At 36.5% G+C, this 115,343-nt stretch carries 113 protein-coding genes, 1 other RNA gene, 1 pseudogene and 3 other annotated features (2 of these 118 only partly in view); of the genes and pseudogenes, 17 read left to right on the forward strand and 98 right to left on the reverse strand.

Annotated elements, in window-relative coordinates:
- Nucleotides 1–840 carry the 3' portion of a Na/Pi symporter gene (locus tag KHA93_RS08625; RefSeq protein WP_213112838.1) on the forward strand. The gene continues 87 nt to the left of window position 1, outside the view, so only the last 840 of its 927 coding nucleotides appear in the window; its start codon lies off the left edge, out of view; it ends in the stop codon at nt 838–840.
- 2 nt (nt 841–842) lie between these two features.
- Here the strand turns inward: KHA93_RS08625 and deoC are convergent, their stop codons facing one another.
- From deoC to gpr, 12 genes are all read right to left on the reverse strand, one after another.
- Entirely contained in the window at nt 843–1,514 is a 672-nt protein-coding gene (gene deoC / locus KHA93_RS08630; RefSeq protein WP_213110371.1) for a deoxyribose-phosphate aldolase, read from the reverse strand.
- A gap of 352 nt (nt 1,515–1,866) precedes the next feature.
- Nucleotides 1,867–3,219 carry a tRNA (N(6)-L-threonylcarbamoyladenosine(37)-C(2))-methylthiotransferase MtaB gene (mtaB, locus tag KHA93_RS08635; RefSeq protein WP_213110372.1) on the reverse strand — a complete coding sequence of 451 codons (1,353 nt, stop codon included), beginning with the start codon at nt 3,217–3,219 and terminating at the stop codon, nt 1,867–1,869.
- Nucleotides 3,220–3,223: 4 nt separating this feature from the next.
- Nucleotides 3,224–3,976, reverse strand: coding sequence for a 16S rRNA (uracil(1498)-N(3))-methyltransferase (locus tag KHA93_RS08640; protein ID WP_213110373.1), 753 nt, complete (start codon nt 3,974–3,976; stop codon nt 3,224–3,226).
- An 11-nt stretch (nt 3,977–3,987) separates the two neighbouring features.
- The gene (prmA, locus tag KHA93_RS08645; RefSeq protein WP_213110374.1) at nt 3,988–4,926 is read right to left on the reverse strand and encodes a 50S ribosomal protein L11 methyltransferase; all 939 of its coding nucleotides are present in this window, start codon (nt 4,924–4,926) and stop codon (nt 3,988–3,990) included.
- Nucleotides 4,927–4,956: 30 nt separating this feature from the next.
- On the reverse strand, nt 4,957–6,078 hold the full coding sequence (dnaJ, locus tag KHA93_RS08650; RefSeq protein ID WP_213110375.1) for a molecular chaperone DnaJ: 1,122 nt from the start codon (nt 6,076–6,078) through the stop codon (nt 4,957–4,959).
- 145 nt (nt 6,079–6,223) lie between these two features.
- Nucleotides 6,224–8,065: a molecular chaperone DnaK gene (gene dnaK, locus KHA93_RS08655; protein ID WP_213110376.1), complete on the reverse strand. Its 1,842-nt coding sequence runs from the start codon at nt 8,063–8,065 to the stop codon at nt 6,224–6,226.
- A gap of 28 nt (nt 8,066–8,093) precedes the next feature.
- Nucleotides 8,094–8,726, reverse strand: a complete 633-nt coding sequence (grpE, locus tag KHA93_RS08660) for a nucleotide exchange factor GrpE (RefSeq protein ID WP_213110377.1) — start codon at nt 8,724–8,726, stop codon at nt 8,094–8,096.
- Between the two features lie 29 nt (nt 8,727–8,755).
- Entirely contained in the window at nt 8,756–9,784 is a 1,029-nt protein-coding gene (gene hrcA / locus KHA93_RS08665) for a heat-inducible transcriptional repressor HrcA (protein WP_213112839.1), read from the reverse strand.
- A gap of 112 nt (nt 9,785–9,896) precedes the next feature.
- Nucleotides 9,897–11,024 (reverse strand): radical SAM family heme chaperone HemW, encoded by a 1,128-nt coding sequence (hemW, locus tag KHA93_RS08670; protein WP_213110378.1) that lies wholly within the window; start codon nt 11,022–11,024, stop codon nt 9,897–9,899.
- An 86-nt stretch (nt 11,025–11,110) separates the two neighbouring features.
- Nucleotides 11,111–12,946, reverse strand: a complete 1,836-nt coding sequence (gene lepA, locus KHA93_RS08675) for a translation elongation factor 4 (RefSeq protein ID WP_213110379.1) — start codon at nt 12,944–12,946, stop codon at nt 11,111–11,113.
- Between the two features lie 401 nt (nt 12,947–13,347).
- Nucleotides 13,348–13,686, reverse strand: a complete 339-nt coding sequence (locus tag KHA93_RS08680) for a DUF3679 domain-containing protein (protein WP_233711088.1) — start codon at nt 13,684–13,686, stop codon at nt 13,348–13,350.
- Between the two features lie 63 nt (nt 13,687–13,749).
- Nucleotides 13,750–14,877 carry a GPR endopeptidase gene (gene gpr, locus KHA93_RS08685; RefSeq protein WP_233711089.1) on the reverse strand — a complete coding sequence of 376 codons (1,128 nt, stop codon included), beginning with the start codon at nt 14,875–14,877 and terminating at the stop codon, nt 13,750–13,752.
- A 190-nt stretch (nt 14,878–15,067) separates the two neighbouring features.
- Between gpr and rpsT the strand changes: the two genes are divergently transcribed.
- A complete protein-coding gene (gene rpsT, locus KHA93_RS08690) occupies nt 15,068–15,328 on the forward strand; it encodes a 30S ribosomal protein S20 (protein ID WP_213110380.1) in 261 nt (86 codons plus the stop codon).
- A gap of 370 nt (nt 15,329–15,698) precedes the next feature.
- Here rpsT and holA read toward each other — a convergent pair whose 3' ends face one another.
- Complete coding sequence (gene holA / locus KHA93_RS08695; RefSeq protein ID WP_213110381.1) at nt 15,699–16,721, reverse strand: DNA polymerase III subunit delta; 1,023 nt, start codon at nt 16,719–16,721, stop codon at nt 15,699–15,701.
- Between the two features lie 357 nt (nt 16,722–17,078).
- Here holA and KHA93_RS08700 point away from each other — a divergent pair, with 357 nt between their 5' ends.
- Nucleotides 17,079–17,213 carry a YqzM family protein gene (locus KHA93_RS08700; RefSeq protein WP_213110382.1) on the forward strand — a complete coding sequence of 45 codons (135 nt, stop codon included), beginning with the start codon at nt 17,079–17,081 and terminating at the stop codon, nt 17,211–17,213.
- Between the two features lie 168 nt (nt 17,214–17,381).
- Here the strand turns inward: KHA93_RS08700 and KHA93_RS08705 are convergent, their stop codons facing one another.
- From KHA93_RS08705 to KHA93_RS08715, 3 genes are read right to left on the reverse strand one after another with little or no spacing between them, the layout of a single operon-like run.
- Entirely contained in the window at nt 17,382–19,682 is a 2,301-nt protein-coding gene (locus KHA93_RS08705; protein WP_213110383.1) for a DNA internalization-related competence protein ComEC/Rec2, read from the reverse strand.
- A gap of 60 nt (nt 19,683–19,742) precedes the next feature.
- Nucleotides 19,743–20,201 (reverse strand): ComE operon protein 2, encoded by a 459-nt coding sequence (locus KHA93_RS08710; protein ID WP_213110384.1) that lies wholly within the window; start codon nt 20,199–20,201, stop codon nt 19,743–19,745.
- Nucleotides 20,202–20,257: 56 nt separating this feature from the next.
- Nucleotides 20,258–20,866 (reverse strand): helix-hairpin-helix domain-containing protein, encoded by a 609-nt coding sequence (locus KHA93_RS08715; protein WP_233711091.1) that lies wholly within the window; start codon nt 20,864–20,866, stop codon nt 20,258–20,260.
- An 84-nt stretch (nt 20,867–20,950) separates the two neighbouring features.
- Here KHA93_RS08715 and comER point away from each other — a divergent pair, with 84 nt between their 5' ends.
- Entirely contained in the window at nt 20,951–21,772 is an 822-nt protein-coding gene (gene comER, locus KHA93_RS08720; RefSeq protein WP_213110386.1) for a late competence protein ComER, read from the forward strand.
- A gap of 98 nt (nt 21,773–21,870) precedes the next feature.
- On the opposite strand, the gene KHA93_RS08725 is transcribed toward comER, so the two are convergent.
- From KHA93_RS08725 to KHA93_RS08760, 8 genes are all read right to left on the reverse strand, one after another.
- Complete coding sequence (locus KHA93_RS08725) at nt 21,871–22,614, reverse strand: class I SAM-dependent DNA methyltransferase (protein ID WP_213110387.1); 744 nt, start codon at nt 22,612–22,614, stop codon at nt 21,871–21,873.
- Entirely contained in the window at nt 22,611–22,967 is a 357-nt protein-coding gene (rsfS, locus tag KHA93_RS08730) for a ribosome silencing factor (RefSeq protein WP_233711092.1), read from the reverse strand. The genes KHA93_RS08725 and rsfS overlap by 4 nt, the downstream gene beginning before the upstream one ends.
- Before the next feature lie 194 nt (nt 22,968–23,161).
- Complete coding sequence (gene yqeK, locus KHA93_RS08735; protein ID WP_213110388.1) at nt 23,162–23,728, reverse strand: bis(5'-nucleosyl)-tetraphosphatase (symmetrical) YqeK; 567 nt, start codon at nt 23,726–23,728, stop codon at nt 23,162–23,164.
- Nucleotides 23,718–24,290 (reverse strand): nicotinate-nucleotide adenylyltransferase, encoded by a 573-nt coding sequence (locus KHA93_RS08740; RefSeq protein ID WP_213110389.1) that lies wholly within the window; start codon nt 24,288–24,290, stop codon nt 23,718–23,720. The genes yqeK and KHA93_RS08740 overlap by 11 nt, the downstream gene beginning before the upstream one ends.
- Before the next feature lie 12 nt (nt 24,291–24,302).
- A complete protein-coding gene (gene yhbY, locus KHA93_RS08745; protein WP_213110390.1) occupies nt 24,303–24,596 on the reverse strand; it encodes a ribosome assembly RNA-binding protein YhbY in 294 nt (97 codons plus the stop codon).
- Entirely contained in the window at nt 24,590–25,432 is an 843-nt protein-coding gene (aroE, locus tag KHA93_RS08750) for a shikimate dehydrogenase (RefSeq protein WP_213110391.1), read from the reverse strand. Before aroE ends, yhbY begins: the two co-directional genes overlap by 7 nt.
- A 195-nt stretch (nt 25,433–25,627) precedes the next feature.
- A complete protein-coding gene (yqeH, locus tag KHA93_RS08755) occupies nt 25,628–26,734 on the reverse strand; it encodes a ribosome biogenesis GTPase YqeH (protein ID WP_213110392.1) in 1,107 nt (368 codons plus the stop codon).
- On the reverse strand, nt 26,731–27,252 hold the full coding sequence (locus KHA93_RS08760) for a YqeG family HAD IIIA-type phosphatase (protein ID WP_213110393.1): 522 nt from the start codon (nt 27,250–27,252) through the stop codon (nt 26,731–26,733). Before KHA93_RS08760 ends, yqeH begins: the two co-directional genes overlap by 4 nt.
- A gap of 373 nt (nt 27,253–27,625) precedes the next feature.
- Here KHA93_RS08760 and KHA93_RS08765 point away from each other — a divergent pair, with 373 nt between their 5' ends.
- A complete protein-coding gene (locus KHA93_RS08765; RefSeq protein ID WP_213110394.1) occupies nt 27,626–27,757 on the forward strand; it encodes a sporulation histidine kinase inhibitor Sda in 132 nt (43 codons plus the stop codon).
- A 58-nt stretch (nt 27,758–27,815) separates the two neighbouring features.
- Here the strand turns inward: KHA93_RS08765 and KHA93_RS08770 are convergent, their stop codons facing one another.
- Nucleotides 27,816–28,595, reverse strand: a complete 780-nt coding sequence (locus tag KHA93_RS08770; RefSeq protein WP_213110395.1) for a phosphatidylserine decarboxylase — start codon at nt 28,593–28,595, stop codon at nt 27,816–27,818.
- Nucleotides 28,596–28,691: 96 nt separating this feature from the next.
- Between KHA93_RS08770 and pssA the strand changes: the two genes are divergently transcribed.
- Nucleotides 28,692–29,231, forward strand: coding sequence for a CDP-diacylglycerol--serine O-phosphatidyltransferase (gene pssA / locus KHA93_RS08775; protein ID WP_213110396.1), 540 nt, complete (start codon nt 28,692–28,694; stop codon nt 29,229–29,231).
- A 234-nt stretch (nt 29,232–29,465) separates the two neighbouring features.
- On the opposite strand, the gene sigK is transcribed toward pssA, so the two are convergent.
- Nucleotides 29,466–30,188, reverse strand: a complete 723-nt coding sequence (gene sigK, locus KHA93_RS08780; protein WP_213112843.1) for an RNA polymerase sporulation sigma factor SigK — start codon at nt 30,186–30,188, stop codon at nt 29,466–29,468.
- Between the two features lie 194 nt (nt 30,189–30,382).
- On the opposite strand from sigK, the gene KHA93_RS08785 reads away from it, so the two are divergent.
- Nucleotides 30,383–32,179 (forward strand): M3 family oligoendopeptidase, encoded by a 1,797-nt coding sequence (locus KHA93_RS08785; protein ID WP_213110397.1) that lies wholly within the window; start codon nt 30,383–30,385, stop codon nt 32,177–32,179.
- A gap of 83 nt (nt 32,180–32,262) precedes the next feature.
- Here the strand turns inward: KHA93_RS08785 and mtnN are convergent, their stop codons facing one another.
- The 20 genes from mtnN to KHA93_RS08880 form a co-directional block, all read right to left on the reverse strand.
- Nucleotides 32,263–32,955 (reverse strand): 5'-methylthioadenosine/S-adenosylhomocysteine nucleosidase, encoded by a 693-nt coding sequence (gene mtnN, locus KHA93_RS08790; RefSeq protein WP_213110398.1) that lies wholly within the window; start codon nt 32,953–32,955, stop codon nt 32,263–32,265.
- A gap of 29 nt (nt 32,956–32,984) precedes the next feature.
- The gene (locus KHA93_RS08795) at nt 32,985–33,623 is read right to left on the reverse strand and encodes a YrrS family protein (RefSeq protein WP_213110399.1); all 639 of its coding nucleotides are present in this window, start codon (nt 33,621–33,623) and stop codon (nt 32,985–32,987) included.
- 512 nt (nt 33,624–34,135) lie between these two features.
- Entirely contained in the window at nt 34,136–35,902 is a 1,767-nt protein-coding gene (locus tag KHA93_RS08800; protein WP_213110400.1) for a peptidoglycan D,D-transpeptidase FtsI family protein, read from the reverse strand.
- A 118-nt stretch (nt 35,903–36,020) separates the two neighbouring features.
- A complete protein-coding gene (gene greA / locus KHA93_RS08805) occupies nt 36,021–36,497 on the reverse strand; it encodes a transcription elongation factor GreA (protein WP_213110401.1) in 477 nt (158 codons plus the stop codon).
- Nucleotides 36,498–36,610: 113 nt separating this feature from the next.
- Nucleotides 36,611–37,246 (reverse strand): uridine kinase, encoded by a 636-nt coding sequence (gene udk / locus KHA93_RS08810; protein ID WP_213110402.1) that lies wholly within the window; start codon nt 37,244–37,246, stop codon nt 36,611–36,613.
- 17 nt (nt 37,247–37,263) lie between these two features.
- Nucleotides 37,264–37,902 carry an O-methyltransferase gene (locus tag KHA93_RS08815; RefSeq protein ID WP_213110403.1) on the reverse strand — a complete coding sequence of 213 codons (639 nt, stop codon included), beginning with the start codon at nt 37,900–37,902 and terminating at the stop codon, nt 37,264–37,266.
- A gap of 19 nt (nt 37,903–37,921) precedes the next feature.
- The gene (gene mltG / locus KHA93_RS08820) at nt 37,922–39,028 is read right to left on the reverse strand and encodes an endolytic transglycosylase MltG (protein ID WP_213112844.1); all 1,107 of its coding nucleotides are present in this window, start codon (nt 39,026–39,028) and stop codon (nt 37,922–37,924) included.
- Nucleotides 39,029–39,527: 499 nt separating this feature from the next.
- Nucleotides 39,528–39,815, reverse strand: coding sequence for a DUF1292 domain-containing protein (locus KHA93_RS08825; RefSeq protein WP_213110404.1), 288 nt, complete (start codon nt 39,813–39,815; stop codon nt 39,528–39,530).
- A 13-nt stretch (nt 39,816–39,828) separates the two neighbouring features.
- A complete protein-coding gene (gene ruvX / locus KHA93_RS08830) occupies nt 39,829–40,245 on the reverse strand; it encodes a Holliday junction resolvase RuvX (RefSeq protein WP_213110405.1) in 417 nt (138 codons plus the stop codon).
- A gap of 3 nt (nt 40,246–40,248) precedes the next feature.
- Nucleotides 40,249–40,515, reverse strand: coding sequence for an IreB family regulatory phosphoprotein (locus KHA93_RS08835; RefSeq protein WP_213110406.1), 267 nt, complete (start codon nt 40,513–40,515; stop codon nt 40,249–40,251).
- A gap of 86 nt (nt 40,516–40,601) precedes the next feature.
- The gene (gene alaS / locus KHA93_RS08840) at nt 40,602–43,235 is read right to left on the reverse strand and encodes an alanine--tRNA ligase (protein ID WP_213110407.1); all 2,634 of its coding nucleotides are present in this window, start codon (nt 43,233–43,235) and stop codon (nt 40,602–40,604) included.
- Between the two features lie 384 nt (nt 43,236–43,619).
- Entirely contained in the window at nt 43,620–44,690 is a 1,071-nt protein-coding gene (locus KHA93_RS08845) for an AI-2E family transporter (protein ID WP_213110408.1), read from the reverse strand.
- Between the two features lie 924 nt (nt 44,691–45,614).
- Nucleotides 45,615–45,803: a YrzR-like zinc ribbon domain gene (locus tag KHA93_RS23210; protein WP_233711093.1), complete on the reverse strand. Its 189-nt coding sequence runs from the start codon at nt 45,801–45,803 to the stop codon at nt 45,615–45,617.
- On the reverse strand, nt 45,775–46,266 hold the full coding sequence (locus tag KHA93_RS08850) for a PRC-barrel domain-containing protein (protein ID WP_233711094.1): 492 nt from the start codon (nt 46,264–46,266) through the stop codon (nt 45,775–45,777). Before KHA93_RS08850 ends, KHA93_RS23210 begins: the two co-directional genes overlap by 29 nt.
- Nucleotides 46,267–46,329: 63 nt before the next feature.
- Nucleotides 46,330–48,714, reverse strand: a complete 2,385-nt coding sequence (gene recD2, locus KHA93_RS08855) for an SF1B family DNA helicase RecD2 (protein WP_213110410.1) — start codon at nt 48,712–48,714, stop codon at nt 46,330–46,332.
- Nucleotides 48,715–48,738: 24 nt separating this feature from the next.
- Nucleotides 48,739–49,410, reverse strand: coding sequence for a tetratricopeptide repeat protein (locus tag KHA93_RS08860; protein ID WP_213110411.1), 672 nt, complete (start codon nt 49,408–49,410; stop codon nt 48,739–48,741).
- A 138-nt stretch (nt 49,411–49,548) separates the two neighbouring features.
- On the reverse strand, nt 49,549–50,664 hold the full coding sequence (gene mnmA / locus KHA93_RS08865) for a tRNA 2-thiouridine(34) synthase MnmA (protein ID WP_213110412.1): 1,116 nt from the start codon (nt 50,662–50,664) through the stop codon (nt 49,549–49,551).
- A 14-nt stretch (nt 50,665–50,678) separates the two neighbouring features.
- Nucleotides 50,679–51,821 (reverse strand): cysteine desulfurase family protein, encoded by a 1,143-nt coding sequence (locus tag KHA93_RS08870; protein WP_213110413.1) that lies wholly within the window; start codon nt 51,819–51,821, stop codon nt 50,679–50,681.
- A gap of 20 nt (nt 51,822–51,841) precedes the next feature.
- Nucleotides 51,842–52,261 (reverse strand): cysteine metabolism transcriptional regulator CymR, encoded by a 420-nt coding sequence (cymR, locus tag KHA93_RS08875; RefSeq protein WP_213110414.1) that lies wholly within the window; start codon nt 52,259–52,261, stop codon nt 51,842–51,844.
- Nucleotides 52,261–52,929, reverse strand: coding sequence for a YczE/YyaS/YitT family protein (locus KHA93_RS08880; RefSeq protein ID WP_213110415.1), 669 nt, complete (start codon nt 52,927–52,929; stop codon nt 52,261–52,263). Before KHA93_RS08880 ends, cymR begins: the two co-directional genes overlap by 1 nt.
- Before the next feature lie 118 nt (nt 52,930–53,047).
- Between KHA93_RS08880 and KHA93_RS08885 the strand changes: the two genes are divergently transcribed.
- On the forward strand, nt 53,048–54,316 hold the full coding sequence (locus KHA93_RS08885) for a replication-associated recombination protein A (RefSeq protein WP_233711095.1): 1,269 nt from the start codon (nt 53,048–53,050) through the stop codon (nt 54,314–54,316).
- Nucleotides 54,317–54,569: 253 nt separating this feature from the next.
- Here KHA93_RS08885 and KHA93_RS08890 read toward each other — a convergent pair whose 3' ends face one another.
- The 6 genes from KHA93_RS08890 to KHA93_RS08915 all read right to left on the reverse strand — a co-directional run bounded on the left by KHA93_RS08890 (nt 54,570) and on the right by KHA93_RS08915 (nt 59,624).
- Nucleotides 54,570–55,334, reverse strand: coding sequence for a tRNA threonylcarbamoyladenosine dehydratase (locus KHA93_RS08890; RefSeq protein ID WP_213110417.1), 765 nt, complete (start codon nt 55,332–55,334; stop codon nt 54,570–54,572).
- A 170-nt stretch (nt 55,335–55,504) separates the two neighbouring features.
- A non-coding RNA gene (gene ssrS / locus KHA93_RS08895) (6S RNA) lies at nt 55,505–55,693 on the reverse strand.
- Between the two features lie 89 nt (nt 55,694–55,782).
- A complete protein-coding gene (gene aspS / locus KHA93_RS08900; RefSeq protein ID WP_213110418.1) occupies nt 55,783–57,564 on the reverse strand; it encodes an aspartate--tRNA ligase in 1,782 nt (593 codons plus the stop codon).
- Between the two features lie 12 nt (nt 57,565–57,576).
- Nucleotides 57,577–58,848 carry a histidine--tRNA ligase gene (gene hisS / locus KHA93_RS08905; RefSeq protein ID WP_213110419.1) on the reverse strand — a complete coding sequence of 424 codons (1,272 nt, stop codon included), beginning with the start codon at nt 58,846–58,848 and terminating at the stop codon, nt 57,577–57,579.
- A gap of 94 nt (nt 58,849–58,942) precedes the next feature.
- Nucleotides 58,943–59,173, reverse strand: a binding site (T-box leader).
- Nucleotides 59,174–59,283: 110 nt separating this feature from the next.
- Nucleotides 59,284–59,460, reverse strand: coding sequence for a hypothetical protein (locus KHA93_RS08910; protein ID WP_213110420.1), 177 nt, complete (start codon nt 59,458–59,460; stop codon nt 59,284–59,286).
- The gene (locus tag KHA93_RS08915) at nt 59,457–59,624 is read right to left on the reverse strand and encodes a hypothetical protein (RefSeq protein ID WP_213110421.1); all 168 of its coding nucleotides are present in this window, start codon (nt 59,622–59,624) and stop codon (nt 59,457–59,459) included. Before KHA93_RS08915 ends, KHA93_RS08910 begins: the two co-directional genes overlap by 4 nt.
- Nucleotides 59,625–59,858: 234 nt before the next feature.
- On the opposite strand from KHA93_RS08915, the gene KHA93_RS08920 reads away from it, so the two are divergent.
- Nucleotides 59,859–61,115, forward strand: a complete 1,257-nt coding sequence (locus tag KHA93_RS08920) for an N-acetylmuramoyl-L-alanine amidase family protein (protein WP_213110422.1) — start codon at nt 59,859–59,861, stop codon at nt 61,113–61,115.
- A 49-nt stretch (nt 61,116–61,164) separates the two neighbouring features.
- Here KHA93_RS08920 and dtd read toward each other — a convergent pair whose 3' ends face one another.
- The 7 genes from dtd to KHA93_RS08955 all read right to left on the reverse strand — a co-directional run bounded on the left by dtd (nt 61,165) and on the right by KHA93_RS08955 (nt 71,231).
- The gene (gene dtd / locus KHA93_RS08925; RefSeq protein WP_213110423.1) at nt 61,165–61,602 is read right to left on the reverse strand and encodes a D-aminoacyl-tRNA deacylase; all 438 of its coding nucleotides are present in this window, start codon (nt 61,600–61,602) and stop codon (nt 61,165–61,167) included.
- Nucleotides 61,603–61,614: 12 nt separating this feature from the next.
- The gene (locus tag KHA93_RS08930; protein ID WP_213110424.1) at nt 61,615–63,804 is read right to left on the reverse strand and encodes a RelA/SpoT family protein; all 2,190 of its coding nucleotides are present in this window, start codon (nt 63,802–63,804) and stop codon (nt 61,615–61,617) included.
- 672 nt (nt 63,805–64,476) lie between these two features.
- Nucleotides 64,477–64,989, reverse strand: a complete 513-nt coding sequence (locus tag KHA93_RS08935; protein ID WP_213110425.1) for an adenine phosphoribosyltransferase — start codon at nt 64,987–64,989, stop codon at nt 64,477–64,479.
- The gene (recJ, locus tag KHA93_RS08940; RefSeq protein ID WP_213110426.1) at nt 64,980–67,325 is read right to left on the reverse strand and encodes a single-stranded-DNA-specific exonuclease RecJ; all 2,346 of its coding nucleotides are present in this window, start codon (nt 67,323–67,325) and stop codon (nt 64,980–64,982) included. The genes KHA93_RS08935 and recJ overlap by 10 nt, the downstream gene beginning before the upstream one ends.
- Before the next feature lie 32 nt (nt 67,326–67,357).
- A complete protein-coding gene (locus KHA93_RS08945) occupies nt 67,358–68,272 on the reverse strand; it encodes a cation diffusion facilitator family transporter (RefSeq protein ID WP_213110427.1) in 915 nt (304 codons plus the stop codon).
- A gap of 252 nt (nt 68,273–68,524) precedes the next feature.
- Nucleotides 68,525–70,792 carry a protein translocase subunit SecDF gene (gene secDF, locus KHA93_RS08950; RefSeq protein ID WP_213110428.1) on the reverse strand — a complete coding sequence of 756 codons (2,268 nt, stop codon included), beginning with the start codon at nt 70,790–70,792 and terminating at the stop codon, nt 68,525–68,527.
- A gap of 124 nt (nt 70,793–70,916) precedes the next feature.
- Nucleotides 70,917–71,231 carry a post-transcriptional regulator gene (locus KHA93_RS08955; RefSeq protein ID WP_233711096.1) on the reverse strand — a complete coding sequence of 105 codons (315 nt, stop codon included), beginning with the start codon at nt 71,229–71,231 and terminating at the stop codon, nt 70,917–70,919.
- Nucleotides 71,232–71,352: 121 nt separating this feature from the next.
- Between KHA93_RS08955 and spoVB the strand changes: the two genes are divergently transcribed.
- The gene (gene spoVB / locus KHA93_RS08960; protein WP_213110429.1) at nt 71,353–72,900 is read left to right on the forward strand and encodes a stage V sporulation protein B; all 1,548 of its coding nucleotides are present in this window, start codon (nt 71,353–71,355) and stop codon (nt 72,898–72,900) included.
- Between the two features lie 5 nt (nt 72,901–72,905).
- On the opposite strand, the gene KHA93_RS08965 is transcribed toward spoVB, so the two are convergent.
- Nucleotides 72,906–73,559, reverse strand: coding sequence for a DUF421 domain-containing protein (locus tag KHA93_RS08965; RefSeq protein WP_213110430.1), 654 nt, complete (start codon nt 73,557–73,559; stop codon nt 72,906–72,908).
- Between the two features lie 171 nt (nt 73,560–73,730).
- On the opposite strand from KHA93_RS08965, the gene KHA93_RS08970 reads away from it, so the two are divergent.
- A complete protein-coding gene (locus KHA93_RS08970) occupies nt 73,731–74,090 on the forward strand; it encodes a TIGR04086 family membrane protein (RefSeq protein ID WP_349772346.1) in 360 nt (119 codons plus the stop codon).
- 357 nt (nt 74,091–74,447) lie between these two features.
- On the opposite strand, the gene yajC is transcribed toward KHA93_RS08970, so the two are convergent.
- The 6 genes from yajC to ruvA are packed head-to-tail and all read right to left on the reverse strand — an operon-like array spanning nt 74,448 to nt 78,780.
- Nucleotides 74,448–74,720 carry a preprotein translocase subunit YajC gene (yajC, locus tag KHA93_RS08975; RefSeq protein ID WP_213110431.1) on the reverse strand — a complete coding sequence of 91 codons (273 nt, stop codon included), beginning with the start codon at nt 74,718–74,720 and terminating at the stop codon, nt 74,448–74,450.
- 31 nt (nt 74,721–74,751) lie between these two features.
- On the reverse strand, nt 74,752–75,891 hold the full coding sequence (gene tgt / locus KHA93_RS08980) for a tRNA guanosine(34) transglycosylase Tgt (RefSeq protein ID WP_233711466.1): 1,140 nt from the start codon (nt 75,889–75,891) through the stop codon (nt 74,752–74,754).
- A 25-nt stretch (nt 75,892–75,916) separates the two neighbouring features.
- Nucleotides 75,917–76,942 (reverse strand): tRNA preQ1(34) S-adenosylmethionine ribosyltransferase-isomerase QueA, encoded by a 1,026-nt coding sequence (gene queA / locus KHA93_RS08985; RefSeq protein ID WP_213110433.1) that lies wholly within the window; start codon nt 76,940–76,942, stop codon nt 75,917–75,919.
- A complete protein-coding gene (locus KHA93_RS08990) occupies nt 76,939–77,148 on the reverse strand; it encodes a DUF2905 domain-containing protein (RefSeq protein ID WP_213110434.1) in 210 nt (69 codons plus the stop codon). The genes queA and KHA93_RS08990 overlap by 4 nt, the downstream gene beginning before the upstream one ends.
- Complete coding sequence (gene ruvB / locus KHA93_RS08995) at nt 77,145–78,146, reverse strand: Holliday junction branch migration DNA helicase RuvB (protein ID WP_213110435.1); 1,002 nt, start codon at nt 78,144–78,146, stop codon at nt 77,145–77,147. Before ruvB ends, KHA93_RS08990 begins: the two co-directional genes overlap by 4 nt.
- A gap of 19 nt (nt 78,147–78,165) precedes the next feature.
- A complete protein-coding gene (gene ruvA / locus KHA93_RS09000) occupies nt 78,166–78,780 on the reverse strand; it encodes a Holliday junction branch migration protein RuvA (RefSeq protein WP_213110436.1) in 615 nt (204 codons plus the stop codon).
- 196 nt (nt 78,781–78,976) lie between these two features.
- On the opposite strand from ruvA, the gene KHA93_RS09005 reads away from it, so the two are divergent.
- Nucleotides 78,977–79,561, forward strand: coding sequence for a general stress protein (locus tag KHA93_RS09005; RefSeq protein ID WP_213110437.1), 585 nt, complete (start codon nt 78,977–78,979; stop codon nt 79,559–79,561).
- Nucleotides 79,562–79,754: 193 nt separating this feature from the next.
- Here KHA93_RS09005 and KHA93_RS09010 read toward each other — a convergent pair whose 3' ends face one another.
- The 3 genes and pseudogenes from KHA93_RS09010 to safA all read right to left on the reverse strand — a co-directional run.
- Nucleotides 79,755–80,327, reverse strand: coding sequence for an intercompartmental signaling factor BofC (locus KHA93_RS09010; RefSeq protein ID WP_233711468.1), 573 nt, complete (start codon nt 80,325–80,327; stop codon nt 79,755–79,757).
- A 160-nt stretch (nt 80,328–80,487) separates the two neighbouring features.
- Nucleotides 80,488–81,459 carry a phosphotransferase gene (locus tag KHA93_RS09015; RefSeq protein WP_213110438.1) on the reverse strand — a complete coding sequence of 324 codons (972 nt, stop codon included), beginning with the start codon at nt 81,457–81,459 and terminating at the stop codon, nt 80,488–80,490.
- A 924-nt stretch (nt 81,460–82,383) separates the two neighbouring features.
- Nucleotides 82,384–82,534 (reverse strand): annotated as a pseudogene (gene safA / locus KHA93_RS23840) (SafA/ExsA family spore coat assembly protein); the annotation flags it as partial.
- A 197-nt stretch (nt 82,535–82,731) separates the two neighbouring features.
- Here safA and KHA93_RS09025 point away from each other — a divergent pair.
- Nucleotides 82,732–83,274 carry a transcription repressor NadR gene (locus tag KHA93_RS09025; protein WP_213110440.1) on the forward strand — a complete coding sequence of 181 codons (543 nt, stop codon included), beginning with the start codon at nt 82,732–82,734 and terminating at the stop codon, nt 83,272–83,274.
- A gap of 190 nt (nt 83,275–83,464) precedes the next feature.
- On the opposite strand, the gene KHA93_RS09030 is transcribed toward KHA93_RS09025, so the two are convergent.
- The 25 genes from KHA93_RS09030 to KHA93_RS09150 form a co-directional block, all read right to left on the reverse strand.
- Nucleotides 83,465–83,920, reverse strand: coding sequence for an ACT domain-containing protein (locus KHA93_RS09030; protein WP_213110441.1), 456 nt, complete (start codon nt 83,918–83,920; stop codon nt 83,465–83,467).
- Between the two features lie 259 nt (nt 83,921–84,179).
- Nucleotides 84,180–85,472, reverse strand: coding sequence for a GTPase ObgE (gene obgE / locus KHA93_RS09035; RefSeq protein ID WP_213110442.1), 1,293 nt, complete (start codon nt 85,470–85,472; stop codon nt 84,180–84,182).
- Between the two features lie 30 nt (nt 85,473–85,502).
- Entirely contained in the window at nt 85,503–86,045 is a 543-nt protein-coding gene (locus KHA93_RS09040) for a Spo0B C-terminal domain-containing protein (protein WP_213110443.1), read from the reverse strand.
- 134 nt (nt 86,046–86,179) lie between these two features.
- Nucleotides 86,180–86,464, reverse strand: coding sequence for a 50S ribosomal protein L27 (rpmA, locus tag KHA93_RS09045; RefSeq protein ID WP_213110444.1), 285 nt, complete (start codon nt 86,462–86,464; stop codon nt 86,180–86,182).
- 16 nt (nt 86,465–86,480) lie between these two features.
- On the reverse strand, nt 86,481–86,810 hold the full coding sequence (locus tag KHA93_RS09050; RefSeq protein WP_213110445.1) for a ribosomal-processing cysteine protease Prp: 330 nt from the start codon (nt 86,808–86,810) through the stop codon (nt 86,481–86,483).
- 12 nt (nt 86,811–86,822) lie between these two features.
- A complete protein-coding gene (gene rplU, locus KHA93_RS09055; RefSeq protein ID WP_213110446.1) occupies nt 86,823–87,131 on the reverse strand; it encodes a 50S ribosomal protein L21 in 309 nt (102 codons plus the stop codon).
- Nucleotides 87,132–87,145: 14 nt separating this feature from the next.
- Nucleotides 87,146–87,251 (reverse strand) — a sequence feature (ribosomal protein L21 leader region).
- Nucleotides 87,252–87,277: 26 nt separating this feature from the next.
- Nucleotides 87,278–88,777: an Rne/Rng family ribonuclease gene (locus KHA93_RS09060; protein ID WP_349772271.1), complete on the reverse strand. Its 1,500-nt coding sequence runs from the start codon at nt 88,775–88,777 to the stop codon at nt 87,278–87,280.
- Nucleotides 88,778–88,864: 87 nt separating this feature from the next.
- Nucleotides 88,865–89,731, reverse strand: coding sequence for a M50 family metallopeptidase (locus KHA93_RS09065; RefSeq protein WP_213110447.1), 867 nt, complete (start codon nt 89,729–89,731; stop codon nt 88,865–88,867).
- Nucleotides 89,724–90,482, reverse strand: a complete 759-nt coding sequence (locus KHA93_RS09070) for a M23 family metallopeptidase (protein ID WP_213110448.1) — start codon at nt 90,480–90,482, stop codon at nt 89,724–89,726. The genes KHA93_RS09065 and KHA93_RS09070 overlap by 8 nt, the downstream gene beginning before the upstream one ends.
- A gap of 370 nt (nt 90,483–90,852) precedes the next feature.
- Nucleotides 90,853–91,662 (reverse strand): septum site-determining protein MinD, encoded by an 810-nt coding sequence (gene minD, locus KHA93_RS09075; protein ID WP_213110449.1) that lies wholly within the window; start codon nt 91,660–91,662, stop codon nt 90,853–90,855.
- Nucleotides 91,655–92,344 (reverse strand): septum site-determining protein MinC, encoded by a 690-nt coding sequence (gene minC / locus KHA93_RS09080; protein ID WP_213110450.1) that lies wholly within the window; start codon nt 92,342–92,344, stop codon nt 91,655–91,657. The genes minD and minC overlap by 8 nt, the downstream gene beginning before the upstream one ends.
- Nucleotides 92,345–92,500: 156 nt before the next feature.
- Nucleotides 92,501–93,022, reverse strand: coding sequence for a rod shape-determining protein MreD (gene mreD / locus KHA93_RS09085; protein WP_213110451.1), 522 nt, complete (start codon nt 93,020–93,022; stop codon nt 92,501–92,503).
- A complete protein-coding gene (gene mreC, locus KHA93_RS09090; protein ID WP_213110452.1) occupies nt 93,019–93,882 on the reverse strand; it encodes a rod shape-determining protein MreC in 864 nt (287 codons plus the stop codon). The genes mreD and mreC overlap by 4 nt, the downstream gene beginning before the upstream one ends.
- 494 nt (nt 93,883–94,376) lie before the next feature.
- Nucleotides 94,377–95,399, reverse strand: coding sequence for a rod shape-determining protein (locus tag KHA93_RS09095; RefSeq protein WP_213112849.1), 1,023 nt, complete (start codon nt 95,397–95,399; stop codon nt 94,377–94,379).
- 227 nt (nt 95,400–95,626) lie between these two features.
- Nucleotides 95,627–96,298: a RadC family protein gene (radC, locus tag KHA93_RS09100; RefSeq protein WP_213112850.1), complete on the reverse strand. Its 672-nt coding sequence runs from the start codon at nt 96,296–96,298 to the stop codon at nt 95,627–95,629.
- Between the two features lie 40 nt (nt 96,299–96,338).
- Complete coding sequence (locus KHA93_RS09105; RefSeq protein WP_213112851.1) at nt 96,339–96,914, reverse strand: Maf family protein; 576 nt, start codon at nt 96,912–96,914, stop codon at nt 96,339–96,341.
- Nucleotides 96,915–97,052: 138 nt separating this feature from the next.
- Entirely contained in the window at nt 97,053–98,066 is a 1,014-nt protein-coding gene (locus KHA93_RS09110) for a hypothetical protein (RefSeq protein ID WP_213110453.1), read from the reverse strand.
- A 113-nt stretch (nt 98,067–98,179) separates the two neighbouring features.
- On the reverse strand, nt 98,180–98,836 hold the full coding sequence (locus KHA93_RS09115) for a type IV pilus inner membrane component PilO (RefSeq protein WP_213110454.1): 657 nt from the start codon (nt 98,834–98,836) through the stop codon (nt 98,180–98,182).
- Complete coding sequence (locus KHA93_RS09120; RefSeq protein ID WP_213110455.1) at nt 98,836–99,402, reverse strand: PilN domain-containing protein; 567 nt, start codon at nt 99,400–99,402, stop codon at nt 98,836–98,838. Before KHA93_RS09120 ends, KHA93_RS09115 begins: the two co-directional genes overlap by 1 nt.
- Nucleotides 99,399–100,352, reverse strand: a complete 954-nt coding sequence (gene pilM / locus KHA93_RS09125) for a type IV pilus biogenesis protein PilM (RefSeq protein ID WP_213110456.1) — start codon at nt 100,350–100,352, stop codon at nt 99,399–99,401. Before pilM ends, KHA93_RS09120 begins: the two co-directional genes overlap by 4 nt.
- A gap of 21 nt (nt 100,353–100,373) precedes the next feature.
- The gene (locus KHA93_RS09130) at nt 100,374–101,138 is read right to left on the reverse strand and encodes a prepilin peptidase (protein ID WP_233711099.1); all 765 of its coding nucleotides are present in this window, start codon (nt 101,136–101,138) and stop codon (nt 100,374–100,376) included.
- Entirely contained in the window at nt 101,122–101,547 is a 426-nt protein-coding gene (locus KHA93_RS09135) for a prepilin-type N-terminal cleavage/methylation domain-containing protein (RefSeq protein ID WP_213110457.1), read from the reverse strand. Before KHA93_RS09135 ends, KHA93_RS09130 begins: the two co-directional genes overlap by 17 nt.
- An 85-nt stretch (nt 101,548–101,632) precedes the next feature.
- Nucleotides 101,633–102,844, reverse strand: coding sequence for a type II secretion system F family protein (locus tag KHA93_RS09140; RefSeq protein ID WP_213112853.1), 1,212 nt, complete (start codon nt 102,842–102,844; stop codon nt 101,633–101,635).
- Nucleotides 102,831–103,883: a type IV pilus twitching motility protein PilT gene (locus tag KHA93_RS09145; RefSeq protein WP_213110458.1), complete on the reverse strand. Its 1,053-nt coding sequence runs from the start codon at nt 103,881–103,883 to the stop codon at nt 102,831–102,833. The genes KHA93_RS09140 and KHA93_RS09145 overlap by 14 nt, the downstream gene beginning before the upstream one ends.
- A gap of 8 nt (nt 103,884–103,891) precedes the next feature.
- On the reverse strand, nt 103,892–105,553 hold the full coding sequence (locus tag KHA93_RS09150; RefSeq protein WP_213110459.1) for a GspE/PulE family protein: 1,662 nt from the start codon (nt 105,551–105,553) through the stop codon (nt 103,892–103,894).
- Between the two features lie 128 nt (nt 105,554–105,681).
- On the opposite strand from KHA93_RS09150, the gene KHA93_RS09155 reads away from it, so the two are divergent.
- Genes KHA93_RS09155 through KHA93_RS09165 form a run of 3 tightly spaced genes read left to right on the forward strand, consistent with a single transcriptional unit; the run spans nt 105,682 to nt 107,951 of the window.
- On the forward strand, nt 105,682–106,122 hold the full coding sequence (locus KHA93_RS09155) for a type II secretion system protein (RefSeq protein WP_267917684.1): 441 nt from the start codon (nt 105,682–105,684) through the stop codon (nt 106,120–106,122).
- Nucleotides 106,119–106,535, forward strand: coding sequence for a PulJ/GspJ family protein (locus tag KHA93_RS09160; RefSeq protein ID WP_213110461.1), 417 nt, complete (start codon nt 106,119–106,121; stop codon nt 106,533–106,535). Before KHA93_RS09155 ends, KHA93_RS09160 begins: the two co-directional genes overlap by 4 nt.
- Nucleotides 106,536–106,547: 12 nt before the next feature.
- Nucleotides 106,548–107,951: a hypothetical protein gene (locus KHA93_RS09165; RefSeq protein WP_213110462.1), complete on the forward strand. Its 1,404-nt coding sequence runs from the start codon at nt 106,548–106,550 to the stop codon at nt 107,949–107,951.
- Nucleotides 107,952–108,008: 57 nt separating this feature from the next.
- Here KHA93_RS09165 and KHA93_RS09170 read toward each other — a convergent pair whose 3' ends face one another.
- Both KHA93_RS09170 and KHA93_RS09175 read right to left on the reverse strand, forming a co-directional pair.
- Nucleotides 108,009–109,316, reverse strand: a complete 1,308-nt coding sequence (locus KHA93_RS09170; RefSeq protein ID WP_213110463.1) for a bifunctional folylpolyglutamate synthase/dihydrofolate synthase — start codon at nt 109,314–109,316, stop codon at nt 108,009–108,011.
- A gap of 58 nt (nt 109,317–109,374) precedes the next feature.
- Nucleotides 109,375–112,020 carry a valine--tRNA ligase gene (locus KHA93_RS09175; RefSeq protein ID WP_213110464.1) on the reverse strand — a complete coding sequence of 882 codons (2,646 nt, stop codon included), beginning with the start codon at nt 112,018–112,020 and terminating at the stop codon, nt 109,375–109,377.
- A 200-nt stretch (nt 112,021–112,220) separates the two neighbouring features.
- Nucleotides 112,221–112,451: a binding site (T-box leader), on the reverse strand.
- A gap of 450 nt (nt 112,452–112,901) precedes the next feature.
- On the opposite strand from KHA93_RS09175, the gene KHA93_RS23940 reads away from it, so the two are divergent.
- Nucleotides 112,902–113,093 carry a YszA family small membrane protein gene (locus KHA93_RS23940; protein ID WP_349772272.1) on the forward strand — a complete coding sequence of 64 codons (192 nt, stop codon included), beginning with the start codon at nt 112,902–112,904 and terminating at the stop codon, nt 113,091–113,093.
- 17 nt (nt 113,094–113,110) lie between these two features.
- Here the strand turns inward: KHA93_RS23940 and ysxE are convergent, their stop codons facing one another.
- Nucleotides 113,111–114,142: a spore coat protein YsxE gene (gene ysxE, locus KHA93_RS09180; RefSeq protein WP_213110465.1), complete on the reverse strand. Its 1,032-nt coding sequence runs from the start codon at nt 114,140–114,142 to the stop codon at nt 113,111–113,113.
- 263 nt (nt 114,143–114,405) lie between these two features.
- A protein-coding gene (gene spoVID / locus KHA93_RS09185; protein ID WP_213110466.1) for a stage VI sporulation protein D crosses the window boundary here: on the reverse strand, nt 114,406–115,343 show its 3' portion. The gene runs 220 nt beyond the window's last position; only the last 938 of its 1,158 coding nucleotides appear in the window; its start codon lies off the right edge, out of view — the gene reads right to left on this strand; it ends in the stop codon at nt 114,406–114,408.

The raw sequence follows: 115,343 nt of genomic DNA on the forward strand, positions 1-115,343 counted from the left end.
GGAAGTACTATGGAAAACTGGCTTCAAAAAATGACGAGAACTCCCTTTTTAGGGTTTCTTGCAGGCATAGGTATGACTATTGTCCTCCAAAGCAGTTCGGCCGTAACAGTTATTGCCGTGGGCCTCGTGTCTGCTCGAATCCTCTCTTTTCCACAGACCATTGGAATTATTTTAGGAACGAATATTGGTACAACGATTACATTGGAGTTTTTTACATTTGATTTATCAAAAATTATTTTACCACTCCTAGGTATCGGATTGGTTCTCCAATTTTTTAGAAATATAAAAGTAAAAAGCAGCAGCTTTATTTTACTTGGGATCGGTATTATTTTCGCATCAATGAATGGGTTTGAATGGTTATCTGGCCCACTAGCAAACATTGAATACATAGATAAGTTAATATATGTTATGAAGGATCATTCTGTTATTTCTTTTCTGATCGGAACTATACTGACGGCTATTATCCAATCGAGCACAGTCATGACAGGTATAGCGATGAGCTTTCTAACTGTTGGAACATTGCCATTAGAAACCGGAATTGCCATTATGATTGGTGCTAATATAGGGACTTGTGCGACAGCTTTATTTGCATCCATTGGTACTGGACGAGAAGCAAGACTGACGGCCTTTGCCCATATTTGGTTAAATGTTGGGGGTGCGATATTATTTTTCCCCTTCATTTCATTTTTGGCGAATTTCAGTCGTCTTCTTGCGGTTGATCCTCATACTCAGCTAGCTCATGCAAGTGTCATCTATAATGTTGTATGCTCACTTGTTGTTTTACCTTTTGCAAAGGAATTTGCACATTTTATTATGACATTGCATGGAAAGAAAACGTAGACTTAGTAATTTCCGTCTCCAGATAATCCTTCCATAATGGCAACTCCTGAACTTGCCCCAATACGTGTAGCACCTGCATGAATCAGGTTATGAACATCATCGATTGTTCGAACTCCACCTGATGCTTTTACTCCTAGTTCTAGACCTACCGCTTTTCTCATGAGTTCGACGTCTTTTACAGTGGCACCGCCTGTTGAAAAACCTGTTGACGTTTTTACGAAATCTGCACCTGCCTGTTTAGAAATCTTACATGCGTTTTCCTTCTCTTGATCTGTTAAGAGGGATGTTTCAATAATCACTTTTACTAATGCTTTTCCTTTTGCTGCTGCACAAACTGCTGCTATATCTCGCTCAACAAGATCAAAGTTTTCATCTTTTAGAGCACCAATATTCAGAACCATATCTATTTCACCGGCTCCGTTATCAATTGCATTTTTAGTTTCAAATGCTTTTACTTCAGGAGTTGTTGCCCCTAAAGGAAAGCCAATGACCGTACATACTTTTACAGGTGTTTCTTTTAATAAGCTTGAAGCGTACTCAACCCATGTAGGATTCACACAAACAGAGGCAAAATTGTATTTTTTTGCTTCTTCACATAATGTAGTAATATTTTCTTTTGTTGCGTCAGCCTTTAAAAGAGTGTGATCAATATATCGAGCAATATTATTTACCATAATTAACAAGCTCCTTTACTTAGATGTGATATATTTTTTATTTATATTATCATGAATATAGGCTACCCCAAAATAATAAGGGATAGCCTTTTAGGAATGTTGATTTCTTCTGAGGCGCTCGCTTTCCGCCGGAAATTCACTTGCCACTAAGAGCAAGGTAGACAATGCACTGGAGACATCTCGACGCATACGCGCTTTCGGGTCCTCCTGTTAACAGCTTTTCCAGAGGAGTTTCTCGCATTCCTCTTCTATCAACTTATCGGCAAAAACAAAATTTAGATTTAAAAAACCAATAGAAAGTAAAAAGTCATTAAAATTTTCTCTACTTTCCCTCTAAGCCTAATCTTTTTTCTTAAATCGCCCTTGAGTTTTCTTCAGATACATCTTCCATTACTCTTACGAACTGACCTTCGTTATAAGGGTAGCCAGCTTTAGTAATTTTTACTTTTACAAGCTTACCGACCATATCTTCTGAAGCAGGGAATACTACTTTCAAATAATTATCGGTATACCCTTCGTATAGCCCACTTTCAGGATTTTCTTTATACTTTTCTTCTGGAATTACCTCTAACACATCATTTTCAAAATTTGATGCGTATTCTTTTGCTAACTGGTCAGATAATGTAATTAATCTGTGAACTCGATCATTTTTAATATTTTCATCGATTTGATCCAGCATTCTGGCAGCAGGTGTACCAGTACGTTTGGAATAAGGGAATACGTGTAATTCTGAGAATTTATGCTTCTTAATAAATTCATATGTTTCCATAAATTCTTCTTCCGTTTCTCCTGGGAATCCTACAATGACATCTGAGGTGACGGCCAATCCAGGAAGCGCCTTTTTAAGTAATTCCAAACGTTCAGCAAAAAATTCCATCGTGTATTTTCTGCGCATTCTTTTTAAAACTGTATTTGAACCAGACTGAAGCGGAATATGCAAATGCCTTACGACTAATTTTGATTTATCAATTACATCGATCACTTCATCTGTTAATTGACTTGCTTCAATAGAGGAGATTCGAATACGTTTTAAACCTTTTACTTGAGATTCCAAATCACGTAGTAAGGCAGCAAGATTATAATCTTTCATATCTTCTCCATAACCGCCTGTATGGATTCCAGTTAAGACAATTTCCTTATATCCGGCATCAACAAGCTGTTGTGCTTGGCGAATGACTTCTTTTGGATCACGTGAGCGCATTAAGCCACGAGCCCAAGGAATAATACAAAACGTACAAAAATTATTACAGCCCTCTTGAATTTTTAATGAAGCACGTGTCCGATCTGTAAAGAAAGGAACATCAAGCTCTTCATACACACGATTTTTCATGATATTGCCGACGCCATTAATCGGCTGACGCTCTTCTTTGTACTGTTCTATATAATCAAGCATTTTAGCACGGTCCTGAGTTCCAACGACTACGTCAACGCCTGGTATTGCCATGATTTCTGCTGGAGAAGTTTGAGCATAACATCCAGTAACACAAATAACGGCATCAGGGTTTTGTCTGATGGCACGACGTATGACTTGACGGCTTTTTTTATCACCTGTATTTGTAACGGTGCAAGTATTAATAACGTATACATCGGCATTGCTTTCATAATCAACGCGTTCATACCCTTGATTTTTAAATAGTTGCCATATAGCTTCGGTTTCATAATGGTTTACTTTACAGCCCAGTGTATGAAATGCTACAAGAGACATAAAATCACCTCATTAATTCAAATTGATAAGAAATAGCGGTTAATGCGTATAGTGGTGCGGTTTCTGTTCGTAATATTCTAGGTCCAAGTCCGCACGTTTCAAAACCATGAGATGTAAGTTCATCTTTCTCAGGAACTGTAATACCACCTTCAGGACCAAAAATGATCAATATTTTATCATTAGGCTTTGCAGATTGAATGATTTTTACAAAGTTGCTATTCTCGCCTTCCTTTGCCGATTCCTCATATGCAACGATTTTCCAATCAAATGTAGAGCTATAATGGATAAGCTCGTTAAATGTGTACGGACTATGAACGACTGGTAAAAATTGGCGATGTGATTGCTCTGCTGCTTCTTTCGCAATCTTTTTCCATCTTTCAAGCTTTTTAGCCTCTTTCCTACTTTCCCATTTTACTACTGAGCGAGTTGCAATAAAAGGGATAAATTCTGATGCTCCTAATTCAGTCCCTTTTTGGATAATCCATTCTAATTTATCCCCTTTAGGCAGGCCGCTCGCAATTGCTACATAAACAGGAAGCTCTTTGTCCTCTTTTTCTAATTCATGTATATCTGCTTCTAAAAAGGAATCTGATATTTGGCTAATTTTTACTGATGCTGCGTTTCGATCGTTAAAAACAACCCAAAACATATCCTTTTCTTTCATCCTCATTACTCTAGTAATGTGATGAAAATCTTCACCCGATATTCGGACAGATTTTTGGTTGTTAAAAGCTTCCTTTAAAAAATAGCGTTGCATTCTGCCACCTCTTATAAACGCTTTGCAATGAAAGCAACCCAGTCTTCCATCATTAATGTTTCTACAATTTCAAAACCAGCAGCCATAATGGCTTCTTTTACTTCAATTTTTTTAGGTTGAATGATTCCCGATGTTATGAAGTAGCCACCTTGTTTTACAATAGATGCGGCATCGTCTGTAAAACGAATAATAACGTCAGCTAAAATATTGGCTACAATAATATCAGTCTTACTCTCTATCCCTTCAAGCAAGTTTCCTTGACGAACTTCAATTAGTTCCGAAACATGATTTATTTCAATATTTTGTTTTGCAGCTTCAATGGCCACTTCATCTAAGTCTAAAGCTAATACGTGCTTTGCACCCAATAAAGCTGAAGCAATACTAAGAACTCCCGAACCTGTTCCTACATCAATTACGTTTTGGCCTTTTTGAACAGTTTTTTCCAATGCTTGAATACACATGACTGTAGTAGGGTGCGTCCCTGTACCAAAGGCCATTCCTGGATCAAGTTCAATAATAAGTTCGTCACTGTTTACACGTTGATAGTCTTCCCATGTTGGTACAATGGTAAAAGTCTCGGATATTTTCACAGGGTGGTAATATTTTTTCCACGCCGATGCCCAATCCTCCTCTTTAACTTCAGTAGTCGTAACCTGATTCATACCAATATCAATATTGTACTTTACGAGATCAGTGATTTCCTGTTTGATTGAATCGACGGTTTCACTAATAAAACTATTTACAGGTAAATAAGCTTTAATGATGACTCCTACTTCTGGATAATCCTCAGGATTCAAATCGTATATTTCACCAAACCAATCTTCTCTTTCCTTTGTCAATTCTGACGGATCTTCAATCACAACACCGCTTGCTCCTGCTTCATGAAGAATATTGGAAATAGGTTCGATTGCCTCATTAGTAGTATGGATACTGATTTCACTCCACTTCATAAAAAAACCGCTCCAATCTCATTCAAATCATCAACTTTTAAAAGCACGTTTTACTTTATCAAAGAAACTTTCATGGTGTTCATCAGGAGTGTCTCCACTTATATCAGCAAAATCTCGTAGCATCTGCTTTTGTTGTTCAGTAAGTTTCGTAGGTGTTATAACCTTAACATGAATATGCTGGTCACCTGTTCCATATCCTCTAACATTATGCACACCTTTTCCACGAAGTCGGAAACGTGTTCCTGTTTGTGTACCTGCAGGAATCTTTAATTTTACTTTGCCGTATAAAGTAGGTACTTCTATTTCATCTCCAAGAGCCGCTTGTGCAAATGTAATCGGCATTTCACAATAAATATCGTCACCTTCACGCTCGAAAAATTCATGAGTCTTTACATTGAAAACAACATAAAGATCTCCAGGAGGTCCTCCGTTAATACCTGGTTCTCCTTCGCCTGATACGCGCATTTGCTGGCCATCGTCAATCCCTTGAGGAATTTTAACATTAATTTTCCTGCGTTTTCTTACTTTTCCATCTCCGCCGCATGTCCGGCATTTATCTTTAATCAATTTACCGGTTCCATCACAATGATTACATACTCGACGATTGACAATCCGACCGAATGGAGTATTTTGTTCTACATTAAGCTGACCGCTTCCGTGGCAATGCGGACATGTATCCGGTGTAGTTCCCGGTTTTGCTCCACTTCCATTACAAGTGTCACATGTTTCTTCTTTCGGTATTTCAATAATTGTCTCTTTACCAAACGCAGCTTCTTCAAAAGTTAATGTCATCGTATATTGAAGATCAGAACCTTGTCTTGGAGCGTTAGGATCTCTGCGTCCGCCGCCCCCAAAGAACGTATTAAAAATATCTTCAAACCCACCGAAACCGCCGAAATCTGCTCCCCCAAAACCGCCTCCGCCAAACCCTTGAGGTCCTTCATGGCCAAACTGGTCATATTGAGCGCGTTTTTGGTCATCGCTTATTACTTCATACGCTTCTGTTATTTCTTTGAACTTCTCATCAGATCCAGGTTCTTTATTAATATCTGGATGATATTGTTTCGACAAACGTCTATATGCTTTTTTTATCTCATCTTTTGTGGCGCTTTTCGATACCCCGAGCACCTCATAATAATCCCTTTTACTCATAAAAACACACTCCCGAGTCCTTTTCACATAAAGTATATTTTATCACAAATCGTATAGTGATTAAAAGTGAAGATTAATCTGACAAATAAAACGGATTAGAAAAGCCAAAGCCGTTTATATTGGCTTTGGCTTTTTCGAACAAGAATTATTTGTTATCGTCATCTTTAACTTCTTCATATTCAGCATCAACAATATTGTCGTCGCCATTATCTGTGTTCTGGCTTCCTGCTGCTCCTTGTTGTTCCTGTGCTTGTTTTGCCGCTTCTTCATATAGCTTCATGGAAAGATTTTGTACAATTTCTTGTAGAGCGTCTTTCTTTTGACGGATATCGTCTAATTCGTTTTTCTCAACGGCAGCTTTTAACGCATCTTTTGCTTCTTCTGCTTTTTTCACTTCAGCTGCATCTACTTTACCTTCTAGATCTTTCAATGTCTTTTCAGTTGTAAAAATCAGTTGGTCAGCTTCGTTGCGAAGTTCTACTTCTTCTTTACGCTGTTTATCGGCTTCTGCATTATCTTCCGCCTCGCGCACCATACGATCAACTTCTTCTTCTGAAAGTCCAGATGAAGATTTAATAGTAATATTTTGTTCTTTCCCTGTTCCTAAATCTTTTGCACTAACATTCACAATTCCGTTTTTATCGATATCGAATTTTACTTCAATTTGCGGAATTCCACGTGGTGCAGGTGGAATATCTGACAATTGGAAACGTCCAAGCGTTTTATTATCTGCAGCCATCGGACGTTCACCTTGAAGTACGTGAATATCTACTGCAGTTTGACTATCAGCAGCAGTTGAGAACACTTGCGCCTTTGAAGTAGGAATAGTAGTATTTCGATCAATCAATTTCGTAAATACGCCACCCATTGTTTCAATACCAAGGGATAGTGGTGTTACGTCAAGAAGAACAACATCTTTTACATCTCCTGTCAACACTCCACCTTGAATAGCTGCACCCATTGCAACAACTTCGTCTGGGTTAACCCCTCTATGAGGATCTTGACCTGTTTCCTTGCGGATTGCTTCTTGTACAGCAGGAATTCTAGTAGATCCACCTACAAGAATAACTTTATCAATCTCTGAAGCAGATTTACCAGCATCTTTTAATGCTTGGCGAGTAGGTCCCATTGTTCTTTCTACTAAATGAGAAGTTATTTCGTCAAATTTAGCACGTGTTAGCGTAATTTCCATATGAAGTGGACCAGCTTCACCAGCAGTAATAAATGGCAATGAAATTTGAGTTGAAGTTACACCAGAAAGATCCTTTTTCGCTTTTTCTGCTGCATCTTTCAATCGTTGTAATGCCATTTTATCTTTAGAAAGATCAATTCCGTTTTCTTTACGGAATTCCTGTACGAGGTAATCAATGACGACTTGGTCGAAATCATCCCCACCAAGACGATTATCTCCCGCTGTAGCTAACACTTCAAATACTCCGTCACCTAATTCCATAATGGAAACGTCAAATGTTCCCCCACCAAGATCATAAACTAAGATTGTTTGATCTTCGTCCGTTTTATCGAGACCATATGCAAGTGCAGCAGCAGTAGGTTCGTTAATGATCCTTTCTACTTCTAAACCAGCAATTGTTCCAGCATCTTTTGTTGCTTGACGCTCAGCATCGTTAAAATAAGCAGGTACTGTAATAACTGCTTTATCTACTTTTTCTCCAAGATAATCTTCTGCATACGATTTTAAGTACTGAAGAATAGCCGCAGATAGCTCTTGAGGAGTATACTCTTTTCCTTCAATTTCTTGTTTATACTGTGTACCCATATGACGTTTAATGGACATGACAGTATTTGGATTTGTAATAGCTTGACGCTTTGCTACTTCACCAACTTGTCTTTCTCCATTTTTAAATGCGATTACTGATGGTGTTGTTCGATTTCCCTCAGGATTTGGGATTACCTTTGGTTCGCCACCTTCTAGTACCGCAACACATGAGTTTGTGGTTCCTAAGTCAATACCAATGATTTTACTCATATATTTTACCTCCCAAAATATGTAGATACTATTGATTTACTTTAACCATTGATGGTCTGATTACGCGGTCTTTAAGCTTGTAGCCTTTTTGAAATTCTTCAACTACAATATTTGAACCATATTCTGCTTCATTCGTTTGCATAACAGCCTGATGAAAATTCGGATCAAATTCTTGACCAACAGCCTCAATCTGTTCTGCACCTTCTTCTTTCAACGCATCGATAATGTTTCGATAAACCATTTGTACACCTTCAAGTAATGCTTTCGCCTGTTCATCAGTCGGCTCAATTTGCAAAGCTCTTTCAAAATTATCGATCGCCGGCAAGAGGTTCGTAATGATGCTTTGAGATCTATATTTTTCGCTCGCCTCCCTGTCAAGCTGGGTGCGCCTGCGGAAATTATCAAAATCAGCATACAAACGCAAGTAACGATTTTCCGATTCCTCTACCTTTTTCTCGAGTTCAGAAATCTTTAAGGTAGCCTCATCTGCACCTGCATCTTCTCTACTAGAATCTTCTTCTACTTCTTTTGAATCAACTTGTCCATTATCTTCATTTTCATTAACAATTTCATCTGTTTCTTCTTGTAAAGAATCGACGGTTTCATTTACTACATCATTTTCTTTTAGTTGATCTTCTGTTTCTCTTGTTTGATTATTCATAACAACTTCACCTCCTTAAACTTCTTTTCTTATTGATGATACAATTTTGTTAATGCTAAGCTCAAATCTTTTCTTAAAAAATCTAATAAGCTGATGACACGCGAATATTCCATTCTAGTTGGTCCTAATATAGCAATCGTCCCAACATCTTCTTCCCCGATGGCATATGTTGCAGTGATAAAACTGCAATCTTCCATTTTAGAATTCTCATTTTCTTTGCCTATTTTTACATTAATTCCCCGTGGTGTGTGCTTGAACAACTCGTATATTCCATGTTCCTGTTCAATCATGTCCATAATCGAGCGGATTTTTTCAATATTTTTAAATTCTGGCTGATTGAGTATATTCATTTTCCCGCCAAAATAAAGTCTTTCAGTTGCAGGCAGGTCAATTGTGTCTAGGATGGAAGTTAATAATAAATCATATTGTTGGATATTCCTTTGCAGTAAGGCAGCGACTTCTTTAAAAATTGTTTCCCTTAGATCAGCAATAGAAACACCAATTAACTTATCGTTTAATATATTGACTAGCTTTTCAATCTCATCAGGAGCCATATTTTCAGGAAGTGTAAAAACTCGATTTTCCACATGCCCGGTATCCGTAATCATAATGGCAACTGCTGTATCCATATTTAATGGCACTATTTGTAATTTTTTTAATTTATTTTCCTTAACTGCAGGTCCTAGTAATATCGCTGTATAATTTGTTAATTCCGAAAGAATTTTCGCGGATTTTTGTGCGATATTTTCCAATTCAAATATTCGTTCAGCAAAAATAGAATGAAGTTTTTGTATATCATTTGAATGTAAAACTTGAGGAGCAATCAAATGATCGACGTAATAACGATATCCTTTTTCCGAAGGTACCCTTCCAGAGGATGTATGCGTTTTTTCAATAAATCCCCATTCTTCCAAATCGGCCATCTCATTTCTGATCGTTGCAGAACTAAGTGGAATAGTTATTCTCTTGGAAAGACTGCGTGAGCCGACAGGTTGTGCAGATCGAATAAAATCATCAATAATCACTTGCAATATGAGAAGCTGACGATCTGTTAGCAACATTTATCACCTCTGTTAGCACTCTATTCTAATGAGTGCTAAATCTATAATTAAAGTATCAAAATGCTTAATTGATGTCAACGATTTTACACTCAGAACATAGCAAATTCAATTAAAGAAGAAAGGCTTGAAACACTTCGTTCCCTAACAATTTTCCTCTGTTAGTTAAAAATAGAAAATCGTCATTCCTTGTTAATAGCCCTCGCTCAATCATTTCATGAATAGGTTCTTTAAAAACGTCCATTACATTTTCATTATATTTTTGATGAAAGAGGCTTATTTGTACTCCATTAATCTTACGCAACCCAAGAAACATTTCCTCTTCCATTTTTTCTTTCTTAGTAATTTTGTTTTGATCAAATATTGGTCTTTTGCCCTCACTGATCGGTTGCATATATTTTTTTAATGGACCCGCGTTGGAATAACGGATGCCATTTATATAACCATGTGCCCCAGCACCAAAACCAAAATACTCTTCGTTATTCCAATAAACCAAATTATGTTTACTTTCATATCCCGGCTGTGCAAAGTTGCTGATTTCATACTGGTTCAAACCACTTTTCCCCATTTCATCCATCAACATTTTGTACATTTCGGCTTCTATATCTTCGCTAGGTAAAAATAATTTCCCTTTTCTCATCAAGTTATAAAATACGGTTTTAGGTTCGACAATTAATGAGTAACTAGAATAATGGGGAAGTTTTAGTGCGAGCGCTTCTTTTAATGTAGCTTGAAAATCATCCAATGTTTGACCAGGCAATGCATAAATCAAATCAATACTTATATTAGTAAACCCGCATTGAGATGCTTTTTCTAGTGAGGAATACACATCTTCCACTCTGTGAGTCCGACCTATTTTAGCAAGCAGCTCATTATTGAAGGATTGTACGCCAAAGCTAATCCTATTAACTCCGTATTCCGCTAAAATTTTTAGCTTTTCTATAGATAAGTCCCCTGGATTTGCTTCAAAAGTAAACTCACCTTCTGAAAAAGGCAAATACGTCCTTATCCCTCTACAAAGCATTTCCAACTGTTGTTCGTTAAGAGCAGTAGGAGTTCCGCCTCCAACAAAAATAGTATTTAACGATTGAATGGGTGTTTCATGATTTGTAATCTGAAATTCCTTAATGAGTGATTGAACATATTCATCCACAGGCTGACCTTTTAAAAATACTTTATTAAAATCACAGTAATGACAAATATGTTCACAAAATGGAATATGGATGTATGCGGCTTTCATCTCTATCACACCTTATATAAAATCAAAAACGAAAGGGAAGTGTGGTATGAGCACTGTCATACTTAACCTTCCCTTCCATAAAATTATTATTTTGACTTCCCTTGATCGTCTCTTTTTAACACTGCCATAAATGCTTCTTGAGGAACTTCAACGGAACCTACTTGCTTCATCCGTTTCTTTCCTTCCTTTTGCTTTTCTAATAGCTTTCGTTTCCTGGATATATCGCCGCCGTAACATTTAGCCAATACGTTTTTACCCATTGATTTAATGGTAGAGCGTGCGACGATTTTTTGCCCAATAGCTGCTTGAACAGGAACTTCAAATTGTTGTCTTGGAATTAATTCCTTTAACTTTTCTACAATGACTTTTCCTCTGTCATAAGCAAAATCGCGATGGACAATAAAGCTAAGGGCATCTACTTGTTCTCCATTCAATAAAATGTCCATTTTCACTAGTTTTGATGGCTTATAACCAATCATTTCATAATCAAATGAAGCATAGCCCTTCGTATTTGATTTTAATTGATCAAAGAAATCATAAACAATTTCCGAAAGCGGAATTTCATAAATGACGCTTACCCTAATGTCATCCAAGTATTGCATGTCGACAAAGTTGCCACGCTTCTGTTGAGATAATTCCATGACAGCACCGACATAATCGTTTGGAACCATCATGGACGCTTTCACATATGGTTCTTCAACATGATCAATTTTCTGTGGATCCGGCATATTAGATGGGTTATCAACATTTAATACCGATCCATCCGTCATGTACACCTTATAAATAACGCTTGGTGCGGTTGTGATCAAATCAATATTGAATTCTCTTTCAATTCGTTCTTGAATGATCTCCATATGAAGCAGCCCTAAAAATCCACAGCGGAATCCAAATCCGAGAGCTTGTGAAGATTCTGGTTCGTATTGAAGCGAGGAATCATTCAACTCCAATTTTTCAAGGGCCTCTCTTAGATCATTGAATTTAGCTGAATCAATTGGATAAAGGCCACAAAATACCATAGGATTCAACTTACGATACCCTGAAAGTGGCTCAGAAGCAGGGTTCTTCACACTTGTAATGGTATCCCCCACACGGGTGTCCCCAACATTTTTAATCGAAGCTGTTAAAAAGCCTACATCTCCAACTGTTAGTTCCTCTACTAATATCGGCTTTGGTGCATGTACACCGACTTCCAACACTTCAAACTCTTTGCCTGTTGCCATCATTCTTATTTTATCGCCTGCTTTTACAGTACCTTCCATTATACGAATATACGTAATGACACCGCGATAAGGATCATACAAAGAATCAAAAATAAGTGCTTTTAATGGCCCTTCCGGGTCTCCAGCAGGTGCAGGGACTTTTTCCACGATTTGTTCGAGAATGTCTTCTATCCCAATTCCTGCTTTTGCGGAAGCCAAGACGGCTTCAGAAGCATCAAGCCCAATCACATCTTCAATTTCTTTTCTTACTCTTTCCGGATCAGCCGCAGGTAAATCAATTTTATTGATAACAGGTAAAATTTCAAGGTTGTTATCTAAAGCTAAATAAACATTTGCGAGTGTTTGCGCTTCGATGCCTTGAGCAGCATCAACGACCAATATTGCACCTTCACAAGCGGCAAGACTTCTGGAAACTTCATAAGTGAAATCGACGTGACCAGGTGTATCTATAAGATGCAATGTATAATCTTCACCATTTTTAGCTTGATATTTTATTTGAACGGCATTTAATTTTATCGTAATGCCTCTCTCTCTCTCTAAATCCATTGAATCTAGCAATTGATTTTTCATTTCTCGAGAAGTGAGAGCTTTCGTTTGTTCAAGAATACGGTCAGCTAAAGTAGATTTTCCATGATCGATATGGGCAATAATTGAAAAGTTACGGATTTTCTCTTGTCTTTTTTTTCTTTCCTCTATATTCATCGTGTTCACTCCTGTTAATCGACACAAGTATGCTAGCGTAAATTATAACAGCAGAGCATTCAATGAGCAAATAAGAAATTAAATAGGCTACTTATCATGATAAGTAGCCCGCTTTTTTATAATTACAAACCAAGTATGCTGATTTTCGCTTCATGCACTCGGGGATTGAAAAGCGAAGGCGCTTCGTTAGTGGCGCAAGCAAATGTTCTCCAATCCGGTAGGTTGTTCTCTAACTTACAGGGATGGAGGTTATTTGACCTCTCGAGCACTAGCGCCTTCAGCTAGTCAAGGCTCGGGAGCCTCCTCAGCGCTTATCGCGACTGTGGGGCCTCCTGTTACTCGTTTTTTGTGCCTTCCGCTCCAATCAGCGCGAAAAAAACAAGTATGCGCTTCACAAGGCTTTATAATAAACTTGAAATAAACTCAAAGATTTTTTGAGCTATAGTTGTAACGATATTCGCCAAAAATTTTCCTGCTTCCGAAAAAAAATTATATGCTTTTACTTCTTCTAATTTCTCTTTTTTCTCATCAAGATTGAAAGTTGGCAGATCTCTGCCCATAAAAGTAGTTTCTACTTTACCATCATCATTTTGTTGAATAGTCACTGGAGTTTGGAATGATTCGTCTGAGTAACCTTTCATATTAAGCATTCCCTCATTGGCTTTGTTCATGCCGATCATTACGCCGATAAAAAGAACACCAAATAATAAAACGCATTTAACGAAAAAGTTTCTCATCATTCCACCTCCTCTATCAAATCCTCTACTAGATTTTATGCACAGTAAAAAAATGATAGAACTATTTTATCTTGTTTTAAATCCTGCATCCGTTTGATCTACAGCAGTATGAAGTGCTGCATTCAACCCTGACGCTATAAGATTGGCCATATCCTCTATGAATACATCTACTTCTTTAGGTGTAACCATTAAATTATGTCCTAGAGGAGCTAATACCTCGTGAATCAGCTTTCTTTTTTCATCATCTTCAAGCGTACCTACCATGCCCAAAAACGTTTGCCTTTGTCTTTCTTCGGGCATATCTTCTTCACTTAACTTTCTTTTTTCTCCAAATGTCAAACCCGCTGGAGCAAGAGATCTTGATGGTCTAGAAGACTCCTTTATCTCTTTTCCAAAATGCTTAAGTAAAAAATCAATGGTGTCACTTGTAATTGTAACTGCGTCAACTACTGTCGGTACTCCAATAGAAATAACAGGAACTCCTAAAGTTTCTTTACTTAATTCTTTCCTTTTATTCCCTACTCCTGAGCCAGGATGAATACCAGTATCCGATATTTGGATTGTTGAATTAACCCTTTCGATTGAACGTGATGCGAGAGCGTCAATGGCAATAATAAAATCCGGTTTCGATTTTTCAGAAACCCCAAAAATAATGTCACTTGTCTCAATTCCTGTCAGTCCCATTACACCTGGAGCTATGGCACTTACGGGGCGATACCCCTTTTCAACTTGATGAGATTCAAGCTGAAATAAATGTCTAGTAATGATTAGATGTTCACAAACTTGTGGCCCTAGTGCATCTGGAGTGACATTCCAATTTCCTAATCCAACTACTAAACAACTAGCGGTTTTTGGAATATTTAACATTTCTAAAAATCCACTGAATTCTTTTGCAAACGTTTCTCCCACCTGTTGCTGTAAAACAGAATCTTGAGATCTGATTCCTTGGACTTCAATGGTTAAATAATGGCCAGCTTTTTTCCCTAACTTTTCTTCTCCTTCAGGGGTAATGGTGGCCAAAGAAATTTTAATATCTCCTTCCATCCTCTCTTTTATGACGACTCCGTTTATCTCTTTCTGCTCAGCCTTGTCTTTCTTTTTACCTGTTAATTGGGCTAAAGCCATTTCAAAAGCTTCTTTTGCCAAGTCGGTTCTTACTGAATAACGGCTTAAATCAAGTTCATCATTTATCATTATTTTGACCTCCAAAAAAGGAAACTACTTATTGACCATCATTTCCTTTCATACCATTTTTCATTCAGAAGTATTGCATTCCTATTATTCGTCTGATAAAATATCTCTTGTTCTGATTGTTAATGAATAATGGTATATTAGTGAAAGTCGAGTGATATACAACCTCGATCATTGTCAGGAGGTGAATGGAATGCCAAACATTAAATCTGCTATTAAAAGAGTACAAATCAACGAAGCAAAAAACGCTCAAAACACTGCTGCAAAATCTGCAATGCGTACTGCTGTAAAGAAATTTGAGGCAGCTGTTGAAGTAAACGAAGAAAGTGCTACAGATCTTTTTAAAAATGCCGTTAAGCATCTTGATAAAGCTGCCACAAAAGGCTTGATCCATAAAAATACAGCTAATCGCCAAAAAGCACGTCTAGCAAAAAAATTAAGCAAAATGGCTTAATGTAAAAAACGCTCCAATCATGAGATTGGAGCGTTTTTATAATTATTGGTATTGGACCATTGGATGTTAATCTCCGCTACAGGTGCTTCTCTTTCCTTTGGACTGAAAAGCAGAAGGCACTTGAAAAAGAGCGACAAGCAAATGTTCTCCAACCTAGGAAGTTGTTCTTTAGTTGCTGTTTATTAACCTCGATTCCCTAGCGCCTGTAAGGTCCCTACCCCGTAATCCCTCAAGAGTCACCGCATCTTCCGATCCAATCAACATATGTTTAAACAAAACCGATAATAAAGAATACGCAATACTAGAGCGCGGTATTTCTAAACAAAAAGGTCTATCGATCTAATGTACCGACAGACAGACTTTTTAATGCTTATGATATTTTTAAATTGCCTAATTTAAGTAAGAATAATTCAAGAGATACTTCTCTACCTGTTCCACCTGTTTTAAGCTGTTCATCAGTTTGTGCAAGAAGGTGAATAATCTCTCCAAGTTCTTTATCAGTAAACGAACGAGCTTGTCCAGAAGCAAGTTTCACACGAAAAGGATGGGTTTTAAGAGTGCTTGCAATTTGTGGTTGGCCATATCCCCTCTTCAGTAGTTCTTTCACTTGATAGATTAGTCGAAATTGGCTTGCCAGTAGCGCTAAAATTTTAATTGGTTCTTCATTCTGCTTCCTCAAGTCGTAATAAATTCTAAATACTTCCTCCATTTTTCTATGTACAACTTTATCTACTAAATCAAATATATTTTGCTCCAATGATCTTGATGTGAGCCTTACTACTATTTCAGAAGTAATTATGTTTGATTCCTCTATGTATAATGAAAGTTTCTCTAGTTCTGAATGAAGTTTCATTAAATCGGGGCCAACTAGTGACAACAGTAAATCAATCGCAGTTTCTTCTATTTGCCGATTTTTTGCTTCAATCTGCCCTTTTATCCAATTCCGCAACTCTGCTTCCGTTAATTTTTTCGCTTCAATGATTTCTGCATTTTTTTTAAGTAATTTCGTAATTTTCTTTCTTTCGTCCAATTTTTCATAATTTCCTGCAAAAACCAATATAGAATAAGGAGAAGGTGATTCAATATAAGATTCCAGTTTTTTAATATTATGTTCAACTTTTTCCTTTGATTTTTCAGAAGTTAAAAATAACGGATTGTTAATAAATACTAATTTTCTTTCTCCAAAAAAAGGAAAGGTTTCTGCATCTTCTAGCGCTACTTCAATTGCAGTTTCCTCCATATCGTAAACGGATAAATTAAAATCCATCTCTTCTTCCGTTAACACATTTGTCACTAATTTTTGCTTCGTCTCGTTGATAATAAAGGCTTCCGTTCCATATAATAAATACAGTGGTGAAAACTGTTTTCTATCTATTTTTTCCCAAAGTTTCATGTCTTTGCCCTGCCTTGTTCTAATGTATACTTATATCGTATGAAAGCTAGGCACATTTTACAAGAGGCAAAGGGGACAATCCACAAAATGTAAGTCCATAACTTACCTTTGTGAAAATTGCCCCCCGATCTATGATAAACGCTTCAAAATAAGGCCTAGGATACTTAAATTGAAGCGGATAAACTTAAATTGGCCCCGGAGTTCCGTAAGCAAAAGTTTCGATAGAAGAAACTTGTATTTGTATTGTTGCCTTCCGTTTTAAAAGTATGGGTGTCAACTCTTGTCAGCAGTGGTAATGGAAATGTGGATTTTTTTTTGAAATTAGTCTATACTATAGTGGAATTAGGAGGGGTAGTCGTGAATAAATTTGAACAAAATGTCCAATCGAAACGAAATGATGCAGTAGATTCTGGTGTAGGTTTTGGGGTCTCATTTGTATTTTTTACAGCTATTTTCGTAATTGGAACAGTCATAGAACTTATTGGAAAATAAGATAAGGCTCGCACCTCACAAAAGGAAGTTTGTATAACAAACTTCTTTTTTTATTGAGTTAAGCGTTTATGTTACACTCCTTTTCAGAAGCTTCCTCAGCACATGATTTAATGTTTTCATTTGACCCGAACCATTTACTCCAAGATAAAGTCCTTCTATATTGTTATTTTATTGCATAATGGTGTGAAAGGTTCCTCCTCTTTTTGTAAATACATAATGAATACCACCGTGTTCGTCAGTTCTATATACGTGAACTTTATTTTCCTTCAAAACATCAAGTACTTCCTGATGAGGGTGACCATAACGATTATTATACCCCGCCGAAATAACTGCATAATCAGGATTAATAAATTTAATAAATTCTATTGTAGAAGATGTTTTACTGCCGTGATGACCTACTTTTATTACATCTGCATTCAACTTTTGGTACGCTTCTATGATTTCTTTTTCCCCTTCTTTTTCTACATCCCCCATAAAAAGCCAAACCAATTTTCCAAATGAAGCAAATAATACGAGTGAACTATTATTTCCTTCATAATGATCATCAAGAGGAAAAATAATATGAAATGTCCCAGATTTATTTTCCCATCCTGTTCCGGCTTTTACTTCGTAAATTGGTACTCTATACTTTTTAGCAAGGTTAAGTATAATTTCCATTAATGAAATGTCCCATGAATTTGGTGAAATATATATTTCTTTTATCGCTATTTCGCCAAATAAGTCCTTCGCAGCACCAATGTGATCTGCATCGCTATGAGTCAAAATCAATTTATCAATTGTATGAATTCCTTTACTTTTTAATACAGGCAATAACATTTGCTTCCCAACTTGAAAAGGTTTCTTTCGTTCTCGCCAATCCGGAATAGGGAATTCAAGCTGTCCTCCTGTATCAATTAAGTATGTTCCACGGTTATATGGCAATTTAATTAATGTACTATCCCCCTGTCCAATATCGATAAAGAAGACTTCTCCTTTTGGTGAAAATTGGATAACTGCCATATGAATTAACAAAATAGTCATTAATGGTAAAATCGCTACAATTCTCGGCCTTTTATGTTCCGTTAAAAAAACGTACAAATATGCACCAACTACCATAAAAATTAAACTTATTGTGTTAGGTTTTCCTGTTATGATCGTCGAAAATTTAAACGAACTAATTATTAGTGCAAATTGTTCCGAATACGAAACGATAACGGCTATTAATTCGGCAAAAAGAGAAAATAGTCCATCACTGAAAAACTTGATGATAAAAAGACTAAGCATTGATGGCAATATAATAGTTGTATAAAAAGGTACAAAAATAACATTGGCCAAAATACCGATTACAGAAAACTCAAAGAAATGGAAAATAAGAATAGGAAAAGATGCAAGTGTAGAGACAATGGAGATATCCACCATCTTCCTAATATAAGTATGATTATTAAGAAAAATGGCTTTTGATGAGATGATCAAACAAAAGGTGACACAAAAAGAAAGTTGAAATCCAGCGTGATAAATCAAAAAAGGATCAAAAAGCAAGAATAAGATAAAGGTAATGGATAAAGCGTCAAGCGTTGTAATAGGAAGTCGCCATTTTTTTGATGATAATAAAAGCAGTGTCATCAAGACAGCTCTTATGACAGGGGGATTTAATCCACTTATAATCGTATATATTGGCAAGATAATCATTAAAATCCAATAAATGGTTTCTTTTGTAATTCCTAAGCGTAGGAAGATGATATAAATTAACCCAACAAAAAAAGCGATGTGTAAACCAGAGATGGCTAATAAATGGACTACTCCTATTTGCTGGTAGGAACGATATGTATCCTCTGAAAATGACGTGCGATCTCCGAATATTAGTGCATTTGCATACGGGATTAATATATCCGGAAAACTCTTGTCCACGAACCGAACCCCTTTTTCCCGAATGTTTTGCAAGTGATGCTTAATGGATTGTTTAGAGTAATAGCATTCATTCCCATCAATACGATCTGTATCAAGTAACCAATGGATATTTTGTCTATACAAAAATTGTTCATAGTTAAAAGTATATTCGTTGCGGTTTGGCTCTGGTTGAATTAAATCACCCGAGATAAAGCATGTTGCACCTGAACGAATATTTGATTCCAATAAAGATTTTTCTAATTCACTTTGGATTTTATAGGATAGTAGGAGCTTTTCTTGATCGGATACGACTACGGCTTTTAAACGGTCTCCGTCAATTTGAGGAAATTCATTGAAGGTAACATGCATATTGGTCTTTCCATGTTCAAATATTGAAATGTTATGTTGTTTCGTTAAGAAAGCAAGGCACATAAAAAAAATAAAAAACGTACAGAAAAATAAAAACAAATTTTTTCGCCTCTCGAAAATGATTCGTATCATTCCCATTGAAATAAGTATAAGCGTTAATATGTGAAATTCGAAAATGATCATCACACCGGAGATTGCAGCTATTGCTGCAAAAAACCAACTTCCTGTAGCCATTGCAACTCCTTTCTGAATAGTTTGGAGGGCTGTATCACAGCCGCTCCAAATCATACGCTACTAATTAATTGCAAATGTTTGAAATATTTCTTTGTTAAATGGAACTTGTTCCACTACGACACCTGATTGTTCAAATAACTCTATTGCATGTGGATGATTTTTATAATCTTCAGCATAGTAAACAGTTGTTATTCCTGCTTGGATGATCGCCTTACAACATTGTAAACACGGAAAATGAGTAACATATATTTCAGCATTTTCTGTAGGCACCCCAAACTTCGCACATTGTAAAATTGCGTTCATTTCTGCATGAATCGTTCTTACACAATGATTATCAATAACATAGCAGCCTTCATCAATACAATGAACTCCACCAGCAATAGACCCGTTATACCCTCCGGCAATAATTCGCTTGTCCCTTACTATCGTTGCCCCGACTGTAAGCCTTGTACAAGTACTACGATATGATAATAGATGGCTTTGCGCCATAAAATATTGATTCCAAGATATTCTCTCCATAAAAGTCTCCCTTTTCCGTTTTCTTAAGTTTATCGACTTTTGTAGAAAATAGTCAATTACTTAACAGTTATTAAATCCTGCAATCTTTCAAATGTCTTTGGGCCAATTCCTGATATTTTTTGGAGATCATCGATTTGTTTAAATGGCCCATTCTGTTCCCTAAATTCTATAATGGCGGCTGCTTTTGCAGGACCAATTCCTGGTAATGTTTCTAATTCACTCGAATCTGCCTTATTTATATTTACATTATCATTTTGGTTTGATGGGGATGAATTGTTTAAGAAAGGATTTTCGATTTCCTCACCAACTTTAGGAATGTATATAACCATTTCATCATGCACTTTCTGAGCAAAATTTATTTGTCCCTCATCAGCCTTATCGAGTAATCCCCCTGCTTTCTCGATAATATCAAAAACACGATCAGTTTCACTTGCTTCATAAAGCCCAGGAATTTTCACAGCACCTTTTACATCTACAAAAATCTTTACTGCTAACAATTCATTTGTTTCATTTTCATCCATTCTGGGTATTTCGTTTTCCGCTAAAGGCAGATTTGCATTAACGACCACTGGATTCTCTTTAGGCTGACTCATAAACAGAAAAAGAGCGAGTCCAATTACAATGGCTCCAACCAATAAAGATTTATATTTTTCAAGCCATATCAATTTCAATACCACCTCACTAGAAATGAATATTTTATTTTTGCAGGCATACATATGTTAGGAGAGATAGGCGAAGGAGGGACAGGAATGAAGGTCGGGGTAATTGGGACAGGTAATATGGGTACAATACTTTCTGAGGCATTGATTGATAGTCGTGCAATAACTCCTTCAGAAGTAATAGTTGTTAACAGGACGAAAGCAAAAGCAGAAATGCTTAAACATAAATATAGTGAAATTATAGTTGCTAATCATGCTCGCGAAGTAATACAAAATTCTAACCTTATTTTTCTTTGTGTAAAACCGAATGAATATTTCTCACTTATTAAGGAGAATGAGCAATATTTTCGCAAAGACCAATGTCTCGTAACCATTACGAGCCCAATACAAACGTCTTGGCTTGAAAAATTATTACCTTGCTCTTGTGTAAGAATAATACCAAGCATAACAAATAGAGCACTTGCCGGTGTGACACTCTTTACATTTGGAGAATTAAGCGACCAAAAATGGCAAAAACAGCTGATAGACTTGTTTACACATATTTCGGTTCCAATCCAAATAAAGGAGGAAATCACCCGCATTTCATCAGATATTGTTAGCTGTGGTCCAGCTTTTTTTAGTTATATTACTAGAAGATTTATCGAAGCGGCAGTTTCGGAAACATTGATTGATAGGGATACTGCTACTAAACTTGCTGAGGAAATGTTAATAGGTCTTGGCGAATTATTAAATAAAGGATATTATTCTCTTCCTACATTAGAGGAAAAAGTTTGTGTTAAGGGTGGTATTACTGGTGAAGGAATAAAGGTATTGGAAAAGGAACTGGATGGGGTTTTTGAAGAAGTGCTTCGAGCAACTCATGCAAAATTTAACGAAGAAGTGGAAATTTTGAAAAAAGACTTTCCATTATAAACTATTATACGTGTTTTAGTTTATTGTTCAAGATGTTTTATTAGAAAAGGACGGCTTTTCGCCGTCCTGACTATCATCAAGATTCTAAGACATATGTCTTATTTTTTTTGACAAGTAAAAAATATTCTTTCTGATGTTTCAGTAGGTGGATGATCTGTAAAATCTGCGGTGATGGACTTTATAGCAAACCCTGCTTCCGTAAGCCACTTAATATATTGATCCGTTGTATATGTTCGCTGTTTATGAATTTCGTCAAACCGATCATATTTCCCTGATTTTTCATCCAATACAAAAAAGGTTAATTCATGTTCTATTGATAGAGGATGCTCACCTGGAAAGCTTGTCCAAATATAAGACACTTCATCCTCAGCAAGAGAATATGATTCATTTATAAACTGATTGATTTTATATGGTGAGTGAACATCGAATAAAAATATACTGTTATCATTTAAATGAGCATACACATTACTGAATGTCTTTTGAACATCTTCCTGTGTATGTAGATAATTTAAAGAATCACAAAATATAGAAATAATATCAAATGTCCCAAGTCCCTCTAATTGGGTCATATCTTGCTCATATAAATGAATATTAAGTCCTTTCCTCTCCGCTTTTTCCCTTGCAACCATTAACATATCGTCCGAAATATCAACTCCGGTTACGTCAAATTCTGCTTCAGCCAATAAAACAGATAATTCACCTGTCCCACATGCCAAATCGAGTATACGATTTCCTTCTACAGAATACCTTTTCTTTTCGTTATTTAAATACTCAAGCCAGTTTGAGTAAGGCACTTCCATCATTAAAAAATCATACACATATGCTAACCGTTCATACGTCACGATTCCAATTCTCCTAAAACATCTTCAATTGGAGCATCTCCCCAAAGTCTCTCCAAATTATAATAGCTGCGTTCATCTCGATGGAAGACGTGTGCTATGATATTCCCCATATCAACCAACACCCATTTCGCTTCATCAATACCTTCCATCTTATTTACAACATATCCTACTTTGCTCGCTTCATCTTTTATTTCCCTTGCAATGGCTTGTACTTGTTTTTCTGAGTTTCCATGGCAAATGAGAAAATAATCCGCAATTAAGGATATCCCTTGCATATTTAATACAACTATCTCTTCCGCCCTTTTATCATCAGCCGCTTTTACTACCGTTTTTAATAACTCTTTTGTATCCAAACTGGAATTCCTCCTTATTTTTGGGATCTGTGTTAAATCCGTTGATTTCTGCTTCAGGTGTTCGCTTTCCGCGGGCTGCTCGGGAGACTCCTCGGCGCTTGGCGCGCCTGTGGGGTCTCCCATTACCCGTTGTTCCCGCAGGAGTCTCACACCTTCCGCTTCAATCAAATTAATATCAAAGTCAATAATGAGTTTTAACTATCCGTATTGAAAACGAAACTATTATAAGCCTCAAATGTATCTGGATAAATCGCTGCCTTTTTCTCAACCAGAAACGAAATCGTATTACTGATGGCTTTAAAAACGGCTTGATCCAAATCTTTTTCGGCTAATTCTCTCGTTTCGTTAACACCAGGAAAACTTCGTCCTGGTTCAATATAATCAGCAAGGTAGATGACTTTTTCTAGCAGACTCATATTGGATCTACCCGTTGTATGGAAACGAATCGAATTTAATATTTCTTCATCTTCTATAGAAAATTCTTTTTTTAGTATATAAGCAGCTGCAGGTCCATGCCAAAGTTCTGGATGGTACAGGAGCAAGCTATCGTCTTCTTGCCCTTCTTTAAGGATATTTTTCAATTCACTAATGGGTAAAAGCTTCGCATAATCGTGAAAAATTGCAGCAATCTCAGCCTGTTCTCTATTAGCACCGTATTTTTCTGCAAGCTTTATAGCTGTATCAACTACTCCCAATGTATGTTGGAATCTAGGTCCTTTTATTTTTTTTCCAACGATTTCTATTGCTTTTTCACGATCCATACAGTTGATTCTCCTCAATATAGTTAATGACCCCATAAGGCAATAAATAATTGATCGATTCACCATTTTTACTTCTTTTTCTAATCATGGATGATGATATTTCAATAAACGGGACTTCAATTTGGATAATGGGATAAGGACTTTCAAGCTGGTAATTTGGCCGATTAACTCCAACAAACTTGATCATCTTAAATAATTCATCCACTTGATACCAATGAGGCAAATACTCCACCATATCTGATCCAATGATGAAATAATAATCATTTTCGGGATTCCGTTCCATTAGCATTTTCATCGTATCGTAAGTATAAGATCTACCTTTTCTCTCCAATTCTATTTTTTCAATCGAAAAAAAAGGATTTCCTTGAATGGCTAGTTCCAACATTCTGATTCGATCTCTATTCGTAGTATGACTTTCTCTTTCTTTATGTGGAGGCTCCTGATTGGGCATGAATTGAATCTCATCTAGCTGTAAATGATGATATACTTCGTTGGCGATAATTAAATGACCTAGATGAGGTGGATCAAATGTTCCACCTAAAATGCCAATTTTTTTTCTCATCTTGTTCACCATTTAAACTGGCAATTTTATTTCTTTATGCTCTTTGGACTCTTTATAAAGAATGATCATGTTACCGATAATTTGAACAAGTTCTGCTTTTGTTCCTTCTACAATTTCGGATGCCACTGTTTCTTTATCTTCATCACAATTTTGAAGAATACTTATTTTTAGTAATTCTCTTTTTTCTAAAGCTTCATCAATTTGCTTGATCATATTTTCATTCACTCCGCCTTTCCCAACTTGAAAAATCGGATTAATATGATGGGCCAATGATCTTAAGTATCGTTTTTGCTTTCCAGTCAACATGTTTTTCCTCCTAAGTGTTTTATTACAATGTCTGTCATTCGGCTAACATCCGGGGTTAGACCTGTCCATTTTTCAAATGCAAGTGCACCTTGGTAAACAAACATACCGAGTCCATTTTGCGTTTTTGCTCCTTTTTCATTTGCTTCTTTCAACAAAGCAGTTTCAAATGGATTATAGATGATATCAGAAACAAAAGCATCCTTATGTAAATTTTCAAAGGACAATGGACTTTCTGAAACATTAGGGTACATCCCAATAGAAGTTGTTTGTATAATTAGCTGATATTCTCCTATTTTTGCCTCCGCCTCTTTAAGAGTGATTGCATTAGAATTCCCTTCAAATGGGCAATCAACTATTAATTGGTTTGCTTTATCCACGGAGCGATTTGCTATATCAATATTTTTCATTCCTCTAGATAATAATGTGTAAAATATTGCCTTAGATGCGCCGCCTGCTCCAATGATCAAAGCTTTGTCATTCGTGAAATCCTCTTTCCAATCTGCCTGTAATGCTTTTATATATCCCATTCCGTCTGTGTTATATCCATGGAACTCATCATTGATTCTCACGACAGTATTCACTGCCCCAATTGCCTTAGCGAGTGGGTCAATATAATCTAAAAACGGCATAATCATCGTTTTATGGGGGCTTGTTACATTAAATCCCTCAACCCCTATTGCTTTCATACCCTTTACTGCATCCTGTAAGTCTTTATCCAAAATATGAAAAGGGTGATAGTGTGCATCAATTCCCAATTCGTTAAATTCCTGGCTTTGCATGATTGGCGACATGGATTGAACAATTGGATCGCCAATAACTCCATACAATTTAATCAATCATATTCCCCCAATGATAGTGCTTTTTATATTGACTCCGATAAGCTGGTAAGTTTCCGCTATAGGCGCTCGTTTCCCTCAGCTGAAAAACGGGTGCCTCTTTGGCACTACGCACCTAGGAGGTCTCCTATAACCAGTTTTTTCAGCAGGAGTCTCGCGCTTTATACTCCAAGCATAGTAGAAAAATCAATACCTTTATATTAATGATCTTCTTACCGTCACATTTACACCCTTTGGAACATAGGCGGCCACTTTTGCCCCAGGTTCATTAACTGTCACCCATCCTAAACCTGAAAACACTACATCTGTTTTCCCGTCTTTAATCATGAATTCATGTCTCACAAGTTCCGGAAACTGATCTAGTTCATTTTTCCGTGGCGGCTGTAGCATTTCTCCTACATGATTTTGATATAATGAATCGGCATTTTCCAATTTTGTTCGATGAATCATTAACTCATTTGACAAATAACAAGTAAAGGAACGACGTCCACCTTTTAAATAATCGAACCTAGCTAATCCTCCAAAAAATAACGTTTGTTCTTCATTCAATTGAAATACTTTAGGCTTAATTTCTTTCTTAGGTGTAATGATTTTCAAATCATTTTTATGAACAAAGTGTGCCATTTGATGATGATTAATGATTCCTGGTGTATCAATAAGCGCCTTACCATCATCAAGAGGTATTTCAATCATATCCAAAGTTGTTCCAGGGAAATGAGAGGTTGTAATTACGTCTTGTCCACCCGCTACTTCTTTAATGATTCGATTAATAAAGGTTGATTTTCCAACATTGGTACAACCTACAATATAAACATCTTTTCCTTTTCGGTAATATTCTATTTGCTCAAGAGCTTCCCTAATATGGATTCCCTTCGACGCACTGACAAGAAGTACATCAAGAGGCTTTAAACCAAGTTCCTTTGATGCACTTTTCATCCATTGGATCAATTTATTTCTTTTTGCAGATTTCGGAAGCAGATCGACTTTATTTCCGATTAATAATATCGGATTTTTACCTACAAAGCGGTGCAATCCTGGTAGCCAGCTGCCATTAAAATCAAAAATGTCGATGACCTTTACAATTAAACTATCCGTAAGACTAAGCTTGTTTAATATATTTAAAAAATCTTCATCCGTTAGTGATACATCTTGCACTTCATTATAATGCTTTAATCGAAAGCATCTTTGACAAATAATCTCTTCTTTTTCTAGAGATGAAGGAGGGGCATAGCCAATTTCTTCTGGATGCTCGGTCTGTATTAAGGCACCGCAGCCAATACAGCTTATTTCATTTTTACTCACTGTTCATCCTCCCAATCAATTAATCCTTTTCGTTTAAAATTGGCCATAATTCTTCGTTCAATTTTTCGATTAAAACGAGTGAAAAAACCGTCCGAGTTTGCTACCGGAATAACCAGGATCGTATAAATACCAGAACGATTTCCTCCAAATACATCAGTTAATAATTGATCTCCAATTATGACCGTTTCGTCTTTCGTTGTTCCCATCATTTGTATTGCCTTTCTAAAAGCGAAACCGAGTGGTTTTCTTGCCTTATAAATAAATGGGATACGTAAAGGATCTGAAAATATACGTACTCTTTGTTCATTATTATTGGACACAATTGTAACTTTAATGTTATGTTGTTCCAATTCTTCCAGCCAATCAATTAGCATTGGTGTGGCATTTGGACGATCCCATTCTACTAGAGTATTATCTAGATCGGTAATAATCCCTTTTATTCCTTTTGCTTTTAACTCTTCAGCCTTTATATGATAAATGCTTTTAACATATTCACTAGGCAAAAACTTTTTCAACAATCTTCTACACCTCATTACTTGTTCTGTTAACTAAATTTATCTTATCTAATTTTTAACGTAATCGCATCTTTTTTCATATTTGAAGGATATATTCTCGTTTATTATTGACTATATTCAAAAGAGTTTTCGACAATAATCTACTTTACCAAAAACTGTGGATAAGTTTATACACAAAATAAGAGCCAATATGACAACCATTAATATAATTACCAACAATTTACCCACAAGTTATCCACTTTCCTTTGTGGATAATGGAACGCTTGTTCCACAAAGTTTATTCTGGTAAAGTGAGGGTAATAAAAGGGATAACTTAATAATCTATTCATTAACTATCCTTTTTAGAACTAATCATTGATTGTTGGAGGTGAAGCTGATGAAAAAGTTATCTGATGAACTTTTACTCGAATCATATTATAAGGCTAAGAATCTTAACCTAGGTTCTGATTTTATTCAGCTTATAGAATCTGAACTTTTCCGGCGATCGCTAGTAAAAAAGACTTCTTAAAAAAATAAAAACTTGTCATTAAAATAGCGCCTGATAGCTGGGCGCTTTTTGTTTTTATTTATATTATTTTACCTAGTGCTTGTCCCACTCTTACCTCGCTAGGCACTGAAAAATCTTCATTAAGTTGGAAAGAATTTTTTTCAAAAAGTAGGACGACCGTAGAACCAAATGAAAAATAAGCGACCTCTTCACCCTTTTTCCATTCAAGATCATGATTTATAATTTCCACAGAATTGATAAACATCGCACCAACCTTGACCATTGCAATCGATTTCCAATCATGCTCCAATTCAGTAATGGTTCGAAAATTTTTGCTTAAAGTCGAATCGCCATATTTAATTCCTAAACGGTTGACAGGATATGACTTTGACCCTAGTGAATATCGATTCATTATTTTAGCATTGATTGGACTATGTATACGATGATAATGTGCTGGGCTTAAATAAAGAATCATATATGTGCCTTCAGCGTATTTTCTCGCACGATCACTGCTGCCAAGCATTTCGGAAATGGAATAAGTTTTATTTTTTACATATATTACACTATTTCCATCGATTTTTCCTATATCCTCTAAAACACCATCTACTGGACTTACAATGGAGTCTTCGTTTTGATCAATCACTCTTATATTTTCCTTTAATTTTCTTGTGAAAAATGTATGTAAATTTTCATAACTATTAATATCATCTAACATTTCATCCAGATTGATTCGATAAAATGTTGCATAAGACTTAATAAGACGTCTGCTCAATTTTGAATGGGTAAATTTTTTAATTAAATTAGCTGTGAATGGACCATTTGTTAACTCAATCAAAGTTCGGTATAACTTTTGTTTCAATCCGTTAACCCCCTAGCAAAAATTTCTTAACTTTTATGTCTAAAAGGAATATAATTTAGTATGATTAGATACAAGATGAAGGAAGGAGGAAGAAAAGTGTTCCTAGTCGATGCCTTTGATCAAACAATTAGGAAATTGAAATCACAAACGGCAAACGTCCTCACTTTGGCCAATCTCGGTTTAGGCGGATGCGCTATACTTGTAGGGATCAACGGCCAGTTGCATCTTAGTCTTTTACTTATTTTTGTTGCTGCACTTGCTGATCGTTTTGATGGAATTGTTGCAAGAAAACTACAAATTGAATCGGAAATGGGAAAACAACTTGACTCGATGAGCGATATCATATCATTTGGAGTTGCTCCCGCCTTGTTATTATACCAAGGAATTCTTAATTTGTTTGGTTTTCCAGGTATATTTCTTACTATTTTTTTTATCGCCTGCGGTGCTTTCCGGCTTGCCAGATTTAACATTACAGAAAGTAATGGATATTTTATGGGTTTGCCGATTACATCCGCTGGTTGTGTATTAACACTTAGCTACTTAGCTATCCCATATTTTCCACCGAACTCATTTTTATTTATTATTTTTATCTTATCAATTTTAATGATCAGTACTTTTACATTTAAAAAAATCTAATGAAACAGCCATCTTCCCGCAAGTAGAAGATGGCTTTTTTGTGCTCATAAAATGAAAAATCGATAACAGTCTGTAAGCGCAAGCAAACATGTTATAGCTTTTTCCCTACGATAAGTCAGCGTCCACTCGTTCCTCTTCATATTTCCAATATTCCAAGTCTCAGGACGTAATGTAGCAATGTAAAAAGACTGATCAGTACGTTTGATGGACAGGAGCTTGTGTTTTTTCGGTATATTATTCTTTTGACCTTTTTAATTTTTCCTTTTCAGCACGATAAAATTCGTGAAACATTTTCATTAAGGCTCTTTTTTCAATTCTAGAAACATAGCTTCTAGAAATACCAAGTTCTTTTGCTATTTCACGCTGTGTCCTTTCTTTTTCTAAATTAAGACCAAACCGACCAATGATTACTTCTTTTTCTCGATCATCCAACACATCAATATATTCCTTCACTCTTTCCAATTCCATATTTAACTGAATCGTGTCAAAAATATCTTCTGCCTCAGATTTTAATACATCAATTAATGATATTTCATTCCCTTCTTTATCATGGCCGATTGGATCATGGAGTGAAACATCTTTTTTCGTCTTTTTCAATGCACGTAAATGCATAAGGATCTCGTTTTCTATACATCTAGCAGCATATGTGGCAAGCTTTGTGCCTTTTCCGAATGAATAGCTTTCAATCGCTTTAATAAGTCCAATTGTTCCAATCGAAATTAAGTCTTCCGAATCTTCACCCGTATTTTCGAATTTTTTTACGATGTGAGCCACAAGCCTTAAGTTATGTTCAATGAGGAGATTACGGGCTTGTTCGTCTCCATCAGCCATTTTCTTTAAATTCAGTTGCTCCTCTTCCTGAGAAAGAGGATGCGGAAATGCGTTATTCTTAACATACGATACAAGAAAAACCAATTCTTTTATTACATAACCAATCGCCGTTAGGATACCGGACAATTCCTCACCTCCAACTTCTATCGAGCTTATGTATTCATATATATGTACAGATTGTGCTACATTTGCTTGTCTTACAGAAATTACAACTTTCTCCTTAAACATTGGAAAAGATTTTTGTTTTCACTAAAAAAAAAACAACAAAATTAATGAAAAGCGCCTATAATAAAAGAAATGGGCTAAAGGAGGATATCATTATGTCAACAATTACATATGATTTAACTTGGGATTTAGATGTCTTTTTTAATGGCGGGAGTGATTCCCCTCAATTCTTGAAACATTTAGAACACCTAAAAAATGACTTACAAGAATTTGAGGAAACCGTTGATTTATGGATAATACCTACTGATTCAAACGATATTTCATTGATAGATTTACTCGAAAAACTTCAAAGTGTTTCGAAAAATATTAGGCAGGCTGGAGCTTTCGTTAGTTGTCTTCAAGCTCAAAATACTGAAGATACGAGAGCAAATGAACTGAGAGGGATGGTTACAACCTTAAGTTCAAAATTTAGTACGATTTTAACGAATTTTGATGAGAAGTTATCAAAAATTGATAATGACACTTGGAATGGTCTTTTAAATCAACATTCACTTCAAGTAGTGTCATTTGTACTTAATGAGCGTCGTAGAAAAGCAACTGAAAAATTACCTAAAGAACAAGAAGCAATTATTAATGCGTTAAGTATTGATGGATATCATGGATGGGGAGAAATGTATGATACCATTGTCAATCATGTAAAAATTCCATTTGAAGAGAATGGAAAAAAAGTGGAGTTATCAGTTGGTCAGGCAGCTAATAAATTTTCCAGTGCAGATTCAAATGTTAGGAAACAAGTTTTTGAAGAATGGGAAAAGGCTTGGAATCAACAGTCTGATCTTTTAGCAGGTACGTTAAATCATCTCTCAGGATTCCGTCTATCCGTTTACAAGCAAAGAGGTTGGGACCACATATTAAAAGAAGCTTTAACATACAACAGAATGAAAAAAGAAACGTTAGATGTAATGTGGGAGGTCATTTCCGATCATAAACAGCCATTTGCTGATTTCTTACAAAGGAAAGCAGAACTGCTTGGTGTAGATAAATTAAGTTGGTGCGATCTTGATGCTCCTGTCGGAGAAGTTAACACTACATTTAGCTATCAGGAAGGTGCAGAATTCATTTTAAAACACTTCAACAACTTTGGAGATGAGTTAACTGCATTTACTAAAAAAGCTTTTGAAGACCGCTGGATTGAAGCTGAAGATCGTCCTGGAAAACAACCCGGTGGATTTTGCACATCGTTCCCCGCAGACGAGCAATCAAGGATTTTTATGACATATTCTGGAACTCCATCAAATGTGTCAACATTAGCCCACGAATTAGGACATGCTTTTCATTCATATGCACTAAAAGATACCCATCCATTAAATAGAGGATATGCGATGAATGTTGCAGAAACAGCTTCTACTTTTGCCGAAATGATTGTTTCTGATGCAGCTGTGAATAATGCAGAAAATGATGACGTAAAACTTGCACTTCTTGAAGATAAAATCCAACGTTCCGTTGCGTTACTAATGAATATTCATGCGAGATTCCTTTTTGAAACACGTTTTTACGAAGAGCGTAAAAATGGTCTAGTTAGTAAAAAACGTTTAAATGTGATAATGGAAGAAGCACAAAAAGAAGCTTACCTCGACTCATTGAAAGAATATCATCCATTATTCTGGGGATCTAAACTTCATTTCTTTATTACTGGTGTTCCTTTTTATAATTTCCCATACACATTTGGTTTCTTATTCTCACTTGGCATCTATGCACAAGCTGTAAAAGAAGGAAAAGGCTATGAGCGTAAATACATGGCTATGTTGGAAGACACAGGTTCAATGATGGTTGAAGATTTGGCTGAAAAACATTTAGGTGTCGATTTAACGAAGCGAGAGTTCTGGGAAGAAGGAATAAAGCTTTGCATTAAAGATGTAGAAGAATTTATGGAAATGACTAAGAATAAATAATAAATCTTAGGTGTTTTATATTGAAGAATGTGGATAATACAAAAGATAGAAGGACTCTCCTATTTAGCAGGAGAGTCCTTCCTTTATAAAGATCTAACCATTTCTAATACTAAATTAGCAGAATTAACTGCAGCTTTTTCTAAAAACTCATCAAACGATATGTGCGATTCTTGACCTGCAATATCTGATAATGACCGAATAATAACAAACGGAACGTTAAATTGATAAGCAACTTGAGCAATCGCTGCAGCTTCCATTTCAACTGCTTGAAGTTTCGGAAACTTATTACGGACAAATTCAACTCTATCGGGATCATTCATAAATGAATCCCCTGTTGCAATCAATCCTGTTACAGCTTGAATCCCTTCTATTTTTCCAACAGCATTTTTAGCAGTTGTAATGAGAGAAGGATCTGCTATAAAAGCGGACGGCATTTGTGGAACTTGACCATATTCATAATCAAAAATTGTTACATCCACATCATGATGGCGGACTTCAGTAGAAATGACTAAATCACCAATGTTTAGATCTGGATTATATCCTCCTGCAGAACCCGTATTTATGATCAAATTCGGTTTAAACTTTTCCAATAAGATTGCAGTAGACATTGCAGCATTTACTTTCCCAATTCCTGATTTCAATAGAACTACTTGTTTTTCTCCTATTTGCCCTGAAGTAAACTCACAACTTGCCACTTCAATTATTTCTTTATTAGTTATATTGCTACGCAAAAGAGAAACTTCTTCCTCCATTGCGCCAATGATGGCAATTTTCAAGATGATAACCTCATTTCAAGTCTGCTAAATTATCTTCGATCATTTTTAATCAATTTTTTTACTTCAGTTGGCTTCCAGCCTTGACCTTCCACCCACTCAACATAAACTTCATATGTATCTGAGCTTCCTTTTGCTGAAACAGTCAAAATCGACTGATTTACTGGATCTTCTCCGCGTCTGAGCCACCACGTAGTCATATTATCAATTTGTGTATTAATTGCGTAGGCAGCAGCTTTTTCCTTTTCTTTCCAATCCACAGAACTCATATCATACGATGATTGGTGGCCATTCGTTTGCTCTGTTCCAATTGGTTTCCAATCAGGATTTACTATGACTTTTTCTACGTTGGGCTCACTGCTTTCATTTTCAATACTACCTGAATTGTCCGTTTCTTCTTCTGTGCTTGGTTGATTTTCATCTTTTGTTTGTTCTTGAGAATTTCCATTAGTAGCTTGTTCCTGTTGTTTTTGCTCGTGATTCACATCTTTAATTGGTGTTTCTTGAACATCTGACTGTTGTGGCTTCGGCGCACCAAAAAAAATATTCTTACCAACAATAATGATTAAAATAATAACAATAGCAATCAATGTATTTAAAATAATGTTGGTCTTTCTCCGTTTAGACCGCTTTTCTGAACGTGATCCTGTATTGTTAAAATCAATGGACACAAAATCCCCTCCATTTCGATTGACATTATCATAACACGGATGAAGAAAAACGTGAATAAAAAAGCAAAATATAGGGGAACTAATAGTGGATTTCCCACTTTGGTCTTTTTAACCATGGTTAGCAAATAATCGAGTATTAATGTCGAATCACTTTATTATGGGAGTGTCGTTGATTTCTGAAGTATCATTTACTGCATTGAATAACTTTTTCATCGTTTTCTTAGGGATATATGGGGCATTCTAGGGATTGGCGACCTTTATCATCCATTTCTGCAGGATTTAGAGCGCCAATCCGACGAATTGTTACTTTACCAGTGTTTTCTTTAGGATTTAGGGGGACATCTTCGAATGGTATTACTCTATCATTGAGTTCCTCATGATTTTGGGCATCTATTAAATATAAAAAAGTAACCTACTATGCTTCAAATCCTATTACGCTAAACACAATGCTCCGCTTCATGCGATCCTTAAGTGTTGGACCCTTAAAGTAGATAGATAAATAAATTAATTAATTACTCTTGAGTATTGATTCGCATATCATCATCTTCTATGTGGTTTTCATTATAAATCATATTTACTATATCAGCAAAAAGAGGATTGATTCCTCCTTGTTCGCCAGGTACTTCTAAATTTACTACGACAAGCGCATACTGTGGATGTTGGAATGGAAAATATCCAGCAAACCATTTGTTGTGAAGTTGGACTCCCTCTTTCTCTATCCCCGTCTCAGCTGTACCGCTTTTTCCAGCAACTTCATAAGGCAAATGCTGAAAAAAACTCCCCGTTCCTTCATCGTCAGTTACAACGCTTCTGAGCAATGATTGCAGGTTCATAGCTGTTGAGGTCGAAATATGATCTCCCTTCACTTTTTGTTCAGGAAAATGAAAAAGGACCCCTCCATCTGCATACTGAATATCTGTCGCCGCTCGTATTGTTTTCTTTTCCCCTCCTCTTGCGATAGTAGCCATCATATTAGCGATTCCAAGTGGCGAAACTCGCACCTCATGCTGGCCAATACCAGTTTGTCCTATATAATTTTGATCTTTTCTACTTTCATCTGTTGTAAAAATTCTCCCGGTCGCTTGAGTAAACTGCTTAAAATTTTTTAAATAAAATACATCCCCTTCCCACCCGGAAAATCCTGTTAAGCCAAGTTTTTCTGCATATTTTTCCAATAACTTCGGGTTATCCTGCTGCACTCTTACAGCCAATTCAGCGAATGTTTTATTGCAGCTTCTGGAAAAACTTTCTTTAATAGGCAAATTTCCTAATTCTCTTTCTGCTAGTTCTCCTCTAATATTTAGAGAACAGTTAAATTCCTCATTATTCTTGATTAGACCTTCACTAATAGCAGCTGCCGCTACCACGGTTTTAAATACAGAACCCGGAATATGCTGTTCGAACATCATATTTACTGAACCTTCGTCTGAAAAGGGATGATCGCGATTTAATAACGGTCTTGAAGCCGATGCTAAAATATTCCCTGTTTCAATATCTAGAAGCAACGCACCGCCTTTTGCAATTTTATATTTATCCAATAGGTTATCTATTTCATTTTGAAATTTCCTATTAATTGTTGTCTTAACCATCAAAGGATAATAAGGGTTGCTTTGTCCAGTGTATTTGACGTCAATTCCAAATAAAGGAGCTCCTGTCCCGTCTACATGAAAAATAAGCTTTGAAGAGTTTTCAGCCACTAAAAATTCATCAAAGTTTTTCTGCATACCCGATATGCCAATCTTTAAAGAATCCATGTCTTTTTTATCTGGATATCTTTTCCAAAATTCATCCCTATTCTCACCTATTAAACCAATTAGCTGACTTGCTGGAGTGTTTTCGGGTGAATATTTTTTCTGGATAGCATATAAACCAGGAATATTCATTTTGCTTACTTCCTTCGCTTGGACTGATGTGATTTCCTCATAGATTAACGGTTTTTTCGCGTGAATTAACACGCTATCTATCTCTTCCTTTGAGATATTCAAAATATTTGCAAGCTGTTCTCGATTCCATTGAATATCTTTAAGAAATGGAAATAAAACAAGTACGGTTTTTTCATCATAAGATAGAGGTTTACCTTCGTTATCTAAAAAATGACCCCGTCCATCATCGATTAAAACCTCTTGAGTCCTTTGCTTCACACTTTCTTTTAAAAGATTAACATGATGTTTTGAAAAATTTTCAGAATAAAATAGTTGAACTTGCATGAGCCTTGAAAACAAAACTAATATCATGAGTATGATACTTACAGATAGTAGTTTAATCCGTCGTCTCCTCATAAAAACCACCTCAAGACCATTGTTGCCGAATTTTTCATATCGGATAACAACAGGAGGTGGTTTTAGCAACATATAAAAAACACGATTCTCATACAAAAATGGAATCGTGTTCAAAATCTTAATTAATTGAAACTAGACGAACCCTCATTTCGCCACCAGGCGTTTGCACAGTTACTTCTTGACCCACTTTATGGCCTAATAAACTTTTGGCAATTGGCGAATCATTTGAGATTTTCCCTTCAAATGGGTCTGCCTCTGCACTACCTACAATCGTATATGTTTCCTCGTCACCGTCTGGCAACTCAAGGAAAGTGACAGTTTTTCCAAGTGTTACGATATCTGCATTCGCTTCATCGTCTTTTATGATTTTTGCATTTCTTATCATATTTTCGATTGTAGTGATTCGACCTTCTACAAATGCTTGCTCTTCTTTAGCTGAATCGTATTCGGAGTTCTCCGATAAATCACCAAAGCTGCGAGCAATTTTTATTCTCTCAACCACTTCTTTTCTTTTAACTGTTTTTAAATATTCTAATTCCTGTTCAAGTTTTTCTTTTCCAGCTTCCGTCATAGGAAAGACTTTTTCCGTAGCCAAATCCCTTCACTCCTTATCAGATACATTTCTTCAATATTTTGTGTATGTAATACATGATGACGCGCCTCTCTCAGGCGCGTCACAGTACATATAATAGTATCTATGCTATCGTATTACAAAAATGACTTTTGTTCAAGAATAGTTTTAATCTTTGTTGCCAGCAGATCGATAGCGACGTGATTTTGCCCTCCTTCAGGAATAATAATATCAGCATATCTTTTTGTTGGTTCTATAAATTGATTGTGCATTGGACGTACAACATTTAAATATTGAGTGATGACCGAATCAAAAGATCGGCCACGCTCTTCCATATCTCTTATTAAACGGCGGATAATGCGTAGATCAGCATCTGTATCCACGAATATTTTTATATCCATTAAATTGCGCAATCTTTCGTCTTCTAATACAAATATTCCTTCAATTATGATGACATCTTTCGGTTCGACATGAATGGTCTTATTCGATCTAGTATACCGTGTATAATCATAAACAGGCTTTTCGATTGCTTCAATACGTAAAAGTTTTTCAAGATGGTTATATAGTAGGTCATTGTCAAAAGCAAGTGGATGGTCATAATTTGTTTTCAGACGTTCTTCCATAGGAAGATGTCCTTGATCTTTATAATAAAAATCTTGTTCAATGACCAGTATGGAGTGACCTTTAAATGTTTCGTAAATCGAATTGGTCACACTTGTTTTCCCGGAGCCAGAGCCTCCAGCCACTCCAATGATTACTGGTTTTTGGTCCATCTTTCAGACCCCCAACATTATATTTTTTTACTGACGGCTAGGCCATCACCAACTGGAATTATAACAGTAGTAAAATCTTTTTGCTCGTATAACCAATTATTAAATTGCTTAATTTTTGAAGCAACACTCGATAATCTTTTATTTTCAGATGAATTTTCATCCGCTACCAGACCTTTAAACAGTACATTATCTGTGTAAATACAGCCATTATCTGTTAAAAGTTCTTTGTACATTGTAAAAAATTTCCCATATTGTCCTTTGGCAGCGTCAATGAAAATAGCATCAAAAGGTCCGTGTACAGCTACTTGATCATATAGATCCAACGCATTCCCTTGTATGACTGTAACTCGATTTCCCATGTTAGACCTTTTTATATTTTCCTTAGCTAGAGAAATTCTCTCTTCATCCATTTCTAATGTGACAATTTGTGCACATTGAATCGCATCGGCCATTCTGAGGGCAGAGTAACCAATAGCCGTGCCAATTTCCAAAATGCTTTTAGCATTTTGGATTTTCATTATTTGCAACATCGTTTCAATCCCTGTTGGTTCCATAATTGGAACACGATGATCTAATGCGAATTGCTCCAACTCTGTAAAAAATGAGTTTCTCTCTTGTATATATGATTCGAGATACTTTTTGATGGAATCGTTCAAAAAATGAACCCCCTATAGCCTAATCTCTTTTATTCGTAATATATTTTTCCTTCAAAGCATTATGTTCTTGAAGTGTTTTAGAATAATGAACCTCGCCTGTCCCATATTCAGCAAGGAAATATAAATATTCCGTATTAGCAGGATTTAATGCAGCTTCTATGGAAGTTTCACCTGCATTTGCTATTGGCCCCGGTGGAAGTCCCTTATGGATATACGTATTAAAAGGCGAATCCACTTTTAAATCCTCTAAAAGCGTTCTGTCTTTATGTTTTCCTAGTGCGTACAATACAGTTGGATCAGTTTGAAGTGGCATATCAGCCGTCATACGATTATAAAAAACACTTGAAATATTGTGCCTATCAGTTTTTTGAGTTGCTTCCTTTTCTATTAATGAAGCCATTGTAATAAGCTCGTGAACACTCATTTCCTTTTCTTCCATCGTCCCTGAATATTTTACAATCACATTTTTAGTTTGTGTAAGCATTTCACCGACGATAGATTCTAGTGATGGTTTTTCTTCATAAAAAGAATAGGTCGCAGGAAATAAGTATCCTTCTAATGGATGTTTAATATTGTCATTCATAATATCATCCGTCAGAATTTCAGGGTATTTTTTCATAAGTTGCTTAACCATATCACGATCATCTAGCTTTTTTAAGATTTCATCTGATGACATTCCTGTATGTTTGGCAATTATTTTAGCAATTTGATCGAGTTGGAGCCCTTCTGGGACGGTCATTTTAAAAATAGCTTCCCTGACAAGCTTACCAGTTTTCAATGTAGCTGCAATCTCATTAAGCGACATAGATGGAGAAAACTTATAGTTCCCTGCCTGAAACCCTGAAATATTGTTTAATTTAACATAATATTTAAAGATGGTTCCATTTTTAATGATCCCATTTTTCTCTAGAAGCTTTCCAATTGATGTCGTTGAGGATCCGATTGGAATGTCCACTTCAGTAGTTTTATTGCTATTAGGATCAACTGGCTCTAAAGATGATTTAATATAATTGTACCCAAAAAAAGCAACTCCACCAGCGACAAGTAATACAATTAATGTAATAATGGCAACAATTCTTCGTATGATTCTCGCCTCGTTTCGCCTTTCTAACAGGTTATTTCTCATTTTTGTTTTAAAATCAAGTTTGCTAGTGCCACGGCTTTCTTTATCTGCCACTTTGGCAATCCCCCTTTAAACACCGCTAGATAGATGAATCTCCATTTTACCTTGTTCATTATACTACATATTGTATAATTTTTAATCGAAAAATGAAGAATTAATAGAAAAGGCGCCTTTTCTTAATCATCAACGTACAATTTTTAAGGTTTAGGACTTGTGATAAAGAAGTATGACGAAGGTTGGAAAAGGGATAGCGTTTAAACAGAGGGGACAAGCAAATGTTCTCCAACATGGAAAGATACTTATTAATCTCCCAAGTTGGAAATAGTTCGCCTTGATTACCTAGCGCTCTGCATTTAGAGAAGACAAGTCGATATTGAGTAATCATAGGGAAATGAATAGAAGGTTCCTAGGGGTTTTGCTGCTTTCGCTATACATTACAATCTAGAATAAATTTCTTATGAAAATAAAATGCCAATCCATGATTCTGGATTGGCATAAATATTTATTCTTCCTCTTCTTCGTCCAAAAAGGTATTTAGCATTTCTTCAATCATATCCCACTCTTCATCCGTTTCAATCGGTTGTAGACTGCCCTCTTCTCCTTCTTCATTAGGAGAATAGGCAGAAGCGTGGATTTCAATTTCTTCATTTTCGTCTTCTTCTGCACCAATTGGGAAATATAATACATAGGATTTATTAAATTCTTCGGAATCGAATGTAAATAATACTTCGTATAGTTGCTCATTTCCATTTTCATCAATAACTGTAATGTGTTTTTCACCGTTTTCCATCAAATTCACCTCATTATAGTTGACTGTCGAGATAACCTTGCAAAATCATCGCGGCTGCCATCTTATCAATTACTTTTTTCCGTTTTTTTCTACTGACATCGGCTTGTAATAAAATACGCTCTGCAGCCATTGTACTTAGGCGCTCGTCCCAAAGTTTGACAGGAATGTTGAAAAGGGATTCTAACTGATTGGCATAATGTTGTGAAGCCTCTCCTCGTGGTCCAATACTATTATTCATATTTTTAGGTAGACCAACAATTATTTCCTTCACATCATATTCTTTTATTATTTCACCTATTCGTTCGAATCCAAACTTTTTTATCTTTTCATCTATGGCTATTGTTTCAATGGCCTGCGCAGTCCAACCCATTTCATCACTAATAGCCACTCCGACCGTCTTAGATCCAACATCAAGGCCCATAACTCTCATATATTATCCCTCACGATGTTGTTTTAAATACGATTTCACCAATTCTTCGATGATTTCGTCACGTTCCAGCTTTCTCATGATATTCCGTGCGTCATGATGCCTCGGAATATATGCGGGATCTCCTGAAAGCAAATATCCAACAATTTGATTAATTGGATGATAGCCTTTCTCTTGAAGAGCTCCGTATACGTGAAGCAATACTTCTTTGACGTCATGCTCCAATGGATCTTCCTGATAATCAAAACGCATCGTTTTATCAAAAGAGCTCATTTACAACACCTCTCTTATGACATACCATTTACAGATAGGCCTGATTGTTCAATATTATCTTCATTGTACATGATTTCGATTTATAATCAAACGGATTTTATCCACTCAGTGACAAAGCTTAATGCAGAATCTAATTGTTCTGGGTTTTTTCCACCAGCTTGGGCCATATCAGGACGCCCCCCGCCGCCGCCTCCACAACGTTCAGCGACTTCTTTAACTAGTTTTCCAGCGTGATAGCCTTTTTCAATTAAATCCTTAGTTACAGCAGCAATAATATTAACCTTTTCGTTTTGACTTGATCCAAGGACAATAATTCCTGTTCCTATTTTCTGCTTCAAATCATCTGCCATATTACGAAGTGTGTTCATATCAGAAGCATGAACTTTTCTTGCCAAAACTTTTATTCCATTAACTTCTTCGACATATTGGAGCATGTCTCCTGCTTCAATATTAGCGAGTTTGGAGGATAATGATTCATTTTCTCGCTGAAGTTCTTTCATATCAGCAAGAAGAGTTTCTGCACGATGGACTAAATCCTTTGGTTTTGTTTTTAAAATATCAGCTGCTTGGTGAAGTCTCATGATTTCTTCATTCATCAAATGGTACGCACCTTGCCCTGTTACACCTTCAATTCTGCGTGTACCTGCACCTATACCACTTTCTGAAACAATTTTGAATAAACCAATAGATGAACTATTTGGAACATGGCATCCACCACAAAGCTCTAAACTGTAGTCACCAACAGAAACTACGCGTACAATATCGCCATATTTTTCTCCAAACAATGCCATAGCTCCCATTGCTTTTGCCTCTTCAAGATTTTTATTAGAGATAGCTACTGGGATGTTTGCCCAAATTTTTTCGTTTACAATTTGTTCAATTTTTTCAAGTTCTTCTTGTTTTACTTGACCAAAATGTGAAAAATCAAATCGCATCCTTTCTGCACCAACATAAGAACCAGCTTGGTTTACATGGTTGCCAAGGACGTCCTTTAATGCTTGATGAAGTAAATGTGTCGCTGTATGATTTTTTTCTATTTTTCTTCGGTTCACTTCATTAACTTGAGCATGTACAAGCATTCCCTCTTTTAATACTCCAGCTTCGATAACAGCAGATTGAAGATTTTGTCCATTCGGTGCTTTTTGAACATCTGTTACAAGTATTCTTAGTCCTTCAGCAGTAATGTAGCCTTGATCAGCAATTTGTCCACCGCTTTCAGCATAAAAAGGAGTATTCTCTAAAATTAATTCTACTTTTTCTCCTGCCTCGGCAGATTGAACGAGTTCACCATTTTTTATAATCGCTTGAACCTTCGTATCAGTTTGCATGTTTTCGTACCCAATAAAAGTACTACTTACATGTAAATCGCCAAGAATTCCGCCTTGAACATGCATTGATTCAGTATCTTGTCTTGCTGATCTAGCCCTTTCACGTTGTTCCTCCATTGCTTTGTCAAAGCCTTCATAGTCAACTTTCATCTTTTCTTCTTCAGCATATTCTTCTGTCAGTTCAATTGGGAATCCATATGTGTCATAAAGCTTAAATACATCTGACCCACTGATGACATCTTTCCCTTCCTGTTTAGCTTTTTGAATGATAGATGAAAGGATTTCCAATCCGTCATGCAATGTTTCATGGAAACGTTCCTCTTCATTTTTAATTACTTTTTGTACAAAATCGGTTTTTTCTACTACATTTGGGTAATAATCTTTCATAATTTCGCCTACAACAGGCACTAGTTTGTACATAAAAGGTTTATCGATATTAATTTGTTTTGCATATCTTACTGCTCTTCTTAAAAGTCTGCGCAACACATAGCCGCGTCCTTCATTGGAAGGTAATGCGCCATCAGCTATTGCAAAAGCAACTGTTCGTATATGATCGGCAATCACTTTAAAAGCAACATCCGCTTCCGTTTTAGTCCCATAAGATGAGCCTGATATTTTTTCTGTATCACGAATAATAGGCATAAATAAATCTGTATCAAAGTTCGTTGGTACATTTTGGATAACAGACGCCATTCGTTCTAGTCCCATACCTGTATCAATGTTTTTCTTAGGTAGAGGTGTGTATGTGCCGTCAGGGTTGTGGTTAAATTGTGAAAATACAAGATTCCAAATTTCTAAATAACGTTCATTTTCTCCACCAGGATACAATTCTGGATCTTCAGGATCATCTCCAAATTCTGGACCTCTATCATAAAAAATTTCTGTGTTAGGACCACTTGGACCTTCACCTATATCCCAGAAATTCCCCTCTAAACGGATGATTCTTTCCTTTGGAATGCCGATAACATTGTGCCATAAGTCATATGCTTCATCGTCTTCTGGATGAATCGTAACGGATAATTTATCCTCTTCAAACCCAATCCATTTCGGACTCGTTAAAAATTCCCACGCCCATTCAATGGCTTCCTTTTTAAAATAATCTCCGATTGAAAAATTCCCTAACATTTCAAAGAATGTATGGTGTCTTGCAGTTTTTCCAACATTTTCAATGTCATTCGTGCGAATGGATTTTTGTGCATTTACGATTCGTGGATTTTCGGGAATAACTCTTCCATCGAAGTATTTTTTCAATGTTGCTACACCACTATTGATCCACAATAATGTTGGATCATCGTGGGGAACAAGGGAAGCACTCGGTTCTACTTTGTGACCCTTTTCCTTGAAAAAATCTAAATACATTTGTCTAATTTGTGCACCTGATAGCTTCTTCATTATGAATACCTCCTATTTTTAGTTAATCTTAATTCGACGAACGGATTTAAGTGGTTTCGAATCGTCGGTTTTATTGTGGTGAAACAAAACAAAATAAAAAAGCTCCACCCCTTAAACAGGGGCGAAGCTTATTGTACGCGGTACCACCCTGATTCAAAAGCGAATTTCCATTGAGGAATATGCTTTTATCTCAGTACCTTAACGCGGTTAACGGCAGGGATTAGCTACTCTCAGGATTGGCATATGTTATTCTTCATCTAGAATTTCTTGCAGCCTAGGAAATTCCTCTCTTAAGATGGACTATAACAATTAGATCCGTCTTCAATTTACCATTATTTTATTTGTATATTGAGATTATAGAGAAACAAGGATTCTTTGTCAACGTTATGATTGCCTCGTTCTAATCAAATGGTCTCTTGAATGAATAATAGCAATTTTAATAATCGCTAATATAGGGACGGAAACAATCATTCCAATAATTCCAAATGCCTCCCCTCCAATAATAAGGGCGGCAATAATAAATAAAGGATGCATATGTAATGATTTTCCGACAATGTAAGGTGATAATATATTTCCTTCAATAAATTGAAGAACAAATACAATCACACCCGCAATAATCGCCAATTTAACAGAAGACATCAATGCTATTGCCACAACAGGGAAAGCACCAATGAGTGGACCAAAATAAGGGATAACATTTGTAATGGCAATGATGATTCCTAATAAAATTGGATATCGAATTCCGATTATACCAAACGTTATGGCTGCGGCCACCCCAATAATAGCACACACAAGAATTTGGCCCCGAATATAACCACCGAGCGACTCATTGACGGCATCTAAAAATAAGACTCCATTTCGTCGCCACTTCTTCGGTGTCATATACCAACATGCTCTTTTGATGACATCTAAATCCTTTAGCATGTAAAAAGAAAGGAATGGGACAACTAATAAAATGAAAAGAAAATCAAACAAATCCATAATGGCCTTCGATGTTTTTTCAATAAGTTTGTTAAACCATTCCTCCACATCATTAATTCGCTCATCAATTTGCATCTGGATTCCTTCTGGGAAACTTGAGGTCGAGGCTTCAACTTGATGAATCCATTCTCGGTAATGCCCAGTAAATATCGGAAGTTGTTCGGAAAACTCCTTCATCTGTTTGATGACCATGGGAACCCCTAGATATATGGCATATCCAGTACTACCAAAAAAAAGAAGATATATAAGTAAAATGGCAACATATCTTTTCATTCCTAAGCTTTCTAATTTCCCAACAAGCGGATGCAATAAATAAGCGATCAGCCCACTTAATAAAAATGGCAAGAGACCAATCATAGCCGTTGTAAAAATAGGCTTCCAAATGGGCTTTAACAATAAAAAACAATATAGAGTAATAAATATTAATAAAACGATGATTAATCGGTAAATAACTCGGAGATGGTGCTGATTCACAAAGATTCCCCCTCCAAATTAGTTTTCCGATTTTGAGAATTTTTTATCCATTGAAATGCGGTTGACGTGGATACTAATAAACCTTCTAAATTGCAAAAAAATTATTGGACTGGAACGATGAATACATCAATCGTGACCTAGGCTTGGCAGGGAAATAATACTTGGAAGGGCGATGAACACTCTATAGTTACTTTGGAAAGGAAATTAGCGCACATAAGGGAAAGTTGAACGCTTTATCGTGACCCTGGAAGGGAAATTAGCGCATAGAAGGTCACGATGAACACTCCATCGTGACCTTGGAAAGGAAGTTAATGCTCGGAAGGGAACAATGATTGCTTTATCGTTACCTTGAAAGGCAAATAACGCTTTAAGGCATATTGAACGCAATATAGGCACTCAGTTTGTTTAATTATAGCCTCCAAAAACAAAAAGTGGTAGTGGTGTAATCTTGTTAAAGGTCATTACTGTTTTTAGCACTGTTGATTGGAGCGAAAGGTGCGTAGACTCCTGCGGGAATAAGTGACAGGGAAGACCCCACAGATTAGAAAAGCGGAGGCGACTGTTCAGCGGCGTACGAACGGGAGACTTTCCCGCACTGAGATAAAGGAAACACGGCGAGGTACGAGCCGATGTTGACTTATCGTAGGGAGGGAAAGGCTCGTTCGCTAGACGCTAGGAGCAGGAGCTAGACAACACGCATAGCGCCGAGGAGGCTTCCCGTACCGACCGCGGAAAGCGAGTGCCTAGAGCGCAAATCAACAACCCAAGTTAAGAATTGCTTTACTTTCTCGGAGATTTGAACGGATCAACACGCCTTTTGAAACTGAAAAAAGATATAAACACAATAATGAAGCTCCTTCCACCCTTTGCAACTCCAAAAAGAACTAAAGGAACTGCCTTTTACTCGACAGTTCCTTTAGTCAATCAGCTCAGTTTTCGTTCATGTTCGTTAAACAAGTCATCTAACGAACTCAAAGACCCATCTTCCTCAACTTGATGTGTGTGTATTAAACAATTTCCGACCGTAAGTTCAATAAAACAGTTCCAACAATAATATTGATTGATGCCTATTTTACCAAGATCCTTACTTTGGCAATTCGGACACTTCATCATAGGATTTGCCACCTCGCAACTTAGTTACCGACACGATGATGGCATCTTTTCCAATCTTAGGTGGGTGGGGAGTTCTGATCACTCGTTTTCCTTGAGTAATATCAGTAAAGAAACCATCCGTCAGTTCATACCCTATGATTGTGCCCACTTCTTCAAGAAAATATACATCATCCAAAAGTCCAAGTTGGTCTCCGATTTGGGATAATGCATTTTTCTTTATCAGTGCCTTATCATGAAACATTGTATATTCGGTAGCCTCCCCCGTATATTTCGTGAGAAGCTCCTTGTTTTCAAGCAGAATTCCATCTTTACCAAATGAACTGATACTATTGATTGGAATCTTTAGCTTTTTACTTATCAAACCTTTACATAAAAGTAAAAGATGTGATACTTTTCCACTTTCTTGAATTACAATGTCACAAACTTCACCAAGTAAGTTTCCGTTTTTTTCATAAACAGGCATTCCCTTTAAAAGAGAAAATGTCCGCAAAGCATCCCCGCCTTTCCGAACATTTTTATTTTCCTCCTAATCCAAAAAATCATAAGGCGAAACATTTTCCATCCCGATCATTGGATCGATCAGTTTTAAGGTTTCCTCGGTCAAAACTTCCTCTTGTTGATTTTGTAATGGGCTTGATTCAGAAGCCAATTTCTCATATAAGGATGTCTGTCTTATTAAATCATCCTTGCGTTCTACACCTATACGAAAAGCACTTTCTTCTCCACATAAAATGAGAAATTGCTTACTTCTCGTTATGGCAGTATAGAGTAAATTTCTTCTTAGCATTCTGTAATAACTGCGTACGAGAGGAAGAATGACAATTGGAAATTCGCTTCCTTGTGATTTGTGGATGGAACAACAGTATGCATGTGTAATTTGGTTTAAGTCTCCTCTAGTATAGGTTACTTCTGTTCCTTCAAAAGAGACAATCACCATATCTTGATTTTCCGTGTTTTCCTTTGCATAGAAAATCGAGATAATTTCACCCATATCACCATTAAATACATGGTTTTCAGGTTGATTTACGAGCTGTAATACTTTATCCCCTATTCTATATTTCACATCTCCGAAAGATAGCTCTTTTCTTTTCCCATCATTGTTAGGATTAAATATTTCTTGAATTATTTTATTTAAATTATCAATTCCAGCTGGACCACGATACATTGGGGCAAGAACTTGAATGTCTTTTGCCGCATAGCCCTTTTGTTTAGCATTTAAGACGACTTTTTTTATCACTTCACTTATTTGACTAGCCTGACATTGAATAAAGGATCGATCTTTTTGCTGTTTGACGAGATCATGAGGAGTTCTGCCATTTTTTATTTCATGAGCTAATTCAATGATGGAAGATCCTTCCTCTTGTCGATATATATCAGTCAGTTGGACGGTAGGGATCATATTGGATGTAATTAAATCTTTCAACACTTGTCCAGGTCCTACAGATGGAAGTTGATCTTCATCCCCAACCAAAATTACTTGAATCGATTTTGGCAATGCTTTTAATAATTGATGGGCAAGCCATGTATCAACCATTGACATTTCGTCTACAATGATGAGCCTGCCTTCAATTTCTCGAACTTCATCGGAATCAAGTTGTTCTTGACCTGTCATTCCTAGTAATCGATGAATCGTCATAGCAGGTAGTCCCGTGGATTCTGCCATTCTTTTTGCAGCCCTTCCTGTCGGTGCCGTTAAAAGAATAGGGAAGGGTTCTTCTTTTTTATAAGAATAAGGGTCAAGGGATAAGCCGTGTAATTCGGCGTACAACTCTACAATCCCTTTAATGACAGTTGTTTTACCTGTTCCAGGTCCACCAGTTAAAATCATCATCGGGCTCGTTAAAGCAGTTTTAATAGCCTCTTTTTGTGAAGTGGCATATTCAACATGTAATCGCTCCTCTAAACTCCCTAGAGCAAGCAAAAATTCAGATTCAGGAAATTGATCGGTATATTCCTTTTGTTCCATAATCCGCTCAATATTCGTTATGATTCCTTTTTCGGAAAAATATAGGGAAGGCATGTATACACGCTTTTCTTCACCAATAATTTTTCCTTCTTCTTCAAGCTTAATTAATTCTGTCGCTATATCTTGAAATGGAATTTCAATTCTCTGACTTTCTTCCAGCAGCAATTTTACTTTTTCAAGGATTTCTTCACTCTCTAAATAAACATGGCCATTTTTTAAACACTCTTGCTCTAAAACATATAAACAGCCTGCTTTTATTCGATCCGGGTGACTACCTGTGATTCCCAGCTGACTACCTAATTCATCCGCTCTTACAAAACCGATACCTTCCACATCTTCAATCAATCGATATGGATTTTGTTGCATTATTGTGAGCGTTTCGTCTTTGTATACTTGGTAGATTTTCATCGATATTTGCGGACCGAACCCATATTGATTTAAACCGATCATCACTTGCTCAAGACCTTGATGTTCAAGTAAAGTATCGTAAAGCTGCTTTGCCGTTTCAGCTCCTAGTTTGGGGACTTCATCAAGTATGGATGGCCGTTCAAGAATACGAGAAATGGCATTTTCACCAAGTGATTCTACAATTCGTTCAGCTGTTTTTTTTCCAACACCTTTAAATAAATCGCTTGATAAATATGTAACGACCCCTTGCTTCGTCTTCGGCATATCTTTTTTAAAATGCTCAGCATTAAACTGGAGCCCGAATTTCGGATGCTCCTTAAAAAGACCGTAAAAAAGATACGTTTCCTGCTCGTGAAGTTTAGGAAAATACCCTGTGACGATCGCTTCTTTTTCCTGATAATCCAAATTTGTACCGTCTACTCTTATTCGGATGACGGAATAAAAGTTTTGCTCGTTGTGGAAAATCGTCACAAGATGGCGGCCTTTAATATATTTTTCGTTTTCTTGAAATAAATCAAGAGAATCCTGAACTTCCATACTTGATTCCCCCATTTCTAGCGGCTACTGTCCATTTTCTTCTGACAATTGCTCCGCTAGCTTCATACCATTCCCTGCAAGAAGATGATTTGGTTGAATATCCAACGCTTTTTGAAAATAAAATTGCGCTTTATTTACATCATTATGATAGGCAATATGCGCGACCCCAAGATTATAATAAGCGTCTGCATGTTCAGTGTCCGCTTTAATCACAGTTTCCAATTGTTTTATTGCCTCTTCAAAAACACCACTTCGCGCTAATGAAAGCGCATATTGAAATCTAGCTTCTGTATCATCGTTATTTAGTTCTACGCTCCTTTGCAAATAAGGAAGCGATAATTCGTTTCTTCCTAGATTTACAAAGCACATCCCTAGCATATATTGAAGATCATTTGATTCAGGACCAATCGCGAGAGCCTTCTCGAACATCCCTGCAGCTTTATCATAAAGTTCTTTATTAAAAAATAGGTTACCATAGCTGTAATAAGCTGCTGATGCTTTATCGTCAATATCAAGAGCTCTTTTTAAAAATTGTTCAGCACGCTGAAACTCACCTACTGATATTAGCACATTAGCGAAATTCACATAACCAACCGCATCATGCGGATTTTCTTCTATAGCTTCTGTAAACTTTTGAATCGCTTTTTCAACATTTCCTTCTTGTAAAAATTCAATTCCTAATAAATTTTTATCCATTCTATTCACTCCGAAACTTCAATTAATTGGATTATAACATATTATCAATAACGGCTTGGCATAATTTCAACTAGATTTTCATTGAATCTGTTCAACCAATCTCTTTAAAAAACTGCTTATCATAAAGATGATAAGCAGTTAACCAACATAAGTAAGTTTTTGATTATTTTTGTAAATAGTATCGATTGTAGCGCCGCCTAAACATTCTTCCCCATTGTAAAACACGACCGCTTGTCCAGGAGTAACGGCTCGAACAGGTCTGTCAAATAACACATTTACATCCCCATTTTCTTGTATTTGTACTGTCACTGCTTCGTCAGGCTGACGATATCGAAACTTTGCTGTACAAGTAAATTCATTTGGCATTTTTCTATCTGTAACCCAATTTACGTTGACTGCATTGATCGAATCTGAATAGAGAGAAGGATGGTCGAATCCTTGTTCCACATAAAGAACATTCCGCTTTAAATCTTTTCCAACCGCAAACCATGGTTCCCCTGCTCCACCTATTCCTAAGCCATGGCGTTGACCTATCGTATAATACATTAGTCCATCGTGCTCTCCAAGTTTTTTCCCACCAAGAGTCTCCATTGACCCTTTTTGAGCTGGTAAATATCCACCTAGAAATTCCTTGAAATTTCTCTCACCTATGAAACATATTCCCGTACTGTCCTTTTTGGTGGCCGTTGCAAGTCCCGCTTCTTTAGCAATTTCCCTTACTCTCTTTTTATCAATAGAACCAATCGGAAACATTACTTTTTGTAGTTGTTGCTGACCTAATTGATTCAAAAAATACGTTTGATCTTTATTCTCATCTACTCCACGGAGCATTTTTACTTCACCATCACGATGTTCAACCTGTGCATAGTGGCCGGTTGCCAAATAATCGGCACCAAGCTTCATGGCATGCTCAAGAAATGCTTTAAATTTTATTTCTTTATTACACATTACATCCGGATTAGGAGTACGGCCAGCTTTGTATTCATCAAGAAAATACGTAAACACCTTATCCCAATATTGTTTTTCAAAATTAACGGCATAATAAGGTATTCCAATTTGGTTGCACACTTGGATTACGTCATTATAATCCTCTGTAGCTGTACATACACCATTCTCGTCTGTATCATCCCAATTTTTCATAAAAATGCCAATTACATCGTATCCTTGCTCTTTTAACAATAAAGCAGCTACTGATGAATCAACACCGCCAGACATACCGACAACGACACGCGTATCTTTCGGCGCTTTAATCATCTTGCATCTTCCTTTCATTTTTGAAACCTGCGAACAATCCTTGCTGTCTCTTTTGCAGCTTCTTTTACTCCCTCTATTTTATTTCCAAATCCGAAGCTAAAGCGAATAGAGTTTCTTATTCGTTCTGATTCTGATCCATACATGGCTACAAGCACATGCGAAGGCTCGATTGAACCAGCTGTACAAGCAGATCCACTTGAGGCAGAAATTCCCGCCATGTCTAGATTTACTAGCATGGCCTCTACATCCGCTCCAGGGAAACTTATATTTACAATATGTGGGAGAGAGCGATCATTAGATCCATTGACGTAAAAATCAACTTGTTCTGATTTCAACGTTTCTATAAAAACTTCTTTTAATTGCTTATATTCCTTGTTTTTTTCTTCAATTGTTTCCAATATAATAGCTGAAGCCTCCGCGAATCCGGCAATTAACGGTAGGCTTTCTGTCCCAGCACGTCTTTTTAATTCTTGTTCTCCACCGAAAGTACTTGGATTGAGCTTTGTTCCTGACTTTATATATAAAAATCCAATCCCTTTTGGTCCATTTATTTTATGTGCTGAAACGGACAATAAATCTATGTTTAATTCTTTTACATCTATCTTAATTGTTCCATAAGCTTGAACTGCATCCGTATGGAAGAACGCCTGATGGATACTTAAAAGTTCAGCGATTTCTTTTATCGGTTGAATGACACCTATTTCATTATTGCCAAACATAATCGAAACAAGTATCGTTTCAGGACGCAAAGCTTCTTGAACTGAATCAACAGATATCAAACCGTTTTCGTCAGGAGAAAGATATGTGACATCAAAGCCTTCTTTTTCAAGATATTGACATGTATGGAGAACAGCATGGTGCTCCATTTTTGTCGTAATAATATGATTGCCTTTATGTTTATTTGCTTGAGCAGCTCCTATAATAGCTAAATTATCAGCTTCCGTCCCCCCGCTAGTAAACACAATTTCAGAAAAAGAAGCGTTTATACTTTTTGCTAAAATAGTTCTTGATTCATCCAAAACCTTTCTTGCTTCCCGACCAAATGAATGGATGCTAGATGGGTTTCCAAACGTATTAGACATAGTAATTGCGATTTTCTCTGCAACAAGCGGATGAATCGGAGTCGTTGCAGCATGATCTAGATAAATTCTATTCATGTTTTCCACCTGTTTCTAAATTAAATATAGAACATATACGCATCAGGCGTATTGTCGTCGGAATGATTAGCCAGATCCTCAACAGTCGTATTATCCAAAACTTCTTTCACAGCATCACGAATTCTCATCCATAATTCACGTTTTGCTGGTTCTTCTTCTTCAATTCCTTCTACTGGGCTGATAGGACCTTCCAAAACACGAATGATATCTCCAGCAGTTATTTTTGATGGTTCATCTGCCAATACGTAACCGCCATAAGCCCCTCTAATACTTCTAACAAGACCAGCATTCCGTAGTGGACCAGCCAATTGCTCTAAATAATGTTCAGATAGATCGTGGTTTTGCGCAATTGATTTTAAAGAGATTGGCCCTTCTCCATGTCTTTTTGCCAATTCAATCATTATCGTTAATCCATATCTTCCTTTAGTTGAAATTTTCATTAACTTGCACCCCGTTCTAATTCTTTCCCTACGTTATTATTTATCCTTTTTCTTAATAATATTTTATCAGTTAATCCTTGACATTGTGGTAAAGCAAACCCAATAAACGTTCCTATGGCTACACTAAATATGAGCGTTCCGACAAAAACAGGACCCCCTAATAGCCAGCCTATGAATAGAACGACAATTTCCATTATCCTGCGAACCGTAGACACTTTCCAGCCTGTTTTTGCCTGCATAGCAAGCATAAAACTGTCTCTTGGTCCCGCTCCAAGTTTCGCTGATAAATAAATGCCCATACCATATGAATAAAGTATCATACCAAAAAGAAACATTCCTATTTTACCTAAAAGAGTGATTGGTTCAGTTAGAAATGGCAGAAGCATGAACATATCTATAAAAATACCAATGAGTAGCATATTTAAATACGCACCGAATTGCGGCCACTTTTTTATCAATAATGCAGAACTACCTAAGATCGTTATCCCAACGAGAATCGACCAAGTCCCAATCGATAATCCTAATTGATAATATAACCCAACATGCAATACATCCCAGGGTGAAACCCCAAACTCTGATACTATCATCAAAACAATTCCAAGAGACATAATAAGTAAACCTATCGTAAATATGATAAGTCTTAATAATAATTGGTCGTTTTTTTGCATTCTGGTATACTCCTTTGCATTGCTCCATTATAACACACACATATTCTTATATGCATATCTACTGCAGTTTTGATATGATAGAATGAATAATATAGAACATAAGTTTGGAGAGATCATTTTGAAAAATCAACCTTTAGCCTTTAGAATGCGTCCCCAATCAATTGAAGAAGTGTCTGGGCAACAGCATTTAGTTGGAGAAGGGAAAATTATTGCAAGAATGGTGAAAGCAAAACAACTGTCTTCTATGATCTTGTATGGCCCTCCTGGAATCGGAAAAACATCGATTGCCAGTGCAATTGCCGGAAGTACAAAATATGCCTTCAGAACATTAAATGCTGTAACGAATAATAAAAAAGATATGGAAATTGTTGCTGCAGAAGGAAAGATGAGTGGAAAAGTCATATTATTATTGGATGAGGTCCATAGACTTGATAAAGGAAAGCAGGATTTTCTGCTTCCTTATTTAGAAAATGGAACGATTATATTAATAGGGGCGACAACAAGTAATCCGTATCACGCCATAAATCCTGCCATTAGGAGCCGTTGTCAAATTTTCGAGCTTTTTCCTTTAACAGATACAGAAATAAAAGAAACTTTACTAAGAGCACTTGAGAACCCTGAAAGAGGACTTGGATCATACTCCATTAAACTTGAGGAAAAAGCTTTATATCATCTGGGAACTGCAAGCAATGGAGATGCTAGAAGTTCATTAAACGCATTAGAACTTGCTGTCTTATCAACTGAACCAGACGAAGACGGCGTGATTCATATAACGGAATCTATTGCAGAAGAATGCCTCCAAAAAAAGAGCTTGGCGCATGATAAAGATGGAGATGCACATTATGATGTACTAAGCGGGTTTCAAAAATCAATTAGGGGAAGCGATGCAAATGCAGCCCTCCATTATTTAGGACGATTAATAGAAGCTGGTGATTTGCCGAGTATATCAAGACGGCTACTAGTCATTGCATATGAAGATATTGGTCTTGCCAATCCACAAGCTGGACCGCGTACACTAGCAGCAATTCAAACCGCTGAAAAGATAGGATTTCCAGAAGCTCGAATCCCATTAGCGAATGCAGTAATAGAACTTTGTTTATCACCAAAATCCAATTCTGCCATCTGTGCAATTGATGAAGCACTTGCTGATATTCGAGCTGGATTAAGTGGTGAAGTTCCACTTCACTTAAAAGATGCGCATTACAAAGGTGCTAAGGAGCTCGGAAGAGGGATCGATTATAAGTATCCCCATGATTATGAAAACGGCTGGGTGAAGCAGCAGTATCTCCCAGATAAATTGAAACATAGACAATATTACAAACCAAAATTTACTGGAAAATTTGAGCAAGCACTGGCTACAGTATATGAAAAAATAAATAAAAGCTAAAACAAATCGGATGTGCTTTTTCATCTATATAAAAACTTCAGCGTCTAAAGTTTGGGATAAATGAACACGACAAGTGACGAGGCGATGTTCACTTACGCAAACGAAAAGGTCAAGATTATTGCTAGTCATAGGTGTTTGAGCTATGGAAAACAGCTATTTCCAGTAATATTATCAAAGGTTACCAATTTTATTGTTTATCTGAGGAATAAAAAAGGCAGCTAAGGAAAAATCTTCTTAGCTGCCTTTTGCTTATTTAGCCTTCATTAACTCTATGGATATGAATGTCTTTCAAAATTTCACGGACGACGTAACTTGCCATGATAAGGCCAACCGATGATGGAACAAATGCGTTAGAAGATGGTGGCATCTGGGCTTTTCTAATCTCAGATTCATCCTTCCCAACCGTTTTTCGTACGTCCTCCCGAATAACAATAGGACTCTCATCTGAGAAAACAACAGGAATTCCTTTTTTGATGCCTTCTTTTCTTAACCTTGTTCTAATCACTTTTGCAATTGGATCTGTATGCGTTTTGAATATATCTTTAATCATTAAACGTGTTGGATCCATTTTATTGGCTGCTCCCATTGAAGAGATGATCGGGATTTCCCGCTTTAAACATTCTTTAATTAGATGAATTTTGTAAGAAATTGTATCTGAAGCATCAACGACAAAATCAGGCTTATGTTCAAAGAACGTTTCGTACGTTTCTTCTGTATAAAACATTTTTAAAGCAACAACTTCACATTCAGGATTAATATCTTCAATTCTTTTTTTCATTAAGTCAGCTTTAGGCTGCCCTACTGTTGACAGTAACGCAATAAGTTGTCTGTTTACATTCGTAATATCCACATCATCTTTATCAACTAGAATGATTTTTCCAATATTTGTTCGAGCTAAAGCTTCAGCAGCAAATGTCCCTACTCCGCCTATACCAAGTATGGCAACTGTACTATTTTTCAATAATTCCAAACCTTCTTTTCCAATTGCCAATTCATTTCTCGAAAATTGATGCAACATATATATCAGCTCCAAGTATGTTCAATCTTTTATATTCTGATTTAGGATAAATGAAAAAATTCGGTTTTTCAATAGAAAAAAGGTTCATTGTCTTCCAAAGAGCCCATATATCCCCAAAATCTCCAAAATAAAAACAGCCTTCTTTAAAAAGGCTGTTTCGTACAAATGGAAAAAGTCCCAATCGTGCCGTCCTTTAAAAATCCTTTGTTTTGAACCCGCTCTTGGCAGGTGGGTGTCCTGCTCCAGGCCTTACGTGTCCTCTCGTGGAGGCGTGCATTTAGTCTGGAAACTCCAAACTCCCGTAGGTATGAGATGTCGGTCAAAACGAAAAGGTATATAGACGAACACATCAGGACTTTCTTTATTGATTAAATACTATCATAGGAAAATTCATTTTTCAAACGTAAATACATGGGAATTTATCACTAATTTCACTGTTACAAATCCATTACAAAACCTTTTCGGCCTTTGCATTCACAGTAAGATGCAGTTCTTTTAGTTGTGCTTCACTCACTTCATCAGGAGCTTTCATTAACAAATCACTAGCACTGGCTGTTTTAGGGAAAGCAATTGTATCACGAAGACTATTTCTGCCCGCTAAAAGCATGACAATTCTATCTAGTCCTAGTGCGATACCACCGTGAGGAGGTGTACCATATTCAAATGCTTCCAACAAAAATCCGAATTGTTCTTTCGCTTCTTCCTTTGAAAATCCAAGAACGTTAAACATTTTTTCTTGTATGTCACGCTCAAATATACGAAGTGAGCCTCCACCTAATTCATATCCATTTAATACTATGTCATATGCTTGTGCTTTTACCGCGCCTGGATCCGATTCAAGCTTATCCAAATCTTCGCGTGCAGGCATAGTAAATGGATGATGAGCTGCATAATATCGATTTTCTTCCTCGCCATATTCCAACAATGGCCATTCTGTTACCCAAAGGAAATTATATTGGTTTTGATTGATTAAACCTAGATCTTTACCTAGTTTTAAACGTAAAGCTCCTAATGAATCTGCAACTACTTTTTTAGAATCAGCAGCAAACAATAGCAAGTCTCCTTCTTCCGCCGAAAGGAATTCACAAAGCTCACTTTGATCAGTTTCAGTAAAGAATTTTCCGATTGGACCTTTTAATCCTTCAGATTCAACTTTGAGCCAAGCAAGACCTTTAGCACCATAACGAGCTGCAAATTCACCTAAACCGTCAATATCCTTTCTAGAATATTGGTCGGCACTACCTTTTACGACTAATGCTTTTACTTGACCTCCAGCAGCAATGGCATTTGAAAATACTTTGAAACTTGAGTTTTCGACAAGCTTTGAAATATTTTGTAGTTCCAATCCAAAACGAGTGTCCGGCTTATCGGATCCGTATCTTTCCATCGCTTCATCATAAGGCATAATTGGGAATGGAGTCTGAATTTCAAGCCCCTTTGTTGCCAGCATTACTTGCTTCATCATGCGCTCAACCATTTCCCTAATATCATCCTGGCTCATAAAACTAGCTTCAATATCAATTTGTGTAAATTCTGGTTGGCGGTCTGCACGTAAATCTTCGTCGCGAAAACATCTAGCAATCTGATAATATTTATCAAATCCACTTACCATCAGTAATTGTTTAAATAATTGTGGTGATTGCGGTAAAGCAAAAAATTCTCCTGGATGTACCCTACTAGGAACTAAATAATCCCTCGCCCCTTCCGGAGTACTTTTCGTTAATATAGGAGTTTCTATATCTAGATAACCCTCTTCATCTAAAAAATTGCGAATCGTTTTAGTAACAATGGAACGCATTTTAAAAACATCGAACATTTCCTGTCTACGAAGATCTAAATATCGATATTTTAAGCGAATGTCTTCTGCAGCTTCTGTATTGTTTTCAATCATAAACGGAGGAGTTTTCGCTTCGTTAATAATCGTCACTTCGGAAACGACTATTTCAATTTTCCCTGTTTTCAAATTTTCATTAATTGTTCCATCTGCTCTTGCCACAACTGTTCCACGTACGTCCACAACGTACTCATTTCTAACTTTTTCAGCAACCTCTAAGGCAGCCTTCGAAACCTCAGGATTAAATACTATTTGTACAACACCTGTTCTATCTCTAAGATCAATAAATATCAATCCACCTAAATCACGACGTCTCTGGACCCATCCTTTTAAAATCACGGACTCTCCGATCGATTTTTCAGTAATCTCACCGCAGTAATGTGTTCTCCCAAACATTCAAAATCCTCCTCATCGGCATAGCTTGCTAAAGTCATTAATAAAATTCTCTAACGAAATTTCAATTTGTTCTCCTGAAACTAAATTCTTTACAGCTATTTTACCAGTTTCCAATTCATCATCGCCTAATATAATCGCGAATTTAGCTCCTAGTCGTTCTGCAGCTTTAAATTGTGCTTTTAGTTTTCGATCTAAATAATCTCGATCAGAAGAGAATCCCGCTTGACGTAATTTCTGCAATAATGTAACGGAATAATCTTTTGCTTTTTCACCAAGAGAAATGATATAGCAATCCGCAGTATGTTCTGCTTCAATATTTATACCTTCTGCTTCCAAAGCACTTAATAGTCTTTCCATACTTAAGGCAAATCCGATTCCTGGAGTATCCGGACCACCCATTTCTTGCACTAGACCATTATATCTTCCGCCACCGCATAAAGTGGTGATCGCTCCGAAACCTTCAGCTTCACTCATAATTTCAAAAGCAGTGTGATTATAGTAATCCAATCCCCTTACAAGAGTTGGGTCCACTATGTAATCAATGCCAATGGCTGATAAGTATTGCTTAACTTTTTCAAAATATTGCTTTGAATCCTCATTTAAATATTCAAGAATAGATGGAGCTGACTTCATTAATTCATGATCACGATCTTTTTTACAATCAAGAATTCTTAGCGGATTTTTCTCAAGTCTTTTTTGACAATCACTGCAAAATTCTCCAATTCTTGGTTGAAAATGATTGATCAATGCCTTTCTATGAGCAATTCTGCTCTCATTATCACCAAGACTATTTAGAACAAGACGTAATTTCTTTAATCCAAGTGATTTATACAATTCCATCGCTAGAGAAATAACTTCTGCATCTATTGCAGGATCCATGCTTCCTAGTGCCTCTACCCCAAACTGAACAAATTGACGGTATCTTCCCGCCTGTGGGCGCTCATAACGAAACATTGGCCCCAAGTAATAAAGTTTTACTGGTTGTGTGGCATTTCCAAACATCTTATTTTCAGCAAAAGATCGAACAACTGAAGCCGTCCCTTCCGGCCTAAGTGTTATGTTCCTTCCACCACGATCGTCAAATGAGTACATTTCCTTCTGAACAATATCAGTCGTATCTCCTACTCCACGCAAAAAAAGTTCTGTATTTTCAAAAATAGGAGTTCGAATTTCATTGTATTGGTATTTTACACATATCTCTCTTGCTTTTTCCTCGATGAATTGCCACTTTTCCACCACGCCAGGAAGGATGTCTTGCGTCCCTCTCGGTATTTGTATGGCCATAATAATTCCTCCTTTTTTACATAACAAACTAGTAGCAATAACTATAAAGGCATGCGTCCATATAATAAAAAACTCTCGTCTCTTGTTCCGAAAAACAAGGGACGAGAGTTTGATTCCCGCGGTGCCACCCTTTTTGAAGCTGAATGAACAGCTCCCACTTAAACAGTTATCGCCTGAATACGTCCATTCCTACTGGGATAAATCTGTTCGAAATGGAAGCCTACGGAATGTGCTTCATTGAGTTGATTTGGAGAAATGCTTTCAGCCTGGGCATCTCCTCTCTTTCCATCCGGCGCTCAATTACTTTTTCCATCATTGGCTCAATATGTTAGCTATAGCTACTTTTACTATACACATAATTATTAATTTATAATACGAATATCATAAAACTTTGTCAATACATACCATAATTGTTTTTTGATTCGAGTTTAAGACCTATGATTTCTCCATTCTTTTTTTAAATCCTCTAATCCCCTTCATCGAAAACCCGTATTCCGAAAAAGATTCCTCCATCATGATATAGCTTTCTTTTTCTATACTATTTTTATCATTCAAATGAAATAGTTGAGATGCACTTAAAGAAGCTATTTGATTTTGATCATTTACTCTCAACTTACTGCCTCCTTGCCATTTTTAGTTAGTTTTGCCCATTTTAAAAATATTAAAAGGATTTTCCCTACTTTTTCTCGAATAAAAATTTGATTAGAATAAAGAAAGATTGGTAAAATAAGTATTTGAGTTAAAAATAATAATGTAAGTGCCTTACTTTTCGACATACTTTGTACAGGATGCTGTTCCGTGGTCGTTGACAACAGACGTGGGCATATAAGTCGACGTACCTTTTATTTTTTCTGAAAAGATAAAAGAACATGATGGGTTTAATTGGCTCTATCGATGTTGATTAATAGTAGGTACAAAGACAATAAATTTTGATAGTTGCTTGGACTAGAAATAATAAATCATTGAAAATATTATCTTTATTTCGAATATAAGAAAGGCGGTTTCATTTCTTGGCGAAAAAACTATTTTTATTTATAGTTATTCCAGCATTGCTCGTTACACTTTTCGTTCGATTTTCGCCTAGTTTAGCTGATTCAGATACGATTGTTATTACTGGTGATATGGTAAATGTTCGCGAAAAACCGGGTGCAACTTATACAATCATTACCCAAATACGAAAAGGGGAAACGTATGAAGTAAAAAATCAAAAAGACGGCTGGTATGAAATTAAGCTTCCATCCGGAAAAAGAGGTTGGATTGCAAATTGGTTGGCACAAGAACAAAAGTCACCAACAACTACAAATAAGGGTATGGTGACAGCTGACCATTTAAATATTAGATCTGAGCCGAATCTTTCCAGTTCCGTACTTGGAAATCTCCAAATGGGTGACGAGATAATAATTTTAGATACAGTTGATGATTGGTTTGAAATAGAATATTCATCAGAGCGTGCCTGGGTTAGTAGCAATTATGTAGAAAAAATCGAGGCCAATCTGCCTACTTCAGTAATCCAAGATGAAAATTATGTATATGCATTATACGAAGGTACAAATATTAGAAAAAAGCCAACATTGAAATCCAAGATCGTAGGACAAGCGTCTACAAAGGATGTATATAAAGTATTGGATAAAGAAGGAGATTGGTATAAGATTGAATACGCTTCAGGTAAAACGGGATATATAGCAAGTTGGATTGTCACAAGGACGAATGAAGTATCAAATAATGGCGGTAACGCAAAAACAATCGTTATAGATCCTGGTCATGGGGGACGTGATGAAGGAGCCGCAGGTGCGAATGGGACAATAGAAAAAGATTTAACGATGAATGCAGGTCTACTTCTTAGTGAAAAATTGAAAAACGCCGGTTTTAATGTTGTATTAACTAGATCTTCTGATGAATACATTAGTTTACAAGATCGAGCGGAACTTGCTTATATTAAAAATGCAGATATTTTTATTAGTTTACACTTTGATAGTATCGAAGACAGTACAGTCCATGGACATACGACTTATTATTATTACGATAACGAAGTAGAAATAGCTGAAACAATCCACAATCAAATATCAAATACGATTTCATTATCAGATCGTGGAGTCCGGTATGGTGACTATTATGTACTTAGAGATAATCGGCAACCATCGGTATTGCTAGAACTGGGATATTTAAGCAATCCTGCCGAGGAAGAAGTTATAAAGACAAATTCTTATATGGAGAAAATAACAGATGCGATTGAAAAAGGAATCGTACAATACTTTTCCAATCAATAACTCAAATAAAAATGGCGTTAACCTATATAATTAAGGTTAACGCCATTTATTATCTCTCTAAGACAAGTGTAACCGGGCCATCATTTATTAATTTAACATCCATCATTGCCCCGAAAACACCCGTTTCTACCTGAATCCCTTTTTCTTTTAATAGGTTATTGAAATGAAGATATAATCCTTCAGCGTGTTCCGGTTTTGCAGCATTCATAAAGTTGGGTCTGCGACCTTTACTACAGTCTCCATAAAGAGTAAATTGTGAAATGGATAAAATGGCTCCACCAACATCAAGGAGAGAACGATTCATTTTACCTTCTTCATCTTCAAAAATTCGTAAATTGACAATTTTATCTGCTAGCCATTCACATTCTTTTTCAGTATCTTCATGGGTAATTCCTACTAATAGTACGAAGCCATTGTTAATGGCTCCTGTAATATTACCATCAACTGTTACACTTGCTTCTTTGCTTCTTTGTAACACAACTCTCATTATTAAACTCCCTTAATTCATGATCCGTCTTACTGCATATATATCCGGAATTTGTTTGATTTTATCTACAACCTTATGAAGATGGCCGATATTTTGTATGGAAATTGACATCAGTATTGTTGCCATTTTATTGCGATCGGTTCTTCCCGTTACTGCTGTAATATTTGTTTTTGTTCCACTTACTGTTTGTAGAACTTCATTTAATATGCCACTGCGATCAAATCCTGAGATTTCAATATCAACATTATACTCTTTTCGATTTGTACAATCGTTCTCCCACTCTACAGGAATTAATCTAGTTTCCATTTCATTTGTATCTATATTTGGACAGTCGGCTCGATGAACAGATACACCTCGACCTTTCGTAACAAAACCGATAATCTCATCTCCAGGAACTGGATTACAGCATCTCGATAAGCGGATTAGCAAATTGTCGGCACCTGTCACTTTTACACCGGCGTCATGACGTTTTGGAGCGGGATTAGTTTTAACTTCAGCCAAAATTTCTTTCTCAGCTTCTTCTTGGTCTCTTAATTTTCTTAATTTTTCTGTAAGACGGTTAGCGACTTGTAATGCTGAGATCCCATTATATCCAACACTTGCAAACATATCATCTTCATTACCAAAGTTGAATTTATCTGCAACTTTTTTTAGATTTTCAGCAGTCATGACCTTTTTAAGATCAAAATCCATTTCCCTAATTTCTTTTTCAACAAGTTCTCTACCTTTAAGTATATTTTCCTCTTTACGTTGTCTTTTGAAAAATTGTCGAATCTTATTTTTTGCTTGTGAAGTTTGTACAAGCTTTAACCAATCCTGACTTGGTCCATATGAATGCTTAGAAGTAAGAATTTCAATAATATCCCCAGTTTTTAATTTATAGTCTAAAGTAACGATTTTACCATTCACTTTAGCGCCTATCGTCTTATTCCCTATTTCTGAGTGAATCCGATAAGCAAAATCAATCGGAACGGATCCAGCAGCAAGTTCAATAACATCACCTTTAGGAGTAAAAACAAACACCATATCAGAAAAGAGATCGATTTTTAATGATTCCATAAATTCTTCTGCATTCTCGGATTCGTTTTGGAACTCGAGGATTTCTCTAAACCAAGAAAGCTTTTTCTCAAAAGACGCTTGAAGAATCATTTTTTTGCCTTCTTTATATGCCCAGTGGGCAGCTACCCCAAATTCAGAAATGCGGTGCATTTCTATTGTTCTGATTTGCACTTCTAAAGGATCTCCTTTTGGCCCTATAACAGTCGTGTGGAGAGATTGATACATATTCACTTTTGGCATTGCAATATAGTCTTTAAATCGGCCAGGCATCGGTTTCCAACATGTATGGATGATTCCTAGAACGGCATAACAATCTTTTATACTATTAACAATGATCCTAACTGCAAGCAGATCGTATATTTCGTTAAACTGCTTATGCTGCAGGACCATTTTGCGATATATTGAGTAGATGTGCTTTGGCCTTCCATAGACTTCAGCTTTAATTTCCATCTCCTCTAGGCGGTCATTAACCTCGGACATGACATCTTCAAGATATTGCTCCCGTTCTTCCCTTTTTCTTTTCATAAGATTTACAATACGATAATATTGCTGTGGATTTAAATACCGGAGAGCAGTATCTTCAAGCTCCCATTTGATTTTAGATATCCCGAGACGGTGCGCTAATGGAGCAAAAATTTCTAATGTTTCATTTGCTATTCTTCTTTGCTTTTCAGGAGGTAAATGTTTAAGAGTGCGCATATTATGAAGTCTATCTGCCAATTTTATCAAGATAACCCTAATATCTTGCGCCATGGCGATAAACATTTTCCGGTGATTTTCCGCTTGTTGTTCCTCATGCGATTTGTATTTAATTTTCCCTAACTTCGTGACACCATCGACAAGCATTGCTACTTCACTGCCAAATTCCGCCTGAATTTCAGCAATAGTAACCGACGTATCTTCCACTACATCATGAAGAAAACCACCCATCAATGTTGCAGGATCCATCTCTAAATCAGCAAGGATCCCTGCGACTTGTATCGGATGAATAATATAGGGCTCTCCTGATTTACGAAATTGATCTTTATGAGCAGAACTTGCAAACTCGTACGCTTTTTGTACTAATGCAACATTTTCATCATTTAAGTATTTTTTTGTACGAATTATCACTTCTTCCGCTAATATTTTTTCAGATTTAGCCATGAGGATCACCTTTTTATGAAAAATAAGTATTATATATAATTATTGAATATGATATCTATTATCGAGAAAAGAGTCACACTTGTAAAGGTTTTGACAATATTTTTTATTGGAAAAGCGTAAGCGCCTTGCTTATCGACGTATAAACTTCAGGTCCTTTGACTGAGATAAAGGAAACACGATGAGCCTTAAAGGCGAATCGATGTTGACTTATCGTAGGGAAAAGGACAAGAAGTTTACTAGTCGATAGGCGCCTGGAGCTAGACATGGAAAAGCGAAAGGCGCCTGCTAATCGTCGACAAGCAAATGTTCTAATACGCAAAAGTCGATCTTTGAATTTTAGCGTATCAGGTTATTTGACCTCGAGCCGATGGCGCCTAGAGCTAGACAAGGAAAAGCGTTAGCGCCTTGCTTATCGACGTATAAACTTCATGGCCTTTGACTGAGATAAAGGAAACACGATGAGCCTTAAAGGCGAATCGATGTTGACTTATCGTAGGAACAAGGACAAGAAGATTCCTAGTCGATATGCGCTGGAGCTAGACATAGTATGAGATAAATTGACAAAATAAAACAAATAGCAAAGCTGCCCTCGACAAACCGTTTAATTACAGGTTTTGGGACAGCCTTACTATATTGAGCATACATTATTGTAAATTTCGCGTAATGAAAAAATTAGAAAGTCATTAGTGATAAAATGTCATAGCCTTCTAAATTTTCTCTTCCATTTAGGTAAGATAATTCAATAAGAAATGCAATTCCTGCAACAACACCGCCAAGTTTTTCAACTAGCTCTATTGTAGCTTGAATTGTTCCACCGGTCGCTAATAAATCATCTGTGATCAACACTCTCTGTCCAGGTTTGATTGCATCCTTATGTATAGTAAGGGCATCTTTCCCATATTCCTTCCCATATACCGCTTTTATTGTTTCTCGCGGTAGCTTCCCTTCTTTTCGTACAGGTGCAAACCCAAGGCCTAATGCATACGCCACCGGACATCCAATAATAAATCCTCTAGCTTCAGGACCGACAACAAGATCGATTTTCTTTTCCTTTGCATATTCTACGATTTGGTCAGTAGCATAATGATATGCCTCACCGTGGTCCATCAAAGTCGTTATATCCTTAAAAATGATCCCTTCCTTCGGCCAGTCAGGAACGATTGTAATAAATTGTTTTAAATCCATGCGCTTGCTTCCTCCTCATTTGACACTGTATGTGCCACCCTTTCATCGAACCACGATTTTAATTCTTCATTCGATGAAAACAATAGTAATTTTTCCACCATTATTTGTTCTTGTTTTTGTCGGTATATTGGTGAATCTGATAAATCTTTTTTCTGCTTTTCTGGATTGATATGAATTAATCCATCCTCTATTGTAACAAAATTTAATTCAAAAAACACTTGTGACATAAACTTAACTGTTTCTATTGACCAACCACGATGATTTGCTAGACCTTGTCCAAATTTGTTTACATCGAACGTTTGGCGTTTTAAAAGAAATGCGTAATACCATTTAAAATGATCTCTTGTTGGTAAAATAGAAAAAAATTGTGATTCTTCATGATAAAAATGCGCATAAATACGATCCGGTGACTTCCCTCGAATGAGGCAATCTAATATGTCTAATTCTTGAGGCAAATCAAACAATATAATTTGTCTCCCATTAATATCTAATTTGCTAGCATCCTCTTTATTTCTAACCACTAAAATATTGTGGCTGTCGTTAAAGTTATTCATATTTTTCTCAGAAAAAATAATGAACAGCTTCATAGGGTCAGCTATATCTAATTGCTTATTGCCACGAATATCAAACAACTGCCATTCATGAATGGCTAAATCTTTCATCATAATTTGTGGCTTTCTCATATTATTCCATTCATTAATGGAAAGTTCTCCAATAACGGATACCTTTGCATCCGGTGAAATGTCATCTGCTAAATGGCCAATATTAAATCCAACTCCATCAAGCTTATTTCCATCCTTTTCTAAAGTAACTTTTAAATGGTTCTTATTTGCACCAATTTTTCTTACATCGTTAGCAACAATACTTTGGATTATTACTTTTGGCTTTGGATTTCCCATTCCGTATGGAGCGAGTAAGTCTAATTGGGCGATTGCTTCAATATTAATTTCATCTATGTCTAATGATGCATCCAATTCAGTAACAGGGATAAAATCTTCTGCTGATAGCTGATTTCCACAAGCTTCATTTAATTTTTGACGTAAAAGATCAACATCCTCAATATTTAATGTCATACCAGCAGCCATAGGATGTCCTCCAAAGTGAGGAAGTAAGTGGGACATGGCAGACAAATTTTTATATAGGTCAAATCCAAGAATACTGCGAGCAGAGCCTTTTGCTAACCCAGTATTGTTATCATAGCTTAAAACGATGACTGGTCTATAAAAGCGATCTACTAGTCTAGAAGCAACTATTCCAATTACACCTGCGCTCCATCCTTCTTTTCCAATAACAATAACGTTATTTTCATTAGGATGAAAATCTCTTTCAACCATCGCAACTGCTTCATTCGTTATTTCGGTAACATATTGTTGCCGGTCTTTGTTCATGAGATCTATTTCTTCAGCAAGTTGCTCGGCCATGTCAATATCTGTAGTCCTTAATAATTCCACCGCTGGAGCAGCATGATTCATTCGCCCCGCGGCATTTAATCTTGGTCCAATTGCAAATCCAACTGTCTCTTCATTAATTTCCGATAATTTTGTTCCAGATATCTTACACAATGCTTGAAGACCAAGACGAGTAGTATGGGTCAATTTTTCCAATCCAGACTTCACTAGAAGACGATTTTCTCCATGCAATGGCACAAGATCAGCGATTGTTCCCATGGCAACAAGATCAAGCAATTCTTCAGGAAGTTCACCATAAATAGCGTGAGCAAGCTTAAACGCAACTCCAACACCAGCAAGTTCTGAAAATGGATAATTAGAATGAGGAAGTTTGGGATGGATAATGGAAAATGCTTCAGGAAGTATATTTCCAGGTTCATGGTGATCCGTGATGATCACATCCATACCAAGATCATTTGCAAGCTTTATTTCGTTTACAGCGGAAATCCCGGTATCCACAGTAATGATTAGTTTTATACCACGATCCCATGCCTCCCTGAAGGCATTTTCATTAGGCCCATATCCTTCAGTAAAACGATTAGGTATGTAATATGAAACATTGGCATTCATTTTTGTAAGAATATCCATCATAACTGAAGTACTAGTAACGCCATCAGCATCGTAATCACCGAAAATCAATATCGGCTCATTTGTTTCAATAGCATACTTAATTCGATTAACACTTTTCTCCATATCTTCGAATAAAAAAGGATTATGAAATTCGACATTATCTGTATATAAAAAACTTTTTGCCTTGTTAACGTCATTTAACCCACGATTTATAAGCAACGAAGCTAAAAGTGGGGCGATATTTAATTGCTCTGCAAGCTCTTTAGCGATTTGATCATTCTTATCTTGAACAATCCATCTCGTTTTAGGATATAACATTGGTACACCTCTCTAACTAACATAACTTAAAGTTAAAAACTTTCATTCCTTCTTTCATCCGGATGATCAGGATTAATATGAACAAAAACATCATGGACGTTTGGATGCTCCATAAGTTTGGATTTTACCTTTTTACCAATTTCATGTCCTTCCTTCACCGTTATGTTAGGATCAACTGATATTTTTAAGTCTATGATAACATAATATCCGTGTTCTCTCGCATGAAGTTCACCAATTTCTCTTACTTCATGTACAGATGCCACCAACTCCCTAAAGTCAGTCGTATCTTCTTCGTGAAGAACATGATCCAAAGTATTATGAATCGAATCTGATCCAAGTTTCCAAGCCATCTTTAATACAAGGATGGAAACAATCACACCCGCTATTGGATCACCAAACTCTAGCCAGTGAACATCGATTTTTTTCCCAATAATGGACGCCCCAATTCCTATTAAAGCGGCGATTGAAGAATATACATCTGACCTATGTTCGTATGCATTAACAATTAACGCAGCACTGTTTAATTTTTTCCCTAAACGATATTTATATTGAAAGAGTGCCTCTTTCACAACTATAGAAAAAATAACGGCATATATAGCAATACCACCTGGTACTTCGATTTTTGTAAATAAAGCAGTAATGGACGATTTTCCAATTTGCAACCCTGCCAAGAAAAGGATGACAGCAACGATAATTGCAGCAATGGATTCAGCTTTTCCATGCCCGTAAGGATGATCTTCATCTGGTGGCCTTTTTGCAGCACGAAGTCCTATATAAACCGCTAGCGATCCTGCTATATCAGATGCAGAATGGACAGCGTCCGCGATTAGTGCCTTACTATTAGCTTTCAAACCGATGAATCCTTTTACGATCGTTAAAATAATATTAACAATGATCCCTAACCATGCTGCAAATTCCGCTTGTTTAAAACGATCATCCTGCTTCATTGTTGTACTCCTTTTTTCCATATATCTTTGCATAAATTAGTATTCGACTTTACCGGCAAAAAAAACCGCAGAATGTTCTGCGGTTTGGTTATTTCTTTGTCCAGCTCCAGCGCCTATCGACTAGCAAACTTCCTGTCCTTTTCCCTACGATAAGTCAACATCAATTCGCCCTGTAGGCTTATTGTGTTTCCTTTATCTCATTCAAAGGCCTAGAAGTTTGTACGTCGATAAACGAGGCGCTTGCGCTTTTCTTTATACTTGTGGCTCATCGGACCATTTCTTTTTCTCTTTCACAGTGTTGATCGGTCCCTTTTTCCTAAGCTCTTTCACTTTTAAATCGTACCACCACTGCGCGGAAATGAAGATGGAAGAATACGTTCCGGCTAGAAGCCCCACTAATAATGCAATTGCAAAATTTCGAATCGATTCACTTCCTAGTATTAGCAATGCAACTACAGTAATGATGACTGTCAATACAGTGTTGATAGAACGGGTTAATGTTTGACGTAAGCCCTTATTTACAACGTCAGCAATATCTTGTTCCGTTTTTAAACGTTTTTTGGCCGTCATGTTTTCTCGAATCCGGTCAAAGGTAACGATTGTATCGTTTATGGAATAACCAACAATGGTTAATACTGCAGCGATAAAGGTCAAGTCTACTTCTAGCCTTGTTAAACTAAAGAAAGCGAGGATAAAAAATGCATCATGTAATAGACCAAGTACAGAAGTTAGTCCCATAGCATATTCAAATCGGAAAGACACGTAAATAATAATTCCGATTGCTGCAAATAACAAAGCATACAAAGCATTTTTCACTAGTTCTTTCCCAACCGTTGAAGACACGGTGCTTACGTTAGGTTCTGAACCATATTTATCGGTAAAATGTGTTTTCAATTTAGCAATTTCTGTCTTGTTGAAAACACCTTTATAACGTGCAATACCAATTTCATTATTAGCTCCAGCTAGTACGATATCATCTGTTGGGAACCCTATTTCAGTGAGTTCAGATTTTACCTCTTCCGACGTTAAAGTCTTTCCAGCATTAATATCTACTCTTGTTCCAGCTGAAAAATCTATTCCTAAATTCAATCTAAAAATTCCTAATATGATTGCTCCACTCAATATTAAAATTGTAGAGAATACATAGAATTTTTTTCGATGTTTTACAAAATCAAACTTATCAAAACGTGTCGGAAGATCATGAGTTGTCATGTTGTCCGATAGGGCAAAAATACTAGAACGTTTTACCCCAAACCAACCTGGCTTATCTTTAAGGAAACGGCTGTTCACCCATAAACCAAGTAAAAGTCTAGAACCATATACAGCTGTTAAAAAGCTCATTAATATACTAATGATGAGCATTGTTGCAAACCCTTTGACAGAGCTTGTCCCAAAATAGAATAAAACAACCCCGGCCAGTAGTGTTGTAATGTTTGCATCTAAAATCGCAACAAAGGACGATTTATTCCCAGCTTCAAAAGCAGACTTAATCGATCGTCCTACCTTAATTTCTTCCTTAATCCGCTCGTAGGTTAAAATATTAGCATCCACCGCCATACCGACCCCTAAAATTAAGGCGGCAATACCTGGCAAGGTCAATACACCATTCATTAAATCAAAAATTAGCAGAATTAAGTAAATGTAAATGGAAAGAGTAATTACTGCTATAACCCCAGGGAAACGATAATAAGCAAGCATGAATAGAAAAATAATCGCAATTCCTAAAATCCCTGCTTCTATTGTTTTATTAAGTGCTTGTTCACCAAACTGAGCACCAACTGATGTTGAATACACTTCAGTTAACTTAACTGGAAGTGCACCAGCATTTAAAAGATTTGCAAGGTTCTCGGCTTCTTTTTGTGTAAAATGTCCCTCTATTGAAACTTCTGTTGTATTAAATACTTCATTAACATTTGGTGCCGAAAGCATTTTTGTATTTCCATTGGCTACGGCATCTTTGTAAGAATCTACGCCTTCTTCAAAATCCAACCAAATAACTAACTGGTTATTTGGAGCCATATCAACAATCTTCTTCGTTACATCTCGAAATTTCTTTCTATCTTTTATTTCAACTAATACAATAGGTTGATTATTTCTAGAAGAAATGGTTGCTTTTGCCCCGCCCTGCTTTAAATCCGTACCAGAAAGCATAAGATTGTCATTGACATCTCGAAATGAAAGAGTTGCTGTAGTTCCAAGCGTTTCACGAGCCTGATTTTGGTCTTCGACTCCTGGTAACTGAACCCTTATACGATTAGTACCTTCTATCTGGATACTTGGTTCACTTACACCAATGACGTTGATACGATTATTTAGAGCTTCCGTTGTATGTACAAGAGTATCTCTATCGATTTTTTGATTTTTATTAACTGCCGTTACATCATAAAGAACTTCAAAACCACCTTGAAGGTCCAGTCCTAGCTTAATTTTTTTAATAATAGGATTTGTTGTAGTCCCAATTAAACTTGCCATTAATATAATGATAAGAAAAAAGGCGACAATTCTGCTTCTTTTAACCATTAACTATAGTTCCCCCTTGCCAATGTTGAACATTGAACGTATGCATTAAGTATTACGTTTTTTCCCAAATGTAAGTTAACCTTTTCTCATTATGAATCAGTTAAAAAGCAGTGTCAATGCATCACTATTTATCTTTCGGCACTAATAACTCTTGCAATTCCTCACTATCTAATTCCGAAAACCAATCTGGAGATTTAAAAGCTTCGACCGTGGCAAAATTCATAAACTCTCCAACCTTCATCGATAAAACATCTGAAACTAATTCGTAAATCCTAATCCCCTCTTTAGGTTTTCTCCACTTTTTTTTCGTCAAAAAAGTCCAAATGTCTTCCATTTTTACTTCACCATATCCTAGTACGGCAAATTCTTCTGCTTTACTAGTAAGTACAGGTGATAACATATGTAAATATGAATCATAAGGATGATGAGAAGAGTCCATGATTTAACCGCCTTTCAAATATTTTCTAAACGATCTCTGACAACTTGTCATGCTTTGTCCACATCCCTGCATATACTTCATTGTAATCGATTGATAGTGATTTGAGAAGGCAGGGACAAAAATGACTAAGTTTCTAAGAGGAACCATTATTTTAATGGCTGCTGGATTAATAACAAGACTTCTTGGATTCATCAATAGAATTGTAATTGCAAGAATGATTGGTGCAGAAGGTGTAGGTTTATTTATGATGTCTTTTCCTACCCTTATTCTTGTCATTACTTTAACGCAAATGGGATTGCCTGTCGCCATATCAAAGGCAGTCGCGGAAGCAGAAGCAAGAGGAGATAGAAAAAAAATAAAAAAAATACTTGCTGTTTCCCTAGCTGTAACAGGTAGCTTATCCATTATTTTTACACCAGCTCTAATTTTAATGGCTCCTTATTTATCCAAAGCTCTTTTTACAGATCCTAGAACGTATTATCCATTAGTAGCAATATCCCCAATAATACCAATAGTGGCTGTTTCATCTGTTATTCGGGGATATTTCCAAGGAAAACAAAACATGAAGCCTGCCGCCAATTCCCAAGTAATCGAGCAAGTTGTGCGGATTGCATTAATTGCATTTTTCGCCAAAAAATTTCTACCAATGGGGATTGAATACGCCGCTGCTGCCGCCATGGGTGCATCCGTACTTGGGGAATTGGCATCCCTCGCCTATTTATTTATGATGTTTAAAGTAAAGAAGAAATTCCCTATACGAAAAAACTTTTTTAAATCTGTAAAAGCTGGTAGAAAAACGTTAAGTGAATTAATGGAAGTAGCTTTGCCTGCTACCGGAAGCAGAATGATTGGATCACTTGCATGGTTTTTTGAGCCAATTGTTGTCTCTCATAGTTTACTTATTGCTGGAATTGCTGCTGGGGTTGCAACGAAGCAATATGGGTTGTTGACCGGATTTGCATTACCTTTACTTATGCTGCCTTCCTTTATTACCCATTCGCTTTCAACATCACTTGTTCCGGCCATTAGTGAAGCAAATGCATATCGAAATTATAAGCTTGTCGAGCACCGACTACAGCAAGCATTAAGGTTTGCTCTTCTTACAGGTGGACTAGCTGTTGTTGTGCTGTATATATTTGCCGAACCCCTCATGACTTTAATGTATGGCTCACCAAATGGCTATGGATTTATTAAATTAATGGCTCCTTTTTTTATATTCCATTATTATCAAGGACCCCTTCAAGCCATTCTACAAGCATTGGATTTAGCAAAGGCTGCTATGATCAATAGTCTTATTGGCGCAGTATTAAAAATTGCAGTTATTTTTGCACTTGCTTCTCAGCCGCAATTCGGAATCAATGGGGCTGCTCTTGGAATTGCCGCCGGAACCGTTCTAGTTACGATGCTTCATTTCGCAACAGTCCTGAAAAAAATACAATTTTCCATATACTTTTGGGACTATGGAAAATTTATTATCGCCACTTTGTTTGCAGGGATAGCCGGAACAATTTGTTATAAAACTACATTAATAGAAAGTCCAGAATTAGTTCGTCTTCTGTTAGGAATCAGCATCACCACTATAACGTATCTTTTTTTCTCTATTTTGTTTAATTTATTAACAAAAAGTGATTTATTAAGGATTCCTTTCATAAATCGTTTTATTCGATAGATTGGTTATTTCGGATCATCGAAATAATCTATAAAAAACTTTCCATCTTGAAAGCTACAAAAAGATATTTGGTTAATTTCATGATGACCACGGTCAGATAGTTCTTTTCTAAGCCAAGCCTCATCTTTTTGTATTTCTCCTAAATGTTCTTGTTGTATTTTTCCATTTAATATAATAGGAAGCGTATAAGTAGCCGGTTTCTTTTTATTTGATTTTTTTATAATCGATAACTCTCCAGAGGTTTCAAGTATTGCGAATTCAACATCGGCAATGTTCGTTATATCTTTCGTTCTAAGCTGCATGAGCAAATCGTCAAAATTATAACGAAGCTTCTTCATCATTTTTTCATCAATTTCGCCTTTACTGATGATTAGAGATGGCTTTCCATCAATGATACGTCTAAACTTTCTACTTTTTAAAGATAAAAAGGCCATACACAATTGGATGACTAAAAGTACTGCCATCGGAACGATCGTATTAAATATAGGATCTGTATGTTGTTCAATTGCGATAACTGCCATTTCACCAAGCATGATGAATACAACTAAATCCAATACGCTTAGCTCACCAATTTCTCGCTTACCCATTATCCTGAAAATAACAAGGATGACCCCATACAAGAGAATTGTTCGTAAAATAATGATAATGAATTTTTCCATTCTTTTTCCTCCTCTTCATTACACAATTTTTAGTATGTCCTATTAAATGAGAAAAATTGTGGAAAAAACATTCTAAAAACGAAGTAAATGAATAAGCATGTACAGAGATAGGTCAGTAGTGGAAAATGGAAGGAGTGTATACGTATAGAAGCAAAAAAATTCGGAATATCTATATTATCTGGGGTTATTGCTATTTTACTTTTAGGTGTTATGACAAGTATGATATTTTCCCTCATCCTACAATTTACTGATACCCAGGAAAAATCAATTAACTTGCTTATCACAATTATTTCTTTTTTCTCGGTATTTGCAGGTGGTTTCGTTTGTGGGGGAAAAGGTAAACAAAAAGGTTGGTTAATAGGAGGTACAACGGGACTCGTTTACAGTCTACTTATTTTTTTGTACCAATATTTAGGTCACAGTACTGTTTTTACATTCGAACAGCTAATATACCATATTTGCTATATTTTAACGGCAATGATGGGAGGAGTGCTAGGCGTAAATATATTATCCGGTCCTGTTCATAATTAAAAAAGAGCAAACCATTAGCTAATGGATGATCTTTGTTGTTTCTTTGTTATTACTAAAGGGACTGGCATTCTTACCTTGACATTGAATAAGTAAGCACTAAAAGGATGGAAGACCTTTTGTCTTTGAGATCATCGGACTTAGGAATTCCATCCTAAAGATTGATAACCTTTAACAACGAAATTAGTACTCCTTAGGGCTTCAATACAACCATGGGTGACTTTCATTCCTGTAAGAGCATCAATACAACAACTACTTTCCTGAGCGAGACTCAATTGAAAGTGCGATGACTTCCCCTTTAAACATTTCACTAAATAATAAAAAGAAGCTGCCAACACTGACAGCTTCTTTTATTAATTATTAATTTCCGCCTACAGACTCTACAACATCACGAACAGCAGCACGATCATATGTAAGCCTACTTCCATCGCCACATTTAATGACGACTTTTCCATCATCTATTGCATCAACAATACCATGAAGCCCGCCAATTGTAACGATCTTGTCCCCTTTTTGCAAACTACTTTGCATGTTTTGAACCGCTTTTTGTCTCTTTTGGTTTGGTCTTATTAGTAAGAAATAAAACAATACAAACATCAAAATAAACGGCGATAATCCTATTAACGTTTCCACTTTATCATTCCCTCCTTTATGTCTAAAGTTATTAGAAATTTTTCGCGTCTGGAAGATTGAATCCATATCGCTCAAAAAATTCTTCTTTGAAGTCACCAAGACGATCTTCTTTAATCGCATTCCTGACTTGCTTCATCAATTTTAACAGAAAATATAAATTATGGTAAGTCGTAAGTCTAATTCCGAACGTTTCGTCACATTTTATTAAATGCCTTATATAAGCACGAGAGTAATTTCTACAAGTATAACAATCACAATTTTCATCAAGAGGTCCAAAATCCTTTGCAAATGCAGCGTTTTTAATAACCAATCTGCCATTACTTGTCATACATGTTCCGTTTCTAGCTATTCTCGTTGGTAATACACAATCGAACATATCGACTCCACGAATAGCTCCATCAATTAACGAATCCGGAGAACCGACACCCATTAAGTATCTTGGTTTATCACTTGGTAAAAGTGGTGTAGTAAATTCCAACACTCTATTCATTACATCTTTTGGTTCACCGACCGACAATCCACCAATCGCATAGCCTGGAAAATCTAATGAAACTAAATCTTTTGCACTTTGTGTTCTTAAATCTTCGTATTCCCCACCTTGGACAATGCCAAACAGTCCTTGATCCTCAGGTCGCTTATGAGCTTTTAAGCATCTTTCCGCCCAGCGTGACGTACGCTCCACTGATTTTTTCATATATTCATGTGTAGCAGGAAATGGCGGACATTCATCAAAAGCCATCATAATATCTGAACCAAGGGCGTTTTGAATTTCCATCGCTTTTTCAGGTGATAAAAATAACTTATCTCCGTTTAAATGATTGCGAAAATGCACACCCTCTTCTTCAATTTTTCTAAAATCACTTAATGAAAACACTTGAAAGCCGCCTGAATCTGTTAGGATCGCCTGGTCCCAGTTCATAAATGAATGGAGACCACCCGCTTCTTTGACAATATCATGCCCAGGACGAAGCCATAGATGATATGTATTGCTAAGGATTACACCAGCTCCCATTTCCTTTAATTCTTCCGGAGACATCGTTTTAACAGTAGCGAGCGTTCCTACAGGCATAAACATTGGCGTTTCATATGATCCATGGGGTGTATGAATGATCCCGAGGCGAGCGCCAGTTTGCTTACATGTTTTTATCAATTCGTATGTTATCGCAGTCAAGCAATTCATTCCCTTTCTATATATCCTATATAATTAACATTGCATCTCCAAAACTAAAGAAACGATATCGCTCTGTAACAGCTTCATTATATGCATTTATTACGTGATCTCGTCCAGCTAAAGCACTGACAAGCATTATTAATGTGGACATCGGCAAATGAAAATTTGTGATCATTCCATCAATCGCCTTAAATGTATAGCCGGGATAAATAAAAATATCTGTCCAACCACTGCCAGCTTTAAAATGCCCATTACTTTCTACAATCGTTTCTAAAGTTCTTGTTGAAGTCGTACCAACTGAAATGATGCGACCACCTTGTTCTTTTACCTCGTTTAGCAGAGAGGCCGTTTCTTCCGAAATACTATAGTACTCCGAATGCATATCATGTTCTTCAATGTTTTCAACACTTACGGGCCTAAATGTACCAAGACCAACATGTAGTGTGATAAAGGCGATGTTAATTCCTCGATTCTCAATTTCTTCTAACAATTTTTTTGTAAAATGTAGCCCTGCTGTAGGTGCAGCAGCCGAGCCTCGTTCTTTTGCAAAAACCGTTTGATAGCGATCCTGATCTTCTAGCTGTTCTTTAATATAAGGGGGCAAAGGCATTTTTCCAAGTGAATCAAGAATTTCATAAAATATGCCATCGTAGTGAAATTCGAGAATTCTTCCTCCGTGTTCTTGTTCATCGATACAAATTGCTTCTAGTTTTCCATCTCCAAATGAAATAGTTGTTCCTTTTTTTACTCTCTTCGCGGGTTTGACAAGCGTTTCCCACTTATCGCCGTCGACTTGTTTAAGCAATAGAACTTCAATTTTTGCCCCTGTATCAGGCTTAGAGCCAAGCAATCTGGCAGGTAGCACTTTCGTATCATTCAATACGAGACAGTCACCCTTCTGTAAGTATTTCAAGATATGATTAAAATTATCATGTTTCGTTTCACCTGTTTTTTTATCAAGAACCATCAAACGGCTAGATGCTCGATTTTCAAGTGGAACTTGAGCAATTAATTCTTCAGGCAATTCAAAATCAAACATCTCAACTTTCATTTTCCAAGCCTCCCTACGATGTACAAAACTAGTGTTAAAAGAATACTGATTATGATGGAGGTCATTACTGGAAAGAAAAATGTTGTATTTCCCTTTTTAATAACGATATCACCAGGTAGTTTCCCTATTTTTATAAATTGAATAACAAAACCAATTAGAAAAATAGCTCCACCAATAAACATTAGCAGCTTGGACACACCATTCATTGATTAGGGGCCTCCAACTTAAAATGAGCGTACACTGAAGGTGTTACGACTCTTCCCCTAGGCGTCCTTTGCAAAAAGCCTATTTGCAACAAGTACGGTTCATAAACATCCTCTATAGTAGAGGGTTCCTCGCCAATACTGGCAGCAATTGTATCAATACCAACCGGACCACCTCTAAATCTTTCAATCATACCCTTTAGGAGTTTATGATCTATATTATCCAATCCAAGTCGGTCCACTTGTAAAAGTTCAAGCGCTTCATCCGCAAGAGTAAGTGTAATAATACCGTTTGCTCTTACTTGTGCAAAATCCCGTACACGTCTAAGAAGTCGATTGGCGATTCTAGGAGTACCCCGAGATCTTCTTGCAATTTCAACTGCAGCGTTCCAATCAATATCAGTATCTAGAATTTGTGCGGTCCTTACTACGATATCTGTTAATTGCTCCTGATTATAATATTCTAGTCTACTCAAAACACCAAAACGATCTCGAAGTGGCGCTGAAACAGCCCCTGCACGAGTTGTGGCGCCTACTAAAGTAAACGGTGGTAAATCCAGTCTTACTGACCTAGATTCTGGTCCTTTGCCGATTACAATATCAAGGCAGTAATCCTCCATTGCAGGATATAATACTTCTTCAATCGCCCGTGGCAATCGATGAATTTCATCTATGAACAATACTTCACCTGGCTCAAGTGATGTCAAAATAGCAGCAAGATCTCCAGGTCGTTCGATCGCTGGGCCTGAAGTAGTTCTAACATTTACACCCATTTCATTCGCAATAACAACAGCTAATGTAGTTTTTCCGAGGCCTGGAGGACCATACAATAAGACATGGTCCAGTGTTTCCTTTCTCATTTTTGCAGCTTCAATAAATACAGCCAAGTTACTCTTCACTTTATCTTGACCAATATATTGAGACAATCTTTGCGGGCGGAGACTTTGCTCGAAAGAAAGATCATTACTAATCACTTCGCTTGACAGAACTCTTTCTTCCATTCTTTCTACATCCCTTCTATTACATCATTAGCATCTGCAATGCTTGTTTAATATATTGATCCGTTGTCATTTCTTTATCTTGTAATTTCGGAGCAATTTTCTTCAGTTCACGATCCGAGTAGCCAAGGGCAGAAAGGGCAAGGAGCGCTTCCTCTAACGACTCGCCTATTACTTTATCGGAAGAAATTGATTTAATATTTTCCTTTGGAAGATGTTGTTCCTCGTCACCTAATACATCATGTAATTTTCCTTTTAAATCAAGAATCATTTGTCTAGCCGTTTTTTTTCCGACTCCTGGGAATTTGACTAGGAATTTCTCATCTTCGTTTTCAATGGCACGAATAACTTGCGATGGTTCACCAAAAGCAAGGATAGCTAATGCGCCTTTTGGTCCAATACCTGATACGCCGATTAATTTACGAAACAGTAACTTTTCTTCTACTGTGGGGAAACCATATAACGCGATAATGTCTTCACGTACATGTTGGTATGTATAAATAATCGTCTGAATTCCTTTCTTGCTGGAAAAAACATACGGATTAGGAGTCAGAATCTGATAACCAATGTCATTATTCTCAATGACGACAAATTCAGGGCCTGTATACTCTACAGTGCCTTTTATGTATTCGTACAATGCCTTCTCTCCTCTTTCATGCTATCCATCATTGTACCATAAAATTCATCTCTACTTATATAAAAAAACATATGTTCTTTATGATTCATGTTTCGTGAATCATTTTTTTGGGTATTATTAATTCAACAATGACTACCACTTTATGTCCCTTATCCTATCAAAAAAAGTCCATACTTCTTTTTAGGAGGAATTCGACATGCTGAAAAAAAATGTTGTTGGTGTTTTCGCATCGAGTTTCGAGGCTCTTCGTACGATTGATTCTATGAAGCAAGATGGAATTGATAAAAGCCACCTTTACGTTATTGCCCATGATGATTATGAAACAAGATTGATTGAGGAAAAGTCAGGAGTGGCAGTCGATCATAACATAACGGAAGAAGAAAATCGTAGTTTTTGGAATGAATTAAAATCGTTTTTTACAGGAAACTCTAGTGAATACTCTGCTTATTCAGATTATCTGCTCGGAATTGGGATGACTCGTTACGATGTCGAACAATATGCTAAGGAAGTAGAAGGTGGAAAAATTCTTGTTCTTGTAGATAGTGAATATGATGAAGGAAGAACAGGGGTTTTAACTTCAGAAAATATTTCTGAAAGAAAACATGCCGTTGAACGTCATTTCCCCCCTGACTATAACTTGTTGGACCATTCTGAAGAAGGGTTGCTTGATGAAGAACAAACCAATTTGGAACAAAATGATTTAAGAAATTCTATGTTTGGCTCGAAAAAGATGCTCGAGAAAGAATATGAAGAAGATGAAAATCCATTTTATAATCGTTAATTATGATTAAAGGCGGACGTGGCTGTTCATCGATGTTTTCACAAGACGCGACAGATTTTAGTCGATGTTGAATTAACATGCGGGATAGAACAAGAAGTTTACTAGTTAATAGCCTCTTGCGCTAAACGGGGACTACCTCCCTAAAGATATCTACAACTTATCCAATTTATCAATGTTCAAAGAGAAAAAGCCATTAATTTGGCTTCTTCTCTTTTTGTTTTTCTAATGAATATTGTTTCATCGTTTCCAATACTTCTGTATATATTTCTTTAGTCTTTACCGGTATCCCTTGCTTGAGCTGTAAATGCTTCTTTCCTTCTAATTTCTTGATATCTATTTGAAAAAAAGATTGGATAATATCTGCCTGATCGGGATTCCCATTAAAGATGGATAATGTCCCATCCTGTGTTAGACCAAAAAAGCCATTAATTTTTAGGAGTGGTGAAATATCATCAACCATCGTTTCAAATACTAATTTGTCTTCATCCATATCTACAAGCTGCCAAGTTTCATATTTTGCCCAAAAATCCTCAAGTGCCCAGATGGTCTCATGAACAGTTTCTTCACTAACCTCGCCATCCAAATATTTTCGTTTTAATACAACATTTAATAAAAGTGGGTCTTCGCCAACTAAGTTATGATTTATGTGATTTTCCGCTTTTGACCCGTCATCTGTTTTAACTATTTGTCCCATTGCATTCTTGTAAGGACTATTTCCGCCAATAAACATCGTATAAAGCATAAGCAGCATGGCGATAAACTTCATACGGATCACCTCTATAGCTTTAGATTGATTTCCTTTCTAAGCTTAGAGTACCCATTTTTTAACAAGAATATCCGATATTTTTAGTATTCATTATGATTGTTAAGATTGTTGTAAGTTGATTTCCACTCCAATTAGCATAGCTGCAATATCATAATGACTCCTACTTTTCTATTTTTTTCATAATTCTTTCATAAAATGCCTGCCTTTCTTTATATTGCTTGAATGTCAGTTTTTGTATATAGTTCCACTTTTTTGATTGTTCTTCTATATTGACATTAGAGTAAAAAATCCATTCTCTAAAAATATCTGTTGGATAAACGAGTGCGGCTAAAAAAGGTCGAACATGTTGCAGATGTCTTAATTTTTCAAAATGAAATAAACGCTCTTCATTCCACTCCAAGGAAGGTAATATCCGATTACAAAATTGCAAGATGTCAATATGAGGTGGAGCAATACTGATTAAGTCAAAATCAATCATGTATAATACTCCATTTTTATTTTTTATAAAGTTATGACTTGCCACGTCTCCATGAATAATACAGTAAGGTTTTTTTTCAAAATAAGACATATGCTCATTCATTTGCTGTAGTGCCCATGATCCATATTGCGCAAGCCTTTTCAAATGTGAGTACGCAGGATTAAATCTATGTAAATTGATACATGTATAATAATCAACTAGTCTCTTTTCCCATTTTGAAAGTTGCTTAAAGATTGGTATATATTCTATGAAAGAAGGAACGAACTTACTTGTCGCTGTGTGAAAGTAAGTGATTGTGTCAAGGGCAGTTTCTATATTTTCATCGCTGTCATATTGAAAAGAGCTTTTATCACTTGACTCAATATACTGCAAAAGTCCGTAAATGCGATCCTCCATGTTAAATATCTTAGGAAAAAAAGAATAGGTTTTGGTAAATCCTATTTCCTTTAATTCTTTCGTAAAGGCAATTTGAACGGATAATTTATATTTGGAAGGAAACTCTTTAAGTACCCAAATGTCATGGCTTGTGGATAATAGCCAAACTCCATGTTTTATTTGTTGTATGTGATTAAACGGAAGGCCAGTGTTTTTTTTCATAAAAAGAAGGAGACGGTCATTCAATCCGTCTCGATCCTTTAAATAGCGTTTATTCATCTGCATTTCCTTCATCATGACGGACTGGCATCGCATATGCATTAGCTTGATCTGATGGCATTACTGAACCAAATGGTTGCATTGGAGGTGCAATTGCTTGCCTCATGTACGGATATGACGCATAGTATGGGGTCCCTCCACCTCCACATCCACAATCTCCCGGTACTCCTGCGCTTGTATAAGCAGGAGCTACGCCAGGCATGACCGGATATCCTCCTGTTACGGGTACTTGAGAGTAAGGCATTTGATAACTTGGATAAGGTACAGCTGGTTGGGCTGCTGGCATCACTGCTCCAGGCGCATGGCCATAATGGTCCGAGCTATCCATTTTTCCATACATTCCTGGATGACTAGATGATTCATCATGCCAATGTGGAACTCCTGCTATATATCCAGTAGTTGGAACTCCAGGCATTGCAGCAGGTTGAACCGCCATCGGCTGCACCATCGCTCCTTGAACTTGTGGCATCATTTGTGGTTGATACCCATAGATATACGGATTATAGCAAGGATCACAAACTGGCATGACAGGATAACAGTAATTGTATACTGGCTGTTGGACAGGCATGACTGGTTGCTGAACCGGCATGACTGGCATTTGTACCGGAATTTCCTCTTTTGGCATTTCTTGTACTTGAGTCTGCATTTGTTGCATATTCATCATATAGTAATTACTAATGTCGATTTCAGGCAGTGGCTGTGGCATTACAGGTTGATAAATTGGGTATGGCTTTTCTTTTGGAACCTCTTTAATAATCTCCTTTGTTGGCTGGACGATTGGAACCGGAATCTCTTTTTTGGGTTGCACGATTGGAACCGGAACCTCCTTCTTTTGAATATTTTCTACTTTTGGCATTTCCTTCGGTACATGGTGCGGAATATTAGGAGGAATATTGGGCGGCACATGGTGTTCTTTAACTGCAGCTCCACCAGGCACTTTTATTTTCATGCCAGGCATGATCATATCTGGATTTGATAATTGGGCATTCATCTTTTTTAACTCTTCAAAATTCACTCCATATTTTTTTGCAATTTTCCAAAGAGTTTCTCCTTTTTGCGCAATATGGATTTTCACACATTTCCCCTCCTCAGACATAAGTCCATATAGTGTATGAATGTATAGGCAATTTGCTAATAATCTTCACAAAAACTTATGATAATTTAACCTATTTTATGCTCGAGTAACTAGTAAAACAGAAAGATCGTATCTTTAATAATGATTTTCAAATTATGGTATTATTTACATATAGATGTTGGAACGGAGGAAGAGTAATGGAAGAAGAAACAAAAAAATTACATGGTGATGCGCGGAGAGAAATGCTGCTTTCCATTTTAAAAAATAGCCAGACACCTATAACTGGAAGTAAGCTATCGCAAATTGCGAATGTGAGTAGACAAGTCATCGTGGGAGATATTACTTTACTGAAGGCTAAGGACGAGCCAATTATTGCGACAAGTCAAGGATATATGTATATGAATATGAATCCTGTCAATCAAATATTCGAAAAAACAATCGCTTGTCTCCATACTCGTGAACAAGCAGAAGAAGAGTTAAATATTATTGTAGATCATGGGGTAACGGTAAAAGACGTGAAAGTAGAACATCCTGTTTATGGGGATCTTACTGCATCTATTATGGTAGCAAATAGACAGGAGGTACAAACGTTTCTTGAAAAAATAAAAGAAACAAATGCGTCCTTATTGGCAGAATTAACTTTAGGCATCCATTTGCATACATTAACGGCATCAAGTGAAGAGGCAATAAAAAAAGCAGAAGCAGCTTTAAAAGCCGCTGGGATATTGATGGATTCTTAGAAAACCGGAGGGTGTCCGTCTAGCCCATCAAACAAACATATTCTATTTTTTTTGGGAAATAACGATTCCCAATTAACAAAAAAAAGACGTTTAGATTCATGATTTGAATTTAAAAGTCTTTTTTTTGTACAAGTACTTAATTCTCCTGAAAAACAAGTTTTTCAGTGCCCTCCAATACCAGGTCTCTTTTTCAACCGCCAGAGCTTAGAACTTCTACTTTATCGACAAACTCCAGTCTCCTTAAGCTTACTAGTAACTCCTCAATATCCCTAGACATATTCGTTATATCCAGTGACAATGTAACGTTTGCACGTCCTTGCAAGGGAATTGTTTGGTGGATTGTTAATACATTGCAGGAATTGGCAGCCACCGTACTGAGTAGTTTGGAAAGTGCGCCCGGTTTATCCTCAAGGAAAAAAAATAAAGAGATAATTTTTTCTTTTACGACTAAATGAAATGGAAAAACAGTATCTCTATATTTATAAAAAGCACTACGGCTTAAATCCACTTGCTGGACAGCATCCCAAACAGAATCAGATTTCCCACGTTCAATTAGTTCTTTTGCTTCCAAGGTTTTTTTCATAGCTTCTGGAAGTACATCCTCTCGCACTAAAAAAAACTTTTGATCGTATTCTTTTTTCCCCACTACCTATCCCCCTAATAGAAAAGTGTAAACGCCTTGCACATCGACGCACAGACCCACAATTTGTGGGTCTGTCAACGTTCCTTTTTTGGCCATTAACTGAGATAAAGAAAATTCGACGAAGTACGAGTCGATGTTGACTTTCGCAAACTCAAAGGACATGAAGTTTGCTAGTCCATAGGCGTTGGAGCTAGACACAAATAAACCTTTTTATAAAAATGCATAATTATTACATTTTTACTTACTTCCTTTCAAATGAAGACTAATCGACAAACTCAAATTCGAATTCTAACAAGCGAATCGTATCGCCATCTTTTGCTCCTCTTTCACGCAGTGCATCGTCTACCCCCATAGCCCTTAATTGGCGAGCAAATCGTCTAACTGACTCATCCCGTGAAAAATCAGTCATTTTAAATAAACGTTCGATTTGGGCTCCGCTAATTACAAAGCCACCATCCGGATCCCGTGAAATGGAAAATTCATCATGAGGTTTTTCATGTTTATACATAACTCGATTGATTGTATCATCTTCTTCTACTATTTCATGAAGAGGAAATTCAGGAGTATTTTCAAGTTGGTTTGCAATTTCAAATAATAACTCTCGAAGACCTTGTCTAGTAATGGCAGAAATCGGAAAAATCGGGTAATCCTCTTCCAGCTTTTCCTTAAAAGCATCCAAATTAGCCTCTGCTTCCGGCATATCCATTTTATTGGCAACGATAATTTGTGGTCTTTCTAATAAACGAAGGTTATATTCCTTAAGTTCTTGATTAATTGTGCAATAATCCTCATAAGGGTCCCTGCCTTCGATAGCCGACATGTCGATGACGTGAACGATGACCCTTGTCCTTTCAATATGACGCAAAAATTGATGTCCAAGGCCAACTCCTTCGTGAGCCCCTTCTATTAAGCCAGGGAGATCGGCCATAACGAAGCTTCTTCCGTCTCCTGTTTCAACGACCCCGAGGTTTGGAACAATAGTTGTAAAATGATATTCAGCTATTTTAGGTTTTGCGGCGGAAACTACAGATAGGAGAGTTGATTTACCGACGCTCGGAAAGCCTACAAGTCCAACATCAGCTAAAACTTTTAGCTCAAGTACAATATTTTTTTCTTGTCCCGGCTCACCGTTTTCAGCAACTTCGGGTGCGGGATTTGCTGGAGTAGCGAAACGAATATTCCCACGTCCTCCTCTACCGCCTTTTGCAATAACGGCTCTCTGCCCATGATTTACTAAATCAGCAATTGTTTCTTTCGTATCTTCATCTGTCACTACTGTTCCTGGAGGCACCTTTACAATTAAATCGGCTGCCCCTTTCCCATGCTGGCTTTTAGACATTCCATGTTCACCGCGTGGAGCTTTGAAATGCCGTTGATATCTAAAATCCATCAAGGTTCTTAAGCCTTCGTCGACTTCAAATATAACACTTGCCCCTTTACCTCCATCTCCTCCTGCGGGTCCACCCATCGGAACATATTTTTCGCGGCGGAAAGCAACCATTCCATTTCCACCGTCTCCACCTTTAACGTATATTTTCACCTGATCTACAAACATAAATTTAACACTCCAATCTAAAAGACCCAATTAGAAAAAAACATCTATAACCATTTCTGAATCCGTTATTTCTGGAATCTTAATGGCATTGGGAAAACTTTTTTCATTTGCTAACCATTCTATTAATTGGGATGAATTTTCTAATAATCCATTGTAATGAAACTGAAAATGAATATGGTCATCAAATTGCTCTAATGTAATATACAAATGATTTTCAAAGAGAGGGTTTGCGCAACGATTCAGCTCATCAAAAAAACTACGAGTCCAATTTGTCAATACCGCATCATCAACTAAATCCGTCCGAACATTATCCACAATCTCGTATTCAATTTTAAAAGCATATTTTCCCCAATTATGGGTTAATAACATCACAGCAAATTGGGGTAGTTTCATGTTAGACAATCTCGCTTCATTTTGTGTATCCAAAATAATTTCATTTATTACTCTCTCTGCCTGATCAAGCTTGCCTAACGAAATATATGCTTTAATTAACTGAATCTTATTCAACCAATCATGGCGTGTATTCTGAATTACATTCATTACATTCATTACATTCAATAATTCATTCATCATTATTTCCTCTCTGTCCAACTTCAATCGTTATTATAGTATAACAGATATTGCCATGTGAGGTAGTATTTTTAGTAATAGGCATGTAAAAAAAGAAAAGCCCTAACCCGTAGTAAGGTTAGAGCTTTTTTCATTAATTATTGAGCCTTAGGATAAACACTTACTTTTTTCTTGTCACGACCTAGACGTTCGAAACGAACGACACCGTCGATTTTAGCAAAAAGAGTATCATCGTTACCGCGGCCAACGTTTTCACCTGGGTGAATTTTTGTTCCACGTTGACGGTATAAAATAGATCCGCCAGAAACAAATTGACCGTCTGCACGCTTAGCGCCTAGACGTTTTGCTTCTGAGTCACGTCCGTTTTTAGTAGAACCTACCCCTTTTTTGGATGCAAAAAACTGAAGATCCAATCTTAGCATTTGTTCCACCTCCTGTTTATGAAAAGGTTATTTTTATATAATCTTGATAATCTCTTTCAATCGTTTGAAGAGAAATAATCATACCTTCAAGTAAAAGTTGGACTTGATTAAAGGATTCGTCAGTCGATTCGGTATGAAATGAACATTTCAAAAAACCAGTCTCTGACTGCTCAATCTCTGGTTCAATACCAGTTAAAGCAATAATGGCATTCACACTGCCAAAAGCAACAGCAGATGCTCCTGCACAAACGATATCCTTCCCTTTATCGGCGAAATCAGCGTGTCCGTCCATCGTGAAGGATCTGATCTTACCATCATACGTTTTTTCGACGTTTACGAAAATCATAAGACAGCCGCCTTATGCGTTGATTTTTTCAACTACAACTTTTGTGTATGGCTGACGATGACCTTGTTTCTTGTGGTAGTTTTTCTTTGATTTGTATTTGAATACAACAATTTTTTTCGCACGGCCTTGTTTTTCAACTTTAGCTGTAACTGTTGCACCTTCTACAAACGGGCTACCTACTTTAACATTTTCGCCACCAACAAAAAGAACTTTGTCAAAAGTGAATGTTTCACCTTCAGTTACATCCAACTTTTCAATGTAGATTGCTTGGCCTTCTTCAACTTTTAATTGTTTTCCACCAGTTTCAATGATTGCGTACATGAACTGCACCTCCTTAATAGACTAAGACTCGCCAGATTCAGGTGTTTTAAAATCTAAAACACTATGTGTTTTGAATGATTCAAAATCTTATATACCTGAGCTGTGCGGTTGTAGCACGGGTGCTACAAACTAACATGAAAATACTATCATATGCCAGTATGCATGTCAACAGCTTTCGCTTTAATCTCACCTACTGTTCCAAATTGGCGGATATGATATGTGAATATATCAGATTTTATCACCTTAAAAAAGATTTTCATATGTAAAAACTCCTCTATTCTTATAAGATGACGATTTCCTTCTCCTTTAAATGTTTCCATTGTTTTATTATCTATTTCTATCAAAACAGCCTCATGACCATCTGCGGGAGTTTCGAAAAGTTCCCGTTCCAATCGAAAGCAAATAGTTTCAGGACTTTCAATAAGTCCAGTCCCATTACAGGCAGGGCATTTTGTCTTCAATGTTTGGGAAAGAGGTTTCCTTGTCCGCTTTCGAGTTACTTCAAAAATACCAAGTGGTGTAAAACCAATAGCACGTGTTTGCTTTGGATCTTTTTTTAATAGGTCCTCTAATAAATTCTGTACTTTTCTTTTATCTTCATTTGCCTGCATATCAATAAAATCAATTAGAATCATCCCGCTATAATCACGCAGACGCAATTGCTTTGCAATTTCCTTTGCAGCAGTCAAATTCGTTTGAACAACCGTCTCTGAAACAGCTTGTTTCCCTGTAAATTTTCCCGTATTTACATCAATTACGACTGCTGCTTCTGTTTCATTGATTACAATATACGCTCCATTGCTTAACCAGACTATCGGCTTTAGTGCTTTTTCCAATTCACTTTCAAGGTTGTATTTTGAAAAAATCCCTTCCTTATCTTGATGAAAATAAAGGACCCAATTCAATGTATCAATACTCTGAAGCGATTTTTTTAATCGTTCCAACGCTTCCTTATCATTGTAATAAAGCTCACCACTTTTAAGACGCATTATTTCACGAGTGATCTCATCATCAAACAACGATTTCTTCATTAGTAATGCCGGTGCCTTGACGTTATTTTTCATTTTTTTAATGGATGCATATGTATCTTTAAGCTGATTAACCTCTTGCTCCCAATCCTCTTTACTTCCCGACAATGCTTCTGTGCGGATGATAAAACCTTCCCTTTCGGCTTTAAGGCTGTGGGCAATCTTCCTCCACTTATTTCTTAATGATTCATCAGCTTTTTTAGATACTGCAATATATTTACCTTCAGGCATATAGATGGACTTTTCACCAGGTATTTCAATAATCGCGGTTAATAAAGCGCCTTTTATGCCAGTTTCATCCTTTTTAACTTGAACAAGGAGCTTTTCACCCTCTGTAATAAAGTTCGAAATAGGCATATCTTTTTTACGCGGATCCGTAGAATGAATATAAGCTGGAAGCTGATCCTTCTGTAGGAAACCATTCTTATCCTTACCGATGTTAACGAAAGCCGCATTCATTCCCTTTTTTACACTTTCTACTTTTCCTAAATATATATTTCCTACTTCTGAAATATCACTCGGTTGTTCAACAAAAAATCTAGTAACGATCCCTGCTTCTTTTACCGCAAATCTTTTTTCAGCAGTTTTTGTATCAATAAAAATAGCATTCACTTTCACATTCGTTCACCTGCTAAGAAAAAAATAAAACTGGCTTAATGCCAGTCGTTCTCACTACTTATACTTTATCCGTCTATTTATGAGTAGTCAATCATCGTATACCAGGTCCTTAAGCTTTGCACTCACCCTTTTTTCTGTAAAATACGCATGAAGAATTTCGTTTTCATCCAGCTTGCCAAGATTTCTATTATTTTCTCCAACATAGATTAAATGTTTACAACCACGTTTAAACTTTTCTAAAACTTCATGCAAATACTCTTCTCCCTTTGCATCGATGGGGTGCAGTTGAGAAAAGGTAATGTTTTTCCCATAATGTCTTTCTAATAAAAATCTTATAAAAACATACCTTTGCTGTTTCCATTCAGTCCATAAAGTGATGTCTAAATAAAGTAAAATCATCCATATATTAATATTTAATGGATAAAAAAGAAGAAGCATTGCATGTAACGCGATTAATACAGCAAAAGAACTCATTAATGATAAACGACAAGCTTTTATATATGGATGGCGAGTGGAAAGATAGAGTTGAACCAATTTCCCTCCGTCCAGTGGCCATACAGGAATAAGATTAAACATAAGTATCATAAAATTATATAAGGATAGTTGGGTAGCCACATCAGCTGGCAATAAAGAAAGCATAACTAGGACGGGTATTAACGCCGCGATAATTAAATGTTGAACAGGCCCTGCACAAATGACAATTAGATCCTCAACAATTTCACGATTTCCATGTTCGTCAACCTCACACATACCACCGAAAGGCAAAATTACAATCCGTTTAATTTTCCACTCAAAATGTGCCGCTGCCGCTGCATGTCCAATTTCATGAATAAAAACGATCATAAACAAGAAAAGCAATTGCCAAAAATAACCCGTAAGAATTGCTATTCCTGCCACTACCCAAAAGAGAGGATGAATCTGTATTTTTTTTAGGAGCAATCCATATTTATTCAAATTTTATCACCTGAATAGGATCAATAAACTTATCGTTTTGTTTGATAGCAAAATAAAATTCTCCCGTCTTCCCTGCTTTTCCTGTAGACACTATTCCTACATTTTTCCCTGCCTCTATTTTTTCTTTTGGTTTTACAGTAATTTTTTCTAACATCCCGTACCATGTCTCGGAATGGTCAGGATGTTGAATGATTACGGTTTGGCCAATATCTTCCTTTGGACCAGCAAATACGACGATTCCTCCCGTGATTGCTTCAACCTCGGCATTTGTTCCCGTTTCCATAATGATCCCTCTACCATTTATCGAGAAATCCTCTAGTATCCTTCCAGATACCGGAATCGCGTAATCCGTTTCTTTTCCTGTATTAGCTATCTTACCATCATTTCCTAAAGGAGGAAGCAGTGCCAAAGGTTTTCCAAATTGATTTTCATACCATTGAGATACAGCCGCAAATTGAAACTCCTTCTCCATCGTTTTTTTTACCCCTAATTTAATCTGATCCAGTTTTGAAGAGGTTGATTGAAATATTATTGCCATTACTAAAACTAGGACAGCAGATGCAAAGACTTTAAATAAAAAGATGTCACGATTAAAAAGTGGATGAAGGGAGTCTTTCGGGTCGGCTTCGAAGACAGGAGACTCAAATTCATCTTCAATAAAAGGAGTAGGTCTAACCCTCTCCTTGTTCGAATTATATTGCTTACGCCTTTTACTGATTCGCTTCCGAATATCATCAGCTCTTCTGCTCATTCTCCCCCATCTCCCTTTATTATTTTGTATTACACTATGACTTGTCCTTTAAGAATATTCGTTTTAGATTAGAATACGGCAAGGGAATTTGCTCATCGACGTACAGGACCACACGGTATGGGCCAGTCAAAGTTACAACAGGACATGTCAGCTCTTCCTATTTCGGCATTCTACTAAGATAAAGAAAACACGATGAGGAACGAGTCGATATTGACTTACGCATAAGAGAAGGAAAAGAAGTTTGCTAATCGATATGCGCTACAACTGAACAACCTTACCAAAATTACAATCATTTTAAAAAATATATATTCTTATATAAAAAAAAGAACCATACATTCAAATTAAATTGAACGTATGGTTCTTTACAAACTTATTTAGCTCCGACACCCAATAGCTTTTTCAATCTTGCAATTACTCCTTGTTTCTCATCATCCAAAGATTGTAGAGGGACAGACTCACCTAATATTCTTCTCGCAATATTTCGATATGCAATGGAAGCCTTGCTATTCGGATCAAGCGCAATTGGCTCACCTTGGTTAGAAGATCTAATCACATCCACATCATCCTGGACAATTCCAATCAAATCAATAGATAAATGTTGAGCAATTTCATCAACATCTAGTACATCGCCATCTCTCATCATTTGGCTGCGGATGCGATTAATGATTAATTTTGGAGGTTCAACATTTTCTTCCTTTTCCAATAAACCAATGATACGGTCAGCGTCTCGAACTGCAGAAATTTCTGGTGTTGTTACTACAATTGCTCGATCAGCCCCGGCTACCGCATTTTTATAACCTTGTTCAATCCCTGCTGGGCAATCAATTATTATGTAATCATACTCATGTTTCATTTCGTTAACGAGTTTTTTCATTTGTTCAGGTGATACAGCCGTTTTATCGCTAGTTTGAGCTGCTGGAAGTAAAAACAATTTGTCCTCAAACCTTTTATCTTTCACAATTGCCTGTTGCAGCTTACATCTACCTTGAACAACATCTACTAAATCATAAATAATGCGATTTTCAAGACCTAGTACAACATCAAGATTTCTTAGACCAATATCTGTATCTATGAGACATACTTTTTTACCCTGTAGGGCAAGAGCTGTCCCCAGGTTGGCCGAAGTTGTAGTTTTTCCGACTCCTCCTTTACCCGAAGTTATTACAATTGCCTCACCCATTGTATAGTCCCCCTTTTAATCTAGTAATATTTGGTCTTATATGTTTTAACACTTGCAAGCGATCTATAACGATTTGATGTCTTCCATCGATATAAGCACATTCCATTTGATGATGTTCTTCTTTATCATAATGGTCAGGTGCGCGGCTAATGCAATCGGAAATTCTAAGCTGTGAAGGAGTCATAAAGGATGCTACAATTACTGCTTCATTTCTACCTGTATAACCCGCATGGGCTATGCCTTTTAAAGCACCCATAATAAAAATATTACCAGCTGCTCTGACAGTTCCTCCAGGGTTTACATCGCCAATAAGCAATAAGTCACCGGGAACCTCTAATATTTGACCAGATCGAACGACAGTAGCAACTGAAGTCACTTCCTGTTCATCCATAATGCGTTTTGCCTCTGTTTTTGTGATAATATTACTTTCAATCTCTTCGACTATTAAATTTTGTTTCGTACGAATCATTTCTTTTAATTGTTCTTCCTGATCAGCATTTAAGTATCGATTTCCAGAAAAAATACGTACAGAAATAAGAGGGCTGTCTGTATCTACCCCCTGCAAATCAGCAAGCTTATCTTCCAACTCTACCAATAAATCCTCATATGAGCAGCGATCATTTAATTGTAAAGAAAGACCGTTCTTCGTTCCTTTAATCATAACATTTTGTCTGTTTTTCATGTGTTCCGGGCAAGGAGACTCAACTTGCAAATAGTGCCCTCATATCTCCTTTCACTACTACATCAAAATACCTATAGTTTATCTTATTATTTTATTCCCGTTATACATTGCTGAATTCGACAAACTACTTCGATTTTCCTCTATTCAAAAAAAAAATTATTCATTCAGCTCTTCTTTTTTTCTATTTAGTAATAATTTGTTGAACGGGAAATAAACGATGATAAAAAATACGGCATTCAAAATAAGAGTAGGTACTAGTCGAATCATTGCAAACTCGTTCAAATCCATACTTTTTCGTAAAACAAATATATTCATTCCGTATACAATTGTTTCTACCAACGATATACACATTATTGTAATGATTAAGGCCGTAAAAATATTAGAAAAAAGTAATTTAGTTAATTTTGCCGATACATATACAGCAATTGGAAATAAAACTAAATATATACCTATAACCCCAGTAAAGTAAATATCAAATAATAATCCGAATACCGCCGCATATATAAGCGTACGATTTCTAAAATAATTAATCCCCATCATGATAAATAATATTAATAAAAAGTGCGGAACAAGGATCCAATCTACTCCGAAGGATCCAGGTGGAAGAAAGTCCACAAAAATACTTTCACAATAAAAACAAAAAGTTAAAAGGAAGGGAAGTATTAAGCGTTTCATCATTCCCCCGCCTCCGTAACATTTTCAGTATCCATCGTACGAACAATGACCAACACATGCTCAAATCCGTAAAAATCCGCAGAAGGTTCTACATATGCCGTTTGTGTCAATCCAAAACGATCAACTTCCACTTCTTTAACTTTTCCGATATCAAGTGCTTTTGGAAAGACACCACCAAGACCAGATGTGACGACATTCTGCCCTTTCTTAATCTTTTGATCAATCACGATATCCTTCATAATTAGCATTTTCTTCTCTTTATCGTAGCCGTCGATAAGACCAAAAACATGCTCATCTCCTTGTATTTCAGCAGCAACTCTATTTTTCTTATTATTAGAGCTAAGAAGTTCCACTGTAGCTGTCATCGGGGAAGTACTAACTACTTTACCGATCAGCCCTTTAGCTGTCATGACAGCCATATCTGTCTTTACACCACTTTTACTCCCTTTACTAATCGTAATTTCTTCAAACCAACGATCGGGTGCTCGGCTGATGACTGTTGCTTGAATGGCACTATAATCACGGAGATTTTCAGTTTTATTTAGTACACTTCGCAGTTCTTCATTATCTTTTTTTATATCCGCTATTTCCTTTTCAAGTTTTGCCAACCCTTCCAACCGGGCTTTTAATTTTTTATTTTCTGTATATGTATTTGTTAGATCATGAATATTTCCAAAAAAGTTTGCAACTCCCTGTGCTGGCTTTGAAATAAGTGATTGACCAAAACCAACAACATCTTTAACAAACTGCTCTGGACGGGTAATATTCTCTCTATCTCGTAAAGAAAATCCAATTAAAGATACGAGAATAATAATGCTAATAAGAAGGATTATCAGACGTTTATTTAGAAAAAAGTGTGACATGATTTACACCTCGTAGAAAAGAACAAGCACCTAGCTTATCGAATTACAAACTCCAGGCTCAAGACTTGCGATAAAGGGAACACGATAAAATCCAAAAAACGAAAGGCGTCTGAAGAAGAAGAAAGGCTAAAAGCGCAACATCCGGATCCAGCGTCTTCCTACATGTATACTTCGGACCTCCGTCATGTAATTGTTCTAAGGCAAAAAAGTACGTATTTTGACTTTTATGTCTCAGGTTACTGGACTGCGGGTGGTTGGCGCCTGCAGTTAGACAGGAGAAATCGCTGTTGATTTATCGTAATGAAAAGGGCTAGAAGTTTGCTATTCGACGGCTACTTGCGCTAGACATGAAAATTTTTTTTACTTTTATCTCTTATGAATGCACAAGCGCCTTATTTCGCGGTACTATGACTAAATATATTTTATCAATTTTTTTAAAGATTTCCTATACAATAAGAAAAGAGCAAGCGCCGTAAAAACGGCGCAAGTGACTCTTAACGCATATCTTTTACTTTATTTTTAAAAAGATGAATATGTTCTAATGCAATTCCGGTACCTTTTGCAACGCAATCCAGCGGTTCATCCGCGATTAAAACCGGCATATCCGTTTCTTGACTCATTACCTTATCCAAATTATGCAGCAATGCTCCTCCACCAGTAAGTACGATTCCTCTATCCATAATGTCGGCTGCAAGTTCAGGTGGAGTTTTTTCAAGCGTATTTCTTACGGCATCGATGATAGAATTTACAGTATCTCGTAATGCCCATGATATTTCTTCTGCTGTTATTTCAATGGTTTTTGGGAGTCCAGTTAGTAAGTCTCGGCCCCGTATCTCCATAGTAGGTAATCCTTCCGCCTCTCCGGCCGATCCAATTTCAAGTTTAATCGCTTCAGCAGTTCGATCACCAATTAATAAATTGTATGTTTTTCGGATATAAGCAACAATTGAGTCGTCCATATTATCACCAGCAATACGAATCGACATGCTCGTTACAATTCCTCCGAGAGATATCACAGCAACTTCTGTAGTACCACCGCCGATATCTACAACCATGCTTCCAGTCGGTTCCCAAACAGGTAAGTTAGCTCCAATCGCCGCAGCAAATGGTTCTTCAATTGGATATGCTTCCTTTGCTCCTGCCTCTCTAGTCGCATCAAGAACCGCTCTTTGTTCAACTGCGGTAATACCAGACGGAACACAGACCATTATATGAGGCTTTCCGCCAAATAAACCTTTTCTTTTCGTAGATTGGCGAATATAGTATTTCATCATTGCGGCAGTCGTCTCATAATCCGCAATGACTCCGTCTTTCATCGGTCTAAGTGCAACAATATTTCCTGGAGTTCGACCAATCATATTTTTTGCGTCGTTTCCTACTGCTACAATTTTTTTGGTATCAGTTTGTAACGCAACTACTGATGGTTCACGTAACACGATTCCTTTTCCTTTTACAAAAACAAGTGTATTGGCAGTTCCTAAATCTATTCCAAGATCTTTCGTTCCAAATCCAAACATGTATGTATCTCCCTTTCTCATGCCGAATGCTTTATATATGCATCTGCTCCCTATACTTTCAAAAACAATAACGATAAATTCTATAGCCTGTCCAATACATTAATTTATTGTTACCTCGTCAGTGCATAACATTTATACTATTTTTCCCATTAGTTTGAGCAAACAACAACACGCCCAATAAAATCCATAACTCTAATTATATAGTATCATTTTTTAAAATCCTAGTGTCACATATATCCTTTTTCTTTCATACTGACATATTTTTTATCACCGATGATTAAATGATCCAGAAGTTCTATCCCTATCATTTTTCCACATTCTACTAATCGTTTTGTCACTTCGATATCTTCTCTTGAAGGTGATGGATCTCCGGATGGATGATTATGGAGGCAAATAATTGAAGCCGCCGAACGACGAATGGCTTCTTTAAATACCTCACGAGGATGTACAATACTTGCATTTAAACTACCTATGAAGATTGTTTGACGATGGATGACTTGATTTTTTGTATTTAAATAAAGTGCCACGAAATGCTCCTGTGTAAGAAAACGCATATCGTTCATTACGTAGTTAGCACCATCTTCAGGACTTCGTATAACATATCTTTCATCATACGAAAGATTGCTGATTCTCCTACCAAGTTCAACTGCAGCTGCAATCTGAACCGCTTTCGCTTGTCCAATTCCTTTCAAATTTGTCATTTCTTCCAGTACTGCATCTTTAAGCCACATGAGACCACCAAATTGTGTTAACAGACGATTTGACAATTGTATGACAGATTCTGATTTAGTGCCCGTCCTTAATAATATTGCTAGTAACTCATGGTTTGATAAGCTTTCAGCTCCATTGTTAATAAGTCGTTCACGCGGACGCTGATCTATAGGAAAATCACGAATCATTAGGGTTTCCGTTTTCAAATATGTTTTCCTCCTTTTGAATCTAGTTGGGAGGAATGATAAGCCCTATATTTAACAAGGCACGGTATAAACGGGAGATTGGGAGACCAACTACAGAATAATAATCTCCATTTATTGATTTTACAAGGAGAGCTCCCAGCCCCTGAATGCCATATGCACCTGCTTTATCAAAGGGCTCCCCACTCATAATATACTGATCAATATCAGTTTCTGTTAACTCCCAAAATTCTACATCTGTTTTTTCATAAAATGCTTCTGTCTTGTTTTTATCTTTAATAGCTACTCCTGTATATACTGAATGTATTCGTCCTGATAGTTGTTTCAGCATATGTTTAGCTTCAGTCATATTTTTGGGCTTACCGAGAATGATATCATCACTTACAACGACAGTATCAGCTCCAATAATAACGGCATGTGGATAATGCTCTATTGCTACTTTTACTTTTCGTAAAGCAAGTGTTTTGACAAATTCTGATGGTGAAAGATTAGATGGTAGAGTTTCATCGGCATTTGATGAAAAAGTAGTAAAAGGAATGTTTAATTTCTGAAGGATTTCTTTTCTTCGAGGTGAAGCAGAAGCTAGTACGAGGTGATCCATAGGCATGGCCATCCTTTCTTGAGTTAGGAAAATGGTCTCTATAGACGATTTTCCTGAATAGGGAGATACATGATTCTATCCTATCAAAGAGTTAAAAAAGAAACAAGAAAAAGAGGCCAAGAGCCCCTTTTGAATTATTTACGAACCAATTTCACCTTTATATAACTTAATAAATTCCAGTAAAACTTGTTGGGCTTGTAATAGTTCACTTTTCGATTGCGATGTTTGAAAACCTTTAAGATGTGTTTCAGCTGATTTGAGACTTCCATGAAGTTCCTTAGCGATTTCCTCGTGGAAGTTGCCATTCAGTGTATTTTCCACGTCTTTTAGAACATTTCCATCCAAGGATCCATTTAGATAACCTACAGCAGATTGTTCCGCTAGCTTATGAATTGCCTCAACCTCTTTAGTTAATTGATCTGCTTCTTCTTTTGAAGATAATTCAATCGATTTTCCTCCAAATGAAAGCTCCTTTGCCCAGACATCCTCTAGCCCTTGTTCCTTTAATTGACTCGCCAACGATTTAGCAGTTGACAGCTCTCCAGCAACACCGATAAATACATAATATTTTCCTTCCATTTCAATAACAGTCGTCGCAACATTGTTTGCCGCTAATTGCTCTCCTGCAGAAACAGCATTTTCATTAGAAGAATAAAAGCCGCCTTGAAGTACAGATATAGTTATTTCTGGTAAGGTCATAGAGTATTTTTCATTTTTAGCAGCTTGACTTTCCTTTTCAACAACCGGAGGAGAATCACCTTCTTTTAAACCTACGTGACTTTCTTCGGTTTGGATTACCATTTTATAAATTATAAATCCAAGAATGAGTCCGACTGCAATTGCTAGAAAAACAGATAAAAACAAGCCTGAAAAACTAGATTTTATATTTCTATTCCACGTTCGAACAGGAAGCTTTCTTATATTGTCATTTGTTGCGTTAATAATCTTATACTCAGGTACCTCATTTTTTTCATCATTAGGCAATATCCATTCAAATTCGTCTTCAACTATTTCTTCTGAGGAGGCTGCAGAAGCCTCGTTTGTGGCTGATTGCCAATCATGAATAGCCGTTTCCTCTGAAAATGTTTGCTCCTTTCCATTCAATTTTATTTTTATTGTAGAATGGCGATCCCCTTTTTCCTTTCCATTCATCTTAGAGCCTCCCGCACATAAATTTTGTTTCATCCTATCATACAAGCATAAAAAAAAGACGAAACTTTTGTCGTCTACTACAAAAAGGTTTTCGTCAATTTTTTAGTCATATTTTACCTTTTAAATGGATTTTTCTTATTAGCAGGTTTTGGTACATCCATTTTTGGCACTTCGGCTTTTAACTCATTTAATTCTGGCATGTAAAAAACCGATAAAGTAATCTGAACTGAATAACCATTGTCTTTTTCTTTTTCAGACACAATGATATCAGGTCCAGTCACAGAAATTTGTTCTATATGAACAATCCTCGTTTGAGATTCGAGATCGCGCAAAAAAGCTTCAATTTCAACATAACTCTTGGCTTTAATCAAAAGGTTTACGGTGATTTTCTCCAAACCATTAGGCAAAGTTGAATTTTGAGCCTCTTGTTCATCATTTGAATCAATAGTAACGAAAGTACCATCTGTAAAGTTCATTTCATTAATGATAACACCAGATGACTTTTCTAGTTTTTCTACATCTAAAATAAATTGATCAATGAAAGGATTTACAGGTATTTTTTTTACGAGATGAAGAGGATTTTCTTCAGTTTGTGTTTCATTCAGTTTATGTAACACATTTTGCTCCATTTTCAACTCGCTTTCAAGTAGAGAAGTATGCTTCGCAATCGGTTTATATTGGCTGATATAGAAAAAAGCAATAAAACATAATAAAGCTATGGTAAAAATTGATATGAGCGTCCATTTATTTTTCAACCATTGAAGTGGCATTATTCACTGCCCCCTTCATTTTCCGAGTCTGCTTTCACATGCTCCTTATTTATTGTTAATACATAATAGGCGGTATAGTACAGAGTTGGTTGATTGTCGTTTTTAATCATGCTAATAAGTTTTGCATCTGTAAACCATTGAGAAGATATTAATTCATGTAAATAGTATGCCGCTTCATTACTAGAAGTAAATTGTACATTCAACTCTACTTTATTATCGCCATTGTATGAAAATGATTGAAAGAAACCTTTTTCGGGCAATAGAGAGGAAAGATGATGTAAAAGTGGAACGATGGCGATACGCTCCTGTTCTGTCCAGTCAATCGCATTATGTAAACTTTCTAGAGAACTACTTGAAAATGGTTGATTCGCTTTATTGCTTGCTATTAATTCTCGTGTTTGCTCGATTCTTTTTTCTAACGAATCTATTCTAGCAATATCATTTTGCATTAATAACCAAAGAAATATAGAGCTGCACACTGTAATAATGGTGAGAATGATAACGGTAAATAAGGCTATTGGTGGCTCTTTTTTCTTTTGTTGTATAAGATTTATTTCAATCATCATAATGAACTCACCTCTTTTAAAGATAAGCCCAATGCTGGAAGATGGGCAGTAGGAACCATTTTCCCATCGTTATTAACAGTCAAATGCTCTATTTCCATTTCCAGTCCTGTCCGCAACATTTCTTCGAACTTCGAAAGTTCTCCGTGATCACCACTTAATATAACTCTATTAATTTGTACTTCTCCATGATTTAATGAATATTGATAAAAATCCATCACCTTTACAATCTCAGAAATGGCTTCTTCTAAATAAGCAGAGGAATTAGCATTATCAACTATACTTAATGAACTTTCCAACAAAATATCAGATGTAATCGGACGGACGAAAATCGGAACATGCTGATGAAAAATAGCTATTGTTAATAAGGAATTGTCAAAATTCAAAAGTAATAAATGATCTTCTGGATTGGTCATATCATAAGCATGGTATAAACGATATAAGGAAAGTGGAGCAATATCAGCGACGATTGGTCTTAATTTTACTTGATCAAGAATATTGATATAGGAATGAACGATTTCTCTTGGGGCGGCAACAAGCAAAATATTATAATGATCCTCCTCAAGATCTAGGATAACGGAATCAATAACTGGATCTTCAAATGGGAGATGGATACTTGTCCCAGTTTCCATAAATAAATAGCCATTTATTTCATCCTTTTGAATATCAAGTGGTACTTTTACTTGACGAACGATAATAAAAGGATCCGGAATTAAAAAGCGAATGTCTCTTCTTTTAATTTTCCATTTATTAATACATTTTTCCAATGCTGAGTGGAGCAATTTAGGGTTCATGATCTTGCCTTCTTTAATCGTACCAGGATGAAGAGGATGTTCTTTCACTTGTAAAATTACTCTTTTTCCTCCGTGGTTCGTTTCCATAAAGCGAATTACTTGATCAGTAAAAACTAAATTTGCAGTTTTTAGACTACGCTTAAATAGTTTAAAGGCCATAACGAAAACTCCCTTTACTAATTACAGAAATGATAAATACCAATCCAAAATGTATTGATGATAGAAATACATAATCAATGTACCTATACCGATAAAAGGCCCAAATGGAATTGGTTCTTTTTTCTTGAAAAATCCAAAAAACATCCCGATAATGCCAATGACGCCACCAATCATTGTAGCTGCTAGAAGTGAAAGTAAGACGAGCTTCGTTCCAAGGGCAAATCCGATGACAGCATATAGCTTAATATCGCCTCCACCCATGCCACCTTTACTAATCACAGCAATGAATAAAAGCAATGAGAATCCAATCGCAGCCCCAAGCATTGAATCCCACCATGGATCTAATGGCAAGAAGAAACGTTCTATAAGAAAAAATACTGCAAACACAAGTAGGATTTTATCGGGGATAAGCATATAAGTAATATCCGTAATAAAAATAATGACAAACAATGACATTAATGTCCATACAATAAACAATTCGACGGACCAGCCAATTTGATTATAAGCAAAAACAAATAATAGAGCTGTCGTAAGCTCCATTAGTGGATAAAGAGGAGAAATCCGCCTTTGACAATGACGGCATTTCCCCTTTTGTATGATATATGATAAAACTGGAATCAACTCATATGCCTGTAACGTATTCTGACAACCGGGACAGGCAGACCGTGGCTTAACGATAGATTGTTTTAATGGCACCCGTAGCCCAACGACATTGAAAAAAGAGCCGAGGAGAAGGGAATAGATGAAGATGATAAGAGTCATGATGGATTTAAGGTAACTTAACATCTTTTCTAGCTATTTCAAAAGGATCTTCACCATTTATATAGGTAGTTTGTCCACCTATAAGAGTAACTTTATTTGAACCTTTACCAATATTTACAACACTATTTGTTTTATCATATCCTCCATCCTTATTGGATGGATTCTTAACTTCTTCCAAATAACCATCTTTCACAAGGGTATCTAAAGTAAAAGTTCCTTCAGTATTTCCATCTGCAGATAATGCCATTTTTGCAGCATTTACCATCATTTGTGCATTACCAATATGAGCATCTTTTTTCGAGTTATTAATCAATCCGCCAATACTTGGAATAGCAATGGCAGAAATAATTCCAAGGATGACGACGACAGCAAGTAGTTCTACAAGAGTTAATCCACGTTGATTTTTCAATACATGATTCAGTTTTTTTAACATTTTAAATCCTCCTTTATACGAAAAAACTAATCTAGTTCTTTCTACCTAAAACATCTCATATTATGCATTTTTTGACAAGCTGTATTTAATAGTTTTGGAGATTGTCAAAAATGCTATACATCGGTACGATTATTGCTGCTACAATTGTTCCAACCATCAAGGCGAGTGCAACGATTAATATAGGTTCTATTAATGACTTCATGCGTTCCGTTGCCAATTCAACTTCCTTCTCATAAAAATCCGCCACCTTATCAAGCAATGAATCTAGCTGTCCCGTCTGTTCCCCAATTACAATCATTTGGGAGACAAGTGGTGGAAAGACCCAATGCTCTTTAATAGGGTTAGCCAATGATTGTCCACCTTCAAGTGAATGCCGTGAACGATTTATCACTTTTGCTACTACTTCATTTTGTATGACTTGCTCAACCATTGCTAATGCTTGTAAAATCGGAACTGAACTCGCAAGCATGGAACTAAGGGTCCTTGTCATCTGGGCAATAACAGCTTTTTGTTCAACTGCTCCAAAAAAAGGTGTCTTTAATAGTACCAAATCCAAATAATACTTCGTCTTTCGATTTCCCCGAAGCACTACGAAACCAATTCCTAATAGAATCACAAATAGAAGGATCAATAGCCAAAAATGTTGAATAAAATGGCTCATGCCTAACACGAATTTTGTAATACTAGGTAAATCACTGTCTACACTTTCAAACATACTAACGAAAGTTGGGACGACGCCTATTAATAGAAAAATGACAACACCGACCGCAATGAACCCTACGACAAACGGATACACAAGTGCCGAAATCACGTTCTGTCTCGTTTTATGTTGTTTTTCATAATGCTCACATAAACGCTCTAGAGTTTCATCTAATGTTCCGGATAGTTCCCCTGCTTTCACCATATTGATCAATAGAGGATCAAAGATTTTACGGTGGTGTGATAGTGCTTCAGACAACTGAATTCCTTCTCTTAAATTTCCTTCTACTATATTAAGTGCCTTACTTAATATTTTATTATCCGTTTGTGCCGATAGAATTCTTGTTGCATCAACAACGGAAACTCCTGCTTTTAAAAGCGTGGAAAACTGTTTTAAGAAAACGATCATTTGTTGAAGCTTCACTCGTTGACCAATTGAGATCTCTTTAGTGAATATCGATTCCTTTATTTCTTCTATTTCTATAATTCGTAGTCCTTCATTTTTTAACTTGAGCATCGCATCGCGTCTTGAATCGGCTGTAACTTTTCCTATATGTATTCCTACTTTATCCCTTCCCTTGTATTTAAAACGTGCCATTAGAATCATTTCCTTCAAAAAATGGGATTGTCGCTTCTCTCGCTATTTGCTCGGAAGCTAGTAATTCTTTAATACTCGTTGCTAATAAGTGCATCCCTTCATGCCGCGATGTTTGTAAAACATTTGGGATTTGATGGATTTTTTCATTACGGATTAAATTCGCGATTGCGGCATTATTAATGAGTATTTCCGTTGCTGCTCTTCTACCTTTACGATCAGCAGTTGGAAATAAACGCTGTGAAATAATGCCTATTAATACGGAAGCAAGCTGAATTCTTATTTGTGTTTGTTGTTCATGCGGGAAAACATCTATAATTCGATCAATTGTTGTAGGTGCACTTGAAGTATGCAAAGTACCTAAAACGAGATGACCTGTTTCAGCAGCTGTAATCGCCGTTTGGATTGTTTCTAAATCACGCATCTCCCCTACAAGAATAACATCTGGATCTTGTCTAAGTGCACTTCGTAATCCATGTTTAAAACTGCGAGTATCGAAACCAACCTCTCTTTGATCTATAATCGACAATCCATGCTTGTGCAAATACTCGATTGGATCCTCCAATGTAATAACATGTTTACGCATATTCTTATTCATATAATCGATCATCGCAGCAAGTGTTGTTGACTTACCGCTACCTGTAGACCCAGTAACTAAAATTAATCCTTGTGGTTTTTCACAAAGCTTTTTTAATATAGGTGGCAGTTTTAATTCATCGATGGTAGGAATATGTGTAGGAATAACCCTAATGGCCAAAGCTGCACATGAACGTTGATGATAGGCATTGATTCGAAAACGCGAGATTCCAGGAATACCGTAAGAAAAATCCAGCTCACCTTTATCTTTATACGTTTCCCATAGATGCTGTGGAATAAGTGATTTAGCCATTCTTTCTGTATCAATAGGTAAAAGTGGCTCATCTCCAAATCTTTTTAACAGACCGTTAATTCTCATAACTGGTGGTACACCTACAGTAATATGAAGATCGGAGGCGCCATTTTCATAAGCAGATTTTAATAATAACTCATCTTTGTTTTCCATGAATGTATCTACTCCATTGTCACAATTCTTAGCACTTCTTCCGTCGTTGTGATTCCTTCTTTCACCTTCATTAATCCATCACCAAGTAGAAAAATAGTTTCATTTTGAACGGATAAATCTTGAAGCTTTGAAAATGGTTCATCGTTCATCATTAATTTCCGCATTTCATCGTTTATAGCTAAAACTTCATGAACTGCAACTCTGCCTCTATAGCCAGTCATATTACAAGATGAACAGCCATGTCCCCGATAAACTTTTTTAATATCAATTTTGTTTTTTTGAAAAATCTCAATCTCACGCTTAGTTGGTTCGTATTCTACTATACAATCCCTACATATTTTCCTTACAAGTCTTTGTGCCACGATTCCACTAATCGAATTCGCCACTAAAAATGGCTCAACCCCCATATCAAGTAAGCGGGTCACGGTACTCAATGAATCATTCGTATGAATGGTAGAGAAAACTAAATGACCTGTTAGCGATGCACGTATCGCAATATCTACTGTTTCTTTATCACGAATTTCCCCTACCATAATGATGTTCGGGTCTTGGCGGAGAACAGAGCGTAATCCTGTTGCAAACGTTAATCCGACATTCGGATTGATTTGAATTTGATTAATTCCTTCCACTTGATATTCAACAGGGTCCTCAATCGTAATGATATTTACTTCTTCTGTATTTAAATGATTGAGTGCTGCATATAAGGTTGAAGATTTTCCTGAACCAGTAGGACCCGATATTAAAATGATACCGTGAGGCTTTTCAATCATCCTCATAAATCGCTGTAAATTCAAACTGTTGAAACCTAATTGATTGATGCTATTAATCGTATTGCTTAAATCCATAATTCTAAGGACAATTTTTTCACCAAAAACAGTCGGTAATGTAGAAACACGCAGATCTACATGGCGTTGATCCAAGTTCCTTTTAATTCTGCCATCTTGAGGAATCCGATATTCTGTAATATCAAGATTCGCCATAATTTTGATCCTGGCAATCAACATGTTTTGCATATGCTTCGGCAATAGTCGTTCGGTTTTTAATAAGCCATCAACTCGATAACGGATCACCACTTTCGTTTCTTGGGGATCAATATGGATATCACTTGCCCTTTGAACGAACGCATTCGTAAAAATTTGATTCACTAGTTTTACAATTGGAGAATCTTGATCCGTTAGATCCTCTTCTTCTATTAACTCAACCTGGGAGTTTTTCCTTTCCAAATCGATGAAACCATCATCCATATCATAGTATTTATTGATAGAACGAATAATTTCATCTTTAGCTGCTATCGCCGTCTCGATGCGAAAACCCGTAGCAAGTCGTAAGTCTTCAATTGTATAGAAGTCCATCGGATCTGCCATGGCGACAAACAATTTATCTTCTTCTTTTTTAAGCGGAATAATTAAATTTCTTTTGGCTGTTTCTTTACTGATGATGGAAAATAGAGTGGTGTCAAATGGGTAGTGATACAGACTAATATGTGGAATACCAAGTTGAAATTCCAATACTTCAATCAATTGTTGCTCTGTAATAAAACCTTTTTCTACTAGAATATCACCAAGTCTTTGTCTTGAAGATTTTTCCTTTAACGCCGTTTCAAGTTGTAATTCAGTGATGATACCTGTTTCTATTAGTAAATCCCCAAGCCTCTTTCTCATTACATTCATTTACATCACCACTTTACGAATGATCTATTTATGCTAAAAAAAACTAATAATGTAATCATAAGGTAATACAGACTCATTTTTACTAATATTGTATAATAGTAGTAATGATTTTGAAAGATGGTGTCGTAATGTGCGGGAAAAAACTTTTTAAAAGTGAAAAGGGTATGACATTATTAGAGATTTTAATCTCTTTTGCTATTGTTTCCATTATATTAACAAGTCTATTAACCGTATTTAGTAACTTTAAACATTTCACTTTTCAAAATCAAAGCAAATTAGAAGCACAACAAATTTCGAGAGCAGCTCTTTTTCATCTTGAGAATGGTGAGTACAACGAAAAATTAATTAAAATATCACAAGCAAATAGTACTATAAAATTAGACTTGCAAGATCAAGACAAATACGGAACCTTTACACCAATTGCCCAAATATTACCACCCACCTCGGAAGAAAAGGAAATGCATTTGCGTAAAGTGTCTATTATCGTATATGCCACAAAAGATGTGGAGAGGAAGAGACCGTTGACATATTTAAATGGATATATAAATGTAAAGGGTATATGGGAATGAAAAAATACGATTACATCATCAACAATAATCGAGGAATTACTCTTATTGAAGTATTACTTGCCGGAGTCATTTCCGTTATTATTTTCTCCCTCCTCTTTGGTATATTTCACTTTGCTGTCAATTCTATGAAAATAACGCAAGCTCAATCAGAACTTCAACAGGAAGCAAATTTAATCTTACTTACGTTAACTTCAGTACATGAGAAAAATGAACAGTATACAATTGAAACATCCGAACGTTCATTAATCATTAAAACAGACCGACAAGAATATGTATTCAAAAAAAATTATCGTTACTCTTTAACTTATACCCCGATTGCAGGAAATAAAAAAAATATAGCGGTTAAATTGACGATTAAGGAACGGAAATACGGAAAAAAAATAGAAATGAATACGATTATTAGTAGATTATAAGAGGTGCCTGAGATGGTTAAGAATGAAAAAGGACAAGCACTAGTTTTTACATTGATTATCATTGTCATCATCTTACTTTTTTCCACAACGCTACTAGCATTAACATTAAATAGTCGAACTCTAGTAAAGAAGAGCGAAACATATGTCCAAGAAACAGAAGTAGCAGAAATGGGAATTGTTTTTTTCAAAGAGAAATTAATGCAGAGCATTTCAAAAATTAATGAGGATATACGGAATGATCAAAATGTGAAACTTGCCGACCTCGCAAATAAATTAGCTACTTCAATACGTACACTTGATCAAAAATCTGTACAGGTAGTAGATAATAAACTTATGTACACACTAACCGTCCCCCTCGTAGAACTACTTCCTAATACAAATACGATAGTGGTAACCGTTAAAAGTACAGGAAAAAAAATTGGACATTCCTCTGAAAGAGCTTTGACAGCAAGATATGAATTAGTTGGAGAGGGAGTGGGAGGAAACAGTGCCTTCGAAACTAAGGAGGAATTTTCAAAAATAAATAATCCTTCAAGACTTATGTTTACTTATCCCGATGAAGATAAAGTACATACGTCATCTATAGTAGGAGGAAACTGTAATTATCCTCTCTACGCTGAGTTCAATCAATACTCTGAACTGACAAATTCATGCAATCACCTATCCAATGGAAGTATGAAATTTAATGGATCTGTCGCGGTTAATCCCAATACGAATCTTTCCGTTAGTAGAAACATCCAATTTGCTAATTTCCTTACTTTCAACGGAAATAAGCTTGATGTAGGGAAAAATGCTATTTTTAAAGGGAGTGTTGAATTTAAACCTAGCTCCTCCCTAATAATTGGAAATAATGCAATTTTTAATCAAAATGCTGATTTTGGTTCTTCTACAAATATTTCCATTGGTGGCAACGCCTTATTTAATAACGCTATTAGTATTGGTGAACGTTCAGAATTAAAAATAGCAGGTGAACTATATTCAGCAAACGATCTGAAATTCTATAAATATTCCACCACAAAAATTGGAGGAGATGTTAGGATTCCAACCGCTACTTTTTTTGATAATTCAACATTAAACATCGATGGGAACTTTTTGATGACCAACGATGCCAATATCCAAGGTAAAAATGTTCAAATTACGATTGGGAAGAGCGCTAGTTGTACTACTATAACAATAGGAGCTGGATCCACCTTACACGTCAAAGGGAATTTTTTTAGTTCGAAATGGCTTACTGTAAATGGTAAAATTTGTGTGGAAGGAAAAGCATTTTTAGTTAGTAAACAAACGGTTACTCGTGCAAATAGTTGCCCAAAAAACCAACCAGACGGTACAATATATGAATTAGGAAAACCTGTAATCGGCAATAATCCTTTTGTTTTAATTAAACTTCCAGATGAAGAAATTAAATATAAATAGTAGCCGTCTCAAATTCTTATTCTTGAGACGGCTTTTTCATCATTCTTCACAATGAATTTACTTTTTAATAATATGTACGAGAAAAGACTTGATTGCAGAAATAAAATAAAGTGAACCTGTAATCGCTAATACTTCATTGCTTTTCAATGAAATCGTCAACTCTTCAATCAGTTTTTGCCAATCTGATTCAGTTTTTACTCCAGAAACACCACTTATTGCTTTTAGTTCGTCAGCTTTTGCTGCACGCGGGAAGTCGAATTCAGTGAAATAGAGTTCCGCGTCAATCCCCTCTAAAATGGTGAACATCTCCGTCAAATCTTTGTCTTTAAGAGCAGCAAAAACGATTTTTATTTTTTTCTCTTTATAACGGTTAGTTAATGCTGAAGCAAATGCGCGCAACCCCTCTGGATTATGTGCTCCATCAATAAGTATTGCAGGACTCGCTTGCAAAATTTCAAATCTACCTGGCCAATATGCTTTCTTTAACCCTCTTCTAATCTCTTCCTCATCCAATTTTGCATAGCCTGCCCTCATTAAATATGATACAGCCGCTACTGCGCCTGCAGCATTTTCTGTTTGATGCTTACCCACAAGTGACAACTCAAGATCATTAAAGGTTTCGTATTCAGACACGTATGTGAATCGTTCTCCACTTTCTATTGAGCAATAATTTGTTACAAAAAACTCATGATCTATTTGCATCATTTCCGAGTGTTTTTCAATGGCAGCTTGCTTTATTACATCAAGAGCATCATGATCCTTTACACAAGTAATCAATGGCTTATTCTTTTTTATGATTCCTGCTTTTTCAAAGGCAATGTCTTTTACCGTATTACCGAGAATCTGAGTATGGTCCATCCCTATATTAGTAATGATAGAAACGAGTGGTTCTATCACATTTGTCGAATCAAACCGTCCTCCTAAACCAACTTCTATAACTGCAAAATCAACCGGATGTACTCTGGCAAAATAATAAAATGCCATAGCTGTAATAATTTCGAATTCTGTAGGAGCTCCGAGCTCTGTATGTTCAAGTTCATCCGCTAGTGGTTTTATTACATTCGTAATCAGAGTTATTTCTTCATCCTTAATCGGTTTACCATTTAAACTTATTCTCTCATTAAATTGTTCAATATATGGAGAGGTAAACGTTCCTACTTCATACCCTGCTTCAATTAACATAGATCTTATATACGAAACGGTTGAACCTTTTCCGTTTGTTCCGCCAACATGGATTGCTTTTAGCTCTTTTTCGGGGTTCCCAAGTTTATCTAACATCCATTCCATCCGTTTCAATCCCGGTTTAATTCCGAAACGGAGACGAGAATGAATCCAATCTATTGCTTCTTGATATGTATTAAACATATTGTCACCTCAAACCATGATAACGGGATTGCCCAAATGAGCAATCCCTCACATATAGTTAACTTTCTTTTAATTCCTTAATTCTTTGTTCTACTGTTAAGCTCTTCTCCAAATAATCCTTTTCTTTCGCACGTTCTTCATCAACGATTGATTGCGGTGCTTTACTAATGAATTTTTCGTTTGACAATTTTTTCTGAACACGCTCTACTTCTTTATTCCACTTATCCCATTCTTTTTCCAAGCGAGCGATTTCCTCGTCAATATTTATGAGTCCCGCTAGCGGTAGGAAGAGTTCAGCACCTGTTACAACGGCAGACATTGATTTTTCAGGTGGTGTAATGTTAATGGCAATCTCGAGTTCCTCAGGATTACAAAATCTTTCGATGAAATGTTTGTTCTTTTCTAATGCTGCAAGAACCTCTTCATCCCTTGCCTTAAGCAACATTTTTATTTTTTTGCTCATCGGTGTATTAACTTCTGCCCTAATGGTACGAACAGAATGGATAATATCCATCAAAAGTTTCATTTCTCCGGCTGCCGATTGATCTGAAAGACTTAAATCAACTTGTGGCCAAGCAGCAATTGTAATAGACTCTCCTTGATGAGGGAGATTTTGCCAAATTTCTTCAGTAATAAATGGCATAAATGGATGTAGCAAGCGCATTGTGTTATCTAAAACATACGCAAGTACGGAGCGCGTTGTCAGTTTTGCCTTTTCATCCTCACCATATAATGGCAACTTCGCCATCTCAATATACCAGTCACAAAGATCGTCCCAGATGAAGTTGTATAGCGCACGTCCTACTTCCCCAAACTCGTATTTTTCTGCGAGCTTCGTTACTGTATCAATCGTGTCGTTTAAACGTGTTAAAATCCATTTATCTGCAACTGATTTCTCACCTGACAAATCAATTTCCTCATATGTGAGCCCATCCATGTTCATCAATGCAAATCTCGATGCATTCCAAATCTTATTGGCAAAGTTCCAAACTGCTTCAATCTTTTCCATGCTGAAGCGTAAATCCTGGCCTGGCGAGCTTCCTGTCGATAAAAAGTAGCGTAGAGAGTCGGCACCATACTTATCAATAACTTCCATAGGATCGACACCATTTCCAAGCGATTTACTCATTTTCCGTCCTTCTGCATCACGAACAAGTCCATGAATTAATACATCGCGAAACGGGCGGTCATCAGTAAATTTTAGACCTTGGAAAATCATTCTTGAAACCCAGAACGTAATAATATCATAACCTGTTACGAGACAATTGTTTGGATAATAACGTTTAAAATCATTTTCTTCTGTGTTTGGCCAACCCATTGTTGAAAATGGCCATAGTGCTGAGCTGAACCACGTATCTAAAACATCTTTATCCTGTTCCCAGTTTTCTTCGTCTCCTGGAGCTTCATGGCCTACATAAATTTCCCCAGTTTCTTTATGGTACCAAGCAGGGATTCGATGTCCCCACCAAAGTTGACGAGAAATACACCAATCACGAATATTTTCAATCCAATGCATGTAGATTTTTTCAAAACGGTCAGGTACGAAATTAACTTTTTCTTCACCCTTTTGTAATTCGATTGCTTTATCGGCAAGAGGCTGCATTTTTACAAACCATTGAGTTGATAAATATGGTTCTACAACCGCTCCACTTCGCTCTGAGTGACCAACAGAATGTAAATGCTCTTCAATTTTGAAAAGAACACCAGCATCTTGTAAATCCTTTACGATTTGTTTTCGACATTCAAAACGATCAAGGCCGTTATATTTTCCTGCCTTTTCATTCATCGTGCCATCTTCATTCATAACAAGAACTCGTTCAAGATTATGGCGATTTCCGATTTCAAAATCATTTGGATCATGTGCAGGAGTGATTTTTACAGCACCAGAACCAAATTCCATATCAACATAATCATCTGCAACTATTGGAATTTCACGACCGATGATTGGAAGGATAACCGTTTTACCAATTAAATGTTTATAACGTTCATCATCCGGATGTACAGCAACTCCTGTATCACCAAGCATCGTTTCAGGACGTGTCGTTGCAACCTCAATGCTGCCACTGCCATCCGCTAATGGGTAATTCATATGATAGAAGGCACCTTGAACATCTTTATAAATAACTTCGATATCGGAAAGTGCGGTTTTCGTAGCTGGGTCCCAATTAATGATATACTCGCCACGATATATCAAGCCTTCATTGTATAAGGAAACAAAAACTTCACGTACTGCATTTGAAAGTCCTTCATCCAGTGTAAAGCGTTCCCTTGAATAATCGAGCCCTAGTCCAAGCTTAGACCATTGTTGACGAATAAAATCTGCATATTCTGCTTTCCATTTCCAAGTTTCTTCAAGAAATTTTTCTCGACCTAAATCGTAGCGTGTCTTGCCTTCTTCTCTTAATTTTTCTTCCACCTTTGCTTGAGTTGCGATTCCAGCATGGTCCATACCAGGCAGCCATAAAACATCGTACCCTTGCATTCTTTTCATCCGAGTCAAAATGTCTTGAAGTGTTGTATCCCAGGCATGGCCAAGATGCAGCTTCCCCGTAACATTGGGTGGTGGAATAACGATTGTGTATGGTTCCTTTTCCAAGTCACTTTCCGCTTCAAAAAACTTACCCTTAAGCCACCATTCATATCTGCCTTTTTCAATGCTTTGCGGCTCATATTTGGTAGGCATTGTTAATTCTTTTTGTTCCATCTTTTTTCCTCCTTCTCTAGCTATAGCGCCTAATCGACTTGCAAATTTTCTACCTCTTCTTTAGCGTAAGTTAACATCAACTCGTCCATTGATTCATCGTGTTACCTTTATTCAAAGCCTAGGTCCTGAAATTCGCACATCAATAAGCAAGGCGCTTTCGCTGTACATTTCTTTACGAAAATACAAAAAGCCCCCTTCGTTAAAAGGACGAAGGGAGCTGGTTCGCGGTACCACCTTTTTTCACAAATCACAGAAATCTTGTGACTTGGCACTTAAAAACAATAACGGCTTCTAACCGGCTTCTATTACTATATTTTCACAGAAGCTGCTCGAGGGCGACCTTCCATGGAAATTGTTTAGGAATCTTTCACCAATGATTCCCTCTCTGAAAAACAATCCTCTCATGTACTCTTCCCTGTCAATGCATTTATTCGTTCTCACTATTATTCATTATAGTAGCGAATTTTTATACATAAAGCAATATTTTCTCGTCTAATTTTAAAATTTGGGCTTTTTCCATGTCTGGGAAAAGCAGCCGTCGACTTGCTAGCTTCTTGTCCTCTTCCCTACGATTGCCTGACGAAATCATCGTATTTCCTTTATCTCAGTCAGAGGACCCGAAGTTTTTACGTCGATGGACAAGGCGCTTTCGCTTTTCTTTGTCTAGCTACAGCGCCAATCGACTAGCAAACTTCTCGTCCTCTTCCCTACGATAAGTCAACATCGATTCGACATAACTGTCTCATCGTGTTTCCTTTATCTCAGTCAGAGGACCCGAAGTTTTTACGTCGATGGACAAGGCGCTTTCGCTTTTCTATTCACAGAATACCCAAAATACACATATTTTATAAGTAGGGGCTATAGGGAGGAGGTAAAAATAAGTGAAAAGAAAATTCAATCAGAGCACATTTCAAAATTGGTTGAGGAGTTTTAAAGCAATTTGTAAGCAACTTATCATCCCTTTTACCATTTTCCAGGCAATCCGGACTTTTATTTTTCCTACTACTATCGATGTATTATTGTTAGCGATTTTTATTACCCTCTCATTAGCATATCATTTTGAGTGGATATGAATAACCCCTTCCAGAGGTTAGTTGGAGGGGGGAGTTTGCTGTTCATTTTTCATTCTTTCTTTTTCCTCTAATTTTACTACCACGTATTCCGTATTTTTCATTCGCCAATATTGATGCTGTAACTGGTTTACTAATTTCATTTCATTTTTTTCTTTTCCGGTTGAAAAATATCTTTCCACTACTCTAAAAATCGCTCCAGGATGAGCTAGATAGCTTAAAAACAATAACATTTCCTCCTTTTTAAAAGGAAAATGCCGAAAATATGTGTCAAGCCACTCTAAACTTTCATCAAACCTCTTTGGGTGAGTACTCAAGGTCCGATCCAAAAATGGCAGCAAATCGTGTATAGGGGAGGCTATTTGTGCTTGTTCGAAGTTTGTAAAATAACCAATCCCGTTTTCATTATACAGAAAATGCTCATTGGACAATTTCCCGTGAATAATCACACTTCTTGCTTTTGTTTCTTCATTTGTCGCCTCTTGCCATTCCTTTAATTTATTTAATGCAAAACGCTCAGCTCCATTAATTTCAGTGTAAAACGTACAAAAAAGAAGCTGAAAAGGAGACATATACACCGTCTTTTCACTTCGTTCCACAAAGTCTGCCAAAGCCTCTTGTTCATTTTCCCATCTCGAGGTTGTTTGCTCATAATGTTCTTCTCTCATTTCTTTTGTAACTGACACTTCACGTACGGATAGGGTGTGAAGACGAGCTAACTCTCGAAATAGTTCTTTATGCTTTTGAAGTCTTCCTTCTCTTTCTTTGTTTTCTAGCCAAGGCATCAAATAAAAAAGAGAATTCCCTTCCAAAATAGCATATCTTCCATCTAAAGTAGGATAAATAGGAACAATCCTATTGTACCCACGTTGATACAATTGCTGAACATAACGAAGAAAATCAAGGCCCTTGTTTGCCTCCATTTGCTTTAAGGCATATTCTCCTTTATTTGTATATACTTTGTATACACGTCCTTGTTTTTCAACAAAATTTAAAGATAAACCATAATTGTAGATTAAGCTGCTTATATCTTCACTTGTTAAGCTAGTCATACGATCACCTACTTACTTACAGTGGCGCTTGGCGAAAATGTATTAGATTTACGCGCACTTGTAAAATTCTTATCATTCGCAGTAGGGAATGGTCCAATGTGTCGTCGGCAGGTTAGGTGTGTGATCACATAATGGCAATTGTTTAATATGTTCGTCAATAAAAAGCACGAATTCCTACTGACCGTCCGGATGTTAAAGTATATAGAAAATACTAGATTAGTAAAAAGAGGACAAACTGCCACGCAGGAGTCCTCCTTCAAACATTATTGTTTATTATGAAACGACGAATGAGATTTCGCTGGAATATATAACACTTGGCCTTCATATACTTCATGACTTGCTTCTAACTTATTTGCTCGTAATATTTGCTGAACACTTACATCGTACTTCTCAGCAAGTTGTTGAATCGAATCTCCGTGCTGAACGAGACGGACTCTCATTTTTGTATGGGACTCTTCTTCTTTTCGAGCAAAGAAGTCCGCAAATGACATCGATTTATATTTATCTTTCTTTTTCTTAACAACTGTCTCTTCTTCTTTTTTTGGACTCGATTCAATGCTCGAAGATTCATATGAAGATTCGTAATATTCTGTGGGGGATTCTTCATTGTAATGTTCAGTTGGTTCAACTTTCTTTTTTTTGAACGGAAAAAAATCTAGAGTACGTTCATCCAATGTTTCTAAAGAAAGCTCCGGTATTTTCGGTATAGAAGGCTGAAAATGGACCTTCTCGCCACTTTCCTCTCCTTCTTGAGGAAGAATTCTTGCCTCTACCGTAAAAGGTTCAAACAATTCTTCATAATCATCATCATCATTTTGATCGTTTTCATCTTGATTCTCTTCATCTTTTGATGAACGGGCTAATAACTCTATCTCAACAGGACCATCCTCTTCTACTACTGGAAATTCATCAATTTCTTCTTCAAGCTCTATACTCTCATAGATTGGCTCTTTCTCTACATCCTCCTGTAAAGAATCGTGATTTTCCAATGAATCCTCATAAATCCCATGTACATAAATATCTGCAAATAGCTTTAATCTGCAACTATCTTCTAATTCATAATCAAACGAATGGATTTCCACTTCCATTTCATCCACATTAATAATTCTTCTCTTAGGTATTGTAATATCAACTGGAAATTGATGAGAAAAAATACTTTCATCTTCATTTCGAGTATCTACAGCTTGGATGTAGGTCCTCC

This window comes from Lederbergia citrisecunda (assembly GCF_018343695.1).
In the GTDB taxonomy this organism is placed as follows: Bacteria; Bacillota; Bacilli; order Bacillales; family Bacillaceae_C; genus Lederbergia; species Lederbergia citrisecunda.

Coding starts and splice junctions, on each gene's coding strand:
- deoC (WP_213110371.1), bottom strand. CDS start 1,514: ATGGTAAATAATATTGCTCGATATATTGATCACACTCTTTTAAAGGCT.
- mtaB (WP_213110372.1), bottom strand. CDS start 3,219: ATGTCTCTTGTAGCATTTCATACACTGGGCTGTAAAGTAAACCATTAT.
- KHA93_RS08640 (WP_213110373.1), bottom strand. CDS start 3,976: ATGCAACGCTATTTTTTAAAGGAAGCTTTTAACAACCAAAAATCTGTC.
- prmA (WP_213110374.1), bottom strand. CDS start 4,926: ATGAAGTGGAGTGAAATCAGTATCCATACTACTAATGAGGCAATCGAA.
- dnaJ (WP_213110375.1), bottom strand. CDS start 6,078: ATGAGTAAAAGGGATTATTATGAGGTGCTCGGGGTATCGAAAAGCGCC.
- dnaK (WP_213110376.1), bottom strand. CDS start 8,065: ATGAGTAAAATCATTGGTATTGACTTAGGAACCACAAACTCATGTGTT.
- grpE (WP_213110377.1), bottom strand. CDS start 8,726: ATGAATAATCAAACAAGAGAAACAGAAGATCAACTAAAAGAAAATGAT.
- hemW (WP_213110378.1), bottom strand. CDS start 11,024: ATGAAAGCCGCATACATCCATATTCCATTTTGTGAACATATTTGTCAT.
- lepA (WP_213110379.1), bottom strand. CDS start 12,946: ATGAATATAGAGGAAAGAAAAAAAAGACAAGAGAAAATCCGTAACTTT.
- KHA93_RS08680 (WP_233711088.1), bottom strand. CDS start 13,686: ATGATGAGAAACTTTTTCGTTAAATGCGTTTTATTATTTGGTGTTCTT.
- gpr (WP_233711089.1), bottom strand. CDS start 14,877: ATGATAAATGATGAACTTGATTTAAGCCGTTATTCAGTAAGAACCGAC.
- rpsT (WP_213110380.1), top strand. CDS start 15,068: ATGCCAAACATTAAATCTGCTATTAAAAGAGTACAAATCAACGAAGCA.
- holA (WP_213110381.1), bottom strand. CDS start 16,721: ATGAAACTTTGGGAAAAAATAGATAGAAAACAGTTTTCACCACTGTAT.
- KHA93_RS08705 (WP_213110383.1), bottom strand. CDS start 19,682: ATGGCTACAGGAAGTTGGTTTTTTGCAGCAATAGCTGCAATCTCCGGT.
- KHA93_RS08710 (WP_213110384.1), bottom strand. CDS start 20,201: ATGGAGAGAATATCTTGGAATCAATATTTTATGGCGCAAAGCCATCTA.
- comER (WP_213110386.1), top strand. CDS start 20,951: ATGAAGGTCGGGGTAATTGGGACAGGTAATATGGGTACAATACTTTCT.
- yqeK (WP_213110388.1), bottom strand. CDS start 23,728: ATGGATCGTGAAAAAGCAATAGAAATCGTTGGAAAAAAAATAAAAGGA.
- KHA93_RS08740 (WP_213110389.1), bottom strand. CDS start 24,290: ATGAGAAAAAAAATTGGCATTTTAGGTGGAACATTTGATCCACCTCAT.
- yhbY (WP_213110390.1), bottom strand. CDS start 24,596: ATGTTGACTGGAAAGCAAAAACGATACTTAAGATCATTGGCCCATCAT.
- KHA93_RS08765 (WP_213110394.1), top strand. CDS start 27,626: ATGAAAAAGTTATCTGATGAACTTTTACTCGAATCATATTATAAGGCT.
- KHA93_RS08785 (WP_213110397.1), top strand. CDS start 30,383: ATGTCAACAATTACATATGATTTAACTTGGGATTTAGATGTCTTTTTT.
- KHA93_RS08800 (WP_213110400.1), bottom strand. CDS start 35,902: ATGAGGAGACGACGGATTAAACTACTATCTGTAAGTATCATACTCATG.
- udk (WP_213110402.1), bottom strand. CDS start 37,246: ATGGACCAAAAACCAGTAATCATTGGAGTGGCTGGAGGCTCTGGCTCC.
- mltG (WP_213112844.1), bottom strand. CDS start 39,028: ATGAGAAATAACCTGTTAGAAAGGCGAAACGAGGCGAGAATCATACGA.
- KHA93_RS08825 (WP_213110404.1), bottom strand. CDS start 39,815: ATGGAAAACGGTGAAAAACACATTACAGTTATTGATGAAAATGGAAAT.
- ruvX (WP_213110405.1), bottom strand. CDS start 40,245: ATGAGAGTTATGGGCCTTGATGTTGGATCTAAGACGGTCGGAGTGGCT.
- KHA93_RS08835 (WP_213110406.1), bottom strand. CDS start 40,515: ATGAGCTCTTTTGATAAAACGATGCGTTTTGATTATCAGGAAGATCCA.
- alaS (WP_213110407.1), bottom strand. CDS start 43,235: ATGAAGAAGCTATCAGGTGCACAAATTAGACAAATGTATTTAGATTTT.
- KHA93_RS23210 (WP_233711093.1), bottom strand. CDS start 45,803: ATGATGAAGTGTCCGAATTGCCAAAGTAAGGATCTTGGTAAAATAGGC.
- KHA93_RS08850 (WP_233711094.1), bottom strand. CDS start 46,266: ATGCCTGTTTATGAAAAAAACGGAAACTTACTTGGTGAAGTTTGTGAC.
- recD2 (WP_213110410.1), bottom strand. CDS start 48,714: ATGGAAGTTCAGGATTCTCTTGATTTATTTCAAGAAAACGAAAAATAT.
- KHA93_RS08860 (WP_213110411.1), bottom strand. CDS start 49,410: ATGGATAAAAATTTATTAGGAATTGAATTTTTACAAGAAGGAAATGTT.
- mnmA (WP_213110412.1), bottom strand. CDS start 50,664: ATGATTAAAGCGCCGAAAGATACGCGTGTCGTTGTCGGTATGTCTGGC.
- KHA93_RS08870 (WP_213110413.1), bottom strand. CDS start 51,821: ATGAATAGAATTTATCTAGATCATGCTGCAACGACTCCGATTCATCCG.
- cymR (WP_213110414.1), bottom strand. CDS start 52,261: ATGAAAATTTCAACTAAAGGAAGATATGGATTAACGATAATGATTGAA.
- KHA93_RS08880 (WP_213110415.1), bottom strand. CDS start 52,929: ATGCAAAAAAACGACCAATTATTATTAAGACTTATCATATTTACGATA.
- KHA93_RS08890 (WP_213110417.1), bottom strand. CDS start 55,334: ATGTTGCATCAATTTTCGAGAAATGAATTGGCAATTGGAAAAGAAGGT.
- aspS (WP_213110418.1), bottom strand. CDS start 57,564: ATGTTTGGGAGAACACATTACTGCGGTGAGATTACTGAAAAATCGATC.
- hisS (WP_213110419.1), bottom strand. CDS start 58,848: ATGGCCATACAAATACCGAGAGGGACGCAAGACATCCTTCCTGGCGTG.
- KHA93_RS08915 (WP_213110421.1), bottom strand. CDS start 59,624: ATGTCGAAAAGTAAGGCACTTACATTATTATTTTTAACTCAAATACTT.
- dtd (WP_213110423.1), bottom strand. CDS start 61,602: ATGAGAGTTGTGTTACAAAGAAGCAAAGAAGCAAGTGTAACAGTTGAT.
- KHA93_RS08930 (WP_213110424.1), bottom strand. CDS start 63,804: ATGGCTAAATCTGAAAAAATATTAGCGGAAGAAGTGATAATTCGTACA.
- KHA93_RS08935 (WP_213110425.1), bottom strand. CDS start 64,989: ATGGATTTAAAACAATTTATTACAATCGTTCCTGACTGGCCGAAGGAA.
- recJ (WP_213110426.1), bottom strand. CDS start 67,325: ATGTTATATCCTAAAACGAGATGGATTGTTCAAGATAAGAATGATCAA.
- KHA93_RS08945 (WP_213110427.1), bottom strand. CDS start 68,272: ATGAAGCAGGATGATCGTTTTAAACAAGCGGAATTTGCAGCATGGTTA.
- secDF (WP_213110428.1), bottom strand. CDS start 70,792: ATGGTTAAAAGAAGCAGAATTGTCGCCTTTTTTCTTATCATTATATTA.
- KHA93_RS08955 (WP_233711096.1), bottom strand. CDS start 71,231: ATGGACTCTTCTCATCATCCTTATGATTCATATTTACATATGTTATCA.
- spoVB (WP_213110429.1), top strand. CDS start 71,353: ATGACTAAGTTTCTAAGAGGAACCATTATTTTAATGGCTGCTGGATTA.
- KHA93_RS08965 (WP_213110430.1), bottom strand. CDS start 73,559: ATGGAAAAATTCATTATCATTATTTTACGAACAATTCTCTTGTATGGG.
- queA (WP_213110433.1), bottom strand. CDS start 76,942: ATGAAAGTTGAGATGTTTGATTTTGAATTGCCTGAAGAATTAATTGCT.
- KHA93_RS08990 (WP_213110434.1), bottom strand. CDS start 77,148: ATGAATGGTGTGTCCAAGCTGCTAATGTTTATTGGTGGAGCTATTTTT.
- ruvB (WP_213110435.1), bottom strand. CDS start 78,146: ATGGAAGAAAGAGTTCTGTCAAGCGAAGTGATTAGTAATGATCTTTCT.
- KHA93_RS09005 (WP_213110437.1), top strand. CDS start 78,977: ATGCTGAAAAAAAATGTTGTTGGTGTTTTCGCATCGAGTTTCGAGGCT.
- KHA93_RS09010 (WP_233711468.1), bottom strand. CDS start 80,327: ATGAAGTTTATCGCCATGCTGCTTATGCTTTATACGATGTTTATTGGC.
- KHA93_RS09015 (WP_213110438.1), bottom strand. CDS start 81,459: ATGAATAAACGCTATTTAAAGGATCGAGACGGATTGAATGACCGTCTC.
- KHA93_RS09025 (WP_213110440.1), top strand. CDS start 82,732: ATGGAAGAAGAAACAAAAAAATTACATGGTGATGCGCGGAGAGAAATG.
- obgE (WP_213110442.1), bottom strand. CDS start 85,472: ATGTTTGTAGATCAGGTGAAAATATACGTTAAAGGTGGAGACGGTGGA.
- KHA93_RS09040 (WP_213110443.1), bottom strand. CDS start 86,045: ATGATGAATGAATTATTGAATGTAATGAATGTAATGAATGTAATTCAG.
- rpmA (WP_213110444.1), bottom strand. CDS start 86,464: ATGCTAAGATTGGATCTTCAGTTTTTTGCATCCAAAAAAGGGGTAGGT.
- KHA93_RS09050 (WP_213110445.1), bottom strand. CDS start 86,810: ATGATTTTCGTAAACGTCGAAAAAACGTATGATGGTAAGATCAGATCC.
- rplU (WP_213110446.1), bottom strand. CDS start 87,131: ATGTACGCAATCATTGAAACTGGTGGAAAACAATTAAAAGTTGAAGAA.
- KHA93_RS09070 (WP_213110448.1), bottom strand. CDS start 90,482: ATGAGCAGAAGAGCTGATGATATTCGGAAGCGAATCAGTAAAAGGCGT.
- minD (WP_213110449.1), bottom strand. CDS start 91,662: ATGGGTGAGGCAATTGTAATAACTTCGGGTAAAGGAGGAGTCGGAAAA.
- minC (WP_213110450.1), bottom strand. CDS start 92,344: ATGAAAAACAGACAAAATGTTATGATTAAAGGAACGAAGAACGGTCTT.
- mreD (WP_213110451.1), bottom strand. CDS start 93,022: ATGATGAAACGCTTAATACTTCCCTTCCTTTTAACTTTTTGTTTTTAT.
- mreC (WP_213110452.1), bottom strand. CDS start 93,882: ATGTCACACTTTTTTCTAAATAAACGTCTGATAATCCTTCTTATTAGC.
- KHA93_RS09095 (WP_213112849.1), bottom strand. CDS start 95,399: ATGTTTGGATTTGGAACGAAAGATCTTGGAATAGATTTAGGAACTGCC.
- radC (WP_213112850.1), bottom strand. CDS start 96,298: ATGATTCGTGATTTTCCTATAGATCAGCGTCCGCGTGAACGACTTATT.
- KHA93_RS09105 (WP_213112851.1), bottom strand. CDS start 96,914: ATGGATCACCTCGTACTAGCTTCTGCTTCACCTCGAAGAAAAGAAATC.
- KHA93_RS09110 (WP_213110453.1), bottom strand. CDS start 98,066: ATGAATGGAAAGGAAAAAGGGGATCGCCATTCTACAATAAAAATAAAA.
- KHA93_RS09115 (WP_213110454.1), bottom strand. CDS start 98,836: ATGCCACTTCAATGGTTGAAAAATAAATGGACGCTCATATCAATTTTT.
- KHA93_RS09120 (WP_213110455.1), bottom strand. CDS start 99,402: ATGATGATTGAAATAAATCTTATACAACAAAAGAAAAAAGAGCCACCA.
- pilM (WP_213110456.1), bottom strand. CDS start 100,352: ATGGCCTTTAAACTATTTAAGCGTAGTCTAAAAACTGCAAATTTAGTT.
- KHA93_RS09130 (WP_233711099.1), bottom strand. CDS start 101,138: ATGTTAAGTTACCTTAAATCCATCATGACTCTTATCATCTTCATCTAT.
- KHA93_RS09135 (WP_213110457.1), bottom strand. CDS start 101,547: ATGTTAAAAAAACTGAATCATGTATTGAAAAATCAACGTGGATTAACT.
- KHA93_RS09140 (WP_213112853.1), bottom strand. CDS start 102,844: ATGGCACGTTTTAAATACAAGGGAAGGGATAAAGTAGGAATACATATA.
- KHA93_RS09145 (WP_213110458.1), bottom strand. CDS start 103,883: ATGGAAAACAAAGATGAGTTATTATTAAAATCTGCTTATGAAAATGGC.
- KHA93_RS09150 (WP_213110459.1), bottom strand. CDS start 105,553: ATGAATGTAATGAGAAAGAGGCTTGGGGATTTACTAATAGAAACAGGT.
- KHA93_RS09155 (WP_267917684.1), top strand. CDS start 105,682: ATGTGCGGGAAAAAACTTTTTAAAAGTGAAAAGGGTATGACATTATTA.
- KHA93_RS09160 (WP_213110461.1), top strand. CDS start 106,119: ATGAAAAAATACGATTACATCATCAACAATAATCGAGGAATTACTCTT.
- KHA93_RS09165 (WP_213110462.1), top strand. CDS start 106,548: ATGGTTAAGAATGAAAAAGGACAAGCACTAGTTTTTACATTGATTATC.
- KHA93_RS09170 (WP_213110463.1), bottom strand. CDS start 109,316: ATGTTTAATACATATCAAGAAGCAATAGATTGGATTCATTCTCGTCTC.
- KHA93_RS09175 (WP_213110464.1), bottom strand. CDS start 112,020: ATGGAACAAAAAGAATTAACAATGCCTACCAAATATGAGCCGCAAAGC.
- ysxE (WP_213110465.1), bottom strand. CDS start 114,142: ATGACTAGCTTAACAAGTGAAGATATAAGCAGCTTAATCTACAATTAT.